Annotated in this window: 117 protein-coding genes, 1 tRNA gene and 1 pseudogene (1 of these 119 running past the window's edge); 93 read left to right on the forward strand and 26 right to left on the reverse strand. The window is 62.5% G+C overall.

Going from position 1 to position 112,016, the window contains the following annotated elements; genetic code table 11:
* Positions 1–701 precede the first annotated feature (701 nt).
* From IVB46_RS04020 to IVB46_RS04055, 8 genes are all read left to right on the forward strand, one after another.
* Positions 702–1,697 carry a zincin-like metallopeptidase domain-containing protein gene (locus IVB46_RS04020; RefSeq protein ID WP_247342029.1) on the forward strand — a complete coding sequence of 332 codons (996 nt, stop codon included), beginning with the start codon at positions 702–704 and terminating at the stop codon, positions 1,695–1,697.
* Positions 1,698–1,829: 132 nt separating this feature from the next.
* Positions 1,830–2,219: a ParB N-terminal domain-containing protein gene (locus IVB46_RS04025; protein WP_247342034.1), complete on the forward strand. Its 390-nt coding sequence runs from the start codon at positions 1,830–1,832 to the stop codon at positions 2,217–2,219.
* Positions 2,201–3,580 carry a chromosome partitioning protein ParB gene (locus tag IVB46_RS04030; protein ID WP_247342037.1) on the forward strand — a complete coding sequence of 460 codons (1,380 nt, stop codon included), beginning with the start codon at positions 2,201–2,203 and terminating at the stop codon, positions 3,578–3,580. Before IVB46_RS04025 ends, IVB46_RS04030 begins: the two co-directional genes overlap by 19 nt.
* 170 nt (positions 3,581–3,750) lie before the next feature.
* Positions 3,751–3,900, forward strand: a complete 150-nt coding sequence (locus IVB46_RS04035; protein ID WP_247342041.1) for a hypothetical protein — start codon at positions 3,751–3,753, stop codon at positions 3,898–3,900.
* Positions 3,901–4,962: 1,062 nt separating this feature from the next.
* Positions 4,963–5,283 carry a DUF736 family protein gene (locus tag IVB46_RS04040; RefSeq protein ID WP_247342046.1) on the forward strand — a complete coding sequence of 107 codons (321 nt, stop codon included), beginning with the start codon at positions 4,963–4,965 and terminating at the stop codon, positions 5,281–5,283.
* Positions 5,284–5,347: 64 nt separating this feature from the next.
* Positions 5,348–6,196, forward strand: coding sequence for a DUF2285 domain-containing protein (locus tag IVB46_RS04045; protein ID WP_247342048.1), 849 nt, complete (start codon positions 5,348–5,350; stop codon positions 6,194–6,196).
* Between the two features lie 132 nt (positions 6,197–6,328).
* Entirely contained in the window at positions 6,329–6,547 is a 219-nt protein-coding gene (locus IVB46_RS04050) for a helix-turn-helix domain-containing protein (protein ID WP_247342051.1), read from the forward strand.
* The gene (locus tag IVB46_RS04055; protein WP_247342054.1) at positions 6,537–7,076 is read left to right on the forward strand and encodes a S26 family signal peptidase; all 540 of its coding nucleotides are present in this window, start codon (positions 6,537–6,539) and stop codon (positions 7,074–7,076) included. Before IVB46_RS04050 ends, IVB46_RS04055 begins: the two co-directional genes overlap by 11 nt.
* Before the next feature lie 190 nt (positions 7,077–7,266).
* On the opposite strand, the gene IVB46_RS04060 is transcribed toward IVB46_RS04055, so the two are convergent.
* From IVB46_RS04060 to IVB46_RS04070, 3 genes are all read right to left on the reverse strand, one after another.
* Positions 7,267–8,802: an IS66 family transposase gene (locus tag IVB46_RS04060; protein ID WP_247342056.1), complete on the reverse strand. Its 1,536-nt coding sequence runs from the start codon at positions 8,800–8,802 to the stop codon at positions 7,267–7,269.
* A 69-nt stretch (positions 8,803–8,871) separates the two neighbouring features.
* On the reverse strand, positions 8,872–9,225 hold the full coding sequence (gene tnpB, locus IVB46_RS04065) for an IS66 family insertion sequence element accessory protein TnpB (RefSeq protein WP_045003380.1): 354 nt from the start codon (positions 9,223–9,225) through the stop codon (positions 8,872–8,874).
* Positions 9,222–10,097: a transposase gene (locus tag IVB46_RS04070; protein ID WP_247342060.1), complete on the reverse strand. Its 876-nt coding sequence runs from the start codon at positions 10,095–10,097 to the stop codon at positions 9,222–9,224. Before IVB46_RS04070 ends, tnpB (IVB46_RS04065) begins: the two co-directional genes overlap by 4 nt.
* Positions 10,098–10,388: 291 nt before the next feature.
* Here IVB46_RS04070 and rlxS point away from each other — a divergent pair, with 291 nt between their 5' ends.
* Complete coding sequence (rlxS, locus tag IVB46_RS04075; RefSeq protein ID WP_247342063.1) at positions 10,389–12,356, forward strand: relaxase/mobilization nuclease RlxS; 1,968 nt, start codon at positions 10,389–10,391, stop codon at positions 12,354–12,356.
* Positions 12,357–12,363: 7 nt separating this feature from the next.
* On the opposite strand, the gene IVB46_RS04080 is transcribed toward rlxS, so the two are convergent.
* Entirely contained in the window at positions 12,364–13,935 is a 1,572-nt protein-coding gene (locus IVB46_RS04080) for a GSU2403 family nucleotidyltransferase fold protein (protein WP_247342067.1), read from the reverse strand.
* 202 nt (positions 13,936–14,137) lie between these two features.
* Between IVB46_RS04080 and IVB46_RS04085 the strand changes: the two genes are divergently transcribed.
* From IVB46_RS04085 to IVB46_RS04140, 12 genes are all read left to right on the forward strand, one after another.
* Positions 14,138–16,165 (forward strand): conjugal transfer protein TraG, encoded by a 2,028-nt coding sequence (locus IVB46_RS04085; RefSeq protein WP_247342071.1) that lies wholly within the window; start codon positions 14,138–14,140, stop codon positions 16,163–16,165.
* A gap of 12 nt (positions 16,166–16,177) precedes the next feature.
* Entirely contained in the window at positions 16,178–16,729 is a 552-nt protein-coding gene (locus IVB46_RS04090) for a CopG family transcriptional regulator (RefSeq protein WP_247342074.1), read from the forward strand.
* A gap of 37 nt (positions 16,730–16,766) precedes the next feature.
* On the forward strand, positions 16,767–17,705 hold the full coding sequence (gene trbB / locus IVB46_RS04095) for a P-type conjugative transfer ATPase TrbB (protein WP_247342172.1): 939 nt from the start codon (positions 16,767–16,769) through the stop codon (positions 17,703–17,705).
* Positions 17,706–17,795: 90 nt separating this feature from the next.
* The gene (locus IVB46_RS04100) at positions 17,796–18,092 is read left to right on the forward strand and encodes a TrbC/VirB2 family protein (protein ID WP_247342176.1); all 297 of its coding nucleotides are present in this window, start codon (positions 17,796–17,798) and stop codon (positions 18,090–18,092) included.
* On the forward strand, positions 18,092–18,349 hold the full coding sequence (locus IVB46_RS04105; protein ID WP_171711385.1) for a VirB3 family type IV secretion system protein: 258 nt from the start codon (positions 18,092–18,094) through the stop codon (positions 18,347–18,349). The genes IVB46_RS04100 and IVB46_RS04105 overlap by 1 nt, the downstream gene beginning before the upstream one ends.
* Positions 18,343–20,913, forward strand: a complete 2,571-nt coding sequence (trbE, locus tag IVB46_RS04110) for a conjugal transfer protein TrbE (protein WP_247342077.1) — start codon at positions 18,343–18,345, stop codon at positions 20,911–20,913. The genes IVB46_RS04105 and trbE overlap by 7 nt, the downstream gene beginning before the upstream one ends.
* Positions 20,914–20,966: 53 nt before the next feature.
* On the forward strand, positions 20,967–21,692 hold the full coding sequence (gene trbJ, locus IVB46_RS04115; RefSeq protein WP_249807216.1) for a P-type conjugative transfer protein TrbJ: 726 nt from the start codon (positions 20,967–20,969) through the stop codon (positions 21,690–21,692).
* Positions 21,693–21,703: 11 nt separating this feature from the next.
* A complete protein-coding gene (gene trbL, locus IVB46_RS04120) occupies positions 21,704–22,867 on the forward strand; it encodes a P-type conjugative transfer protein TrbL (protein WP_247342083.1) in 1,164 nt (387 codons plus the stop codon).
* 3 nt (positions 22,868–22,870) lie between these two features.
* Complete coding sequence (gene trbF, locus IVB46_RS04125; protein WP_247342086.1) at positions 22,871–23,575, forward strand: conjugal transfer protein TrbF; 705 nt, start codon at positions 22,871–22,873, stop codon at positions 23,573–23,575.
* A complete protein-coding gene (trbG, locus tag IVB46_RS04130; RefSeq protein ID WP_247342090.1) occupies positions 23,572–24,597 on the forward strand; it encodes a P-type conjugative transfer protein TrbG in 1,026 nt (341 codons plus the stop codon). The genes trbF and trbG overlap by 4 nt, the downstream gene beginning before the upstream one ends.
* Positions 24,594–25,868, forward strand: coding sequence for a TrbI/VirB10 family protein (locus IVB46_RS04135; protein ID WP_247342093.1), 1,275 nt, complete (start codon positions 24,594–24,596; stop codon positions 25,866–25,868). The genes trbG and IVB46_RS04135 overlap by 4 nt, the downstream gene beginning before the upstream one ends.
* 3 nt (positions 25,869–25,871) lie before the next feature.
* A complete protein-coding gene (locus IVB46_RS04140; protein WP_247342097.1) occupies positions 25,872–26,105 on the forward strand; it encodes a DUF2274 domain-containing protein in 234 nt (77 codons plus the stop codon).
* A gap of 16 nt (positions 26,106–26,121) precedes the next feature.
* Here the strand turns inward: IVB46_RS04140 and IVB46_RS04145 are convergent, their stop codons facing one another.
* On the reverse strand, positions 26,122–26,505 hold the full coding sequence (locus IVB46_RS04145; RefSeq protein ID WP_247342100.1) for a hypothetical protein: 384 nt from the start codon (positions 26,503–26,505) through the stop codon (positions 26,122–26,124).
* Between the two features lie 108 nt (positions 26,506–26,613).
* Here IVB46_RS04145 and IVB46_RS04150 point away from each other — a divergent pair, with 108 nt between their 5' ends.
* On the forward strand, positions 26,614–26,853 hold the full coding sequence (locus IVB46_RS04150; RefSeq protein WP_247342104.1) for a helix-turn-helix transcriptional regulator: 240 nt from the start codon (positions 26,614–26,616) through the stop codon (positions 26,851–26,853).
* A gap of 304 nt (positions 26,854–27,157) precedes the next feature.
* On the opposite strand, the gene IVB46_RS04155 is transcribed toward IVB46_RS04150, so the two are convergent.
* The 12 genes from IVB46_RS04155 to IVB46_RS04210 form a co-directional block, all read right to left on the reverse strand.
* Positions 27,158–27,541, reverse strand: coding sequence for a hypothetical protein (locus IVB46_RS04155; protein ID WP_247342107.1), 384 nt, complete (start codon positions 27,539–27,541; stop codon positions 27,158–27,160).
* Positions 27,542–27,558: 17 nt separating this feature from the next.
* On the reverse strand, positions 27,559–28,131 hold the full coding sequence (locus tag IVB46_RS04160) for a hypothetical protein (protein WP_247342110.1): 573 nt from the start codon (positions 28,129–28,131) through the stop codon (positions 27,559–27,561).
* 294 nt (positions 28,132–28,425) lie between these two features.
* Positions 28,426–29,142 (reverse strand): hypothetical protein, encoded by a 717-nt coding sequence (locus IVB46_RS04165; protein WP_247342113.1) that lies wholly within the window; start codon positions 29,140–29,142, stop codon positions 28,426–28,428.
* A 10-nt stretch (positions 29,143–29,152) separates the two neighbouring features.
* Positions 29,153–29,806 (reverse strand): toll/interleukin-1 receptor domain-containing protein, encoded by a 654-nt coding sequence (locus tag IVB46_RS04170; protein WP_247342116.1) that lies wholly within the window; start codon positions 29,804–29,806, stop codon positions 29,153–29,155.
* An 18-nt stretch (positions 29,807–29,824) separates the two neighbouring features.
* Positions 29,825–30,904, reverse strand: coding sequence for a hypothetical protein (locus tag IVB46_RS04175; protein WP_247342120.1), 1,080 nt, complete (start codon positions 30,902–30,904; stop codon positions 29,825–29,827).
* Positions 30,905–32,146: 1,242 nt separating this feature from the next.
* Positions 32,147–32,749 carry a plasmid pRiA4b ORF-3 family protein gene (locus IVB46_RS04180; RefSeq protein WP_247342123.1) on the reverse strand — a complete coding sequence of 201 codons (603 nt, stop codon included), beginning with the start codon at positions 32,747–32,749 and terminating at the stop codon, positions 32,147–32,149.
* Entirely contained in the window at positions 32,746–34,311 is a 1,566-nt protein-coding gene (locus IVB46_RS04185; RefSeq protein ID WP_247342126.1) for an IS66 family transposase, read from the reverse strand. The genes IVB46_RS04180 and IVB46_RS04185 overlap by 4 nt, the downstream gene beginning before the upstream one ends.
* Positions 34,312–34,362: 51 nt before the next feature.
* Entirely contained in the window at positions 34,363–34,716 is a 354-nt protein-coding gene (tnpB, locus tag IVB46_RS04190) for an IS66 family insertion sequence element accessory protein TnpB (RefSeq protein ID WP_247342129.1), read from the reverse strand.
* Positions 34,710–35,129, reverse strand: a complete 420-nt coding sequence (locus IVB46_RS04195; RefSeq protein WP_346016111.1) for a transposase — start codon at positions 35,127–35,129, stop codon at positions 34,710–34,712. The genes tnpB (IVB46_RS04190) and IVB46_RS04195 overlap by 7 nt, the downstream gene beginning before the upstream one ends.
* A 174-nt stretch (positions 35,130–35,303) precedes the next feature.
* Positions 35,304–38,843, reverse strand: coding sequence for a DEAD/DEAH box helicase (locus IVB46_RS04200; RefSeq protein WP_247342132.1), 3,540 nt, complete (start codon positions 38,841–38,843; stop codon positions 35,304–35,306).
* Entirely contained in the window at positions 38,827–39,603 is a 777-nt protein-coding gene (locus tag IVB46_RS04205) for a Hachiman antiphage defense system protein HamA (RefSeq protein ID WP_247342135.1), read from the reverse strand. Before IVB46_RS04205 ends, IVB46_RS04200 begins: the two co-directional genes overlap by 17 nt.
* A 19-nt stretch (positions 39,604–39,622) precedes the next feature.
* Entirely contained in the window at positions 39,623–40,177 is a 555-nt protein-coding gene (locus IVB46_RS04210; RefSeq protein WP_247342138.1) for a hypothetical protein, read from the reverse strand.
* Positions 40,178–40,874: 697 nt separating this feature from the next.
* Between IVB46_RS04210 and IVB46_RS04215 the strand changes: the two genes are divergently transcribed.
* The 19 genes and pseudogenes from IVB46_RS04215 to IVB46_RS04305 all read left to right on the forward strand — a co-directional run bounded on the left by IVB46_RS04215 (position 40,875) and on the right by IVB46_RS04305 (position 56,183).
* Complete coding sequence (locus tag IVB46_RS04215; protein WP_247342141.1) at positions 40,875–41,432, forward strand: sigma-70 family RNA polymerase sigma factor; 558 nt, start codon at positions 40,875–40,877, stop codon at positions 41,430–41,432.
* A 610-nt stretch (positions 41,433–42,042) separates the two neighbouring features.
* Complete coding sequence (locus IVB46_RS04220) at positions 42,043–43,569, forward strand: VWA domain-containing protein (protein ID WP_247307491.1); 1,527 nt, start codon at positions 42,043–42,045, stop codon at positions 43,567–43,569.
* A 335-nt stretch (positions 43,570–43,904) separates the two neighbouring features.
* Positions 43,905–44,288 (forward strand): hypothetical protein, encoded by a 384-nt coding sequence (locus IVB46_RS04225; RefSeq protein WP_247307489.1) that lies wholly within the window; start codon positions 43,905–43,907, stop codon positions 44,286–44,288.
* 262 nt (positions 44,289–44,550) lie between these two features.
* The gene (locus IVB46_RS04230) at positions 44,551–45,108 is read left to right on the forward strand and encodes a sigma-70 family RNA polymerase sigma factor (protein ID WP_247307486.1); all 558 of its coding nucleotides are present in this window, start codon (positions 44,551–44,553) and stop codon (positions 45,106–45,108) included.
* Between the two features lie 145 nt (positions 45,109–45,253).
* Positions 45,254–45,544, forward strand: coding sequence for a hypothetical protein (locus IVB46_RS04235; protein ID WP_247307484.1), 291 nt, complete (start codon positions 45,254–45,256; stop codon positions 45,542–45,544).
* Between the two features lie 111 nt (positions 45,545–45,655).
* Positions 45,656–46,291 carry a cytochrome b gene (locus tag IVB46_RS04240; protein WP_247342144.1) on the forward strand — a complete coding sequence of 212 codons (636 nt, stop codon included), beginning with the start codon at positions 45,656–45,658 and terminating at the stop codon, positions 46,289–46,291.
* Between the two features lies 1 nt (position 46,292).
* Positions 46,293–46,517, forward strand: a complete 225-nt coding sequence (locus IVB46_RS04245) for a hypothetical protein (protein ID WP_247307480.1) — start codon at positions 46,293–46,295, stop codon at positions 46,515–46,517.
* Positions 46,518–46,544: 27 nt separating this feature from the next.
* Positions 46,545–46,745 (forward strand): hypothetical protein, encoded by a 201-nt coding sequence (locus tag IVB46_RS04250; protein ID WP_247307478.1) that lies wholly within the window; start codon positions 46,545–46,547, stop codon positions 46,743–46,745.
* A gap of 231 nt (positions 46,746–46,976) precedes the next feature.
* Positions 46,977–47,291 carry a hypothetical protein gene (locus IVB46_RS04255; protein WP_247307476.1) on the forward strand — a complete coding sequence of 105 codons (315 nt, stop codon included), beginning with the start codon at positions 46,977–46,979 and terminating at the stop codon, positions 47,289–47,291.
* A 218-nt stretch (positions 47,292–47,509) separates the two neighbouring features.
* Positions 47,510–48,151, forward strand: coding sequence for a DUF1109 domain-containing protein (locus tag IVB46_RS04260; protein ID WP_247307473.1), 642 nt, complete (start codon positions 47,510–47,512; stop codon positions 48,149–48,151).
* A gap of 51 nt (positions 48,152–48,202) precedes the next feature.
* Positions 48,203–48,370 (forward strand): annotated as a pseudogene (locus IVB46_RS04265) (GDP-L-fucose synthase); the annotation flags it as partial.
* A 245-nt stretch (positions 48,371–48,615) separates the two neighbouring features.
* On the forward strand, positions 48,616–48,819 hold the full coding sequence (locus IVB46_RS04270; protein ID WP_247307469.1) for a hypothetical protein: 204 nt from the start codon (positions 48,616–48,618) through the stop codon (positions 48,817–48,819).
* Between the two features lie 358 nt (positions 48,820–49,177).
* Complete coding sequence (locus IVB46_RS04275; protein ID WP_085405396.1) at positions 49,178–50,575, forward strand: MFS transporter; 1,398 nt, start codon at positions 49,178–49,180, stop codon at positions 50,573–50,575.
* A 120-nt stretch (positions 50,576–50,695) separates the two neighbouring features.
* The gene (locus IVB46_RS04280) at positions 50,696–51,523 is read left to right on the forward strand and encodes a 3-keto-5-aminohexanoate cleavage protein (protein ID WP_247307466.1); all 828 of its coding nucleotides are present in this window, start codon (positions 50,696–50,698) and stop codon (positions 51,521–51,523) included.
* Between the two features lie 145 nt (positions 51,524–51,668).
* Positions 51,669–52,874 carry an MFS transporter gene (locus IVB46_RS04285; protein WP_247307465.1) on the forward strand — a complete coding sequence of 402 codons (1,206 nt, stop codon included), beginning with the start codon at positions 51,669–51,671 and terminating at the stop codon, positions 52,872–52,874.
* A 137-nt stretch (positions 52,875–53,011) separates the two neighbouring features.
* Entirely contained in the window at positions 53,012–53,698 is a 687-nt protein-coding gene (locus IVB46_RS04290; RefSeq protein WP_247307458.1) for an outer membrane protein, read from the forward strand.
* A 218-nt stretch (positions 53,699–53,916) separates the two neighbouring features.
* Positions 53,917–55,146 (forward strand): CaiB/BaiF CoA-transferase family protein, encoded by a 1,230-nt coding sequence (locus tag IVB46_RS04295; protein ID WP_085405399.1) that lies wholly within the window; start codon positions 53,917–53,919, stop codon positions 55,144–55,146.
* A 225-nt stretch (positions 55,147–55,371) separates the two neighbouring features.
* On the forward strand, positions 55,372–55,587 hold the full coding sequence (locus IVB46_RS04300; RefSeq protein WP_014494475.1) for a hypothetical protein: 216 nt from the start codon (positions 55,372–55,374) through the stop codon (positions 55,585–55,587).
* 203 nt (positions 55,588–55,790) lie between these two features.
* A complete protein-coding gene (locus IVB46_RS04305; RefSeq protein WP_038942317.1) occupies positions 55,791–56,183 on the forward strand; it encodes a RidA family protein in 393 nt (130 codons plus the stop codon).
* A gap of 179 nt (positions 56,184–56,362) precedes the next feature.
* On the opposite strand, the gene IVB46_RS04310 is transcribed toward IVB46_RS04305, so the two are convergent.
* Entirely contained in the window at positions 56,363–57,034 is a 672-nt protein-coding gene (locus IVB46_RS04310) for a TetR/AcrR family transcriptional regulator (protein ID WP_085405402.1), read from the reverse strand.
* A 209-nt stretch (positions 57,035–57,243) separates the two neighbouring features.
* Between IVB46_RS04310 and IVB46_RS04315 the strand changes: the two genes are divergently transcribed.
* The 3 genes from IVB46_RS04315 to IVB46_RS04325 all read left to right on the forward strand — a co-directional run bounded on the left by IVB46_RS04315 (position 57,244) and on the right by IVB46_RS04325 (position 60,505).
* A complete protein-coding gene (locus IVB46_RS04315; RefSeq protein WP_063982561.1) occupies positions 57,244–58,479 on the forward strand; it encodes an acyl-CoA dehydrogenase family protein in 1,236 nt (411 codons plus the stop codon).
* Between the two features lie 131 nt (positions 58,480–58,610).
* Entirely contained in the window at positions 58,611–59,669 is a 1,059-nt protein-coding gene (locus IVB46_RS04320; RefSeq protein ID WP_247307454.1) for a phosphotransferase family protein, read from the forward strand.
* A 209-nt stretch (positions 59,670–59,878) separates the two neighbouring features.
* Positions 59,879–60,505, forward strand: a complete 627-nt coding sequence (locus IVB46_RS04325) for a LysE family translocator (RefSeq protein ID WP_247307452.1) — start codon at positions 59,879–59,881, stop codon at positions 60,503–60,505.
* A gap of 199 nt (positions 60,506–60,704) precedes the next feature.
* Here the strand turns inward: IVB46_RS04325 and IVB46_RS04330 are convergent, their stop codons facing one another.
* From IVB46_RS04330 to IVB46_RS04340, 3 genes are all read right to left on the reverse strand, one after another.
* On the reverse strand, positions 60,705–61,007 hold the full coding sequence (locus tag IVB46_RS04330) for a hypothetical protein (protein WP_247342148.1): 303 nt from the start codon (positions 61,005–61,007) through the stop codon (positions 60,705–60,707).
* 168 nt (positions 61,008–61,175) lie between these two features.
* Entirely contained in the window at positions 61,176–62,363 is a 1,188-nt protein-coding gene (argE, locus tag IVB46_RS04335) for an acetylornithine deacetylase (protein ID WP_247307449.1), read from the reverse strand.
* A gap of 104 nt (positions 62,364–62,467) precedes the next feature.
* The gene (locus IVB46_RS04340) at positions 62,468–63,118 is read right to left on the reverse strand and encodes a TetR/AcrR family transcriptional regulator (RefSeq protein WP_063982565.1); all 651 of its coding nucleotides are present in this window, start codon (positions 63,116–63,118) and stop codon (positions 62,468–62,470) included.
* Between the two features lie 94 nt (positions 63,119–63,212).
* On the opposite strand from IVB46_RS04340, the gene IVB46_RS04345 reads away from it, so the two are divergent.
* Positions 63,213–63,695, forward strand: a complete 483-nt coding sequence (locus IVB46_RS04345) for an anthrone oxygenase family protein (RefSeq protein WP_166342292.1) — start codon at positions 63,213–63,215, stop codon at positions 63,693–63,695.
* A 1,028-nt stretch (positions 63,696–64,723) separates the two neighbouring features.
* Here the strand turns inward: IVB46_RS04345 and IVB46_RS04350 are convergent.
* On the reverse strand, positions 64,724–65,509 hold the full coding sequence (locus IVB46_RS04350; RefSeq protein ID WP_247307446.1) for an SDR family oxidoreductase: 786 nt from the start codon (positions 65,507–65,509) through the stop codon (positions 64,724–64,726).
* Positions 65,510–65,643: 134 nt separating this feature from the next.
* On the opposite strand from IVB46_RS04350, the gene IVB46_RS04355 reads away from it, so the two are divergent.
* Complete coding sequence (locus IVB46_RS04355; protein WP_247307443.1) at positions 65,644–66,342, forward strand: histidine phosphatase family protein; 699 nt, start codon at positions 65,644–65,646, stop codon at positions 66,340–66,342.
* 69 nt (positions 66,343–66,411) lie between these two features.
* On the forward strand, positions 66,412–67,179 hold the full coding sequence (locus IVB46_RS04360) for an SDR family oxidoreductase (RefSeq protein WP_247307440.1): 768 nt from the start codon (positions 66,412–66,414) through the stop codon (positions 67,177–67,179).
* A 153-nt stretch (positions 67,180–67,332) separates the two neighbouring features.
* Here IVB46_RS04360 and IVB46_RS04365 read toward each other — a convergent pair whose 3' ends face one another.
* Positions 67,333–68,556, reverse strand: a complete 1,224-nt coding sequence (locus tag IVB46_RS04365) for a serine hydrolase domain-containing protein (RefSeq protein ID WP_247307437.1) — start codon at positions 68,554–68,556, stop codon at positions 67,333–67,335.
* Between the two features lie 152 nt (positions 68,557–68,708).
* Here IVB46_RS04365 and IVB46_RS04370 point away from each other — a divergent pair.
* The 12 genes from IVB46_RS04370 (at position 68,709) to IVB46_RS04425 (ending at position 87,096) form a co-directional block, all read left to right on the forward strand.
* Positions 68,709–68,784, forward strand: a tRNA-Trp gene (locus IVB46_RS04370).
* 345 nt (positions 68,785–69,129) lie between these two features.
* Complete coding sequence (gene secE / locus IVB46_RS04375) at positions 69,130–69,321, forward strand: preprotein translocase subunit SecE (RefSeq protein ID WP_007611620.1); 192 nt, start codon at positions 69,130–69,132, stop codon at positions 69,319–69,321.
* Positions 69,321–69,878 (forward strand): transcription termination/antitermination protein NusG, encoded by a 558-nt coding sequence (gene nusG, locus IVB46_RS04380; protein ID WP_063982569.1) that lies wholly within the window; start codon positions 69,321–69,323, stop codon positions 69,876–69,878. Before secE ends, nusG begins: the two co-directional genes overlap by 1 nt.
* 131 nt (positions 69,879–70,009) lie before the next feature.
* Positions 70,010–70,438 (forward strand): 50S ribosomal protein L11, encoded by a 429-nt coding sequence (gene rplK, locus IVB46_RS04385; RefSeq protein ID WP_006611824.1) that lies wholly within the window; start codon positions 70,010–70,012, stop codon positions 70,436–70,438.
* A gap of 6 nt (positions 70,439–70,444) precedes the next feature.
* Positions 70,445–71,137 carry a 50S ribosomal protein L1 gene (rplA, locus tag IVB46_RS04390; protein ID WP_014494487.1) on the forward strand — a complete coding sequence of 231 codons (693 nt, stop codon included), beginning with the start codon at positions 70,445–70,447 and terminating at the stop codon, positions 71,135–71,137.
* 118 nt (positions 71,138–71,255) lie between these two features.
* Complete coding sequence (locus IVB46_RS04395) at positions 71,256–72,209, forward strand: 2-hydroxyacid dehydrogenase (protein WP_247301689.1); 954 nt, start codon at positions 71,256–71,258, stop codon at positions 72,207–72,209.
* 586 nt (positions 72,210–72,795) lie between these two features.
* On the forward strand, positions 72,796–73,314 hold the full coding sequence (gene rplJ / locus IVB46_RS04400) for a 50S ribosomal protein L10 (RefSeq protein ID WP_063986291.1): 519 nt from the start codon (positions 72,796–72,798) through the stop codon (positions 73,312–73,314).
* A gap of 54 nt (positions 73,315–73,368) precedes the next feature.
* Positions 73,369–73,746: a 50S ribosomal protein L7/L12 gene (rplL, locus tag IVB46_RS04405; protein WP_063982571.1), complete on the forward strand. Its 378-nt coding sequence runs from the start codon at positions 73,369–73,371 to the stop codon at positions 73,744–73,746.
* A 483-nt stretch (positions 73,747–74,229) separates the two neighbouring features.
* Entirely contained in the window at positions 74,230–78,348 is a 4,119-nt protein-coding gene (gene rpoB / locus IVB46_RS04410) for a DNA-directed RNA polymerase subunit beta (RefSeq protein ID WP_085405453.1), read from the forward strand.
* A 129-nt stretch (positions 78,349–78,477) separates the two neighbouring features.
* The gene (rpoC, locus tag IVB46_RS04415; RefSeq protein ID WP_071912831.1) at positions 78,478–82,674 is read left to right on the forward strand and encodes a DNA-directed RNA polymerase subunit beta'; all 4,197 of its coding nucleotides are present in this window, start codon (positions 78,478–78,480) and stop codon (positions 82,672–82,674) included.
* 192 nt (positions 82,675–82,866) lie between these two features.
* The gene (locus IVB46_RS04420; protein WP_247301691.1) at positions 82,867–84,930 is read left to right on the forward strand and encodes an FAD-dependent oxidoreductase; all 2,064 of its coding nucleotides are present in this window, start codon (positions 82,867–82,869) and stop codon (positions 84,928–84,930) included.
* Positions 84,931–85,062: 132 nt separating this feature from the next.
* The gene (locus IVB46_RS04425) at positions 85,063–87,096 is read left to right on the forward strand and encodes an ABC transporter ATP-binding protein (protein WP_247342151.1); all 2,034 of its coding nucleotides are present in this window, start codon (positions 85,063–85,065) and stop codon (positions 87,094–87,096) included.
* Here the strand turns inward: IVB46_RS04425 and IVB46_RS04430 are convergent.
* Positions 87,009–88,262, reverse strand: coding sequence for an NAD(P)/FAD-dependent oxidoreductase (locus IVB46_RS04430; protein ID WP_247301693.1), 1,254 nt, complete (start codon positions 88,260–88,262; stop codon positions 87,009–87,011). The two genes, IVB46_RS04425 and IVB46_RS04430, sit on opposite strands and share 88 nt — an antisense overlap.
* A 697-nt stretch (positions 88,263–88,959) precedes the next feature.
* On the opposite strand from IVB46_RS04430, the gene rpsL reads away from it, so the two are divergent.
* The 33 genes from rpsL to IVB46_RS04595 all read left to right on the forward strand — a co-directional run bounded on the left by rpsL (position 88,960) and on the right by IVB46_RS04595 (position 110,236).
* Positions 88,960–89,331, forward strand: coding sequence for a 30S ribosomal protein S12 (gene rpsL, locus IVB46_RS04435; protein ID WP_007603006.1), 372 nt, complete (start codon positions 88,960–88,962; stop codon positions 89,329–89,331).
* A gap of 15 nt (positions 89,332–89,346) precedes the next feature.
* Complete coding sequence (rpsG, locus tag IVB46_RS04440) at positions 89,347–89,817, forward strand: 30S ribosomal protein S7 (protein ID WP_063982575.1); 471 nt, start codon at positions 89,347–89,349, stop codon at positions 89,815–89,817.
* A gap of 30 nt (positions 89,818–89,847) precedes the next feature.
* Entirely contained in the window at positions 89,848–91,920 is a 2,073-nt protein-coding gene (gene fusA / locus IVB46_RS04445; RefSeq protein WP_063982576.1) for an elongation factor G, read from the forward strand.
* 40 nt (positions 91,921–91,960) lie between these two features.
* Complete coding sequence (gene tuf / locus IVB46_RS04450; protein ID WP_063982577.1) at positions 91,961–93,151, forward strand: elongation factor Tu; 1,191 nt, start codon at positions 91,961–91,963, stop codon at positions 93,149–93,151.
* Between the two features lie 84 nt (positions 93,152–93,235).
* The gene (gene rpsJ, locus IVB46_RS04455) at positions 93,236–93,544 is read left to right on the forward strand and encodes a 30S ribosomal protein S10 (RefSeq protein ID WP_002712302.1); all 309 of its coding nucleotides are present in this window, start codon (positions 93,236–93,238) and stop codon (positions 93,542–93,544) included.
* 53 nt (positions 93,545–93,597) lie between these two features.
* Positions 93,598–94,311, forward strand: a complete 714-nt coding sequence (gene rplC / locus IVB46_RS04460; protein ID WP_063982578.1) for a 50S ribosomal protein L3 — start codon at positions 93,598–93,600, stop codon at positions 94,309–94,311.
* Between the two features lies 1 nt (position 94,312).
* Positions 94,313–94,933, forward strand: a complete 621-nt coding sequence (gene rplD / locus IVB46_RS04465; protein ID WP_011088150.1) for a 50S ribosomal protein L4 — start codon at positions 94,313–94,315, stop codon at positions 94,931–94,933.
* The gene (locus IVB46_RS04470) at positions 94,930–95,232 is read left to right on the forward strand and encodes a 50S ribosomal protein L23 (protein WP_007603019.1); all 303 of its coding nucleotides are present in this window, start codon (positions 94,930–94,932) and stop codon (positions 95,230–95,232) included. The genes rplD and IVB46_RS04470 overlap by 4 nt, the downstream gene beginning before the upstream one ends.
* Before the next feature lie 12 nt (positions 95,233–95,244).
* A complete protein-coding gene (gene rplB / locus IVB46_RS04475; RefSeq protein ID WP_028152985.1) occupies positions 95,245–96,078 on the forward strand; it encodes a 50S ribosomal protein L2 in 834 nt (277 codons plus the stop codon).
* Between the two features lie 12 nt (positions 96,079–96,090).
* Positions 96,091–96,369, forward strand: a complete 279-nt coding sequence (gene rpsS, locus IVB46_RS04480; protein ID WP_008136357.1) for a 30S ribosomal protein S19 — start codon at positions 96,091–96,093, stop codon at positions 96,367–96,369.
* 10 nt (positions 96,370–96,379) lie between these two features.
* Positions 96,380–96,769, forward strand: coding sequence for a 50S ribosomal protein L22 (rplV, locus tag IVB46_RS04485; RefSeq protein ID WP_011088147.1), 390 nt, complete (start codon positions 96,380–96,382; stop codon positions 96,767–96,769).
* Positions 96,770–96,787: 18 nt separating this feature from the next.
* A complete protein-coding gene (rpsC, locus tag IVB46_RS04490; RefSeq protein ID WP_063982580.1) occupies positions 96,788–97,513 on the forward strand; it encodes a 30S ribosomal protein S3 in 726 nt (241 codons plus the stop codon).
* Between the two features lie 32 nt (positions 97,514–97,545).
* Positions 97,546–97,959: a 50S ribosomal protein L16 gene (gene rplP, locus IVB46_RS04495; RefSeq protein ID WP_063982581.1), complete on the forward strand. Its 414-nt coding sequence runs from the start codon at positions 97,546–97,548 to the stop codon at positions 97,957–97,959.
* A 5-nt stretch (positions 97,960–97,964) separates the two neighbouring features.
* Positions 97,965–98,171, forward strand: coding sequence for a 50S ribosomal protein L29 (rpmC, locus tag IVB46_RS04500; RefSeq protein ID WP_063986292.1), 207 nt, complete (start codon positions 97,965–97,967; stop codon positions 98,169–98,171).
* Between the two features lie 13 nt (positions 98,172–98,184).
* Positions 98,185–98,433 (forward strand): 30S ribosomal protein S17, encoded by a 249-nt coding sequence (rpsQ, locus tag IVB46_RS04505; protein WP_071912842.1) that lies wholly within the window; start codon positions 98,185–98,187, stop codon positions 98,431–98,433.
* Between the two features lie 84 nt (positions 98,434–98,517).
* Positions 98,518–98,886, forward strand: coding sequence for a 50S ribosomal protein L14 (gene rplN, locus IVB46_RS04510; protein WP_007603030.1), 369 nt, complete (start codon positions 98,518–98,520; stop codon positions 98,884–98,886).
* Positions 98,886–99,200, forward strand: a complete 315-nt coding sequence (gene rplX, locus IVB46_RS04515) for a 50S ribosomal protein L24 (RefSeq protein ID WP_063982583.1) — start codon at positions 98,886–98,888, stop codon at positions 99,198–99,200. The genes rplN and rplX overlap by 1 nt, the downstream gene beginning before the upstream one ends.
* A complete protein-coding gene (rplE, locus tag IVB46_RS04520; RefSeq protein ID WP_063982584.1) occupies positions 99,193–99,750 on the forward strand; it encodes a 50S ribosomal protein L5 in 558 nt (185 codons plus the stop codon). The genes rplX and rplE overlap by 8 nt, the downstream gene beginning before the upstream one ends.
* 46 nt (positions 99,751–99,796) lie before the next feature.
* Positions 99,797–100,102, forward strand: a complete 306-nt coding sequence (gene rpsN, locus IVB46_RS04525) for a 30S ribosomal protein S14 (RefSeq protein WP_063982585.1) — start codon at positions 99,797–99,799, stop codon at positions 100,100–100,102.
* A gap of 14 nt (positions 100,103–100,116) precedes the next feature.
* Complete coding sequence (gene rpsH / locus IVB46_RS04530) at positions 100,117–100,515, forward strand: 30S ribosomal protein S8 (RefSeq protein ID WP_008136338.1); 399 nt, start codon at positions 100,117–100,119, stop codon at positions 100,513–100,515.
* Positions 100,516–100,531: 16 nt separating this feature from the next.
* Positions 100,532–101,065 (forward strand): 50S ribosomal protein L6, encoded by a 534-nt coding sequence (gene rplF / locus IVB46_RS04535; protein ID WP_063982587.1) that lies wholly within the window; start codon positions 100,532–100,534, stop codon positions 101,063–101,065.
* Between the two features lie 11 nt (positions 101,066–101,076).
* On the forward strand, positions 101,077–101,439 hold the full coding sequence (gene rplR, locus IVB46_RS04540) for a 50S ribosomal protein L18 (RefSeq protein ID WP_007603036.1): 363 nt from the start codon (positions 101,077–101,079) through the stop codon (positions 101,437–101,439).
* Positions 101,440–101,483: 44 nt separating this feature from the next.
* On the forward strand, positions 101,484–102,074 hold the full coding sequence (gene rpsE, locus IVB46_RS04545) for a 30S ribosomal protein S5 (protein WP_028152981.1): 591 nt from the start codon (positions 101,484–101,486) through the stop codon (positions 102,072–102,074).
* 25 nt (positions 102,075–102,099) lie between these two features.
* Positions 102,100–102,294: a 50S ribosomal protein L30 gene (rpmD, locus tag IVB46_RS04550; RefSeq protein WP_011088137.1), complete on the forward strand. Its 195-nt coding sequence runs from the start codon at positions 102,100–102,102 to the stop codon at positions 102,292–102,294.
* 75 nt (positions 102,295–102,369) lie between these two features.
* Positions 102,370–102,855: a 50S ribosomal protein L15 gene (rplO, locus tag IVB46_RS04555; protein WP_014494508.1), complete on the forward strand. Its 486-nt coding sequence runs from the start codon at positions 102,370–102,372 to the stop codon at positions 102,853–102,855.
* 148 nt (positions 102,856–103,003) lie between these two features.
* Entirely contained in the window at positions 103,004–104,335 is a 1,332-nt protein-coding gene (gene secY, locus IVB46_RS04560; protein ID WP_071912844.1) for a preprotein translocase subunit SecY, read from the forward strand.
* Between the two features lie 276 nt (positions 104,336–104,611).
* Entirely contained in the window at positions 104,612–105,493 is an 882-nt protein-coding gene (locus IVB46_RS04565) for an adenylate kinase (protein ID WP_247301696.1), read from the forward strand.
* 187 nt (positions 105,494–105,680) lie between these two features.
* Complete coding sequence (gene rpsM, locus IVB46_RS04570) at positions 105,681–106,049, forward strand: 30S ribosomal protein S13 (protein WP_014494511.1); 369 nt, start codon at positions 105,681–105,683, stop codon at positions 106,047–106,049.
* 121 nt (positions 106,050–106,170) lie between these two features.
* Positions 106,171–106,560, forward strand: coding sequence for a 30S ribosomal protein S11 (gene rpsK, locus IVB46_RS04575; RefSeq protein WP_007603045.1), 390 nt, complete (start codon positions 106,171–106,173; stop codon positions 106,558–106,560).
* A gap of 112 nt (positions 106,561–106,672) precedes the next feature.
* On the forward strand, positions 106,673–107,704 hold the full coding sequence (locus IVB46_RS04580; RefSeq protein ID WP_085405459.1) for a DNA-directed RNA polymerase subunit alpha: 1,032 nt from the start codon (positions 106,673–106,675) through the stop codon (positions 107,702–107,704).
* A gap of 163 nt (positions 107,705–107,867) precedes the next feature.
* Positions 107,868–108,284 (forward strand): 50S ribosomal protein L17, encoded by a 417-nt coding sequence (gene rplQ, locus IVB46_RS04585; protein ID WP_014494513.1) that lies wholly within the window; start codon positions 107,868–107,870, stop codon positions 108,282–108,284.
* Positions 108,285–108,403: 119 nt separating this feature from the next.
* Positions 108,404–109,243, forward strand: a complete 840-nt coding sequence (locus IVB46_RS04590) for a c-type cytochrome (RefSeq protein ID WP_247301699.1) — start codon at positions 108,404–108,406, stop codon at positions 109,241–109,243.
* Between the two features lie 204 nt (positions 109,244–109,447).
* A complete protein-coding gene (locus IVB46_RS04595) occupies positions 109,448–110,236 on the forward strand; it encodes an SDR family oxidoreductase (protein ID WP_247342154.1) in 789 nt (262 codons plus the stop codon).
* Positions 110,237–110,423: 187 nt separating this feature from the next.
* Here IVB46_RS04595 and IVB46_RS04600 read toward each other — a convergent pair whose 3' ends face one another.
* Entirely contained in the window at positions 110,424–111,437 is a 1,014-nt protein-coding gene (locus IVB46_RS04600; protein WP_247301704.1) for a zinc-binding alcohol dehydrogenase family protein, read from the reverse strand.
* 133 nt (positions 111,438–111,570) lie between these two features.
* On the opposite strand from IVB46_RS04600, the gene IVB46_RS04605 reads away from it, so the two are divergent.
* Positions 111,571–111,954, forward strand: a complete 384-nt coding sequence (locus IVB46_RS04605) for a helix-turn-helix domain-containing protein (RefSeq protein WP_028151187.1) — start codon at positions 111,571–111,573, stop codon at positions 111,952–111,954.
* 41 nt (positions 111,955–111,995) lie between these two features.
* Here the strand turns inward: IVB46_RS04605 and IVB46_RS04610 are convergent, their stop codons facing one another.
* A protein-coding gene (locus IVB46_RS04610; protein WP_247301705.1) for an OprO/OprP family phosphate-selective porin crosses the window boundary here: on the reverse strand, positions 111,996–112,016 show its 3' end. It continues 1,611 nt past the right edge of the window; the window shows 21 of its 1,632 coding nt (coding positions 1,612–1,632); its start codon lies off the right edge, out of view; its stop codon occupies positions 111,996–111,998.

The following is a 112,016-nucleotide window of genomic DNA, read 5'->3' on the forward strand; positions in this document are numbered from 1 at the left end:
TCCGTCCTCGAAATCGTCATACCACTTCTCCTAGGATTACCCCTAGGACCTGCAGCTATAACGTTCGTCAAACAAGGCGGCCTTCAATGGAGGGATACGCAGCAAATGCCGCTCTCGTGTTTGGAGCTCACTGTCCGCGAAGCCCATCTTGGCCAGTGGTCGCAAGACCCGAAAATAGGCCGGACATATGAGCGCAAGCGATCCGAGCATGCTGCCCGAGCCAGTCCTTGCAAGTCGGGGGCCGTCCACATATGAACCGAGCCCGCTGGCGCGGTCTGCGGCCTTCGGCTTCGATCCCTGGCGCCAGACAGGGCACAAGGCGGTCGGCTTCGAAACTTGTTCGTCCAGGTAACGACGATGAATCAGTGATGCTTATTTCAGGTTCGTCTGCGCGCTTGAAAAGCGACGAGCGACAGCAAGCCCTGCTTATGAGCCGGCCGCAGGCGGCCGGCGAAATGTTGTTTTCGGTCCCCGTCGGCGGGGTGGGCGGCGCTCCCGCATAGCCCCGAACCGGCAAGCCGCAACCGCGGCAGATCAAAGCTCACAACGGTCGATCATGCGCATTGCCGCGGTCCTCCGCTGCCGCTCCGGCCGTTCCGATGCGGCTTGCCTCTTCGTTCGGGGCTTTCCGGTCGCTCTTCGCCGCCCACCCCACCTCCCGGGGACCTGTGCGGCAGGAAGCAAGCGAAGGGAAGAAAGCCATGTCCAAAAAATCTATTCAGCACCGCGCGGAAAGGCCGCGTGGCAGTCTTTATGAGGAGATCACGGCGCGGATCGTTGCCGATCTCGAACGGGGCACGGTGCCCTGGGTCCAGCCATGGGGAGGCGACCATTATCGCGCCCCGCTCGGGCTGCCCCGCAATGCGTCGACCGGCCGGACCTATTCGGGCATCAACATCCTGATCCTCTGGAGCCAGTTGTTTGAGCGGGAATTTTCCTCGCAGAACTGGTTGACCTTCCGGCAGGCAAAAATTCTTGGCGGCAGCGTCCGCAAGGGCGCACAGGGTGTGACCGTCTGCTACGCTGACAAGTTCGTCCCAAAGGAGCATCGCGAGAAGCAAAACCGGGCAGAGCCGCAAGGCGTCCCGAATGGCGTTGGCGGCAATAATGAGCAGGGAAAAACCGAGCCGGGCTTGGTCCCGTTCTTGCGCCGTCATACCGTCTTCAATGTCGAGCAATGCGACGGCCTGCCAGATCATTGCCTTGGCGCGACCGAGTCATTGCTCGAGCGCCAGATCGTCCCGGAGGCCGAGGCGCTGGCTTCCGCCACGCTCGCTGATATCCATCATGGTGGTGCGCACGCCTTCTACCGTCCCTTGCAGGATGCCATCCAGCTTCCGCCGCAACAGGCGTTCTTCGATCAGATCAATTATTACCGCACCCTGTTTCATGAACTGGGGCACTGGACCGGGCACCCGACACGGCTTGCACGCGACCTGACAGGTGGTTTCGGCTCGAAGCCATACGCGTTCGAGGAACTCGTTGCCGAAATGGCGACAGCTTTCGTTTGCGCCACGCTCTCCATCGAGCCGACCGTTCGGCACGCCGATTACATCGGCAGTTGGCTCGACGTCCTGCGCGAGGACCAGCGCTCCATATTTCGAGCGGCTAGCAGAGCATCAAAGGCCGCCGATTTCATTCTGGCATTTCGGCCACCCGTCGCAATTGCCGGGTTGGCCGTGGAGGCGGCTGCGTGACCTCGTTGTCTCGCGCCGCAGCCGAAACTCCCCAGTGCCTTTCAACTTCACGCGAAGCCCGTGCCGCGAAACTGGCCGGGCTCGCAAGGCCCACGCGACCAGTCGAACTCATTCAAGCCCAAGGAGAGAGCCATGGACCTGCAACATATCGCTCTGAGTAGCCTTAAGATCGCGACCGTCACCGTTCGCCACGCGCGCAAATCGCCCGACGTCTCCGACATCCTGCCATCGATCAGGGCGCGCGGCATTCTGCAACCGCTTTTGGTGCGCCCCAACGGGAAGGGCTTTGAGATCGTCGCGGGACGGCGGCGGTTCTTCGCCGCGAGCATGGTCGCGGAGGAACAGGGCGCCTCACCGGACGAGGTCCAACTGCCCTGCGCCGTCATCGGCAAGGGCGACGATGCCGGCGCGATGGAAGCCTCATTGATCGAGAATATCGCCCGCGCGCCCATGGACTGGAGGAGTTCGAGGCGTTCGCGCGGCTTATCAAGCAAGGACGGAAGGTGGACGAGATCGCCCTGACCTTTGGCGCAACCCAACTCTACGTCAGGCAACGTCTGGCACTCGCCAACCTTCACCCGAAAATCAAGGACGCCTATCGGAACGGCCATATTGAAGCAGAGGACCTGCAGTTGCTGACCGCTGCCGGGAAGCGTCAGCAAAAGGAATGGGTCGAGGCCTTTGCGGCCGAGAGCGACCCCGACAATGAGGAAGCCGAGGGCGCCCCGCGCGGCCGTTGGCTGAAGCAATGGCTGTTCGGGGGCGCCCAGATCGCGACGGGCACGGCATTATTTCCCCTCGAAAGCTACAAGGGCGGGATCATCACGGACCTGTTCGGGGACGTCAGCTGCTTTGCTGACCATGAATCCTTTTGGGCCCTCCAGAATGAGGCTATCGCGCGTCTAAGGGACGATCTCCGGGCCAAGGGTTGGAAGGTCGTGACCATCCTGGAAAAGGGCGACCGGTTTCAGGCATGGCAGCACGTCGAAGTCGCGATGGAAGCAGGCGGAAACGTCTATATCGAAGTCCGCGAAACCGGCGAAGTCGAGGTCCACGCGGGCTATCGCGAGCGCGACGAAGAACCGCGCCGCAAGCGATCGTCCGGTGAAGGCGAGGGCGAGACCGGAGGTTCTTCCACGGCGAGGCCTGAACTCACCAAGGCGGCCGAGAACTATCTGGCGCTGCATCGCCACGCCATCGTCCGCGCCGAATTGTTGGCGCGTCCGGGTCTCGCGCTCCGTCTCGCGGTCGCCCACATGGTCGCGGGCTCGCCGCTCTGGAGCGTCAAGCCCGAACCCCAGCGGGCCGACAAGGAAACGATCGCGGCAAGTCTCACGGCCAGCCGGGCACAGACTGTCTTCGAGACGGAGCGGCAGGCGATCCTGCAACTGCTCAATCTGGAGCCGAGCTATCTCGGTACGGTGACGTGGAACAACGGCGATAGCTTCCGCGCCGCAAGCGTCTTCGCCCGGCTGCTCGAGTTGCCAGACGAGACCGTGCTGCGGGTCCTGACGCTCCTGATGGCGGAAACCTTAAGCGCAGGGTCCGCGCTGGTCGAGGCGGTCGGCGTCCTTGTCAAACCCGATGTCACCAAGTGGTGGGAGCTCGATGAAACCTTCCTCGATCTCATCCGCGATCGGGGCGCCGTGCAGGCGATGCTGAGCGAGATGGCAGGCCAAGCGATTGCCGATGCCAACGTCTCGGAGACGGCCAAGGTCCAGAAGAAAATCATCATGGACTGCCTGAAAGGCGAGGGGCGCGACAAAGTCGAAGGCTTTGTGCCGCGCTACTTGGCATTTCCCATCGCAAGTTACGACCCGGCCAAGACCATGCAAATCGCCTCCGACTGGGAGATCGTTAAGGCTTTGTTTACCGGCAAATGACGAGCGCGATTCGGGCGCGGAAGGCTCTTCCGCGCCTGTTTTCGCGCTCCGGCGAGTCGCAAAAGAGTCAATGCGGCCACGCGAGATTTGATCGGAGCGGGCGCATTGCGACTCGGGATATAGCTCGGACGCAAAGTGAGGGTGCGGTGCATCAAGAAGAGGGCCAGCCGATGCCGAACTCATTCCATGGCGCGATCGATCCGGAGCTGCGGCTCAAAGCGAACTGCGCCGCACGTCTCGTCGTCGGCGTGTCGTCTCTTGCAGCCACCATGGTCCTCTTGGCGCGCGTTCTGCCGCCGCTCTTGATCGGTTTTCCTTAAGTCCGCAATCGCCTCCAGTCCAATCGAGAGAGCGAGCGTTCGGACCAAACGCCTTTGACTTTTCTGGGCACCGACGAAGCAGATCACCCAACGAAATACCGGACTTTTGTGCAACCGCCACCTGCACAAAAGTCCGGTCTCCACCATTTGCCGGCATAGACTTTGTTCGGATGCAACCGTTGGCGCTTCTTCACGCGCCCGTGGCCTGGATGCTACCGGGATGCCGGAACGAGCATCGTCGCGAAGGCTACTTCTTCTTCTTCGCTGTCTTCTTCTTGGCGACCTTCTTTGCCTTCTTCGCTTTCTTGGCCATCTTGCCCTCCGTTAGATCCCAATAATGGATCAATCCAATCGCATAAGCCGTGAGTCGGCATATGCGACAATGAGATTACAGAACAATCGTAAAATAGATACTGCGCTGCCAAGGACGGCGGCGACGGCGGCGACCGCGGCGACGTCAGCGATGTGAGCAGGAGGCCCTGTCGCATTGGCGGGAGGCAAGCGTGCCTTGGCTTCGATCCAATGCTGCGAAGATCACGTCGTGAGGCAGCGTCAACGGGACTTAAGCTGTTGCGCTTACCTTTGCCGGTCGCAAGCGAAACGCTCACATAGTCCTTGTCCGAGCTCGTCACTGCGCGTCAAGCGGGCCCCGATCTCGACGCCTTGTGTCACGACGGATAGTCCGGGTGGGTCTCGTCGCTCTTCTCGCGGTTGGATGACGCAATCATCTGGTGGACCGTGACGCTGGTTGTATCATTCTCAGCGGTGACGTCTGACGGTGCAGATCACGTCTGTTCTTGGCTGTGGCTCATGGGTTCGATCTCCTGCTCTTGGCTCGACGACCTATGGGAAGCGCCCCACCGATGAAACCCTCATCGACGCCTTTTTTCCCCGCCGCTCGCAAGCTCCCGGCTCCTCGCGGCCGCTTTCAGCTCCAAAAAAGGCCTCGCCTCGGGTGCTCCGCTGACGCTTCGCCCGAAGCCGGTTCATCGGCGTTTCGCTTCCCATCACGGTCTAGCCATCGCAGGGGATCGGCCCCTGCGGCACAGAAGGAGACAGACCATGACTGCAATCGGATACGTCACCAAGACCGAGAACGGCTACAAGGGCCAGCTCAAGACGGTATCGATCCGGGCTGATATCGACATCATCCCGAACCGCGAGAAGAGCGCCGAGACCCACCCGGACTACCGGGTCGTGACCCAAGGCGTCGAGATCGGGGCCGGCTGGATCCGCCGTGGCGAGAACTCAGGAAAGGACTATGTGAGCCTCTCGCTCGCCGCCCCCGAATTCGGGCCGCGCAAGCTCTACGCCAATCTCGGCCGCGCCGCCGGCCAGGACGACGACAGCGTCTTCGCCGTCATCTGGAATCCGGCGGACTGATACCGCTTTCTGCCCCCGCGCGAATTGCGCGGGGGCCTCTTTCAAGCCTCAATCGCTGCCAATCATGGCCGCGGTGACAAATGGCGCCCCGGGGGCAAACTTGACGTGCGAAAGTTCCGGCGCGCTTGCGCCGAAGGTCAGCGTAGATCGCGCGCCGCTGGATGCTTACGATCTGAGCGACTGGGCCTGGGAATTCCTGCGCCGGAATCCGGATTATGCCAAAGAATGGCGAGCCTCGGTCCCAAGGCGTCTTCCTGTCGTTACCCTAAGCGACGGCACGCAGATGCTTCGGCTGCGGCGGCGCTATCCGCGTGCCGAGCGATGGGGGCTCTATGCCTTCGCAGACCCCTCTGTAGCGGCCCGACAAGCGCCGGTCTTCTGGCTCCCATCGGTCAACCGGCGCCTGGTTCGCGCCCGTTATGCGAAGCCCGCCCATCGCAACGAAGAGGCCTCGCCGCTTGCGGCGTTCAAGGTCGACCGTTCGGCGATCATTGGCGTCGATGGCATTCCGGTCGTAATATTGAAAGGGCAGGGAAGCCATGTCGCGCTCGAACTTCAAGATGCACCCGTCCTGACAACGCCGTCTCGGCTGGTATATGAGCTCGACGGACTGGACGATCTCAGCGCTCAAACTGAGCGTCTGAAGACTCTGCAGCGCTTCACGAAGCGCTCGCGAGAGGGTGATGCGCGCTCGCCCTTTGCCAACGACGAGCGCCTCCAGCATGCACTCATCGCACTCGATGAAAGCATGAACGGAAAGACCTATCGCCAGATCGCCATTGCGATCTTCGGCGAAGAGCGCGTCGCAGCCGAATGGGGTGGCACAAGCCAGTTCCTCAAGGACCGGACCCGGCGCCTGGTCGCCAAAGGCCACGAACTGATGGCCGGCGGCTATCGCGATCTCCTCGCCTGACTTGACTGCGCTTCCCCTCGCGGGGTGGCGATAGCCCGCCGCACCATCTTCGACACTCCCGTCAGCGTCTCGCTTTGACGAGGTTTCCTCTCGCTCTCGCATTTGGCGAGGCGCGGCAGTGGAGCGTTGACGATGGCGGATGATCAACCAAAGGAACCCGAAAGGCCGTTCCTGAACACCAAGGAAGCAGCCGCCTGGCTGCGGCTGACCAAGAATACTCTTGAGAAGATGCGGGTCAACGGCACCGGGCCCGCCTATCGCAAGCACGGGCGATATGTCCGCTATCACATTGAGGACCTCGTCGACTATTCAAACGCCACCAAGCGGAGGTCGACCTCCGATGATCGCTAGGTTGAAGCGTTTGCGCGGCAAGGCCGCGATGCTTGCGATGATCTCCGCGGCGATCGTCGCGACCATCGTGGTGATTGCGCCACAAGTTCCGCTCGTTATCTACAACGCCTCGGGCAGCGCCCCTCTCGGGTTCTACAGTCTTGAAAACAGGCTTCCCAGGCGCGGCGAGATGGCGGTGATCCAGCCGCCGCCGATGATCGAATTGATGCTGGTGGGGCGCGGAATCCTGCCGGTCTCAGTGCCGCTCGTAAAGCAGATCGCGGCGACCAGCGGCGACGAAGTCTGTCGGTCAGACCAGCCGAACGGGACGATTTCCATCAACGGAAAGGTCGTCGCCGAGACCTACGAGAAGGATCGCGACGGGCGTCCTCTGCCGGCCTGGAAGGGCTGCATGACGCTGATCGAAGGCGAGTTCTTTCTGCTGCAACCGCACCCGCTTTCCTTCGATTCACGGTATTTCGGGCCGGTGCTTCGATGCGATGTCGTCGGTGTCGCGCATCCGCTCTGGACCTGGAATCCTGAGGACTGAGCCAGCGCATTTCCGCCGAAGGTGGCCTGCGGCAGGTCGGGAAATCACAAGGTGACAGGGCGGCCGGTCAACTGCGATCGGCCGTCCTGAATTCGGCGTCGGAGCCGCGGTGACATGAAGGGCAGATGTTTGCTGTCCAGAATGAGCCAGGCGGAGAAAAAGAGTATGCGTCCGGATCCTGCACATGAGCTCAGGCCTTGACAGGATGCTGAGCGTTCCAAGCCCACGGCAGCAGTTCGTCCAGACGGTTGATCGGATGTCCGTCGACCATTCGCTGCAGCACGTCACGCAGGTATGCGTAAGGCTCGACGTCATTGAGCTTGCACGTCTCGATCAGCGAACAGAGGATTGCCCATCGTTCCCCGCCGCCGTCGCTACCGGCAAAGAGATGGTTCTTGCGGCCGAGTGCCACAGGTCGGATCGCTCGCTCGACAGGGTTCGTATCGAGTTCGATACGGCCGTCGTGCAGGAAGCGGGTCAATCCATCCCAGCGCGACAGCGCATACCGGATTGCTTCGGCGAGATTGCCGCGGCCGGGCAGTTGCGGGAGCTGCACCTCGAACCAAAGGCGAAGGCTGTCAATGATCGGCTTAGCGAGTGCGCGCCGCGTGGCCAGCCGATGCGCCGGCGATTGACCACGCACCTGCGCTTCGACGGCATAAAGGCTGGCGATGCGACGCAGGGCCTCGTGCGCGATGGGCGTGTCCTCGGCTTGCGCAATCTCATAGAACTTGCGCCTGGCGTGCGCCCAACATGCGGCGAGAGTGACGTTTCCGCCGTCGGTCAACCGCTCGAATCCAGCGTAACCGTCGACGTGCAGAACGCCCCTAAAGTGCGTCAGATGCGCTGCCGGGCGCTCCGCTTTCCGGTCGGGCGCGAACACATAAACCGCAGCCGGCGGCTCAGGCCCAGCCCAACTCCGTTGATCGCGGGCATACACCCACAGCCGTCCGGTCTTGGTGCGGCCTCGGCCCGGATCGAGCACAGGGATTGGAGTGTCGTCGGCAAACAAGTGATCCGACGCGAACATGTGCTTGCACAGCCGATCGTGCAGGGCCTTGAACCACCAGCAAGCGCCGCCGACCCATCCGGCCAGTGTCGAACGCTCCAGTTCGACGCCATGGCGTGCAAAAATCTGCGCCTGTCGATAGAGCGGTGTGTGGTCGCAGTATTTGCTTACCAGCACCTGTGCGAGCAGAGCTGGCGTGGCCAAACCGCCGGCGATCGGTCGTTCGGGTGCCGGAGCCTGCGTGATCGTTCCGCAGGCGCGGCAGGCATATTTCGGGCGGCAGACGCGCACCACCCGCAACTGCGCCGGCACCCAGTCCAGCATCTCGCTGACGCTCTCACCCATCGCATGCAGCGCGCCGCCGCAGCACACACATTTCTCACTATCGACGTTGAGCACCACCTCTTCGCGGGGCAGATGGCCCGGCAGAGGTTTGCGCTTCGGCTGCAGCTTCTGTGTCGACGCAGACGCCTCCACCGAGGCTTGATCTGCCTCGACGGTCGACAGATCGATGTCCAGGTCTTCAAGCCCAAGGGCAAGTTGATCGGCGTCGAGACGCTCGGAACGACGCCCAAACTGTGCGCGCTGAAGCTGTTGGATGATTGCCTGGAGACGCTGGATCTCGTTGTTCCGATGCGTGATGACAGAAGCAGTGTCGCGCACCAGGCGATGCAGAAGCGCAGTATCCGACGGCAGATTGTCGAGATCGAGCTGCATGACCGATTCTACTCGGACACGCTGATTCGACGAAGCAACTTCGCTATATTCTATGCGTGTTTTTGCGATTCAACCCGCGATGACCGGGCGCCATCGACGCTCGGGTGTGCGCCAATCGATACCTTCGATCAGCATGGCAAGCTGCGCCGGGGACAGCGTCACCGTGCCGCCCGGATCGCTCATTCGCGGCCAGATGAAGCCGCCCTGGTCGAGCCTCTTGCTGAACAGACAAAGGCCGTTGCCGTCCCAGAACAGGATCTTAAGCGTGCTTGCCTTCTTGCCTCGGAAGGCAAACAGGTGGCCGGAGAATGGGTCCTTCTTGAGGTGTTCCTGAACGAGAGCGGCGAGGCCATCCAGGCCCTTCCGCATGTCGGTATATCCCAAAGCCAGATGCACTTTCACGCCGGCCGGCACGATCATCATCGGGCAGTCTCCTGCTCAATGACGTGGCGACGGACTGCATCCGGATCACTGCCGATCGGTGCGAAGACGCGACGCCCATCGTCCAATTCGACAACCGTCATGCCGTCAGGCGGCTGCAACAGATCGTTCAGAACGAGCGTTGCGGATTGTGCGCCGGCGACCCTCACAGCCGCCAATTTCGCCGGCACTCGCTTGCTGAACCCGAACTGTACCCGCCACCGGAACAACATGCTGGTGACGATGCCGTGGCGCCGGCAAACCTCGGCAGCGGTAGCACCGGGAAGCTCAGACTGGGTCACGATCGCGAGCTTTTCCTCCTCACTGAAGCGACGCCGGTTGGCGCGTTCGTCGCTCGGCGGATCGACGGTTGGTGCATCTGTCAAGCGGCTTCTTGCGCGAGACCCCTTAGCAGCGCTGCTAACACTAGTGCTTATTAGTGGGCGGGCACTCGGATGAAGTTGCGTCCGCCAGTCGATTTCCACCTCATTGGCGTCGATCAGATCGCGCCACCGTCTCAGGCTGTGCTGCGATATGCCATGTGCCCGGGCATAGGCTTGCATGCTCAGTCCGCACCACCTCATCGCTTCAACGTGCATTGTCCAGAATGCTTGGACGGCTCTGCAGCGTTGGTCCTTCGACACTGGACTTCGCTTCTTGCGAAGCCGCTCCCGACGTTCCTCGCGACGCAATTCCGCACGTACTTTCAGCGTTTCGGCGTCAATCAGATGCCGCAGCCAGCGATCGAATGTGCCGCCACTGAGACGATGCTGACGACAGTATCTGCGCTTGCTGAGACCGCTTCGCCGCCACGCCTCAACGTGTACCGACCAAAAAGAGCGACGCGCTTCGTTCTTGAAATATTCCGTACCCACCGGAGATCCTCCAATGCAGCAAGGAACCCGATATGGAACGACAACGCACTCTCGGAAAGTCGTGCGGGATTCGGACGCTTACGAAAAAGAAAGCGGAGGGCAAGATAAAAGCACTGGCGCTACAATGCGCCTAAGCCGTTGTCTGCACATCCAAGCTTTGGCGCCCTCGGGCTCCTTGCTGTCACCATGTTCGCCCAATGCAATGGCGATGTTGCGCAATTACGTCTGCGTCTTGGCGAGCGGTCGTCGGCTTCACATATCGGCGACTCCTCCAAGCGGCGGATGCATGCCATGCGAGAGATCGACGACGAATTCGACGTGAAGCTCGGACGGATCGGCAATCGCCGAGCCAGGAGGGCGACCAGCTATCTTCGACGCGTCCGCCAGGAGGCGACCAAGGCCGGCGCCAGTGCAAGGGCAGGTTCGTCGTTCACGGGCGGCCGCATCGGCCGCGGCCGCGCGCAAGGCGCAGTGTTGGCCGGGCGCGGACGAGGCCAGGGCCAACGCCGCGTCGTGATCAAGGCCAGGATCGTGCGGATCAAATCAGGTGACACCGGTGCCGTCCGAGCGCACCTCCGTTACGTCCAGCGCGACGGCGTCACACGCGAGGGTGAGCGAGGGGAGCTATACGACGCCAGCAATGACCGCGCGGATGCCAAGAACTTTACGGAACGCAGCGGCGGTGATCGCCACCAGTTCCGGTTTATCGTGGCGCCAGAGGATAGCGCGGAGCTGGCGGACCTGAAACCTTTCGTCCGCGACCTCATGCGGCAGTTGGAGCAGGATCTCGGCACCAGGCTCGACTGGGTTGCTGCCGATCATTTCAACACCGGCCATCCACATACCCACATCGTCCTGCGCGGCAAGGATGACGAAGGAAACGACCTCATCATCGCACGCGACTATATCGCTCATGGCTTTCGCTCGAGGGCAGCGGAGCTCATCACGCGAGAGCTTGGCCCTGAAACGGAGATTGAGGTCGCGCGCAAGCTTCAGCGGGAGATCACGGCAGAGCGGCTCACACGGCTTGACCGGAGCGTCCTGCGAGATGCTCCGGGCGGAGTTCTTGAATTGGGAGCGCTGTCTGGACGGGAGCCTGCCTGGCAAACGGCGCGGATCGGACGACTGCGAACCTTGGAGCGGATGGGCTTGGCAGAAGAGACTAAACCCGGGCATTGGCGGATCGACCTTGAGCTTGAGCCAAAGCTCAGACGCATGGGGGAACGCGGCGACATCATCAAGACCATGCATCGCGAGATGGCCGCGGCAGGAGTTTCGCGGGCGGCAGGCGACTACGCGATCTTCGATCCGGAACGAGGCGATCGTCACCTGGTCGGGCGGGTCGTTGGCGAGGGATTTGCGGACGAACTGACTGAGCGCCGCTACGTCGTGATCGATGGGGTGGACGGGCGGACGCACTATGCCGAGATTGGTGCGCTTGGCGCCAACGGAGAGCCGCCCGTCCGGAACGCGATTCTGGAGCTCAGGTCGCGCGTCCCTGAACCGCGCGCAATCGATCGGACGATCGCAGAGATCGCCGCGCGCCATGGCGGCATCTACCGCGACCGTCTGCATCGGGAATTCGACCCGCAAGCATCGAGCGAGTTTGTCGGAACCCACATCCGCCGTCTGGAGGCAATGCGGCGCGAAGGGATGGTTAGCCGTCTTGCCGATGGCGGTTGGAGCGTGGGGCGGGATTATCTGGACCGGGCGCTTCGATACGAACAACTCCAGCAATCGCGCGCTCCGGTCCGGATCGCAGTGCTGTCGTGGCAAAAGCTCGAGGATCTGCCGCAGGCGCTGGGCGCAACTTGGCTCGATCGCAAGCTCGTTGGCAAGGAGCCCGATGAGCTCGCGTCGACCGGCTTTGGCGCGGAGGTCGAGACCGCCTTGCGAGCCAGACGGCAATGGCTGATCGAGCAGGGGCTGGCGCGAGAGGAAGGCGGTCAGATGCGCTTCGCGCGGAACATGCTCGGGACACTCGAGGCGCGCGAGCTGACGCGGACCGCGGCGGATATATCCGCGCGCTCCGGCCTTGCACATGTCGATGCCAAGGCTGGCGATAGGATCGAGGGCGTCTACCGTCGCATGCTGACGCTGAACAGCGGGCGGTTCGCCCTGATTGAGCAATCCCGTGAGTTCGTGCTGGTGCCCTGGCGTCCGGTGCTGGAGCGAGCGCGCGGGCAATTGGTCACCGGTCAGGTCGGCGGGGAGGGCATATCCTGGTCGATTGGCATCAAGCGCGGGATTGGACGATGACGAAGAACTATTTCCGCTTGGGTGCTCGTCGCGTCGAAAAATTCTCGACGTCGGACGTCTTGACCAGAACGGCGCCGGGCTCTTCGACCGGTGCGGAGAGATATTTGGCGCGAGCGATCTCCTCAATCTTCGACCTGTTCTTGAGGAACGCTTCCAGCCGACCTTCTTGCCCGAGACCATCGGCCCCGAAATGGTCGTCCAGCGCTTCGCGGCTGACTGCGCAGCTGACTGCGCTGCCGAGCGCCTGTCCCTGGAACGTCACGACGTCGCGGCTGAAGTCATAGCGAGCAGGGGGATTGTCGAAGGAAAGTTCGAAGCCCGGAATAATTGAGCGAGGCGCGCCAATGGTCTTAAGCACCACGTCCCGAACCGGGGCCGCAAGCAAAGCGAGCCCTTCGAGCATCAACTGGCGCCATTTGGGACCGCGATTGTGAGCTTCCTCCCAGGCCGATTTCAGCTCATGGGGGCGCTTTTCGACCAGGGTCGCGAACAAGACCTCGGACTGCTGCAGGTCCTTGTCACGCTTCGCAAACCCCTCCGGGCGCCTGCGGGAGACGATGAGCTTGTGGACGGCATAGCGCGCCGGAGCTGGCACGTGCACGTAGATGCCGGCGCCATGCAGGATCACCGCGGGCTCGGGATCGCGGATCAGGAAATCGAGGAAGCGCAGCGGCTGGGCGTCCGTGTTCAGAGCGGGTAGCTTTTGGGGGCGGGCGGTCTCCTTGCCTTCATGGGGCGTGAGAAAGTCGACGCGCAAGCCGCCTTTGGCTGCATAGCTGGTCACGCGCCGGCCGTCAGATACGTGTGGGACGGGACGAAAGGATTTGTCGACTTCCTTCAGCACCTCCAGAACGGGCGGCGTGGAGTCCTCGACGGCCACTGAAACATTTTTGAACTGGGCAATGTCGACGTCGCCGGTCTGGAGCGAGCCGGCGGAGAGGCGAACGCCAAGCATGGCGCCATAGGTTTGATAGGCGATCGTTCCAACGAGCACGCCGCGGAGCCGGAACACGCCGGCCTTAGCGAGTGCCGTGATCACATCGCCGATCTCGGGAATCGGGCGGGGAAAACTGAACGACCGGACAAGGGTGGATACAAGCGCGCGGCGCTCGCGCTCGTCCTCGCGAACTTCCTGGTGGTGGGCGATGCGCTCCAGCAGCTCTGGCGTCTCCGGCCCGACATAGCGCTGCGACCGTTCGGCGCCGGTGCCGGTCTGGAAGTACCAATATTTGCGGCCATTGATGCTCTTGGCCGTGAACGAGCCGTTGTCGGCGAAGGCCTCCTGGAAAGCTGCATTGGCGGTGCGCTCCAGGAGCTCGGCATAGGTCGTCTGGGCAACCAGGGAAGGGGCCGGCATGGTCGGTTCCGCATTTATACTCAGTCTGCGGGTTGAGTATAATGAGCGCAGAACCCGGCGTCCAGTCTGCTTATACTCACTTTGCGAGGTGAGTATAATGAGAATTAACCTCGAATTTAGGCCGAATCGGTCCGCCCGGCCCATCAGTTGGCCATTTGGCCGGTTCCGTCGCTGATCTCCACGCCCTGCATCTCGCACGCTCCCGAGCGCATCAAGGATCATCCAGTTTGAGCCAATAGCTCACCTTCTGTTGAAGCGCTGGATCATCCTCGCCGAGACTGGACGCAGATCCTTCTCGCCTCCGTATGCCTGATCGATGTTGCTCTTGCTTCCCAGACGCGATTTTTATTTCGATTGAACGCGAAGCGCATCCGCCCCTTTCATCGCGCCGCTCACGTCGCGTGAGCAAGTGGGGGCAAGCCGGATGTTTCCAGCAAAAATCTATGTCGGCCAGATCGCCGTCGTGTTCGGCATCGTCGTTGCGTCGACCTGGGGCGCGACGCAGTGGACCGCCGCAGCTCTCGGCTATCAGCAGCGCCTCGGAGAGCCCTGGTTCCTGATCGTCAGCTATCCCGTCTATCTGCCCTGGCGGTTGTTCGAATGGTGGTTCGCCTATGAGGCCTATGCGCCCGAGATCTTCGAGGAGGGCGGAGCCATTGCGGCAGGCGGCGGCATCGCAGGCGCGCTGTTTGCGATCGTCAATTCGGTGTGGCGCGCGCGCCAAAGCCAATTGGTGACGACTTACGGTTCGGCTCGGTGGGCGACGGCGAAGGAAATCAAGACGGCCGGATTGTTTGCGTCCAAGGGCGTTTTCCTGGGGCGCCTCGAGAACAACTATCTCCGCCACGATGGACCGGAACACGTCATGTGCTTTGCGCCGACCCGGTCGGGCAAGGGCGTCGGACTGGTCTTGCCCACATTGCTGTCCTGGACGTCGTCGGCGGTGGTGCACGACATCAAGGGCGAAAACTGGGAATTGACCTCCGGTTGGCGTTCGACGTTCTCGCATTGCCTCTTGTTCAATCCCACGGATTCGCGGAGCGCCCGCTACAATCCGCTGCTTGAGGTGCGCAAAGGGGCAGCCGAAGTCCGCGACGTCCAGAATATCGCTGACATCCTGGTCGATCCCGAAGGGGCGCTCGAACGCCGAACCCATTGGGAAAAAACCAGTCACTCGCTGCTGGTCGGCGTCATTCTTCACGTCCTTTATGCGGAAGAGAAGAAGACGCTCACCCGCGTCACCGAAATCCTGGCCGACCCCGCGCAGTCCTTCGAGAAGACGCTCAGGGTCATGCTGGCAACCAATCATCTTGGCACCGAGGCGGAGCCGAAAGTGCACCCCGTGGTCGCCGCGACCGCGCGTGAGCTGCTTAACAAGTCCGAAAACGAACGCTCCGGCGTTCTGTCGACCGCTGTGAGCTTTCTTGGGCTGTACCGCGATCCCGTCGTCAGCCGAAACACCGAACACTGTGATTGGCGCATCGCCGACCTCGTGAGTGCCGACAAGCCGGTCACGCTCTATCTCGTCGTTCCTCCATCAGACATCAGTCGCACCAAGCCGCTGATCAGGCTGATCCTCAATCAGATCGGCCGCCGGCTGACCGAGACGCTGAACACCAAGGCAGGTGACCGCAGGCATCGCCAACTCCTCATGATGCTGGATGAGTTTCCTGCGCTCGGCCGGCTCGACTTCTTCGAAAGCGCGCTCGCGTTCATGGCCGGCTATGGCATCCGCGCCTACCTGATCGCACAGTCGCTCAACCAGATCGCAAAGGCCTACGGCGAGAACAACGCGATCCTGGACAATTGCCACGTTCGCATTGCCTTCGCCGCCAACGACGAGCGCACCGCCAAGCGGATTTCGGACGCGCTCGGGACCGCGACCGAATTGCGGGCGCAGCGCAACTATGCGGGTCATCGGCTGGCTCCCTGGCTTGGCCATGTCATGGTCAGCCGTCAAGAGACCGCGCGTCCTTTGCTGACGCCGGGCGAAGTGATGCAACTGCCGCCCGACCAGGCCATCGTGCTGGTTTCCGGCCTTGCACCGGTCCGGGCGATCAAGCTGCGGCACTACGAGGACGCAAACTTCGTCAGTCGTCTGCGCAAGCCACCATCCCTGGTGGGAGACGAGTATGCCGATCGGCCGCCGGCCCGCCTTGACGATTGGCGCGGCGAGCTGCGCACCACCGACCTTCGCCTCGCGACCCTGCCGTATCGCGAGCTCATGCAGACGGGCGGCGAGGAAGGCGGCCTCAAGCAGCAATTGGCGTTGTTCGACGAGGCGGTGCCCGTGACGAACGAGGTTCGCCCCATCGAGGATCGGCTGCTCGATGATGAGTCCGACGTCGCTGCCGACCGCAGCCAGATGCAGCAGGCGGCAAGCGCGTCCGGCACCGTACGCCGAGCCCATGCGGTCACCCGCGACGATGACGATCTTCTCCCCTCGTTCTGAAGAGCATTTCCGATGAAACCGAAACTATCGGCCTATGTCAGCGATAGCGTGGCACAGCGGCTTGAACTCGCAGCCAAGCGTCCCGGAGCCAACAAGTCAGCCATTGTCGAGGCTGCGCTTGATCGCTTCCTCAACCCTGAGCGGGACACCAGCGGTGATGCGGCGCTGATCCGAAGGCTGGACCGGATGAGCCGGCAACTGGAACGGGCCGATCGCGACCTTGGCGTTCTGGCGGAGACCATTGCGCTCTTCATCCGCTATTACCTGACCATCACCCCGCCATTGCCTTCGCAAGATCAGGATGCCGCGCGTGCGCTGGGACGCGAGCGGTTCGAGATGTTTGTCGCCCAGGTTGGCAAACGCGTCGCTTCCGGTGGCCGGCTTGTCGCCGACGTCATGGACCGCGTCAGCGCCTCGAAGCCGGATCTCTTCATGCGGAACCTCGAGGAGGGCGCCCCTCTGGGCGCTGCTCAACACAGCGATACTGGATCCCGTGCGCAGAGCGCGACGGGTGAGCCGCCGGAGCATTCTCCGGCAGGGCGAGAGGAGGTCGGCAATGTCTGATCTCCTCTCGCCAGAGACCCGTGAACGACGCCGGGGCATGTTGCGGACCGCGATGGGACCAGCAATCGCTCTGGCTTTGGAAGAGCCTGATGTCGTCGAGGTCATGGTGAATCCCGATGGGAGGCTTTGGCTTGATCGGCACGGGACGGGCCGGGCAGATACTGGGGTTGTTCTGACGCCGCAGGAGTCGGAGCGGATCATTCGGCTTGTTGCCAGCCACGTGCGGGCAGAAGCGAGCGGTTCGTCTCCGATCGTCTCGGCAGAACTCCCCGAAACTGGTGAGCGCTTTGAGGGCGTCTTGCCGCCAGTCTCGCTCGCGCCGTGCTTTGCCATCCGCAAGCCCGCAACGACCACGTTCCGCCTGTCCGATTACGTCAAAGCGCAGATTGCTTCGCCATTGATGGCGAAAGTGCTGACCGCCGCGGTCACCGACGCACGTAGCATCCTGATCGCCGGCGGCACCGGGTCTGGCAAGACGACGCTTGCCAATGCGCTTCTTGCCGAGATCGCTGGCCTCGAAGAACGGGTGGTCATCATCGAGGATACCCGTGAGCTGCGCTGCGATGCCAAGGATGCCGTGACGCTCCGGACCAAGCCGGGCGTGGCGAGCCTTGCCGATCTTGTTCGTTCCACGCTGCGCTTGCGACCAGACCGCATCATCGTCGGTGAGGTCCGAGGCGCCGAAGCCCTCGACATGCTGAAGGCCTGGAATACGGGTCACCCCGGCGGGATCGCCACGGTCCATGCCAACTCGGCACGCGCTGCGCTCTACCGGATCGAACAGCTCATCCAGGAAGCGGTCGCAACCGTGCCGCGCCGTCTCATTGCCGAGGCGATCGACCTGATCGTCTTCATCAAAGGGCGGGGCCCGGCACGGCGCATCGAGGCCGTCGCCGAGCTCAAGGGCCTCGATCCGTCAGGCGACTACCTGCTCGAAACTCCGCCCGGACTTCCAAACACCGCCCACCGTCCTTAACCCCAAGGAGACTGCAATATGTCCATTCGACTGCGTCTATACGTGCGTTCGCGCCTGCGTGGCTTCTGCTCGATCAGCGGGCTTCCCTTGATGGAGCTCGGCGCGGCATCGGCCTGCATGCTTCTCAGCGTCTCGGCGGCGCACGCTGCGGGTTCAGGCATGCCATGGGAAGCCCCGCTCGAGCGTGTCCTGGAATCCGTCCAGGGGCCGGTCGCCAAGATCGTCGCCGTCATCATCATCACCGTGACCGGCATATCGCTGGCCTTCGGCGACACCTCCGGGGGATTCCGCAAGATGGTCCAGGTCGTCTTCGGCCTGTCGATCGCCTTCGCCGCGAGTTCCTTCTTCCTTTCGTTCTTCTCGTTCGGTGGCGGAGCACTGATCTGATGCGCCCCGATGGTTTTGAACTCGTGCTCCACCGCTCGTTGACCGAGCCCATCCTGATCGGCGGCGCCCCGCGTGCCGCCGCCATCCTGATCGGAACTCTCTCCGCCGTGCTGGCGCTTGGCCTGCGCCTTTGGCTCGCAGGCCTCGTGCTCTGGGTCATTGGCCATAGCGCGGCCGTTTGGCTCGCCAAACGCGACCCGGCCTTCGTCGAAGTCGCCATCCGTCACACCAAGCACAAGGGGCGGCTCGCATGCTGAACCTGAGAGAATTCCGCGGCCATGCGCATCGGCTGGCGGATTGGCTGCCATGGGCATGCCTGGTCGCTCCGGGCGTCATCCTGAACAAGGATGGGAGCTTCCAACGGACGATACGCTACCGCGGACCGGACCTCGACAGTGCGACCGAGGCCGAACTGATGAGCGTCACCTCACGCGTCAACAATGTCTTAAAGCGTTTCGGCTCAGGCTGGGCTCTTTTCTTTGATGCCACGCGCATCCCGACTGGCGAATATCCGCGGTCGGAATTTCCTGATCCGGTGTCCTGGCTGGTGGATGAAGAGCGGCGGGCCGCGTTCGAAGGCGCCGCTGGGGTGGCATGGGAGGATCCGTCCCGTCCCGTCGGGCAGCATTTCGAGAGCGTGCTGCATCTGACCTTGCTGTATTTGCCGCCCGCCGAAAGGGTCTCGCGCCTCGAAGGTCTATTTCTCGAACGCCCCAAGGAGAGGCATAGCGTCGCGGGAACGGGGAAGCGCATTCGTCGCGGCCAATCGATCAAAAGTCCTGCGCAAGACGGCATCCAAGACGGCGAGGTTGACGACCAGCAGAGATTTGACAGCAACGAGAAAGGCTACCGCGATCAGCTTCAGAGGTTCGTCCAGGAAACCGACCGGGCGATCGATCTGCTCTCGTCGGTCTTGCCCGAGATCTGGCCTCTCGACGACGCGGAGACGCTCACCTATCTTCATAGCTGCGTCTCGACCAAGCGCCATCCGGTCAGCGTTCCCAAGATTCCGGCCTATCTCGACTGTTTCCTCAGCGATGAGCCGTTGACTGGTGGATTGTCCCCGGCGATCGGGCGGAGCCATCTGCGCGCACTGACCGTCCTTGGGTTTCCGCACGTCACCTTTCCCGGCCTGCTCGACGAACTGAACCGGCTTGGCGTCGCCTACCGCTGGGCCACCCGGTTCATTCCGCTCGACCGTACCCAGGCAAACGCGACGTTGTCGCGTTACCGGCGGCAGTGGTTCGCCAAGCGGAAGTCGCTTGCAGCGATCCTCAAGGAGGTCATGTTCAACGAACAGGCGGCGCTGCTCGACACCGACGCCAGCAACAAGGCGCTCGACGCCGACGCGGCGCTTTCCGAACTTGGCGACGATCTGGTTGCCTTCGGTTACATCACCACGACCGTCACCGTGAGTGACGAGGACTCGCATCAAGCGGACGAGAAGATCCGCGCAGTCGAGCGAGTGATCAATAGCCGGGGTTTCACGGCCATCCGCGAGAGCGTCAATGCGGTGGAAGCCTGGCTCGGCGGTCTTCCGGGCCAAGCCTATGCCAATATCCGCCAGCCGATCGTTCACACGCTGAACCTCGCCCACATGTGCCCATTGTCGGCGGTATGGGCCGGACCCGAGCGGTGCGAGCACCTAGATGGACCCCCGCTCCTGCTCGCCAAGACCAAGGGCGCGACACCGTTTCGGTTATCGCTCTATGCCGGCGACGTCGGGCATACCATCATTGTCGGTCCCACGGGGGCGGGCAAATCGGTCCTGCTCTCGATGCTCGCGCTTCAATTTCGTCGCTATCCAAACGCTCAACTGATCACGTTTGACAAGGGCCGATCGGCACGGGCCACCACGCTGGCGTTGTCGGGGGCTTGGTACGAACTGGGCGCCAAAGGCGGCATCGCGTTCCAGCCACTCAAGGATGTCGCGGAGGAGGGGGCGAGACTCTGGGCGCTCGACTGGCTTTGCGGCGTGCTCGTCCACGAGCGTGTGACCGTGACGCCGGAGGTCAAGGAGACCCTGTGGTCGGCCCTGAAGAGCCTCGGCTCCGCGCCCGTCCCGCAGCGTACCATGACCGGGCTGGTGGCGCTGCTTGCCCGCGACGCGCTGCGGCGGGCGCTGCAGCCCTACACGCTGGAAGGACCCTACGGCCGCTTCTTGGATGCAGACGCCGACCGTCTTTCCGGCGCCGACGTGCTGACCTTCGAGATGGAAGAACTGATGGCATTGCCCGGCCTGGTGGCGCCGGTTTTGACCTATCTCTTCCACACCCTCGAAGAGCGCTTTGATGGCCGGCCCACAATGCTCGTGCTCGATGAAGCCTGGGTGTTTCTGGACGACCCGCTGTTCGCGAGCCGCATTCGTGAATGGCTGAAGACGCTGCGCAAGAAGAACGTGGCTGTCATTTTCGCAACCCAGTCGCTCGCCGATATCGCAGACAGCGAGATTGCGCCTGCGATCATCGAATCCTGTCCAAGCCGGATATTCCTCCCGAACCCACGTGCGTTGGAGCCGACCCAGACCGAGACCTATCGCCGGTTTGGATTGAACGACACCCAGGTGCGCCTGATCGCGGAAGCATTCCCCAAGCGCGACTACTATCTGCAGTCCCGCGCCGGCAATCGCCTGTTCGAACTCGGCCTCGGACCGGTGGCGCTTGCCCTGGTCGCGGCGTCCTCACCCGAGGATCAACGCGCGATCGACGCTGTTCTGTCCCGCTCCGGTCCCCATCATTTTGCCAAGCGCTATCTCGCCGAACGAGACCTGCACTGGGCCGCGAACCTGATCAGCACCTTCGAACAAGCCCACAAGATCTGACCTCAACCTCAATCCCTGGAGTCTTCCATGTCGAAAGTATCGGCCGCACGTTCTTGGGTACAACCTCAAGAATTATCGTAACAACATTACTATCGTTTGTTATCGCAGTGAACGGGTCCCGACGGCTCGGGGCGTTCGACATCGTCTTCGATCCTACGAACTACAGCCAGAATCTTCTGACCGCCGCACGCGCGCTTGAACAGATCAACAATCAGGTCAGGAGTCTCGAAAACCAGGCGCAATCACTGCTCAATCAGGCCAAGCATCTCGCGAGCCTTCCCACAAGCGTGGTTGGCCAGCTCACATCGACGATCACTCAGATGAACAGCCTGATCGGTCAAGCGAAGAACATCTCGTTCGATGTTCAGAAAACCCAGCAGGACTTTGAACGCCTGTATCCCCGCCAATACGCGGCGGCCGTTTCTTCTGACAAGATGGTTCTGGACGCGGCGTCACGTTGGGACAATAGCTACGATGGGCTGAAGCAGTCGCTCACAGTTCAATCAGCCATCGTCAGCTCTCTGGATCAGGACGGTCAGACGCTCCGAACGCTGATGGCCAATTCCTCCGCCGCAGTCGGCTCGCTGCAGGCCCAACAGTCTGGCAACGAACTGCTCGGCCTTCAGATCAAGCAGTCGTTGCAGACCCAGGCACTTATGGCCACCCAGGCGCGCGCGGATACGTTGCGCGCTGCCGAACAGCAGGCGTCGTCGGCTGCCGCGAAGGAGCGCTTTACTCGCTTCATCGGCGATGGCCATGCCTACACCAGCGGCAAGTAGGAGAGGGCGCCATGGCTGATCTCTCCGTCATTGATCGCTTCACCGAGACATTCTCGCGCTACATCGACTCCGGCTTCGGTCTGCTGTCGGGCGATGTCTCATTCCTGAGTTCCACGTTGATCGGCATCGACCTGACGCTTGCCGGACTTGCCTGGAGCATGCGCGCCGACGACCACATCCTGGTCACGCTCGCCAAGAAGGTGCTCTATGTCGGCGCCTTCGCGTTCATCATCGGTAACTTCAAGAGCCTTGCCGATATTGTCTTTGCATCGTTCTCCAGCATCGGACTGAAGGCATCGGGTGGAAGCTTAAGCGCGGCCGACCTGGCGCGGCCGGGCTTTGTTGCCTCCGCGGGGTTTACGGCCGCTCATCCGCTTCTGGAAGAGACCGGTCAATTCTCGGGCTTTGATGTCCTCACCAACCTGCCGACGATCCTGATCCTGCTGTTCTGCTGGATCTTGATTGTGCTCGCCTTCTTCGTCCTCTCGGTGCAGCTCTTCGTCACGCTGATCGAATTCAAGTTGACGACGCTCGCAAGCTTCATTCTCGTGCCGTTTGCCCTGTGGGGAAAGACCGCATTCCTCGCAGAAAAGACCCTCGGCAACGTCGTTGCCTCAGGGGTGAAGGTGATGGTTCTTGCGATCATCATCGGCATTGGCTCGACCATATTTGGTCAGCTCGCGAGCACGTTGACGCGGCCGGTCGACATCGTATCTGCCATGAGTTTGTTGCTTGCGGCCCTTTCGCTGTTTGGCCTTGGCATCTTTGGCCCAGGAATCGCGGCGGGATTGGTCTCAGGCGCACCTCAGCTTGGTGCCGGCGCGGCCGCCGGAACGGTTGCGGGTGCGGCGGCTGTCGCGATCGGCGGCGGAGCGGCAGCCCTGGGCGGCTTACGCGTTGCGGCAGGCGGCTCAATGGCCGCCGTCCGCTCTGCAGCATCGCTCACTGGGGCGTCTTCTTCTGCGGGCACAGCAGCCCGCGCCCTGGCGGTGGACCAAGTCTCGAGTGCGAGCGCGAGCGGCACAGTGAGTGGCGGAGCCACTGCGGGGGCGGGTCGAGCAACCGCCTCGTCAGCACGCGGACACGCGAGGGAAGCCGCGCAAGTCGCCGCTCACACGTTGAAGGAAGGTGACAAGGGCGGGCATTCTTCGGGTCCGAAGCTGGGGGAGGAGTAAGTCATGGCAAGTCATCCCTTTCAGCGCGTGTCCGTTCGCTATGGCGAGACGCCGGAGCCGGTCACGCCCTATCAGAAGGCAGCCCAGGTCTGGGACGAGCGGGTCGGATCGGCCCGCGTGCAGGCGAGCAACTGGCGGCTGGCAGCGCTGGCGGCCATCGGCCTGTCCGGCGTGCTCGGATTGACGATCTTCACCCAGATCGCTCGCTCGGGTGTCACTCCCTACGTGGTCGAGGTCGATCGACTCGGCGAAGTCCGGGCAGTCGGGCCGGCGCTCGAAGCCTACCAGCCGTCAGACGCGCAGATCGCGCACTTCCTTGCGCGATTCATCGAGAACGTCCGCTCGCTGTCGATCGATCCGGTCATCGTCCGTGCGAACTGGCTGCGTGCCTACGACTTTGTCACCGACCGCGGCGCCCAGGCGCTGAACGACTACGCGCGGGAAGCCGATCCGTTCACAAAGATCGGCTCCAAGACGGTCACCGCCGAAGTCACGTCCGTGGTCCGTGCGTCCAGCGACAGCTTCGAGATCCGCTGGAAGGAGAACGCCTACGAGAACGGTGCGATCGCAAAGACAGAGCGCTTCACCGGTCTCGTCACCACCGTTCTCAAGCCGCCCACGGATGCCGAAACCCTGCGGAAGAATCCCCTCGGCCTCTATGTCCATTCCCTCAACTGGTCGCGCGACCTCATTGGAGACGCCAAATGAATTCCAAAGCCCTCACCAAGCTCGCGTCGGCCAGCGTCCTTGCCTTGTCGCTTGGGCTTGCCGGATGCGCCACCAAGCTCAATCTCGAAGCGCCCTATGATGAGATGACGTTCGAGAAGGCGCTTCCAGAGACCGATCCGCCGGCGCCGGTACAAGTCGTCGAGACTCCCAAGGTTCTGCCGTTGCCGGGCCAGTTGAAGCCCTTTCCGACAAAGGGCGCCAAGGAGGAAAAACTGCCGCCGGAGCAGGCGATCGCCAAGGCCAACAAGGCGGCGCGGATGGAGCCGACGCGCGCCGGATACATCAACGCCATCCAGGTCTACCCTTGGACGGAAGGTGCGCTCTACCGGCTCTATGCGAGCCCGGAGAAGGTCTCGACCATCGCGCTTCAGCCGGGCGAGGAACTGATCGACGTTTCCACCGGCGATACGGTTCGCTGGGTGGTCGGCGATACTTCGAGCGGGCAGGGCAACTCTCGGCGTGTGCACATCCTGGTCAAGCCGACGTTGCCGGATATTCAGACCAACCTCGTGGTCCTGACCGATCGGCGGGCCTACCACCTTGAGCTCGTCTCGACTAAGCAGACCTACATGGCGTCCATCTCATGGACGTATCCGACCGATACGCTCGTCGCGCTCCACAAGCAGAATGTCGCGGCCCAGGAAAGCGAGGAGCGGATCGCCGATCGCGGCGTCCGGCTCGACAGCCTGAACTTCCGCTATCGCATTGAAGGAGACGATCCGCCCTGGCGACCGGTGCGCGCCTTCGACGACGGCCGCAAGGTCTATATCCAGATGCCGTCCGGTCTGTCGCAAGGGGAGGCGCCGCCCTTGTTCGTTGCCGGAGCCGACGGCCGGCCGAACCTGGTCAACTATCGGGTCCGTGGATCCTACTACATCGTCGATCGGATGTTCGGCGCCGCCGAGCTTCGCCTTGGTGAAGATCCGCAGCGTATCGTCCGGATCATCCGCATCGACGCACGACCAGTGTCGCAGGTCTTCAGCACCGGGAGCGCCTCATGACGAGCTTGGACCAGGATCCGGAGCCGCTGGAACTACGAGCACGACCGCGGCCCGTTCGGCGCCTGAATAGACGCGCTCTCATGATCGGCTGCGCGGTCGCGGCATTGTTCGTTGGTGGAGCAATACTCATTGCGCTACGGCCGTACTCCTTCAAGCCGTCGGAGCGGACAGAGCTCTACAACACCGACCGCAAGCAGACCGCCGAGGGCTTGAGCAAGCTGCCGAAGTCCTATGAGGAGTTGCCGCCATCGACACCGCGGCTTGGGCCGCCATCGCCTGGGGACATCGGCCGGGCCTTTGTCGAGAGCGAGAAGAAGAGCGGCGTGGCAGCGGATGCGGGCTTCCGAACCAACCCAGAGGAAGACGCCGAACGGGCTGAGCGGATCCGACAAACCCGCATCGCTCAGCAGGCAAAAGAGTCAGGCTTGTTCTTCCGCCTGTCGGAGAAGCAGGACAAGCACAAGCAGGCGAGCAGCACCGAAGTACCGGCTGCTTCCCCATCCGCGTTCCGGCCTTCAACGCCCGATACCGGGCCATCCGCTGCGGAACTCGCGAAGACGGCGCAGGCCATGATCGACCGATCCAGCGAGATCATTCCATCATCGCAGGCACGAAAGCTGGCCTTCGTAGGAGCGAAAGCCGACACGGAAACCACCAATCCCCATGTGCTCAAACCAGCGCCATCCACCTATGCGGTGATGGCGGGATCGATAATTCCCGCGAGCCTCGTTACGGGACTGAATTCGGACTTGCCTGGCGCGACCATCGGTCAGGTCACTGAGGACGTCTATGACACGGTAACGGGTGAGCACCTCTTGATCCCCCAAGGGACGAGAATCGTGGGCAAGTACGACAGTGTCGTCGCTTTTGGCCAGAAGCGGGCGCTGGTCATCTGGACGCGGCTCATATTGCCGAACGGCAATTCGATCGTGATCGAGAATCTCCCGGCGACGGACGTTGCAGGCTATGCCGGGCTCGAGGACCAGGTGGACTTCCATACCTGGCAGTTGCTCAAGGGCGTGGCGTTGGCAACGTTGATCGGGGTGGGGACACAGCTGTCGATCGGCAACGACGAGAGCGATCTCGTCAAGGCGCTGCGGGAAAGCACCCAACAAACGACCAATCGTGCCGGACAGCGCCTGGTAGAGCGCGAGCTCGACGTGCAGCCGACGATCACGGTGCGGCCAGGATGGCCGCTGCGGGTGATTGTTTCGAAGGATCTGGTGCTGAAGCCGTACCAGGATGTTCAAACAGCGGCGAAGGGTAGGTGAGGGATGAAGCTTGCGAGGCTACCCGATCGAATGCCGGTGAAGATGAGCGTTGTACTCACGCCGGGTCTCGCACAGAGGCTGCGAGAGTATGCTGACTTCTACGCCGAGACCTACGGGACCAAGGAGGAAGTGGGTGAGCTGATTCCGTTCATGCTGGAGGCGTTTCTTGATGGCGACGCGGATTTTAAGAGAGGCAGCAAGAAAAGGCGCGGCGAATCGATAGACGTTGCATCCTAGCTAAGAAATCTGCGCCTTATATCGCCTTACGTCCGAGGAGTTGGATTGTGCGCTCAACAACTTCAACGGATTTGTAAAGGCGTCCGAGCAATGTTCTCAGCTCCGCTTCCGTCGCCTCTTCCTTGTCCAGGTTTTCATTGGTTAGGAACGCGTCCACCAGGCTGTCAATGGAGACGGTCGTCCTTAACAAGCAATCTGATGCCGCTCCAACGACGGCGGAGGCGATCTCTCCGTTGCTTAACAGGGTGATGTCCACGGAAGCATTCTCGAGAACCGCGCGTTCGATCACTTGGACCGGAATCTCGAGCGAGGCTATCACGCTTCCTGTTGATGCATCACGGTAACCAACGGTCGCAGTGTCTAGGCTGCATTCGGCGAAGGCGCCAAAAGTGAGGTTCACTTGTTCTATCGACATAGCTCGCTGGACTTGCACCAGAAATCGGCAGCTTAGTCGCTTTATGACTCATAGTCTATGGGCTGATGGTGCCTTTTCTCTCGATTTTCCTGCATGCGCTTGCAGGACCGAGTCGGTTTGAATATTCAGGATTTGCGCCGAGCAAAGAAACTCAGTCAGGAGGAGCTCGCCGACAGGAGCAAGGTCCATCAGACCTATCTAAGCGGCGTCGAAACGGGCAAGAGGAATCCCTCTCTGTTAGTACTTGATCGGATAGCTCGGGCTTTGGACGTCGACCCCGAGGAGCTAGTTCGTCGTCGTCGACGACGAACTAGCGGAGCCGCTGAATCTTAATCAGCGGGTCCCAGGTTCGAGCCCTGGCGCGCCCACCATCCTTAAGCGATGGCGGGATTTTTTTGGGTCTCGGCCTCTCAATCGGAGAACAAAACGCGCGTGGCACCGATTTGGCACCGCCGATTTCGCTACTGAAAAACTCCGATACCAGTCTATTACGCCTTAGCCGTCGACCTCTCCGGCGTAGCTCTCGCTCGCTACGACTTCGCAGCGGCCGACGATCAGGCTGCGGTACGCATCCCGCCTAACAGTGGCGACAAGACAAGGGCCTATGCGTAATCGCCGTTCGACTCGGCGCAATCCATTAGAATAAGCGCCTTGCCTTTGAGCAGTTGAGCTCAGCGAACATCTGCGCGCGTGTATTGTCGTTCGGCTTGCGCCAAAATATTCGCATTAGCCCTGTCAGACGGTCGAGAGTGCCGAAAACAGAAAGCCCAGGATAGCTTGGAGGGCTCTCGGCCTTGAAGGATATCGAGTCGTCAGAAACGGTGCCGATCTCGAATTCACCAACGGGAGTTGTGATGAATTGGTTCTCGAGGTCCACTACGGTAGCTTGCGGCGCAACTGCGCCTTCGATGTGCTTGGGGACATAGCTATGCATGACGCCGCTACACGTTAGATCGATCGTGGCAGCGCGTCCGGTGTTGCTGAGCAAGAGTAGGAGAACGATGGTAAGTGCGGTCTTCATTGGGGTGCTTCGGGTGTTTACTTCAGGCGGGATCGGTTTGGGTCATCAGGCCCGGTAACGCCATGGCTCGCGCCTGTGGCGGTGGGAGTGCCACTGGAGAACTGCAACATTTCCGCTTGCCGCTTCTTTTCCGCCTCGGACCGACGTTTGGTCTCGTCCCATATCGTTTTGTAGTCAGATAGCAGCGCAGCCTCGAACGCAGGTATTTGAGACTCGATGGCATCCCTGAGCGTTTGCCTCTCGTCGGGTCCAACCTTGTCTTTGTCGAGCGTTGGCCTTCTCTGACCCAAATGGAGTGTCTGATTGTGCACTAATCCGTACGCCTTTCCGGCATCACCAAAGGACGCTTTTTGAGCTGCGGGATCGCCTGTCGGCAGGAAGTCTGCCGCGGAGAAGCATTTTGGATCGAGCTGATTGTAGAAAAAGTCCATCAAGTTGCGTGCGTGGACGACGAAAGATTCCATAAGAGCGTTGGCTAGCATCTGCGATGAGATGGACTTTAGGCGGTCGTGAGTAAACCGCAGCATCTCGATTTCATAGTGGAGATGCTCCCTCATATAGTCCTTTTTGTCGTCGTCGATGGTTCTCACAGCTGCCCACGCTCGTTATCCCCAAGCAGCATCTTGCGCAGAATTCAACCCATGCTTCAATAGGCTGGCATGATCGCTTAAGTGCGTTCGAAAATGCTGGCTTCATTTCGAACCCTACAGCGGGAAAGCACGCGGGCTAAGTTAGAAGTAGGCGATGCAGCAATGCACCGCGGCTTCTTGCCCACGGAGCAGGACCTGAAGATCGCGTTAGGTGTCGAGGCGTGATGGCGCCTTTCTTCGGCTATGCAGATGACGCCAAAGGGATGAGTAAGCGCGTGCCGCCGCGCAAATAAGCTAAAAGGGGATGTCGTCGTCGAGTTCGGACTTAGGCGGTTCGATTCTGGGCTTCGGCGGCTCGATGGTCTTCGGTCCTTTTGGCGCCGACAGCTGCTTCTGTCGTTCGGTCTGCGCGCCCCAGAACACGCGGCCAACTGCGTCCAAAATCTCGACAATCTTGGAGCGCTCCGCCGCGTCTCCAACGAGGCCGGAAACTTCCATAGAAAGCGCAGCGAAGCGATCAAAGCGGGTTCTCGGCTGGTTGACCTCACTCTGGAGCTCGTTAAGCCGAGAAATGAGCTTCTCGCGCTTCCGATCCTCGATTTCGAGCTTGCCAAATATCTCGAGCACCTGATCAAGGTGGTGGTGGATTTTGCGCTTCGCGCTGTCATCAAACCGGACGGAATAGCCTTGCGCTCGCTGGCTGCGCCGGATCCGCAGCATCGTGACGTAGTGCGTCACGTCCTTATTGAAGTTTAGGTAGGTGTTGAAGTTTACGTTCTCAATGGAAGGGACTTCGCTCTTGAACTCGCCCTCGAGACCAAGTGCTCTGATCGCTCCAAGCACCTGGGCCATATAGTCCATATAGAAGACTTCAAGCCGGTCATCCTGGGTAGCCCCCTCTATCCGTCGATCGCATTGCCGGTGGAAATATTCTTCAAGCCTAAGGAAAGCTTCTTCAGGATCGTCTGACAGATCTTCGTACGGATCTAGGCCTGCTGCAAAATCGTTCATCTGCACCTACTCAGCGAGCTGGCGGGGGAAAGGCATACTGGGCGAGCGTCTGCTCCAAATCGGCGCGCACGTCCGCAGGCAGAAGATGGCCGTGGCTGCGCATCAGCGGCGGCAGATAGTCGCGAGCACATAACCCCGCATGCGCGATCTGGCCGTTCCGTTGCGATATTTGCAACAAGTCGACCATTTGGCGGTCGGTAGCACGGGCAAGATATGGAAGGATGAGCTGGAAGCGAGCCTCCGCGCTCCGGTAATTGCCGGAGCCGGCAATGAGCTGGCTCACCGCGCTTATAGCGAAGCCGACGTCGTGCGCCGCCAGTCCCGGAAGGATCTGCTCATACGTCGCTCTGCCGCCCTGCAGGAGCGTTGATTGAATATGGTTGATCGCACCCTGGGGTATAGAGCCGTCGAGCGAGAGCGGGATAATGGTCATACGCCTGAAGGCAGCTATCCCGGACTCCTGTTTGCACCAGATGGACGCGTAGTAGCGCTGGCTGAGTATCGGCACGAATAGATCGGCCAAGCCGACCTGTCGCAGTATCTCGTCCCGCCACTGCATCGAAACTTCGATGTGCTCGTGGGCCATGAAGGCCTGGATGCCGAGGGTTCCTAGGAGAGCCGCCACGCCGGCCGCGATCTCCCGTTCCTCCGTCTGGTAGCTCATAAAGGCCAGCACCCGGCGTCAGTCCTCTTCCCAGTTCGCAACGGTCAGGATCTTCGGGAGCTCGCCGAAGCGGTGCCAGAACGCGGCCGATATCTCGATCCGCATCGGGCGGTTTTCGTCGGTCCCGATATAGAAGTTGCGCTCGTCGCCGGAGATTGCAAGGTGCACCGGGCAGCCCGCATGCTTCGTCCAGCCCTTGAGGTTTGCGACGCTCATCGGGCCGAAGCCGCTCCGAATGGCATTCGCCTCCTCAAAGATGTTGGCTGCCGAGGAAATACCCTGAGAAAGTATCCGAGCTGCCTTGGCTTGCTCCCCGCTGGTCATGGCGCGGACGCGCTCCTGCACCTCGTCGCCGAAGTCGATCAGGCTGAGCCGTTTCGCGCAGCCGGTTGCCCGCGAAACGAGCCGGCAAGTCTTGGGGCTGAACATTGGAAAGCCGGGAAAATCAGCAAACTGCCGGACGTCGAGGAAAGTCTCGACCTCCTGCGCCCCGCCGCGCGTCCGCTTCATCCTGCGGCCTTCCACGTTGACGCTGAGGCTCCCCCGGCCGACATGCCGCCAAAGATCAATCCGCAGAACCTCGTTTATGCGTTGCTGGAGCGTCCCGTGCACTTGTTCGATGGCTTCGAGCACCGGGAGCGCGTTCTGGATCGCCTCGCGCGCCGGCACGTTCAGATGCAGGTTTTTCACCAGGTAGGCGATGGTGCGCCGCTCGGCTTCTTCGCGTTCGAACACTTCGACGGCTTCCCAGTGGCCTTCGGGATTGAGCGTCTGAAAGCACTCCGGCCCGATTAGGCGGATAACATGCTCGTCGGGAAACCAGGCGATCTTTCCCCGCCGTGAGTACTTCGGCGCCCGGGGCGAGCAGCACGGGCAGGGAGCATGGCGATCGGCGCCCTGATGGCTCTCCGGGAGATCGAACTCGCCGATGTAGACGATGCGGGAGCCGACGACGGGCTTGGAATGCGTGTGATGTCGCCAGGTATGCGGCTCGCCGGTCTTCTTGATGTGCTCCTTGATCTCACGGAGCACGGCCTGCGCGGCGTCACGGTTGCGGTAGAAAGGTTTCGAATCAAACAACTCGTCGGGGATATCCAAATGCAAGGACATTGCGAATCGCTCCTGAGTGATGTTCTGTCACGCGTGCGGTCCTCCCATTTTTTGTGCCGTGGTTCCGTTGCATATACCCTTTGGTTTTTGATTCGTAAGGATCAAGGGCGGTTTTCAGAGATATAACTCACACGTATCCCCTCGTTTATTGCTCCGTAGGGCCCTTGACGCGCGAATCACGCGCCGGCGGTGGGGATAACCGAGCCGCGGCGCGAATCAGGCCGGTACACTTAAGGTATGCCAAAAAGCATGAAGGCTTCCATTGGCCTCGTTTCGTTAGTGTCATTTGGCGCAAGCAGCCGAGCGCCCACTCTGTCTCGCGGCGGCCTGACGTGGATATTTCGAAGCGAACGGTCACGGCCAATGTCCATGGCCGAGCGTGCCGGTTCGCCTCCGATATCGTCATGATCTCGAAACTGAACGCGACTTCACGGGGAACTACAGTCCTGGCGGTATTGCAAGCGGGGCTCTAATCAGGACGAACGCGCGCCCGCTCGAGTTGGTTCAGCCAATCGGCGTCGATAGGTTGCCGAAGCTATCGATGCTCGAAAGCGTGGAAATGTTCCTGTGGATTCAAAAGCACGATCCCAGACGGACCGGCTATCGACATTTGACCGTCGAACCTCCCCAACCGCTCCCTTCAAATCAACGTGCTAACGTCACTTTGAACAATGGAGTTGGAGAAGCGCAAAAGCCTGCAATCGCGCAGTTTGGCGTAGTTTTTTTGTGAGCCTGTTTTCACTTGTTTCGCGTCGAGCGGGGGGCACCAGGTTTCTATGGCCTCGACTTAACTCGATCGAGTTCGGCATTCCATTGTACGTTTGCTAGTGGAGTGCTGCGGCGCATTGCAGCGTGCAGAAAGGTCGGCGTAGGCGTACCAAGGCCCGCCGAAAGCTCACGTCGTCTGAGGCTGCGGCATCCGGTGACGCCCGACCAACGCTACTTCGTCGTCCTTGGCCATCTCCGGCGGATGGCAGGCGCGAAGCACGGCGCTCTAGGAAAGGCTTACGATGAGTTGCTCGCGCCGGTGTTGCCATTGCTCTCGCGCCTCCTCGCTCCAGGCGCGTCCAACAGGTCCCTTGGTCGCAAGTCGAAATTGAAAATTCGCAAGCCACGCACGCATCGATCGCTAACTCCTGGGGCGCGCTGCCCAACTACGTTGTCTTCGCTCATCGTGCTCCCGTCAAGCGTAAGCGTAGCTGTGCGGCCGTTTTGATTGGTGCTTGACGTCTATTTTGAGCGCGTGGTGCGCCGGCGCGGCTTCCATGTTTCCGACAATGCGTTGACGGCGGTCTCAAGCGCGGCTCGATCGACGACGTTGGGATCGAACCGCTGCGGACCCCAGAGGCACATATTTTCATGTTCTGGATGGGTAGGGTCGCTGATGGCATCGAGGTATTCGGTATAGCCGGGCGCACCGCCGACGTCCTCCGGAGGACAACGACCGGCGGCTTCGAGCAGGAGGGGAAGTCCGCCTGTCGTCGTGTTGTCGAACCATTTTTCGAGCTTGATCACATGATCCCAGCTGTCGCCGAAGTCATAGAGATAATGGATCGTCTTGGCGCCGGTCTCTTGAACGATATCGCAGAGCCGAGCTTTGCTGGCATCCATGGGCTGGTGGCCGTAATCGTTGTGAGGATCAGGAATCCCCCAACGGACCTCACCAGCGAAGAACTCGAAGAGGTGGCTATTCGTCCAGCCAAACGCCTCCTGAAGCGTCAGATGCAGCCGATCAAGGCGCAGGGCGACCGGTACGACTAGGCGACGCATCACCTCCGGTTTCACGTCCTTGAGGGTCACCTTGATCCGGACAGCAGTCGTGTTGAGGCTCATGCCGCCAGCCTTCGATCGTGTGCATGCATCGTGTAGGCCGTTGCCCAAGGAAGCAGCTCGTCCAGTCGCGACGCAGGCCAGCCATTGACGAGCTTCGCGAGGACGTCGGCGAGCCAGTGCTCCGCACTGACGCTATTGAGCTTACATGTCTCGATTAACGAAGCTAATACAGCCCAACTCTCAGCGCCCTCGTCGCAACCAGCAAAAAGGGAGTTCTTGGCGTTGAGCTTGATCGGCCGCATCGCACGCTCCACCGCATTCGTATCCATTTCGATACGCCCGTCATCAAGGTAGAGCGTCAGGCCGTCCCAATGACGCAGCGCATAACGCAAAGCCTTCGCCGTGTCGCTCTTCTGTGCAAGGTGATCAAGCTTTGCCTCAAACCACTGCTTCAAGGCCGCGGCTAAGGGCCGGGCATGCGCTTGTCGGCCTGCGCGGCGCTCAGCATCAGATCGGCCACGTAGTACTTTCTCGATCGCGTAGAGTTGGGCGATGCGCTCGAGAGCCTCGCGAGCAACCGGAGCCGGTGCCGGAGAGGCCTCGCGCTCGATCTTCACAAACTGGCGTCGCAGATGCGACCAGCAGAAGGCAAGCGTCCCCGACAGTGCGTCCGAACGCGTCTCTCGGGTCATGGTCTTGTAAGCCTCATAGCCATCGCAATGGATGATGCCGCGATAGCCCGCAAGCAGCCGCAAGCCATGAACGGCTCCACGGCCCGGTGCATAGGCGTAAACCACGCCAGGCGGGTCAGGTCCGGCCCAAGGCCTGTCATCACGCGAGAGCGCCCAGAAGTAGCCGGTTTTGGTTCTGCCGCGCCCCGGATCCAACACCGGCGCCGGGGTCTCATCGACACAGAGCTTCGAGGAGGCGAGCAGAAGCTCTCGCAGACGATGCCACAAGGGCTTCAATTCCTGGGCGGCATAGCCGACCCAGAAGGCGAGCGTGGAACGGTCGATGGCGATACCGTGCGTCGCCAGCATCTGCGCCTGGCGATAGAGCGGCAAATGCCAATGATACTTGGCGTCGATCACTTGCGCGACGAGCCGCTCGGTGGGCAATCCACCCCTGATCAGTCGCTCGGGAGCGGCGTGCTGGAGGACGACACCGTGACAGGCGCGGCAGGCCAGTTTGGGCCGGCGGGTGACGATGACGCGATACTGCGCCGGAACGACGTCGAGCCTCTGACTCTCATCCCGACCAATCTCAAAGAGATCGCCTTTGCAGGACGGGCAACAGGTTGCAGCCGGCATCAGGGTTTCGACGATGCGCGGCAAATGCTCCGGCAGCTGACCACGGTTGCTCCTGCGCGCGGCAGTTCTCTTCTCGCAGTTTCTGAGATTGGCGCGATCTTCGGCTGCTTCGAGGGCCGCGACGGCCTCTTCGATGTCCTCCAGAACAAGCTGAAGCTGATCAGCGTCCAGCTTTTCCGAGGACCGACCGAACTGCGCATCCTTTGCAAGCTTGAGCAACCGCTCGAGCCTGGCGCAGCGATCCAGCAGAGCCGCGGCAAAGACACGCAACTCGGCTGGGTCGCTCGGCAGCTCATCGGGCAAATCACTCATCGGCCCGAGCTTGCCATGCTTCGCGCCCCGATGCAGCGACGATTTTATTTCCTACGCAAGTGCTTTCGGTTGCGGGATTCGAGGTGCGTGCATGCGTGTCCAATCCATGCCGGCCAGAAGCGCCGACAACTGCGCGGCATTCATGCGCATCATGCCGGCCACGATGGGAGGCCATTTGAAGCCACTGCTATCGAGCCGCTTCCAGTACATCACCAGGCCGGTGCCATCCCAGACGACAATCTTCACTCGATCGGCGCGCTTCGCACGGAAGACCACCGCCACACCCTTCATAGGGTCTTGGCCCAGCGTCTCCTTCGCCAAGAGCGCCAAGCCATCCGCACCCTTTCTGAAGTCCACAGGTTGGGTCGCAACGTAAATCGTGAGGCCCGCGGGTGGCGTCAGCATGAACGTGTCCGTCGCAGAGCCATGAACACGTCACTTAGCACCGCAAGGCCAGGCGTCCCCCGTACCTCTACCCGTGCACCCTGGAACTCGACCGTAACAACAGCTGCTTCCGCCGATACGGAAGGCTCCGCAGCCGCGGGTAGCGACGATTCCGACACCAAAGGCACAAACGATAAGGTATCCGCCGAAGCCGGCAGCACCAACTGGCCCAAACGCGCTCGACGCCGCCAGTCATGCACCTGCTGGGGCCGGCAGCCATGGCGGCGGGCGACATCTGTGACAATCGCGCCCGGCTCGAAGCTTTCCGCTGCAATCTGTGCCTTCAAATCATCCGGCCAGCGCTTTCGACCTGCGCCAGTATACACTTCGATACGCGGCGACGGTCGTCTTATGTCGTCCGAATGGTCGTCCATTGTGAGCACCCTTGCAGAAGATGACTCTTCTAACGGTGCTCCCAAGACCGCGCACAAACAATCTGAACGGCCGCGGCGCTACGCTTACCGTCAAGCTTCGTCCCACATCGCTGAAACTGAACTATCAGATCCCGAGCCGAGGAGCACCTTTGTTGCGCTTTGACGTGATCGCTCTTACGCGTTCCACAGGTCGTCCGGACCGAGGTAGAGGAGATCAAGCTGTCCACCCTGTGCCGCGACCGTAGCGCGCAAAAGCCCACGTCGAGCCTCATTCAGTGCATAAGGCAGCAGACCATGTGATAGCCCCTCGGGGGAAAGGACGAGAGGTTGGCCATTCCAGTGATGCAGGCAAACTGGTGATCCCGGAGGCGGTGGCGCCGTCGTCCAATTTACATTCGCCAGGTAGGTACGCTCCGCCCATGTGCGGTCGGCTCGTGGTGCGAATTCCTGCGCAAACTCAAGCCACAGGCTCCGTGTCTCCGGTGTTGGCCAATTTGGCTGGGCAGCAACAGCCGCGACCTCAGGCGACCGAAGCCAGTTCCTCAACGCCTGTCCACTGTCGAATGTCGCCCCCGTGTCGTTTACGGCTTTAATTGCGGCCAAGCGTGAGTTGAAGCCAGCCTGCATCAGGATCGAGGCTGAACGATTCATTGTGCCCGTTTCTACCGCGGACAGCGCTAGACCTAGCTCGTAATCCTCCAATGCAGCGACGGCACCGAGACCGCCGACAACGTCGCCATTTGCAGACGCTCGAACGCGCAATGCTTCCATCGCCCAAGGCAGGCGGTAGACGAGGCCGTCTTCTATGAATCGTAGACCGTCACCATCACCGTCGGCGACCAACGCCGCCAGCGGCTGCCCGAGAAGCCAGAGGCGCAGGATATCTCGCCAGTTGCCTGGCAACGGGTCTGGTGAGAAAGGATGGAAAGGGAAGACACGCACGGCAATTCCAGTGATTGCGGTGATGGCTGTGTCGCTGTCGCCAAGGAGGAGAGCGGCGTTCGCCTCAACAAGCAACTCATTGGCCTCCGCCGCAACGGCATCCAATGCTTGGCCCGCTGCCAAGCCAAGGCCGGCGAGGAAGTAACCCTTGCGCCTTACTGGAGTGGAATTGGCCCAGATATATCGACTACGGGTCAGCAAGGTCGATTTGAAAGCGACGCGAGCTTCGTTCGATGTCCTCAGAAGCCGCCGCTGCCACAGGGACGATTGCAAGATCGCGTCGAGTGTCGCCTCGATGTCGGCATCCGGAACATTTTCTTCCCCAATGAGGCTAAGGATCGCCGTGTCGAGCGTAGCCAGGTTCGTTTCCCATCGCTTCCGTGCGTCGTCCCTGTCTTTGGGCTTCTCACCAGGCACGTCCGGGAAGTTCCAGGCTGCTGCGTTGTTGACGACATACTCCGTCAGTTGATTGAGATCGCCACCAACAATTTTGTGCATGCGGAGCAGAAGCGCCATGAGCAATTGGATCAGGCCGCTCTCCATCTCCCGGGCGCCCGGGTCTCCAATCAGTTGGACCCATTCATTGTGCTTCTTGCTCCGTCGGTCTTCAAAGATCGGAAAAAGAACAAGGCCTTCGACGTCAATATAGGCTCGGCCGGCTCGACCGATGACATTCTTGAACTCTGAAACCTTGATCATCTCTCCATTGCGATAAAGTGAATGCATCACGACCGCGGTGGCCGACAGGTTCAGCCCTTGCGCGAGGGTCGGCGATGATATCGTCACTTTGAGGACGCCGTCGCGAAGGAGACGTTCGACTTCCTTTCGGTAGGCCGTGGGCAGAGCACCATGATGGAGTGCGACGCCGAGCCGGAGACATTTCAGGATAGCACTATCTGGACCTAGCCATTCTTCTCCCAGGGCAATCGCCGTCTGAAGCGCCGCAGGATTCACTGCAAGCAGCGACGGCAGGGCACCGCGTTCGTGCAAATCGACGATAACCTCGGCGTATGGCTCCACGCTCTTGCGTTGCGGGCAGTAAATGAGAACCGTTTGCCCGTCTTGGACCAAGCGCCATGCCGTTGCAAGGCAAAGCTCCCGTTGGTCGCAGGGGAAGATCTTTGTCCGCTTCCTCTTGGGTTTGATGAAAAGCTGCGGAATGAAGCCCGTAAAGAATCGCGGCACGAACGGACGTTCGTCGTCAACACGGAGATTGAGGCGTGCATTTGGACTGTTCCAGCCGACTTCTCCGAATCGGAGGCGCGTGGGACGCCAGTCGTTCTTGACAGGCCCGCCAGGCTGATCGCGGCGCAACCATGCAGAGAAATCTTCCAGCTGATCCCCATCAGGAAGAATTGCCGAGAGGCATACGATCCGGCGTTGATCGGCGTCCGAGCGACGAAGTAAGCGCTGAATCTGAACCTCGTAGCGAACTTCACGTTCACCTGGGCCGATCATGTGGCCTTCGTCGAAAATCAGCAGACCGACGTCGTCGAGCAATGAAGGATCATTACGCAGCGCGAAATCGATTTTTTCCGGCGTGGCGACCACGATGTCGCGTTCGCGGATGGCGTCCTCGTCGAACCCGGAGACGCCGATGCTCCCGTAAAGAGCCGAGATTGTCTTTCCGAGTGGCCCAAAGGTGCGTTGGAGGTTGGCTTCGGTCTGTGCTGAGAGAGCCCTTAGTGGCGTCACGAACATGATCCTCCGGCCGCCAGCGAGGCAGCGGAGAATGCACAGCTCCGCGACGCGGGTTTTCCCGGCGCTGGTCGGCAGTGAGACCACAAGATTATCGGTCTGATCGACGGCGCGAGCTGCGGCCTCGAACTGCGACGGCCATAGATCGATTTCAGCCCTTGATCGGCAGGCGAGTGACGCAATCAAAAGCGATCGCAAGCGCAGCCAGTCGGCTGCCCCGCCCCCCACGGGAACCAGTGGGACTCTCTCATGGAAGGTATTGGACCAGAGATCAGACAGAAGGTGGATAGCAACCCGGTGCGCCCACCATTGCGGGAGGAGGTTAAGTTCGGCACAGATGGAAAGGCTGTTTCGGAGCCGCGCGATTGCTTGCTCGACGAGAGCGCGCTCGCCGCGATCGAGTGCTAGAAGAAAAATTGCGATCGCGCCAAAAAAGTTGTCGATGAGAGCAATGTCCAACCCTTCCCAAAGGAAGTCGTGGCCGTTTCGATCTGGAGCTGCCTCATCGGCCAGTTCAACCCGTTCGAGAGCGAGCCGCTCTTGAAACAAGCCCGAGATCCGCGCGTCGGAGCCTTCACCGTCTAGGCGATAATTATGCACCCGGGCGCGGAGACCGTTGATATCCCGACGCATCAGCTGCGCAAGTGCGCGCTCAAGCGGCGAGAAGTTCTCTTCGTTGATGACGATGGCGAGCAGCGAGTACGCCCGGGCGGAGAGCTGTGCGAGATGATAGCTGGCCGCCGCCATGACAAAATGAAAGTCGCGATCCGTTTCGGCGCGGTCACCCTTGGCCATCACCGACTCAAGGGCTGTTGCCGCCTGCGCGAACGCGATCCGGGCCTGAGCAGCATCACCGCCCATCTCGAGCATGCGAAGGCCAAGACCGAGAAGACCGTAGGCGTAGCTGTGAAGATCGAAGCTGAGCTGCGACGAGAACTGAGGCGCGTCGGGTGGTAGAACACCGCCTCGCCATATCATCGCGCGAGCCTGTCCTTGCGCAATTAGCCTTCCGCGAAAGCCGGCTGAAGTTGCTTCGGTGATGGCGGCCGAGATGGCGTCAGGGTTGGTTGGCATCGACGATCACACGATCATAGACGGCGCCGACAAAGGCCGCATGGCCGTCGACGTGAAGACCGACACCCCACTGGTTAATTGGCCCAGGGTAGGCTTGGAGCGATTGCGTCAACAATGCCCGGGGCGAGTTGCCCGAGAACGTGAATAGCAAATGTTGCACACTGGCCAACGGAATGCCGTGACGCACCAGCGCATCATCGATTGCGTCCGCTAGCGGTTCGTTTGCAAGTTCGAGAAGGCGCGCTGATATGAACGACAGCGCATGCGATGAAGGCCGACCATTGTCCTTATCAAGGCCAGCCCGCGCCTCGGTGAGCGTCTGCGCGCGAAGGGAAGCTCGGCTTTTCGCCTCAGTCTTGAGGAAGCGAAGCCGTTGCGTTGCCTGATCGAGGACCATGCCAATGACGTCGTCACCGCGCATTGCCATGTTGCGGTGATCTTTCCATCGGAGACGCTTGATCGGCGCGCGATAGCCGCTATGGGCATCGATCCATTCGGTGGCGTAGATTTCCCCGAGATCGCCGGAGCGGATTTGCTTAGTTTGGGGCAACAATCCAGTCACTAGATCGGCGGCGCCTGGTTTGCCAAGGCGACGCAATGCGCGGGCGACGCGTTCTTCCGCCGCATAATGGCCAGGCACCACGGCAGCCGACAGCTGGACCCCCATTGGGCGGTCAGCAGCGCGACCGGTCTTTATGTGGAGGTGGTGGTTGCTGAGCGGAGTATCGGCACCGTCACACCAGTCGTTGAATTGCAGCATGCGTCGGGTAACCTGCCGACTAAGCGCGGCGAAGCATTCGCGGGATGTGGATGCGCTGATACCCATGCGTCTGCACTTGCTTACGAAGCTTGGGCGTATCGTTGACGCCGAACGCGATGGCCGCTTTTAGAGGACTTGCGAATGTCGCGTAGAACGTCCAGCGAGCGTCTTTGGGGAGGGGCGCGTTTTGACGTCGGTCCGTGATGACGACATCGCGGGGGTCCTTGGCATTGCGAAAGGCATGGAAGGTGATCCAGTCAGGCCGTCTGTAGCGCGCCGCCTTACTAAACGGCACCGACTGAACCTTCACGTCACTTTGGTCTAGGAGCCAGCCGCGTTGCTCAAGTATTTGCCTGACCATGTGGCCGACCATCTGTTTGACGCGGTCAATCAGAACGTCTTCCCGGAACTCCTCCAGAAGCTGTTCTTCAATGCCTTCGACTGCTGGCTTGCTGAGGCCGGAAGCGGTCTCTAGTCGATCGATGATGTCAGGGCGCGTCAGGAACGCCCAAATGCGCTGACCTATATTGGACTCCGACAGGGACGCAAATTTATCGGGATTATAGCGCATCATCACTGGGCTTCCTTGACCGGGCAAAAATGGCCGGTCATAAGTGGCTTGTCAAGGGGCGCTTGGGGCAGTCCGAGTACCTTGCCGCCAGTAGACAGCGAACTCGAGCAATCATTCCGACAAGAACAAATTCTGTAGTGGTCTCAACAAGCAAAAAGGCTGCAAATTGTCGGAATACCGGTTGAAAGCGCTACAGAAATTCGGAGACTTCCAAGCTGAATACGAGGGTTCGATTCCCTTCACCCGCTCCAAATTTTTCGAAGATTTTGCGAGAGGGGTCAGATTTCATTCTGACAAATCGGCTGCTTTACACGTTCTGATGCTCGCTTTCCGATCGACTGTTTCGCCACGCCGACCCGCCTGAAAATCCTGGGCATGGTCGCCCGGATCGTGTTCGCCGCCACGATGCTCGCGTTGCCGCCGCCAAAGAGCGCCGTAAGGCCTCGGTGTTGCGCCGTCCGGAAATTTTTCTAAACCTGGCCCAAGGATTCCGGCGTCTCGTTCGTCTCAATTCGTGAATGCCCGAAAAATCTCCTCTCGGCGCCCCGGCTTATGGGTGGAACTACTATGGTAAAGCGCATGCGGTCGCGGTCCAGGACGGGACTGCCCGGGGGACCGGGTAACGGTCCCAATTGTTTTGCTCAATCCTGTCGGCTTTGAGGAAAGGGCATGGGGGGCGCCATTCAGCTTATGACCGCAGGTGACTGAGCCGCCGGATGGCGGCGCCACGGATGACGACCTCGTCAGTCTGGCCACGCAGGGCAACCGTGCTGCATTCGAAGCCTTGTTGCGGCGTCACTACGACCTGATGCACCGGGTTGCGTGGCGCATGACCGGCTCCCAGACTGACGCGCAGGACATTTGCCAGGATGTCTGCTGCGCGCTGGTGGAACGGATCGCTTCGTTCAGGGGGGAGGCGAAGTTCACAACCTGGCTGGTCGGTATCGTGCGCAACGCCTGCCATGACCACCATCGGCGTCATTCGACGTTGACGCGGCTGAAAGGCCATCTCGCCGTTCTTGCCGAAATGGCGGCGCCGCCGGATGGCCGGGATCTCTTTCGTCGCAGCTGGCTCGCGAGCGAGCTGGCGCGGCTTTCGCCGCTGCTGCGGGAGACGGTCGTGCTTGTGGTCGGCGAAGGCATGACGCACGCGGAGGCGGCCACAGCCCTGGGCGTCTCCGAGTCGACCATCTCCGGGCGCATGCACGAGCTGAGGCGACAGGCGGGTCTCGCGAAGGACATCGGCGATGAGTACTGATCACGACATCATGCGTTTGCCCGACCCTCCGCCGCCTGCGCCGGACGCGCGTGCCGCTTCTGTGCAACAGGCGCTGCTGCGCTTCGATCAAAAAAGCGCCGAGGAAAAAAACGCCGACGACAGCCAAGGAATGCCGACCGACATCCGTCTCATCGAGCGAACCGCCGCGTCCTTGCGGCCGTCGCGCGAGAGGACCGTCATGAAGCGTACGCGATATCTCCTGGCTGCCAGCCTGGCCTGTATTGTTGCCGGATCGGGCGCCTATCTCCATCTCATGTGGTCGCCGCAGCCGCAGGATGTCGCTGCACCCGTCGAACAGAAGGTGGCAAGCAACGACGTCGCTCAAGCTCCTTCGACAGTGGAAGCAAAGAAGGAAAGCGAAAGCCACGCCCAGCCGCAAATGCAAATCCAAACCGCCAGTCAGGCCGGAAAGCCCAGCCAGGAAGGCGCCGCGCCTTCGGCTGCCGCGGCGCCGCCTCCCGCCAGGTCGCGCGTGGAAAATCTGATTGCCAGCCGGGACGCTCCGAAGGCGCCTCCCGCGACGGCGTTGAGGGCTCCCATGCAGGGGGCATCGTCAGAAATGTACGCTCTTAGAGGCCGGAACGATCACATGCTCTCGCGCGCGCCGTCTGCTCAACTGCTGGCGCAGGTCGAAGTCTTTCGGGACCAGCGCGAACGTGTTCCTGCTGCGTCCAAGCCTATCGGCCGCGACAAGTTTGCAAACGCGCCGGAAAACGCCTTCAAGGTCGCGCGCGACGCACTCGTCTCGACATTCTCTATTGATGTCGATACGGCGTCGTACGCGTTCGTCCGCGCACAGCTCAACCGCAACGTCCTGCCGCCGGCCACGTCCGTTCGGACCGAGGAGCTGATCAATTACTTTCCCTATGCCTATGAAGCCCCCGCATCGGCGAGCGAACCGTTCCGGGCCAACGTTGCCGTGTTTCCGAACCCCTGGGCGGAAGGCCGCAAGCTCATTCGCATTGGCGTCAAAGGTTATGCGCTGCAACAGACGAGCCGACCGCGCGCGAATCTCGTTTTCCTGATCGATACATCGGGCTCGATGGAGCCGCAGAACCGGTTGCCGCTCGTGAAGCAGTCGCTCGCCATGCTCGTTACCCAGCTGAAGCCCGAGGACCGCATCGCGATCGTGACCTATGCCGGAAATGCCGGCGCGGCGCTCGAGCCCACTTCCGTGTCCGAGAAAGCGAAAATCCTGGCGACGATCGATCGGCTCGAGGCGGGTGGCAGCACGGCGGGTGCCGAAGGCATCAGGCAAGCCTATGCGCTTGCAGAGCAGAACTTCGACGCCAGCGGCGTCAATCGGGTCATCCTCGCCACCGACGGCGACTTCAATGTCGGAATTACGAACAAGGATGAATTGAAAGGTTTCGTCGAGCGTCAACGCGAAAAGGGCATTTTCCTGTCCGTGCTCGGCGTTGGTGCCGGCAATTACAACGACGCGCTGGCGCAGACGCTGGCGCAGAACGGCAACGGCGTCGCCGCCTACATTGATACGATCAACGAGGCACGCAAGGTGCTGGTCGAAGAGGCAAGTTCGACGCTGTTTCCGATCGGCAAGGATGTGAAGATCCAGGTCGAGTTCAATCCGGCGACCGTCGCCGAATATCGCCTCATCGGCTACGAGACGCGACTTCTCAATCGCGACGATTTCTCAAATGACAAAGTCGATGCCGGCGACGTCGGCTCGGGGCAAACCGTGACGGCGCTCTACGACATCGTGCCTGTCAGCGGGCCTCGCGTGGTCGACGATCTTCGATACGGTGCGCAAGCCCCGGCGAGCGACTCACCGTCGCCGGCCGAATATGCCTTCGTCAAGATCCGCTACAAGCTGCCGCGATCCGATCAAAGCGTGCTGGTCAGCACCCCCGTCGATCGCGCATCGGAACATGGCCGCTTCGAGGACGCGCCACTCGATGCTCGCTTTGCAACCAGTGTTGCCGCGTTCGGCGAGATTCTACGTGGCGGAAAGCACACCGGCCGGTTCGGCTATGACGACGTGCTCCGTATCGCCTCGGCCGCGCGCGGCGACGATCCTTACGGCTATCGCTCCGAGTTCCTTCAGTTGGTGCGCGCGGCCAAAACTGCGAGCGCGATGCAGCCGCTGCGACCGTGATCACTCTTCGATTTAGGCCAGCGCGCCCATTCCGGCATCGACAGGAAGCGGAGCAAAGTTGCCTCCGCTTCCGGGCCTCCCAACGCGATGCGAAGCCATCAAGGCGGAAAATTTCGTGCCGCCACTGCTCGCTGGATGGTAGCGCTTAGGCGGTGTCAACGCCGTGTGCCACATCCAAACCAGAAAGCGGACGCGTGAATTGTCACCAAGAGACTCGCGCTCTCGGCTCACACGCGTCGATCCTCACGAGGGCGTGATGTAACTGATCGCCGACCGTCGCCGAATTCAGGACCAGGGGGCTTCTCAATCCGTCCCGCCCGTGGAATTTTGCGGCCATGAAATTTCGAGCTGTCATGTGCTGGTTTTTGGCGCTGGGGATTGCGATGGGGGTCTTCATTGGACCTGCTGCGCAATTGATGGCGGCTGCGCCTCCAGCCCTCACTGCGGCCATGACGGCGGCCGCGGCCGATAATGATGCCATGCAAATGGCGGACGGCATGCCTTGTTGCCCGAAGAAGCAGTCTCCCATTCGATTCGATTGCGACAAATGTGGCTTCTGTGGCTTCGCAAACTGCATGATCAAGCTCTCTGGGCCAAGGCAGGCGAGCACAATCGCTGAAATCCCGATCTTGATTGCCCGGATTGCGCCAGCTAGCGAGTTCGTACCGGCTGGGCTCGCCAAGTCACCGCCCGAACGTCCCCCTCGAACGAACATCTGACGGGCGCGCCAGCGCCTGATTGCTGACTGTGCGCCGATCGGCGCACACGCCGTCGCGCGCCGCTTTCGCCGTTCCGATTCCAACAAGGATGGTCCCGAGAGAGGCGCGCCCGCGATCATGCCCGCAGGAACGCTGGGCGATCGTGCGGCGGCAATCTTCTCCTCGCCCGAGGGAGATCGGGAAATTCATTGATCGCAAATGCTGAGTCCGTGGGTGTCCGATAGCCCGATGGCGAAACCACAGAACAACCGGCTGTGCCAACATGACTGCTCATGAAGCCGAACTGAAGACGCTGATGCTGGCGAGCCAGCGCGGCGATGCGGCCGCCTACCGTACGTTGCTCGCGAAGCTCGCGCCTCGTCTTCGCTCCTACTTCAAGCGCAGGATGATGGGGGCGGGACGCAGCGTCGAGGAGGCGGAAGACCTGGTCCAGGAGACGCTGCTGGCGATCCATCTCAAGCGCCACACCTATGACCCCGATGCACTATTCACGCCATGGCTTCATGCCATCGCGCGCTACAAGCTGATCGACCGCCTCCGCAGCAACAAGATGTCGCGGATGGACGTTCCGATCGACGATCATCAGGAACTGATGGCGGCGGACGACCACGCGTCGACCGAGGGGACGCACGACATGGCGAAACTTCTCGGCCGGCTGCCGCGGAAGACGCGCCAGGCGATCGAAGCCGTCAAGCTCGAAGGCAAGAGCGTTGCCGAAACCGCCGCGCGCTACGGCATGTCGGAATCGAACGTCAAGATCAGTATCCACCGCGGTCTGAAGGCGCTGGCTTCCTTCATCGGCAGGGACCGTGACGCGTGACTGACCTCCCGCCGCGGCGGTTGTTGCGGCGGCTCTTGTCATCGTCTTTCACTGCGGCGTGATCGTGTAACTGTCCGAACAAGAGCTCCGAACTCACTTGCAGGAGCGCGCATGTCGCGCCCTTCGAATGACAAAGGAGCAGACAATGTCGACGAAGTTCACGAAGCCCCTTCTTGCGATTTCATTTCTGGCATCGCTGGTGGCGATGTCGGCAACCGCAAATGCGGGCGCGACGATTTCCGACAAACGCTATTGGCCGATCGAGGTAGGTCCCAGTTCCTACCGTACCGTCGACACGCAACATGCGCCTCATGATGCGTTCGCTGCGATCGGCCGGACGGCTTCTCCTGCCGTCGCGTCGGCGCCCACCGAGGACAACTCTTGGCATTATGTCGGCGGACCGAAATCTTCCGTTCCGCCGTCGCGAGGTTTCTAGTGCGCGGCTACGGCCGGCCGGCACATCCGCCAGATGTGCCAGCCGGTCTCGACCACAAGACCGGCTGCACAGTTCATTTCGCGACATCCATCGATACCAATGATCCGACACTTGAAACGGCCGAATGTCATCTCGGTCATCGCCCATTGGGTCGCGGCCTGGGCGATGATCCTTGCCCTGTATTTCGGCTTGAGCGCCGTCTATGGAAACGGCCCGCGCCAGGAAGCATTCGCCGCGCACGCCTATGCCGGCCTCACCGTTCTAGGCCTCGTCGTTATCAGGCTCTTCCTGCGGACGTTACTGCCATGGCCGAAAGAGAAGAGCGGAGGCTCGCGCATTCCTTATCTGGTCGCGGAGGCAATGCATTGGACGCTCTATGCCTTGATGCTGCTGACGCCACTGACCGGCTGGATCGTCGCCTCGTCGATGGGATGCTGCATGACCGTTCCCGGGCTGCCGAATATTGACCGTCTCGGCTCCGGCCTTTCTGTCGGCCGCCCGATCAGCGCGATGACGGCCTACCATGTCCACGTCTTCTTTGTTTGGACGCTTCTTGCGCTGATCTTGCTCCATGTGATGGCGGCGCTTTTCCACCATTTCGTCCTTCGGGACCCCATTCTTGTCAGGATGGTTCCAGTCCTTGGGCGGCGCGCTGGATCGGTATCGGATTCATATGGGACCGCGAATTCTCAACCCGACCGGCTGAATGAGCCGGGAGCAGACGTCGTTGGAATGGAGGAACGCTGAGATGGAAGGCATGTCTGAAATGCACCATACGATGTCTCACATGGATCATGTGAGTTCGAACGGGATCGTCGAGCAAGCCCTGGGTCTTGCGGGCCGATTGTCTGCGCAGTTGCTGATCGTTCTCACATCCGCGCCGGTCCTGCATGTCCTGGCAGCCTTGGTGCTTCTTCTCGCGATCGCCGCACTTCTCCGGCTGCTTTTGGCAGGGCGATGGTCGCAAGCGTGATGGGGAATCCAGGATCAGTGTGCTGACATGATGATGAACTGCATGAATACGGGCACAGGTGCGCTGATGATCGGCGGCATTCGGCTCGCCGACGCAGCTCTTGTTATGACCGCTCTCCTTTTGGCGCTGCTGGCCGCCATTGCGGCCATTGCCGCCGTGCGGCTTTGCTTCGATGTCGCACGCCGCTTCGGCACTCGACCCTCCAGGTCGACGCCGGCTCCATCGTGAGGCCGCGTCTGGAGATTTTCGTTCTCCGTCTTCACCAGAGCGTGATGACGTAACTGGCGATCGAAAATCTCCGAACTCATCTGCAGACGGGCGCGTGAGGCGCCCTTCACCGACGAGGTTCGACCCGCGGGGATGAACGGCGGCAGCGGGATTGGCGAGCTAACCGGCGCAAGGCGGGCCCTGGGCTTTTGATCACGTCGGCCGCAGCCGGAAATCAAAGGAACATTTTCGATGGAAACCAAACAGCCAAAGCTCATGAGAAGCCGTACGGAAACAGCGATTGCGGTGCTCGTCGTCGTGGCGAGCGTTGCCGCCGGCTCTGCCGTGCTCGCGCAGAGCTCGTCCACGAAGCCCTCGGTACCGCCGGCCACGGACAAGCCGGCGGCCGCTGACGGGATGGGGATGGGCGCGGGTGGTAGCGGCATGATGGGCATGGGCTCGGATAGCAAGGGCATGATGTCGGGCATGCAGCAGATGAAATGCTGCGGCCAGGGCATGGGCCATGCCGATCATGGTGCGAGCGGGAAGCAGGACGAGAAGAAATAGCCGGCGCCGGTCGGAGGATATCGCCAGTTCAGGCGCGAGACGGCCTTCGGCGAAGACGTCGCCGATGGTCCACCTCAATACCCGCTGTCACGTCCGCGTGGTCACGTAACCGGAAAGCTCAGGAATTCCGAATTGGCCGGAATGGGCGGCGCAAAGTGCCCCAAGTGATAGATGGGCACGACGCCCGTCAGAGGTCGGCGCGCCAAGGAGAACGGAGCATGAAGACCGACGATCTTGTTGAGGCCTTGAGCGCGCGCATCGATCCCGTGGACTTCAGGGCCGTCGGTCGACGTATCGCCCTGGCGGTTGCTGCTGGATTGGTCCTTGCCGTGACCGCCATCCTGGCCGGGTTTGGCCCACGTACAGGCCTTTCCACGGTAGAGGCGTGGACATTCCTGGTTCTGAAGATCACCTTCGCTGCCGCCATCGTCGGCACTGCGGCAATCTACTTGGCCAGGCTGTCCCGTCCAGGCGGCGTCCTGAAGCACGGCGTGGCGGTCGTCGTCCTGCCGTTTCTGCTGATCGAGGCGCTGGCGCTCGTCAGCATCGGTTCGGCGCCGGTGTCGCACTGGGACCGAATGGCTGCGGGTGACGCGTGGTTGGAATGTCTGGTGTCGATCCCGATCATCGCCGTTGTGCCATTTGCGCTGACGATGTGGGCGGTGCGTCAGGCGGCACCGACCGACCTGCGCCGAGCAGGGGTGTTCGCTGGTCTCGTCGCTGGCGGCATCAGCGCAGTGGCCTACGCGCTTCACTGCACCGACGATTCGCTGCCCTTTGTCGCGCACTGGTATGCTGGAACGATCGTGGTGTGCACTCTGGCGGGGGCCGCGCTCGGGCCGCGGCTCCTGCGGTGGTGAGGTGTTGCGTCAATACCGGCGTCGAACTCGAAACCGCGACAAATGCGTGTCGGCGATATCAGTGTCGATAGCTCGCGTCCCGATGGAACGCCGCGCAAACTGCTCGACGTCAGCCGTCGCGAAAAGCTCTGCTGGCGCGCCGCGACCCCGCTTCACGATGGCTTGAGGCGCGCCTATGCGGCGTATCGGGCCGGCGCGCCGGTGGCGGCGCGAGAGTAGGAACCTTCACCGCAAGCAAGAGTTGGCCGGTCGGGCAGGGCGAAAAGCCACACGAGGCCGACCGTGCACCAAGCCGTGCGCGTGCGCTCCACCGCGCAAATCGCGGGTCATCCGGTTCATCCGATGCTGTCGCCATCGACAAGACCGGCGCACTGCTCTTCGCCGACGACAGTGGCAACGCCGTGTGGCGGGTGACGACGGCGCATCCGCAGGTCACGCAGCGCTAGATATCGAGGAGTTGCACCATGGGCCTTGCTCAATACGCGATCATCCCGGTCGAGGGCGAATGGGGCGTGCTGCACGACGGCAACGTCAACGGCAAATACGCCACCAAGGAATCCGCGTTCGAATCTGCGGTGGCTGCCGCCTCGCTGGCACTTCGCCAGGGGCATGAGGTTCACGTCAGCGTGCCCGGGCGCGAGCGGGGAGAGACCGCGCTTGGAAGCTAACTTCGGGTAACTTCGTCACCTCGGCCGCCCGCACCCCGCGGGCGATCGACGGCACGCGCTATTCGCGCGAACCTTCAATCCGCGTGATTGATTTCCCGTGACGGCCTGTCGAGCCGGTCCGCGCGCGTGACCGCCGGGCGGAGGCGCGCCCCCGCGCGAAAATAACATCATGTTAGGTTTATCGCATAACTGGGTAATTGTGTTAGCCCGGCGAAAGCCTATTGTCGCGACCAATCGGATACCCATCGGCAGTGACAAGCGCTCGCGGAAGTCGGCAGAGCGCCCGGAGAATGCTGCCCAATTTCTAGCGAAGCCCGACAACGGGACGTCAGCAAACCCAGTGGAGGAATTTTCTGCGATGACCACGACTCGCACGATCCGTCACATGAGTCAGTCCCGGAAGGCTGCTGCGAGCGGCTGGATCGGTTCGGCTCTCGAATATTATGACTTCTTCATCTACGCGACCGCCGCGTCGCTGATCTTCCCGCAAATCTTCTTCCCGTCGGAAAACCCCACCGTCGCCATCGTCGCATCGCTGGCGACCTACGGTGTGGGATATGTGGCCCGGCCGATCGGGGCTTTCGTTCTCGGACATTGGGGCGACACCCATGGCCGCAAGACCGTTCTCATCGTCTGCATGTTCCTGATGGGCATCTCGACGATGGCGGTGGGTTTTCTGCCGACCTATCAGCAGGTCGGCATCCTGGCGCCGATCCTGCTCGTCATCCTGCGCCTTGTGCAGGGATTTGCGGTGGCCGGTGAAATCTCCGGCGCGAGCTCGATGATCCTGGAGCATGCGCCGTTCGGCCGGCGCGGCTTCTATGCCAGTTTCGCCCTTCAGGGCGTGCAGGCCGGACAAATCCTCGCGGCAGCCGTGTTCCTGCCGCTGGCGGCCTATATGCCGACCGACGCATTCAATAGCTGGGGATGGCGGATTCCGTTCCTGCTCAGTTTCTTCGTCATTGTCGCAGGCTACATCATTCGTCGCGAAGTCGACGAAACCCCTGCCTTTGCGCAAGAGGGCGCACGGGGAGAAACGCCGCGGTCGCCCATTGTTCAGGCCATCAAGCTGAGCTGGCGCGACATGCTCAGGGTCATCTGCATGGCTCTGATGAACGTCATCCCGGTCGTTGCGACCATCTTCGGTGCGGCCTACGCGGTGCAGCCGGCCTATGGCATCGGTTTTGCCAAGGACGTCTATCTGTGGATCCCGGTCCTCGGAAATATGCTGGCCATATTCGTCATTCCCTTCGTCGGCAATCTCTCCGACAAGGTCGGTCGCAAGCCTCCGATCATCGTGGGCGCGCTGCTCTCAGGCTTGCTTGCCTTCGTCTATCTCTATGCCATCAGCATCAGGAATGTGCCGCTCGCGATCCTGGTGTCGCTGCTGATGTGGGGCGTCGTCTATCAGGGCTACAACGCGATCTTCCCGAGCTTCTACCCGGAGCTGTTTCCGACCCGCACGCGGGTGTCGGCGATGGCGATCTCGCAGAACATCGGAACGACCATCACCGCGTTGCTTCCGGCCCTGTTTGCGACCGTGGCGCCTCCCGGCTCGGACAATATCCCCTTGACGGTGGGAGCGATCGCCTTCGGTATCACTGTCATCGCGGCGCTGGCGGCCGTCACGGCCCGGGAGACCTATCGGGTCAGTATCGACGATCTCGGCAATCCCAAGGCCGTTCCGATGCCGCGGGCCGACTATGAGCGGCAGCGTGCGGAGGCGGCGAGCGGTGCGGCCGCAATTCCGACCTGAAGGGCACGCAACGGGCCTGCCGCTGCGATCGATGATGTTTGCAGCGGCAGGGCTCGATGCGTTACTTGAGTGCCTATTCGAACTCCGTGCGCGCGAGCGCGATCATCATGAGGTCAAGGGATGAACCCCGTTGTTGTTGCTGTCGCCATCACCGGCTCCGTTCCGCGCAAGAAGGACAATCCCGCGGTGCCGATCTTGCCGTCCGAGCAGATCGAGTCGACGCAGGAGGCCTTCGAGGCCGGCGCCACGCTTGCCCATATCCATGTTCGCAACGATGACGAGACGCCGTCCTCCGACCCCGCGCGCTTCGCGCAGGTGCAGGAGGGGATCAAAAAGCATTGTCCGGGGATGATCGTTCAGTTCTCGACCGGCGGGCGGGGCCGCGATCCCTCGGCGCGGGGATCATCGCTTTATCTGAAGCCGGACATGGCCTCGCTGTCGACAGGATCGGTGAACTTTCCGACGATTGTCTATGAGAACGGCGCCGCCCTGGTCGAGACTCTCGCGACCGGCATGAAGACAAATGGCATCCGCCCGGAAATCGAGATCTTCGATCTGTCGCATCTACACGGTGCGCGGCGTCTGATCGAGGCGGGGCTGATGGACTCACGTCCGCACGTGCAGTTCGTCATGGGCGTCAAGAATGCGATGCCGGCCGACGAGCATGTCCTCGACATCCTCCTGGGAGAGCTGAAGCGGCTGATCCCGACAGCGACGTGGACGGCGGCCGGGATCGGACGCCATCAGGCCGAGGTCATGGGCTGGGCGCTTGCGCGCGGCGCCGACGCGGTGCGCACCGGGCTCGAGGACAATATCAGGATCGACAAGACCCGCCTGGCCGCCAGCAATGCTGAGCTCGTGGCCATCGCCGGCGAGGCTGTCGCGCGCCACGGCCGGCGCGTCGCGACCGCGGCCGAGGCGCGATCCTTGCTCGGGCTCGCGGGGTAGGGGCTACTGCCTCCTGCTGACATGCTCCCGGCCGCCTTCTGCCATTCGGCGGCCGGCGTTCCGCTGCGCCAGGACTTCCGTTATCAAGACTCCCGCTATGACGTGTCTATGCGCACGCATGCAGCTGGGGCAGGCGACGATCGGAATGCGGTTCTTGAAATCTGACGGCAGGCTCATCGGGGTCCTGCTGGTGCTTGCAATCACCCAGCTCATTGGATGGGGCACGATCGGCCTTCCGCCGATCGTGGGCCGTGACCTCGCGGCCGATCTCGGCATGAGTCTGCCGATGGTGTTTGCGGGCACCTCGACGCTTTATGTCACCATGGGCCTGTGCGCGCCCTGGCTCGCCAGGGCTTTTGCGCGGCACGGCGCACGCAAGGTGATGATGGTGGGCACCGTCGTGGCCGTGCCGGGCTATGTCCTTCTGTATTTTGCGCACGAGCCGATGCTCTATTTCGTGGCCTGGGTCATCCTCGGCATGGGCGGCAGCGCCACGCTGTCGACCGGCGCCTATATCATGCTCAACGAGGTCGCTGGGCGACAGGCCAAGAGCGCGATTGGCGCGCTCATGCTGGTGACGGGACTGTCCGGCAGCATCTTCTGGCCGACCACCTCGTTCCTGAGCGGCCATTTCGGTTGGCGCGGCACGTGCCTCGTCTACGCCGCCATGCTGTTTCTCGTTTCGCTGCCGCTTTATGCTTTCGCAACTCCACGCCGGGCCCTCGCGAAGGAGGGGGGCACCGCTCCCGCAAGGCAAGCCAGCGCGCTGTCAATTCCGCGGAGCACGTTCGGCCTCGTCGTCGCCGCGATCACCGTCAATGCCTTCGTCACGTTCGGCCTGAGTGCCGTCTTCATCGAGTTGCTGCGCGCCGAGGGGCTGGCGCCGGCGCAGGCGATCGCCTTCGGCTCGATGCTCGGCGTGATCCAGGTCAGCGCCCGCGGGCTCGACTTCCTCGGCGGCGGGCGCTGGGACGGCATTACGACGGGGCTTGTCGCCGGCACGGCGCTGCCCGTGGCCATGCTGCTTCTGATGCTGAGCGAGGGGGCGACCTGGGCGGTCGCGGTCTTCATCCTGCTCTATGGCGCCGGCAGCGGTGCCATGGCGGTGGCGCGGGCGACGATACCGCTGGTGTTCTACGACCAGGCCGAGTTCGCCAAGGCGTCGTCGATGATCGCGCTGCCGCTCAATCTGGCCTCCGCGATCTCGCCGCCCGTTCTTGCCGGCCTGCTCACCCAGTTCGGCAGCCGCGGCGCGCTCGGTCTCACCTTCGTCTGCTCCTGCGCAGCGGTGCTGATCCTGGTTCTGCTCGGCCGCCGCCGACCGCAGGTGGCCGCGGCCGGTGTGGTGTGAGGTCGGCGGCACGTCGGTTGCCGCGAGTTGCCGGTCGCTTCCTATTCGTTTTCACCGAGTGTCGCCCGGCCGCCACAGCAAAAGCGGGGGGAACCCGCTAGAGTTGGAATCGTCAATCCCATGGGCTGGAATTTGCAATGAAACGCACGCTGATCTGCCTCGCCGCGCTGGCCTGCTCCGCCGTCGGTGCGGATGCTGCCGACTTGCCCGTTAAGGCAGTGCGCTCTGTCGCCGTGTCGCCCTTCGCATGGACTGGCTTCTATGCAGGTGTCCAAGGTGGTTACGCGTGGAGCCAGGATCGCACTGTCGAATTCTTCTTGGGCGGGCCTCCGACCGGCTTCACGCATGGGGTCCGCGCGGACGGCGGCTTCGGCGGTGTCCATGTGGGCTACAACCATCAATTGGACAGGCTCGTTGTTGGCCTTGAGGCCGATGTAGACGTGGGCCCGGTGAACGGCGGATTTAACATCCCGTTTTTCCGATACGACGCGCGCAAGGAGTGGGAGGCCTCCGTTCGCGGACGGCTCGGCTTTACACCGACTGAGCGCCTGCTGCTCTATGTGACGGGTGGCTTGGCGTTCACCGAGCTGAAGTACCGGTGGACGTCGACATTGGCAGTTCCCACGGTGGATGCCGACATTTCGAAGACCGGATGGACCGCAGGCGTCGGCGGAGAAGCGGCGCTGACCAATCGGGTTACGGCGCGCCTGGAATATCGCTATAGCGATTTCGGCACGTCCCGCTTCGACTGGCCCGACGTCGGGAGCTACGAGCAGCATCCTCGCTTCCAGTCCGTGCGCGGTGGAATCAGCGTCAGGTTCTAGCCGTCATCAGCGGCGCGGATCGCCGTGGCGGAGCGCCGGCGCAGGCGCGATAGCCGTGGCGCGGAAATTCGCCCGCCGCAGGGCCGCTCCTGCTGCCGGGCGATGGATAGCCGTATGCCCCGAACGCAGTGCTCAGAACTCCAAAATGGTGTATCCGCAGGGAGCGCGGCCAGGGCTTAAGGCCGCCGCGCCAATATCAGTTCCCGGAGGAAATCGACATGTCGGCCTTGCCGCTCTCAGGCATCAAGATCCTTGATCTCACCCGCGTGCTTGCCGGGCCCCTGTCGGCCCAGATGCTGGGTGATCTCGGCGCGGAGGTGATCAAGATCGAGCGGCCGGGCACCGGCGACGACGCGCGCGCCTTCGGCCCGCCTTATCTGACCGACCCCGAGGGCAAGGCGAACAACAACAATTCGTTCTATCTCTGCGCCAACCGCAACAAGAAGTCGGTCACCGTCAACATCGCCAAGCCCGAGGGGCAGGCGATCATCCGCGCGCTCGCCAAGGACGTCGACGTCTTCATGGAGAACTACAAGGTCGGCGATCTCAAGCGCTATGGCCTCGATTACGAGACGATCAAGGCGATCAACCCCGGCATCATCTATTGCTCGGTGACCGGCTTCGGCCAGACCGGCCCCTACGCCCCGCGCGCCGGCTACGACGCGATTCTGCAGGCGATGGGCGGCCTGATGAGCGTCACCGGCCATATCGACGGCGAGCCCGGCGAGGGGCCGATGAAGGTTGGCCCGTCGATCGTCGACTACATGACCGGCATGAACACCTCGATCGGAATTCTCTCGGCGCTGTACCATCGCGACGCCAATGACGGGCAGGGGCAGCACATCGACGTCTGCCTGTTCGACACCGTCATCGCATCGCTGTCGCACTGGCTGCAGATCTACCTCGTCAACGGCAAGATGCCGCCGCGCCGCGGCACCTGGGGCAATGGCGGCATGCCGGCCGGCGTATTCCGCTGCACCGACGGCGAGCTGATGCTGGTGGTCGGCAATGACGGCCAGTTCCAGCGCACCTGCGCCGTGCTCGGCGAGCCCGAGCTTGCGAACGACAAGCGCTTCGTCAAGAACAACGACCGCGTCGTGCACGGCAAGGAAATCATGGCGATCTTTGCCGGCCTGTTCCTGAAGCAGCCGGTGGCCTACTGGCTGGACAAGCTGGAGGAGGCCGGCGTGCCGTCAGGCCCGATCAACAATTTCGAGCAGGTGTTTTCCGATCCGCACGTCCAGTCGCGCGGCATGCGGGTGAAGGTGGATCATCCGTTCGAGCCCGATCTCTCGCTGATCCGCAACGCGCTGACCCTCTCGGAGACCCCGATCGAGACTTATCGTGCCCCGCCGCTGCTGGGCGAGCACACCCAGGAGGTGCTCGGCGGCAAGCTCGGCTATGATGCCGGCAAAATCGAGCAGCTGAAGCAGCAGGGGATCATCTAGCTTCGCTTCCTGATCCTCCCAGGGGCGTGCTGGCGAAGACCAATGCGGTGCTGGCGCGCATGCGACAGCGATCCTGACCAGCCTGGGAGCGACGGTTGCGCGATGCCAGGCCTTGCCCGAGGCTTGCGTGCAATCCCCAGATGAACCCGGTCCGTACTCGCACAGGCTTCCGCTTTGCGCGCGACTCTGATGCGATCATCCCGACGCAAGTCCGGGAGGGAACGCATGTCCTACACGATCGGGTTTCAGGCCAAGGACCAGAAGGCAATTCTGGCAACCGAGGCAGCAACGGCCAATCAGGCCGTCGCCATCATCGCCGCGCTGCGGCAAAGCGCCGACGAAATAAAGTTCATCCGTTCGCCCCAGGAAGGCGAGATGGGTATCGAGATGCTGCTGCTGCTCGCCAAGGAAGAGGCCGAGGAGATGCCGCAGCGGGTGTAAGGCACGATCCGGAAAAGCGCGCAGCGGTTTTCCCTCGCGACAAACGCGGAACGCGTTTGCGCGGAGATCATGCTCAAACAACACTAGAGCGCGATCTGATCGCGCTTTAGGCCCGCAACCACACTTCGAGCTTTAGCGAAGCATGCCGGCTGCAGAATAATGTAGCAAGGCGCCAGTCTCGCTCGAACCGAAGGTGGCCGCCGATGAAACGCGAAGCGCTCCGCGTCGAACCGATCTCGTCCTTTCTCGACCGCGTCAAGGCGCCGACCTCGCCGGTCACGCGCGCCGGCAACATGATCTTCGTCGCCGGCCTGCCGCCGTTCGACCCCGAGACGGGCGAGATCGGGGGGATGCCAATCGCGCGGCAGAGCGAGATCATCATGGAGCAGATGAAGCTCTGCCTCGAGACGGCAGGCGCCTCGCTCGACAATGTCATGAAGTGCAACGTCTACTGCACCTCGACCAAACACTTCGCCGTCTTCAACGCGATCTATGCGCGCTATTTCCCGATCGATCCGCCGGCGCGCATCTTCGTCTGCACCCCGGAATGGTTCGGCCCCTTCGACGTCGAGATCGACTGCATCGCGATGATGTGAGGGGGATTTCCGCGGCCCATCCTTCGAGACGCCCGCTTGAGGCGGGCTCCTCAGGATGAGGACGGAGCGCGCGGCATAGATTCAACGGGCAACAATGCCGATTAGCCTCATCCTGAGGAGACCGCAAAGCGGTCGTCTCGAAGGACGAGGCGTGCACGAGAATCGATCGAGCTCATTCGTCAGCGCGCGTCTCGCGCGAGTAGGCGCGCGGGCGCCTTCGTCTCGGTCCGCCCCGCCGTCAGCGCCATCGTCGCGACGCTGACGACGCGCGCGACGACGTCCTCGACATCGTCGAGATCGCATTTGCCTTCCGACAGCTTCGTCAACCGCTCGCTCTCGCGGATGGTGTGGTGCGCCATGGCGAGCGCGAAGTTCAGGCCCCAATAGATATCGACGTCGCTGCGGTCGGGCAGGGACCGTCGCATGGCGCCCGCGAATTTCCGCAAATGGTCGATCTCGCGGTTCTTGATGCGGCGGATTGGTGGCACGGATTCGATCGAGGCGCGGATCATGAAGCGCGCCGCGGTGGAGCGCTGGTTCTCCGGACCCAGGCAGCCGCGCAAGGTCGGGCCGACGAGGGCGCGCAAGATCACCTCGATCGGCGCGCGACCGCCGCCTTGCTCTTCCGCGGCCTTCAATTCGCGCAGGCGTTCGCGGTTGGTGGCGATCGAGCGCGAGACGAACAGCTCTGCGATCAATTCGTCCTTCGAGCCGAAATGATAATTCACCGCCGCGAGGTTGACGTTGGCCTCGGCGACGATGTCGCGCAGCGTCACGTCGCCAAAGCCGCGATCGGCATAAAGCCGTTCGGCGGCGGCGAGAATGGCAGACCTCGTATGATCGCTGGCCATGGATGCCCCTCGGGGAGGGAGTTGCAATTCAAACACTTGTATGAAACTATCGTTTGAAGGCCGGAGAAAGTCAATCCGCAATCGAGACTCGTTCGCAACGCGCGAGCCGGTTCCGAGGCGTCCGCAAGCATTCGCGCTTGCGGGGCGCGTGCGGCGGGAGGACAGTCCGGCGCAAAACAGGTTTGCAAAGAGAGACCGAGGAGCGTCCCATGGATTTCGATCTGTCCCCCAAGCAGAAGGAATGGCTCGACCGCGTGCAGTCGTTCATGACCAAGCACGTGCGTCCGGCGGTGCCGATCTATAACGAGCAGGACCACAGCGGCGAGCGCTGGAAGGTGATCCCGGTTCTGGAGGACCTCAAGAAGAAGGCGAAGGCCGAAGGCCTCTGGAACATGTTCATGCCGCCGAACGAGCATGAGGACGACGAATTCCGCGGCGCGGGATTGACCAATCTCGAATACGCGCTGCTGTCGGAGCAGATGGGCCACATCTCCTGGGCTTCGGAAGTGTTCAACTGTTCGGCGCCCGACACCGGCAACATGGAAGTGTTCATGCGCTACGGCTCCAAGGAGCAGAAGCGCAAATGGCTGCGTCCGCTGATGGACGGCGAAATCCGCTCGGCGTTCCTGATGACGGAACCGGCGGTCGCCTCGTCCGACGCCACCAACATCGAGACCAGCATCGAGAAGGATGGCGATCACTACGTCATCAACGGTCGCAAATGGTGGTCGTCCGGTGTCGGAGATCCCCGCTGCAAGATCGCGATCCTGATGGGCAAGACCGATTTCAAGGCGGCCAAGCATCAGCAGCAGTCGCAGATCCTGGTTCCGCTCGACACTCCCGGCATCAAGGTCGAGAAGATGCTGCCGGTGTTCGGCTTCGACGATGCGCCGCACGGCCACGCCCAGGTGCTGCTCGAGAACGTGCGCGTGCCGAAGGAGAACATCCTGCTCGGCGAAGGCCGCGGCTTCGAGATCGCGCAGGGCCGCCTCGGTCCCGGCCGCATCCATCACTGCATGCGCACCATCGGCAAGGCCGAGGAGGCGCTGGAGAAGATGGTGAAGCGTCTGATGTCGCGCACCGCCTTCGGCAAGAAGATCGTCGAGCACAGCGTGTGGGAGCAGCGCATCGGCGAGGCCCGCACCAACATCGAGATGACGCGTCTTCTCTGCCTCAAGGCCGCTGACATGATGGACAAGGTCGGCAACAAGACCGCGCAGGCCGAGATCGCCATGATCAAGGTCGCAGCCCCCAACATGGCGCTGAAGATCATCGACGAGGCGATCCAGGCCTTTGGCGGCGCGGGCGTGTCGGACGAGGCGGGGCTTGCCAAGGACTACGCCGGCATCCGCACGCTGCGGCTCGCCGACGGTCCGGACGAGGTGCACAATCGCGCCATTGCAAGGCTCGAAGTTCGGAAGTATGCCAATTCTCCCAAGCATTAAGAGGGAGAGCCCTGCGGCGCTCCCGACTTGAAAAAGACGACAGGGCTGATCCGCATTCGGTGACCGCTTGACGCAAGTGCGTCAGCGGTTACCGATTAGGATCATGTTCGGACTGAAGAGGGAGCGTCATCGTGGCTGACGGCGTCAGGAAAGACGAAGAATTCTCGGGCACCAAGCCGGTCGAGGAGCGTCATCGCTTCGACGAGATGCGGCTCGAAGCCTGGATGCGCGACAACGTCGAAGGCTATGAGGGCCCGCTGGTCGTCCTCCAGTTCAAGGGCGGCCAGTCCAATCCGACCTACCGGCTCAACACGCCGAACCGCTCATATGTGATGCGCCGAAAGCCGTTCGGCAAATTGCTGCCGTCGGCGCACGCGGTCGATCGCGAATATCGCGTCATCGCAGCCCTTGGAAAGCAGGGTTTTCCGGTGGCGCGCGCCTACGCGCTGTGCCAGGACGACAGCATCATCGGCGCGGCCTTCTACATCATGTCGATGGAGGACGGCCGGGTGTTCTGGGATCCGACGCTGCCGAGCCAGACGCCGGAGGACCGCCGCAAGATATTCACCAGCAAGATCGAGACGCTGGCAAAACTCCACATGTACGATCCCGTAGCGATCGGCCTCGGCGAGTTCGGCAAGCCCGGCAACTATTTTGCGCGGCAGATCGACCGCTGGACCAAACAGTACCGGGCGTCCGAGACGCAGCACATTCCGGAGTTCGAGAAGGTCGCCGAATGGCTGCCCAAGACCGTGCCGGAGCAGGCGCGCGTCTCGATCGTCCACGGCGACTATCGCCTCGACAACATGATTTTCCACGCGACGGAACCGCGCGTGCAGGCCGTGCTCGATTGGGAGCTGTCGACGCTCGGCGATCCCATGGCCGACTTCACCTATCTCCTGATGCAGTGGATCATGCCGGGCCTGGACGGCGCCGACCTCAAGGCGCTCAACATCCCGAGCGTGGAGGAGGCCGCGCAGATCTATTGCAACGTCACCAAGATGACGGTGCCCGATCTCAACTGGTATTTTGCTTACAACCTGTTCCGCCTCGCCGGCATCACCCAAGGCATCGCCGGCCGCGTTCGCGACGGCACCGCGGCCAATGCCAAGGCGCTGGAGTCAGCCAAGCGCACCGTGCCGCTGTCGAAGGCGTCGTGGGAGTACGCGCAGAAGGCGGGCGCGGTTTAGACCCACAAAGGCGCGGCTGATGGCCGCGCCTTTTCGCTTTGTGGTTCGCCGTCTCCACACTTTCGGTGTCATTGCCCGCGAAAGCGGGCAATCCAGTATCCCAGAGACAGCGCGTGGACGCAGAGGAGCCGCGGCGTACTGGATGCGCCGGTCAAGCCGGGGCATGACACCGCTGTCGTAGCGACATCAGTGAAAGAACGGCCAGCCACATGATCGATCACGCCACCCTCATCACCTACATCCTCGTCGTACTCGGTTTTGTCTTCATTCCCGGGCCTGCGACGCTGCTCACCATGGCACGGGCGGTTAGCTCGGGAACGAAGGTCGGCATCGCGACCGGTGCGGGGATTGCGGCCGGTGATTTGATCCACACTTCGATGGCGATCGTCGGCTTATCGGCGATCATCGCGACCTCCGCGCTGATGTTCAGCATCGTCAAATATGCGGGCGCGGCGTTCCTGATCTATCTCGGCATTCGCGCGATGCTCGACAAGGCGCCGGTCGAGCTGAACGGCGGCGCGCCCGCGATCGGCGCGGGCCGGGCCTTCCGGCAGGCCGTGCTGACCGAAGTGCTCAATCCCAAGACCGCGCTGTTCTTCCTTGCGTTCCTGCCGCAATTCGTGAGGCCGGAGCACGGTTCGATCGCACTTCAGCTTGCGATCCTCGGCATCGTCTTCGTGCTGCTGGGTCTCGTCAGCACCGTGGTGTTCGCCGTCGGGGCCGGTCGTCTGGGCAATCTCCTGCGCCGCCATCCGGCCGTGGTGAAATGGCAGGGCAAGGTGGTCGGGACCATCTACTGCGCTGTCGGCGTGCGGCTGGCGTTGCAGGAGCGATGAGGAACGCGTGCTCCCGTAGCCCGGGTGAGCGCAGCGACACCCGGGACGGCGGTCCCGCATGTTGCTAACGCTCATGCGGGCTACGCTCTGAACGGTTGCGGCGATGAACGCCATCAATGTCGACATCCTGCGCTCGCTGTTCATGCCGTTCTTCTTCGACACGACGGCGTCGAGCGCCGCTCTGATGGTGATTGGCCTGCTACCGGGCGCGAATGGTGAACCTCGGTCCGATGTAGTAGCCGCCGTATCCGCGATCGTAATAGCCGGGACCGGCGTAGTAGTTGTAGCCCCTGCCGGGGAAGTAGCTGGGGTCGTCAAAGTAGCGCAGGACATAGCGTCCCCGGGTCCGCCAGCAGCGTCCATAATACTCGTTGCAGATCAGACCGACTTGGTCGACGTCGGAGATTTCGGCAGAGCCGATCGTCGTTGCGTTGAGCGGCGCGGCGGGAGCGGCGGCCGCAACCAGCGCGGCCCCGAGTGCGCCCAGTGCGATGGCCTTCATGGAGTTCTCCCTTCGGTTAGGCGAGAGTCTGGAGCCTAGCAGAAGGGAGCCTTGCCTGTCGGGCAAATCAGCTCCCGCAGGGTGGGCAAAGGCGCATCATTGTCCGCCATTTGCACGGCGCAACAGAAGTGGCGGGTTACGCTGCGCTAAGCTAACCCACCCTACGGGTCAGCCCTTCACACAATGCGCGATCAACCTTTCCACGAAGCCTGCGCATTTCTCCAGCTCCGCCATCGCCACGAACTCGTCGGGCGTATGCGCTTGCGCGATCGCGCCGGGGCCGATCACCACCGACGGGATATCCGCCATGCTGGCGAACAGGCTCGCCTCGGTGCCGAAGGCGACCTTGGCGTGGTCGTTGCGGCCGGCGAGGCTTTTTGCCAGTGTGACGATGGCGGCGTCGGCCGCCGTGTCGAGCGCGGGATAATCAAGGATCTCCTCGAAATCGATGCCGCACTCCGGATGTCTCGCCTTCATCTCCGGCTCGAGCTCGGCCTTGGCCCAGGCGACGATCGCATCCGTCACCTCGCGCGACTCGGTGATGCCGATGCCGCGGCATTCGAAATCCACAGTGCAGGTATCGGGCACGATGTTCAGCGCGGCGCCGCCATGCACGATGCTGGTGAGCAGCGTCGTATGCGGAACGTCGTAGAGGCTGTCATTCGATCGCGCGGCCGCAAGCTTCACGGCACGGCGACGGATTTCGGTGATCAGCTCGGCCGCGTATTCGATCGCGTTGACGCCGTCGGGCGCGATCGAGGAGTGGCGGGCGAGACCACGGAATGTCGCGCGCACGCCGTGCTTGCCCTTGTGGCCGATGATGACCTTCATCTCGGTCGGCTCGCCGATGAAGGCGCCGAGCGGTTTGATCTTCTTCTTCGCGACCTCGCGCAGCATCGGCCGCACGCCGACGCAGCCGATCTCCTCGTCATAGGAGATGGCGAGATGGATCGGCGTCGTCAGCTTCGCTTCCAGCATCTCCGGCACCATGGCGAGGCACACCGCGACAAAACCCTTCATGTCGGTGGTGCCGCGGCCATAGAGCTTGCCGTCGCGCTCGACCAGCTTGAACGGATCATGGCTCCAGTCCTGGCCCACGACCGGCACGACGTCGGTGTGGCCCGACAGCACGAGGCCTGGACGGTCCTCCGGTCCGATGGTGACCCAGAGCGAGGCCTTCTGGCCGGTGTCGTCGACGATGCGCTCGCCCTTGACACCGAGGAAAGCAAGATAGCTCTCGATATGGGCAATCAAGGGCAGATTGGTGCGGTCGCTGACGGTGTCGAAGCCGACGAGGTCGGCGAGGAGGTTGCGAATGCGATCGGGTCGTGAACTCGGGAAAATCGGGTTGGGCATTGTCTCGTTCATGAGATGGAGGATGGCTTCGCCGCCTGCACGAAACATACCAACGGAGTGGCGGTTCGGGCAAATCGGATCGCGAAGGGTGCTTTCGCTGAACCTCAGCCGAGCGCGGAGAGATCTTTCGGCAGCATTCGCTTGAACAACTCGAGCGTACGCCGCGCCTCCGCCGGCGGCAAGGCGATGGCGTGACGAACCGCGGCGGCGATCTGGATCATCGCCAGTTGCGAGAAGGAGGTGAGGGCGGCGGCGGGCTGTTTCGGCGCGACGCGCTTGAGCGCCTCGCGCAAGAGGCCGGCGAGAAAGGCCACATCCTCCTCGTCGATCTTCTGCAAGCTTCGGTCGGCCTGCGTCGCCTGCCAGATGTGATGCATCACAGGATGCTCGCGGAACATCTGGTCATAGCCGTCGGTGATGCGGCACAGCGCCGCGTGCAGGTCGGACAGCTTCTTCATCTCGGCGAGGTCGCGCTGGACGCATTCGCGGCCGATGACATTGCATCGCTCGGCAAGCGTCCCGATCACCGTGCTCTTGTCCGGAAAATATTGATAGAGCGAGCCGAACGCGATGCCGGTGCGCTCGACGATGTCGCTCATCCGGAAGGCATCGCTGCCTTTCTCGGTGAGGATCTCGGCCGCAGCCGTCAGGATGCGATCGAAACGCTCCCGGCTTCGCTCCTGCGTCGGCACCAGCGGCGTGCGTCGCGCGGCCGCGTGCGTCGTCTTGTCCGTCCTGCTTTTCCGTTCCGGCATCCCGATTCCCGCCATCCGCGCTTGACGTCACAAATAAGAGAGTTTATCGCATTTATCAAATGCGAGAGTTTATCGTATTATAGGGAGCTGCGGCATGTGGCAGGGTTTCACGACCGGATTGCTCTGGTTTTCGGCGATCGGCTGCGGCCTCATGGCCGGAATCTATTTCGCCTTCTCGACCTTCATCATGACCGCGCTCGGCCGGCTCGACCAGGCCGCCGGCATCGCGGCGATGAACGCGATCAATGTCGACATCGTGCGCTCGTTGTTCATGCCGCTGTTTCTCGGCACGACGGTGGCAGGCGCGGCGCTGGTGGTGATGGGTACGTTGCGCGCCAGCGAGCCGGGGGCAGTGGGCATGATCGCCGGCGGCGGCCTCTATGTCATCGGCATGTTCGTGGTGACGATGGTGTTCAACGTCCCGCTCAACAACGCGCTCGCCGCGTTGCAGCCGTCCGCGCCGGAGGCTGGCGCGGTGTGGGCGGCGTATCTGAAGGACTGGACGTTCTGGAACCACGTGCGGACGGTTGCGTCGGTGGTCGCGAGCGGGTTGTTTGTCGCAGCGCTGGCTTCGTAGGCCAAATCGGCATCGTAGCCCGGATGGAGCGAAGCGAAATCCGGGGCCACAATGTCCGGGGGGCGCAAACCCCGGATTACGCTTCGCTCCATCCGGGCTACAAGATCTCCAGTCTACAAGACCTTGCGTTGCCCGTCGGGCAAAACACTCAAACTCTCGGTCAATGTGTACTCGCGAAAATATGCCGCTTTACCGAAATTCGGAAACGGCGTATCTGTCGCCGCAACCCGGCCCAAGGAAGAGGGGCGTATCGCGATCGTCACGAACGCGGGCCGGGCGGCGGTGGACGCAGGTCACATCGGCACGAAAAGCTTCGCAGGGCGGGCGACCGTGAGCGAAGACCTCGCGCCAACGACAGATGTGATCGGCGTACGGCCAAATCGTGTCGTCCTGGCGCCCGGGGTCTGTGCGCCAAGTCTTGCGGTGATGTGGCAGCCCGACCGGGCATGCGCATCAGTCATCCGCAACGGCGACGGGGGCAATAGTGCATCGCTCCCCGGGGAGAGCACGACATAAGCCGTTCCAACCACTGCGCAGGGAAGGCCGGGATGCTCCGGTTGCCCTGTTACCGGCTGTGCATTGTAGCGCAAACTACTCATGGCATAGCGGACAATGGGAGCCAGCCGGCTCCCGGTCTTCCCTGCGCCCTCTTTCAATGGGGGTGAGGCATTGCCGCAAAGCTCGGGCGAAACGCGCCGCGAGGATGCGAAGGTGTGTCTGCGATGAAGATGCGAATGATGAAGCGGCCGTGTCACCCCACACTCCGTCATTGCGAGGAGCTCTTGCGACGAAGCAATCCAGACTGCCTCCGCGGAGGGATTCTGGATTGCTTCGCTGCGCTCGCAATGACGATGTTCATGCAGGTGCGAGGCACAAGCTCACTCTCGTGCCCCGGACGCAGCGCAGCACGAAGTGATGCGCTGCAGAGCCGGGGCCCATGTGACAGCGAGTGCCGTGGCCTGCTGGGTCCCGGCTCTGCGCCGCACCGCTACGCGCTGCGTCGCATCCGGGACACGAGACTGCGCGTGCTAAACCGGCTTGCCCGTATACGGCATCGACGCGGTGAGACCACCATCCACCGGGAACGCCTGGCCGTTGACATACGACGCCTCGTCGCTGGCCAGGAACAGCCCCATCGCCGCGAGCTCGTGCGGCTGGCCGGGGCGCTTCAGCGGATTGAGCTGGCCGATCTTGTCTTGGGTGCCGCGCTCCTTGGCGCGGTCGAAGATCGGTTTGGTCATGCCGGTCTCGATCAGGCCCGGGCAGACCGCGTTGATGCGGACGCCCGTGCCGGTGAGCGAATACGCCGTGGTCTGCACCAGGCTGATCACGCCGGCCTTGCTCGCCGCATAGGGATGCCCGCTGGCGCCGGCCTTGAGGCCCGCGACGGACGCCGTGAGCACGATCGCGCCGGACTGCTGCTTCACCATGTGCGGCATCGCATGTTTCACCGCGAGGAACGGGCCGATCAGGTTGATGCGCAGCACCTCCTGCCACTGTTCCACGGTCTGCTCGCCGAGCGGCACGAGCCCGCCGGAAACGCCGGCATTGGCCCAGATCACGTCGAGCCGGCCGTGCGTCTTCACCGCCTTGTCGATGACGGCCATGACGTCCTTTTCGGAGCCCGCATCCGCCACCATGGCTTCCGCGACACCGCCGGCCTTCTTCACCTCGTCGACGGTCTCCTTCACCGCCTCGGTGCGATCGACCGCGATCAGCTTGGCGCCTTCCTGGGTGAAGAGGAGTGCGGCGGCGCGGCCGATGCCGCTGCCGGCGCCGGTGATGATGACGGATTTGCCTTGCAGACGGCCCATGCGTTTCTCCCTTTGGTATGCCGCGCGACGCTTGCCGCGCAACGGAATTTCAAACAAGATTTCAAACGGTAAAGTGTCTTGAGACACGTTCACACCTGACGTACAGCGACATCACACGGGATGGAAGAGTTTCGATGACAGGCACAGACAAGCCCAAAGTGGTCACGACGCGGTGGTGGTGGGTCCGTCATGCGCCGGTGCGCAATGACGGCGGCAACATTTACGGCCAGAGCGATCTCGCCTGCGACACCAGCGACACCTACGTGTTCAACGCTGTTGCCAAGGTGCTGCCACGCAAGGCGGTCTGGTATTCGAGCAATCTGATGCGCACCCACCAGACCGCGGAAGCGATCTGGGCGGCCGGCTTCCCAAGGCCCGCATCGATGAAATGGGAAGCAGACCTGGCCGAACAGAATCTCGGCCGCTGGCAGGGCATGAACCGCGCCCAGTTCATCGCCAGCCGCCCCGTCGGCTCGAGCTGGTTCGCCGATATCAACGAGCCGGCGCCCGGCGGTGAAAGCTTCATGGATCTCTACAACCGCACGCGCCACACCGTCGAGCGGATCAACAACGAGGCGGCCGGGCAGGATGTGATTGCGGTTGCGCATGGCGGCACCATCAAGGCGGCGATCGGCCTCGCACTCGACGGCCAGGTAGAGCGGGCACTGTCGTTCGACATCGACAACTGCTCGATCACGCGGCTCGATTATTTCTCAAGCCCCGAACGCTCGGTCTGGCGACTGCCGATGGTCAACCAGCAGCCGTGGATCGCTGATGACGCGCACGCCGAGATGCATCAGCTGGCGGGGCCGGAAGTCAAGAAGCTCGCCTGACGCCATTGTCCGCTCGTGCAGACGGGGCGTAAGCTTCAAGCCAATCAAAACGCACTCTGGGAGAGAAACATGACCTTGTTCGACATGAAGGGGAAAGTCGCCGTCATCACGGGATCGACGCGCGGCATCGGGCTTGCGATCGCCGAGCGCATGGCCGAGCACGGCGCCAAGGTCGTGATCTCCTCGCGCAAGGCCGACGTCTGCGATGAGGTTGCGAAGGGCATCAACGACAAGTTCGGCAAGGGCACGGCGGTCGCGATCGCCGCCAACATCTCGTCGAAGGAGAATCTGCAAAACCTCATCGACGAGAGCAACCGCGCCTTCGGCAAGATCGACGTGCTGGTCTGCAACGCCGCGTCGAACCCGTACTACGGTCCGCTCGCCGGCATCTCCGACGATCAGTTCAGGAAGATTCTCGACAACAACATCGTCGCCAACAACTGGCTGATCTCGATGGTGGTGCCGCAGATGATCGAGCGCAAGGACGGCTCGGTCATCATCGTCTCCTCGATCGGCGGCCTGAAGGGCTCGACCATCCTCGGCGCCTACGCGATTTCGAAAGCCGCCGACATGCAGCTCGCGCGCAACCTCGCCTGCGAGTACGGCAAGCACAACATCCGCGTGAACTGCATCGCGCCTGGCCTGATCAAGACCGATTTTGCCAAGGCACTGTGGGACAATCCGGAGAATTTGAAGGCCTCGACCTCGCGCTCGCCGCTGCTCCGCATCGGCATCCCCGACGAGATCGCCGGCGCCGCCGTGTTCCTGGGATCGAAGGCCGGCGACTTCATGACCGGCCAGACCATGGTGATCGACGGCGGCGCGACGATCAGTTGAGGTTGGTCTCGTGTCCCGGACGCGGTGCGGCACGCAGTGCCGCTCCGCAGAGCCGGGACCCAGAAGGCCAAGAGCGAGATCGTTGAGGCATGGGCCCCGGCTCTGCGACGCACCGCTACGCGCTGCATCGCGTCCGGGGCACGAGAGCGGACCTCAATCCACCGCCGCGTAAACCAGATCCCGCACCAGCGTCCGCGTGTGGTCGCGCTGCCCCGGGCCCTGGCTCATGAACACCGTGAACAGATCCTCCTTCGGATCGACCCAGAAGAACGTCCCCGCAATGCCGCTCCAGAAATACTGACCGACGCTGCCGGGGAACGGCGCGATGCCGGCCTCGCGGCGCACGGCAAAGCCGAGGCCGAAGCCGTGGCCCGGCGACAGCAGTGTGCCGTTGGTCACGACGTGCGGTCCGAGGTGATCGGATGCCATCAGCTCCAGCGTCTTGCGGCCGATGATCCTGTTGCCGTCGAGTGTGCCGCCGTTGCGCAGCATCAGCGCGAAGCGGGCATAGTCCATCGTAGTCGAGACCAGGCCGCCGCCGCCGGACTCCATCACCGGCTGCTCGAGCATGTTGAACAGCGCGACATTGTCGCCGGTCCAGGGATCGGCTTCGAAAGGTTGGGCGAGCCTGCTGGCATTGGCTTCGCTGGTGGAGAAGGCAGTTTCAGTCATCTGCAGCGGGGCGAGGATGCGCTCGGTGAGGAACGCGCCGAGCGATTTGCCGCTGACAACCTCGATGATGCGGCCGAGGATGTCGGTGGAGCGGCTGTAGTTGAACTCGTCGCCGGGATGGCAGACCAGCGGGAAGCTTGCCACCAGCGCGGCATGCTCGGCATTGGTGATCTTGCGGCTGCGGACGCGGGACTCCTGGTAGAGCTTGTGCACGGGGCCGTCGCCCTGGTGCTCATAAGTGAGACCAGAGGTGTGGCGGAGCAGGTCCTGCACCGTCATCGGCCGCCGGGGCGGAACCAGTTCCAGCTTGCCGCCGCTGACCACGCCGACCTTCTGCTCCGCGAACTCCGGAATGAACTTGGCGACGGGATCGGCGAGGAGCAAATGGCCATCCTCGACCAGCGTCATGATGCCGACCGAGACGATCGGCTTGGTCATCGAGAAGATCCGGAAGATCGAATCAAGCGCCATCGGCGCGGACCCCGCCGCGCTCTGCTTGCCGAGCGCCTCGAACCAGCCGATCTGGCCGCGCCGGGCGACCAGCACGGTCACCCCGGGGATGGTTCCCTTGTCGATCTCGCGCTTGAAGGCGTCCGACATCGCCTGGAGGCGAGGGCGCGACAGGCCCAGCGTTTCCGGCCTGGCCTCGGGCAAAGGCGGGGTTTTCGGCGCGGTGGTAGCTTGGGCGGCGGCTGTGGCAGTCATGTTCACTCCCGGGGGCACATTATTATCGGGAATGAACTGTGGCCCAGAAGGCGCGGCACAAACAAGCGAAGCCAGCGCGCTTCACCCTTGCAAACCAGCCGTCCCCTGTGCTTGAAAGCGCCCCTGATCCGCGTGGCGACGCGAGGGTCCGTAGGAGTGTAGCTCAATTGGTAGAGCACCGGTCTCCAAAACCGGGGGTCGCAGGTTCGAGCCCTGCCACTCCTGCCAGCTAATCCCAGACAATCAGGATCGACAGGCAGGACGGCGGCGGGCCGACAAGCTCGGACCGTGGATCATGCGGACCGGGTAAGCCCTTGATCCGGATCGGGTCCGCTGGCCTCGGCCGCGCGTGTCCCGGCCAGCCCACATCTTGACCTTTGGCCTCATCCGCAGTATCTACCCCGCACTCGCAGCCGGCCCGTTAAACGCGGATTTCCGGCGCGGCTTTGAAATCCCCGAACAATCGAGCCCGGTTTCCCGGCTCATCCTTCGAGACAGAGGGCTGGGCCAACGGCGGCTGTTCGGATCCCTGAAATTCATTCGCGTCTGTCGACGGACGTTGGACATCAAACGATGGCAGTCAGCCCGTTCAAGTTTTTGCAGGAAGTGCGCTCGGAGACCGCCAAGGTCACCTGGCCGACCCGTCGTGAGACCACGATCACCACCATCATGGTGTTCGTGATGGTCGCCGTGGCCTCGATATTCTTCTTCGCCGCCGACCAGATCATCCGTTACCTCATCACCTTCCTTTTGGGCATTCACTGATGGCAACAGCCGCTGCAACCCAATCGACCGACAAGCGCTGGTACATCGTCCACGCCTACTCGAACTTCGAGAAGAAGGTCGCCGAATCGATCCGCGAGCAGGCCAAGCAGCGCGGGCTCGAGGAACTGTTCGAGCTGGTGCTGGTTCCGACCGAGAAGGTCACGGAAGTGCGCCGCGGCCGCAAGATCGACGCCGAGCGCAAGTTCTTCCCGGGCTACGTGCTGGTGAAGATGAAGCTGACCGACGAGGCGTTCCATCTGATCAAGAACACCCCGAAGGTCACGGGCTTCCTCGGCGCCGAGAACAAGCCGATGCCGATCTCGGAAGCCGAGGCCATGCGCATCCTGCACCAGGTGCAGGAGGGCGTGGAACGGCCGAAGGCGTCGGTGTCGTTCGAGATCGGCGAGAACGTGCGCGTGGCCGATGGCCCGTTCGCCTCGTTCTCGGGTGTGGTCGAGGAAATCGACGAGGCGCGCTCGCGCGTGAAGGTCGCGGTGTCGATCTTCGGCCGCGCCACGCCGGTCGAACTGGAATTCGGTCAGGTCGAGAAGGTCTGATCGATTGAGGCGTGAGGCTTCGGTCTCACGCTAGCAAGAGGCCGTGGGAGGGAGAGGGCGGTTGCCAGCCGCATCCGACCCAGACCACGAACCTGAAACCGCTGGCCCTGCCGGCACAACAGGAGTGATACATGGCAAAGAAAGTGACCGGATACCTGAAGCTTCAGGTCCCGGCCGGTGCGGCGAATCCTTCGCCCCCGATCGGTCCCGCGCTTGGTCAGCGCGGTCTCAACATCATGGAGTTCTGCAAGGCGTTCAACGCCCAGACCCAGAAGGAAGAGAAGAACACCCCGATTCCCGTCGTGATCACGATCTACGCCGATCGTTCGTTCACGTTCGAGATGAAGACGCCCCCGATGTCCTTCTTCCTCAAGCAGGCCGCCAAGATCCAGTCCGGCTCGAAGGCGCCGGGCCGCGACAAGGCCGGCAAGGTGACCAAGGCGCAGGTGCGCGAGATCGCCGAGAAGAAGATGAAGGATCTCAATTGCGATTCCATCGAGTCGGCCATGAAGATGGTCGAGGGCTCTGCCCGTTCGATGGGTCTGGAAGTGGCGGGGTAAGCGGTCATGGCAATCGGAAAGCGTTTGAACAAAGCCCGCGAAGGTGTTGACCGCGAAAAGCTTTACCCGCTCGCGGACGCCATCAAGATGGTCAAGGAACGCGCCAAGGCGAAGTTCGACGAGACCATCGAGGTCGCGATCAATCTCGGCGTCGATCCGCGTCACGCCGACCAGATGGTCCGCGGCGTCGTGACCCTGCCGAACGGCACCGGTCGTACGCTCCGCGTCGGCGTGTTCGCCCGCGGCGCCAAGGCTGACGAAGCCAAGGCTGCTGGTGCCGACGTCGTCGGCGCCGAAGACCTGGTCGAGAAGGTGCAGAACGGCTCGATCGATTTCGACCGCTGCATCGCCACCCCCGACATGATGCCGCTGGTCGGCCGTCTCGGTAAGGTGCTCGGCCCGCGCGGCCTGATGCCGAACCCGAAGATCGGCACCGTGACCATGGACGTCACCGGTGCGGTGAAGGGTGCCAAGGGCGGCTCGGTCGAGTTCCGCGTCGAGAAGGCCGGCATTTTGCAGGCTGGCGTCGGCAAGGCCTCGTTCTCCGAGGAGAAGCTGGTCGAGAACATCAAGGCCCTGGCCGATGCTGTCTCGAAGGCGAAGCCGGCTGGCTCCAAGGGCACTTACATCCAGCGCGTTGCGGTGTCCTCGACGATGGGCCCCGGCGTGAAGGTCGAGCCGGGCACCATTCTCGGTTAAGGCTTGCCTCAGCTGAGGTTTGGAAATTGCATGAGGCGAGGGGCGGAATTGGGCAACCGATTCCGCCCCTCGTCGTTTGTGGCTGTCATCGGAAGCAAGAACCGGGAAACAAGAAAAAATGGCTGACAAGGTCCTGATCTACTCGCGCTTCCCGAAGACGATGATGGCGCGTTTCGCCGAGCGGTTCGAACTGCTCGACACCGGCGGCAAGCCGGCGCGCGAGGTGTTTTCGGCCGCTGAGCTCGGCGGCATCCGCGCGATGCTCACCGCTGGCGGCTCGCCGCTCGGGGCAGAGGCGATGGACCTGTTCCCAAAACTCGGCGCCATCGTCTGCTACGGCACCGGCTATGACGGCGTCGACCTGAAGGCGGCCGCCGCGCGCAACATCGCGGTCGGCCACAGCCCCGGTGCCAATGCGGCTTCCGTCGCTGACATCGCGATGACCCTGATGCTGGCGACGACGCGGCGGATCCTGGTCGCCGACCAATATGTCCGCAGCGGCGATTGGGCCGGCTCAAAGCAGTCGCCGATGATGCGGCCGCAGGCCGGCATGCCCGGCCGCCGTATCGGCGTCTACGGCATGGGCGAGATCGGCCGCAAGATCGCGGCGCGCTGCGCCGCCTTCGAGAGCGAGGTCGGCTATTTCAGCCGCACCAAATACGATCTGCCCTATCAATATTTCCCGACGCTGGAGGCGCTCGCCGACTGGTGCAGCGTGCTGATGGTCGCGGTCCGGGCAGGGGCCGAGACCCAGCACGTCGTCAACGCCGATATCCTCGGGCGACTCGGGGAGCACGGCTATGTCGTCAACATCTCTCGCGGCTCAGTGATCGACGAGAAGGCCCTGGTCGCGGCCCTGACCGACAGGACCATCGCCGGCGCCGGCCTCGACGTCTTCGAGAAGGAACCGCACGCCCCCGACGCGCTGACGGCGCTCTCCAATGTCGTGTTCGCCCCGCATATCGGCGGCCACACCCTCGAATCGCACGTCGCCATGCAGAACTGCGTGCTGGCGAACCTGACGGCTTTCTTCGCGGGCAAGCCGCTGCCATACGGGGTCAAATCGGCCTGAATCGGCCCTTGTCGGGCCGCCTCAAGCCCGGCCGGCAACGGATTGGAACTGGTGTGAATTTTGCTCTTGGCAAGCGGGCTCCGAGCGGTTAAAGAACCGCTTCCGGACGTGCCGGCCTCGGCTGGCGCGTTCGTGCACGCATTCCGAAAACCCGACAAGACAGGAGATCATTCCTTTTCAGGACGTCCGTGAGGATTTGCCCGAAAAGGAAGGAAAACCCGTCGGTTGGTGGAGTGCGGGCAGGGGTCGGGCGGTTCGCCGGCTGACCTTGTCCTGTCCAAGACTGCAGGCGCCCGCGGGAAATTTCGATTTCTCAACGGCTTAATCGCATGGCCTGCATAGACGGGTGAAGACCGGATTTCACTTCGCGCCCCAGCTTTAACGGCTGGTTTGCGAAACGGGTCTGGTTCGGACCTCGACACGCCGTGGGCCTTAAGGGCTCCCGGAGGGCAGGCTTTGAATTGTCGTCTCGCCCGGCGCGTGTCCGAAGGGGTTTTGGCCCCGAGGTTCAGGTTTTGGGTGGGGCGATGGGTGCAACCCGGCGGTCCCGCTTCTCGCGATGACCGCCAACCGGAAAGAGCTTGCTGTGGAACGAGCGGCAAAAAAGGAAGCGGTCGAACAGCTCAATGGGGTCTTCAAGACCACGAGCGTCGCGGTCGTTGCTCAATATTCCGGCCTGACCGTTGCCCAGATGCAGAAGCTGCGTATGCAGATGAAGCAGGCTGGCGCCTCGGTGAAGGTCTCGAAGAACCGTCTCGCCAAAATTGCTCTTGAAGGCACTGACGTCGTTGCCATCGGCCCCATGCTGAAGGGACCGACCGTGATCGCCACTTCGAACGATCCGGTAGCGGCGCCGAAGGTCGCCGTCGAATTCGCCAAGACGAACGAAAAGTTCGTCATCATTGGCGGCTCGATGGGAAAGACCGTCCTGAATGTCGACAGCGTGAAGGCACTTGCCTCGCTGCCGTCGCTTGATGAACTGCGCGCCAAGATCGTCGGCCTTCTTGTGGCCCCGGCGACCAAGATCGCTCAGCTCGCCAATGCGCCCGCGGGCAAGCTCGCGCGCGTCATCCAGGCTCATGCCTCAAAGGGCGAAGCGGCCTGACGCCCTTCGCAAAACTCAAACCCGAACCAGACTTACACTTAAGGAAACTGAACAATGGCTGACTTGCAGAAGATCGTTGACGACCTCTCGAGCCTCACCGTGCTCGAAGCTGCCGAACTCGCGAAGCTCCTCGAAGAGAAGTGGGGCGTTTCGGCTGCCGCGGCTGTCGCCGTGGCCGGCCCGGCTGGTGGTGGCGCTGCCGCCGCTCCGGCTGAAGAGAAGACCGAGTTCACGGTCGTTCTCGCCGCCGCTGGCGAGAAGAAGATCGAGGTCATCAAGGAAGTCCGCGCCATCACCGGCCTGGGCCTGAAGGAAGCAAAGGACCTCGTCGAGGGCGCGCCGAAGCCTGTCAAGGAAGGCGTGAACAAGGACGAGGCCGAGAAGCTCAAGGTCCAGCTCGAGAAGGCTGGCGCGAAGGTCGAGCTCAAGTAAGCAACGCTTACTGGCGCGAGATCCCGGGCGAGCATCAGCGAAGCCCGGGGTCTCGGACCACCCATCTAAGGGGTGGGCAATATGCAAAAGGCGTGCGACGGAACATCCCGACGCAGGCCGAACACGAAAAAGTGTTGGGATTTGAAGGTTAACCCCTCGAATCTCGACTATTGTCGCCCCATATCGGTTCGACAGCACGAAAGCGCGGTGGGCAGGGATGCCGGATTCCCTGTAAGCCGTTGGGAGAGCAGGCTATTTCGGGCTTTTGCAGTCCGTGAAGACAATCGTTGTGACGGGCGGGCGTGCCTATGCGCCCCGCGCGTCGTTTTGCGTTTTGAAGGTCTGAAGAACAGATTCAGGACATGACGGTCTGAATCTGGATTTTTGGTCCCCAAAGCGGGTTCGAAAAATTCAACCCGGGGAGCGGTGGCAACCGCGTCCTGGACGGCGCGCCCGGAGCGGGCGACGAAATGAGAGGCCACGATGGCGCAGCAGACATTCACCGGTCGCAAACGCGTTCGCAAGTTCTTCGGACACATCAAGGAAGTCGCCGAGATGCCGAACCTCATCGAGGTTCAGAAGGCGTCCTATGACCAGTTCCTGATGGTCGACGAACCCGTGGGCGGGCGTCTCGACGAGGGCCTGCAGGCGGTGTTCCGCTCGGTGTTCCCGATCTCCGACTTCTCGGGCACCTCGATGCTGGAATTCGTCCGCTACGAGTTCGAACAGCCGAAATACGACGTCGACGAGTGCCGCCAGCGCGGCATGACCTTCGCGGCACCCCTCAAGGTGACGCTGCGTCTCATCGTATTCGATATCGACGAGGAAACCGGCGCGAAGTCGGTGAAGGACATCAAGGAGCAGGACGTCTACATGGGCGACATCCCGCTCATGACGATGAACGGCACCTTCATCGTCAACGGCACCGAGCGCGTCATCGTCTCGCAGATGCACCGTTCGCCCGGCGTGTTCTTCGACCACGACAAGGGCAAGACCCATTCCTCGGGCAAGCTGCTGTTCGCCGCCCGCGTCATCCCGTATCGCGGCTCCTGGCTCGACATCGAGTTCGACGCCAAGGACATCGTCTATGCGCGTATCGACCGTCGCCGCAAGATTCCGGTGACGTCGCTGATGTTCGCGCTCGGCCTCGACGGCGAGGCGATCCTGTCCACGTTCTACAAGAAGATTCTCTACAAGCGGACCAAGGAAGGCTGGCGCGTTCCGTTCGACGCCAACCGTTTCCGCGGCTACTCGACCATCAACGACCTGATCGACGCCGACACCGGCAAGGTCGTGCTCGAGGCCGGCAAGAAGCTCACCGTGCGCGGTGCGCGTCAGATGCAGGAGAAGGGCCTGAAGGCGCTGCGGCTGTCCGATGAGGAGCTCGTCGGCAACTATCTCGCCGAGGACCTCGTCAACCCGAAGACCGGCGAGATCCACGCGGAAGCCGGTGAAGAGATCACCGACAAGTCGATGAAGGCCCTCAACGAGCAGGGCTACAAGGAGCTGCCGCTGCTCGACATCGACCACGTCAATGTCGGCGCCTATATCCGCAACACGCTCTCGGCCGACAAGAACATGACGCGTGAGGACGCGCTGTTCGACATCTACCGCGTGATGCGTCCGGGCGAGCCGCCGACGCTGGATTCGGCGCAGGCGATGTTCCAGTCGCTGTTCTTCGACGCCGAGCGCTACGACCTGTCCGCGGTCGGCCGCGTCAAGATGAACATGCGCCTCGACCTCGATGCGCCCGACACCCAGCGTACGCTGCGCAAGGAAGACATCCTCTCCGTCATCAAGACGCTGGTGGATTTGCGCGACGGCAAGGGCGAGATCGACGACATCGACCATCTCGGCAACCGCCGTGTGCGCTCGGTCGGCGAGCTCATGGAGAACCAGTACCGCATCGGCCTGCTGCGCATGGAGCGCGCGATCAAGGAGCGCATGTCCTCGGTCGACATCGACACGGTCATGCCGCAGGACCTGATCAACGCGAAGCCGGCGGCTGCCGCCGTGCGCGAGTTCTTCGGCTCCTCGCAGCTCTCGCAGTTCATGGACCAGACCAACCCGCTGTCGGAGATCACCCACAAGCGCCGCCTGTCGGCGCTTGGACCGGGCGGTCTGACCCGCGAGCGCGCCGGCTTCGAGGTGCGCGACGTGCATCCGACGCATTACGGCCGCATCTGCCCGATCGAGACGCCGGAAGGTCCGAACATCGGCCTGATCAACTCGCTCGCGACCTTCGCGCGCGTGAACAAGTACGGCTTCGTCGAGACGCCGTACCGCAAGGTCAAGGACGGCCGCGTCACCGACGAGGTCGTGTACCTCTCGGCGATGGAAGAGGGCCGCTACACGGTCGCGCAGGCCAACGTGCCGCTCGACCCGAAGGGCCGCTTCACCGAGGATCTCGTGGTCTGCCGTCACGCCGGCGAAGTCTTGCCGGTGACGCCGGACAAGGTCGACTACATGGACGTGTCGCCGAAGCAGCTCGTTTCGGTCGCCGCGGCGCTGATCCCGTTCCTCGAGAACGACGACGCCAACCGCGCGCTGATGGGCTCGAACATGCAGCGCCAGGCGGTGCCGCTGGTTCGCGCCGAGGCGCCGTTCGTCGGCACAGGCATGGAAGGCGTGGTTGCCCGTGACTCGGGCGCCGCGATCGCGGCGCGCCGTTCGGGCGTGATCGACCAGATCGACGCGACCCGCGTCGTCATCCGCGCCACGGAAGATCTCGATCCGACCAAGTCGGGCGTCGATATCTACCGTCTGATGAAGTACCAGCGCTCCAACCAGTCGACCTGCATCAACCAGCGTCCGCTGGTGAAGGTCGGCGACATCGTCAAGAAGGGCGACATCATCGCCGACGGCCCGTCGACCGATCTCGGTGAGCTCGCGCTCGGCCGCAACGTGCTGGTCGCGTTCATGCCGTGGAACGGCTACAACTTCGAAGACTCGATCCTGCTCTCCGAGCGGATCGTGAAGGAAGACGTCTTCACCTCGATCCACATCGAGGAGTTCGAGGTGATGGCCCGCGACACCAAGCTCGGGCCTGAGGAAATCACCCGCGACATTCCGAACGTCTCGGAAGAAGCGCTGAAGAACCTCGACGAAGCCGGTATCGTCTACATCGGCGCGGAAGTGCGCGCCGGCGACATCCTGGTCGGCAAGATCACGCCGAAGGGCGAAAGCCCGATGACGCCGGAAGAAAAGCTTCTGCGCGCCATCTTCGGCGAAAAGGCCTCCGACGTTCGCGACACCTCGCTGCGCGTTCCTCCGGGCGTGCAGGGCACGATCGTGGAAGTGCGCGTGTTCAACCGTCACGGCGTCGACAAGGACGAGCGTGCGCTGGCGATCGAGCGGGAAGAGATCGAGCGTCTGGCCAAGGACCGTGACGACGAGCAGGCGATCCTCGACCGCAACGTCTACAACCGTCTTGCCGAGCTCCTCGAGGGACGGCAGGGCATTGCGGGCCCGAAGGGCTTCAAGAAGGACACCAAGATCACCCGTGCGGTGCTCGAGGAGTACCCGAAGTCGCAGTGGTGGCTGTTCGCTTCGCCGAACGACAAGCTGATGGCCGAGATCGAGGCCATGCGGAAGCAGTACGACGAGTCGAAGAAGGGGCTGGAACAGCGCTTCCTCGACAAGGTCGAGAAGCTTCAGCGCGGTGACGAATTGCCGCCCGGCGTGATGAAGATGGTCAAGGTCTTCGTCGCGGTGAAGCGCAAGATCCAGCCCGGCGACAAGATGGCCGGCCGCCACGGCAACAAGGGCGTGGTGTCGAAGATCGTGCCGATCGAGGACATGCCGTTCCTCGAAGACGGTACGCATGCCGACATCGTGCTCAATCCGCTCGGCGTGCCCTCGCGCATGAACGTCGGACAGATCCTCGAGACCCATCTCGGCTGGGCTTGCGCCGGCCTCGGCAAGCGTATCGGCCAGACGGTCGATGCCTATCTGTCGAAGCAGGACATCAAGCCGCTGAAGGAAACCTTGAAGAAGGTCTACGGCGAGGACGAGACGATCAAGTCGCTCAACGACAACGAGTTGATCGAGCTTGGTCACAATCTGAGCCGCGGCGTGCCGATCGCGACGCCGGTGTTCGATGGCGCCAAGGAAGCCGACATCGAGGAGATGCTGAAGCTTGCCGGTCTCGACGCTTCGGGTCAGTCGACCGTCTATGACGGCCGTACCGGCGATGCCTTCGATCGTAAGGTGACGGTGGGCTACATCTACATGCTCAAGCTGCACCATCTCGTGGACGACAAGATCCACGCGCGTTCGATCGGTCCGTACTCGCTCGTCACCCAGCAGCCGCTGGGCGGCAAGGCGCAGTTCGGTGGCCAGCGCTTCGGCGAAATGGAAGTGTGGGCGCTCGAGGCTTACGGCGCGGCGTACACGCTCCAGGAGATGCTGACGGTGAAGTCGGACGACGTCGCCGGCCGTACCAAGGTGTACGAGGCGATCGTCCGCGGCGACGACACGTTCGAGGCCGGTATTCCGGAATCGTTCAACGTGCTGGTCAAGGAAATGCGCTCGCTCGGCCTCAACGTCGACCTGCACAACTCCAAGGTGGGACCGGCGCCGACGTCGGAAGCAGCCGAGTAATACGACCTTTCATGCCCGGCCTTCACGGCCGGGCATCGGCGCCCCTCCCGAGGCCTTGAGGGCAGGGCGCCCCGATTGAGTGATTTTCGAATTTGCGGCCGTAGGCGACCGGCACGCGAGGAGAAGACGATGAACCAAGAAATTATGAATCTCTTCAACCCGACGACTCCGGCTCAGGTCTTCGACCAGATCCGGATTTCGATCGCGTCTCCTGAGAAGATTCTGTCCTGGTCCTACGGCGAGATCAAGAAGCCGGAGACCATCAACTACCGTACCTTCAAGCCCGAGCGCGACGGCCTGTTCTGCGCCCGCATCTTCGGGCCGATCAAGGACTACGAGTGCTTGTGCGGCAAGTACAAGCGCATGAAGTACAAGGGCATCATCTGCGAGAAGTGCTCGGTCGAGGTCACGCTGTCGCGCGTCCGGCGCGAGCGCATGGGCCATATCGAGCTCGCGGCCCCCGTCGCGCACATCTGGTTCCTGAAGTCGCTGCCCTCGCGCATCGGCCTTCTGCTGGACATGACGCTGAAGGATCTCGAGCGGATCCTCTACTTCGAATATTACGTCGTGCTCGAGCCGGGTCTCACCGCGCTGAAGGACCGTCAGCTGCTGTCGGAAGACGAGTATCTGAAGGCGCAGGACGAGTACGGCCAGGATTCCTTCACCGCCATGATCGGCGCAGAAGCGATCCGCGAGCTGCTCAAGGGCATGGACCTCGAGAAGCTCGAAGCCACCTTGCGCCTCGAGATGCAGGAGACCGACTCCGACATCAAGCACAAGAAGCTCGCCAAGCGCCTGAAGATCGTTGAAGCGTTCCGCCACTCCGGCAACAAGCCGGAATGGATGATCATGACCGTGGTTCCGGTGATTCCGCCGGACCTGCGTCCGCTGGTGCCGCTGGACGGCGGCCGCTTCGCGACCTCGGACCTCAACGACCTCTACCGCCGCGTCATCAACCGCAACAACCGCTTGAAGCGGCTGATGGAGCTGCGCGCGCCGGACATCATCATCCGCAACGAGAAGCGCATGCTTCAGGAAGCGGTCGATGCGCTGTTCGACAACGGCCGCCGCGGCCGCGTCATCACGGGTGCCAACAAGCGTCCGCTGAAGTCGCTCGCCGACATGCTCAAGGGCAAGCAGGGCCGCTTCCGTCAGAACCTGCTCGGCAAGCGCGTCGACTATTCGGGCCGTTCGGTGATCGTGGTCGGTCCCGAACTGCGCCTGCATCAGTGCGGCCTGCCGAAGAAGATGGCGCTCGAGCTGTTCAAGCCGTTCATCTACTCGCGGCTTGACGCCAAGGGCCTGTCCACCACCGTGAAGCAGGCGAAGAAGCTGGTCGAGAAGGAGCGGCCCGAGGTCTGGGACATCCTGGACGAGGTCATTCGCGAGCATCCGGTGCTGCTCAACCGCGCACCGACGCTGCATCGTCTCGGCATTCAGGCGTTCGAGCCCGTGCTGATCGAGGGCAAGGCGATCCAGCTGCATCCGCTGGTCTGCGCCGCGTTCAACGCCGACTTCGACGGCGACCAGATGGCCGTGCACGTTCCGCTGTCGCTCGAAGCGCAGTTGGAAGCGCGCGTCCTGATGATGTCGACCAACAACATCCTGCATCCGGCGAACGGCCAGCCGATCATCGTGCCGTCGCAGGACATCGTGCTCGGTCTCTACTACGTCTCGATCATGCGCGAAGGCCTGCCCGGCGAAGGCAAGATCTTCGGCGACATGGCCGAGCTCGAGCACGCGCTGCACGCGAAGGTCATCCACCTCCACACCAAGATCAAGTATCGGTGGCAGGGCATGGACGAGACCGGCAAGGTCTCGACGCGCTGGATCGAGACCACCGCGGGCCGCGTCATGCTCGGCAATCTGTTGCCGAAGAACCCGCGGATTTCGTACGAGATCATCAACAAGCTGATGACCAAGCGCGAAATCTCGGGCGTCATTGACCAGGTCTACCGTCACTGCGGCCAGAAGGAGACTGTGATCTTCTGCGACCGCATCATGGCGCTCGGCTTCTACAACGCGTTCAAGGCCGGCATCTCGTTCGGCAAGGACGACATGGTCGTGCCGCACTCCAAGTGGAAGATCGTCGACACCACCCGTACGCTGGCGAAGGATTTCGAGCAGCAGTACAACGACGGTCTGATCACCCATGGCGAGAAGTACAACAAGGTCGTCGACGCCTGGTCGAAGGCCACGGAAGAAATCGCCAAGGCGATGATGAAGGAGATCTCCTCGACCAAGAAGACGGCGAGCGGGGCGGATGCCGACATCAACTCGATCTACATGATGGCTCACTCCGGTGCCCGCGGTTCGCCGGCCCAGATGCGCCAGCTCGCCGGCATGCGCGGCCTGATGGCCAAGCCGTCGGGTGAGATCATCGAGACGCCGATCATCTCGAACTTCAAGGAAGGCCTCTCGGTGCTCGAGTACTTCAACTCGACCCACGGTGCCCGTAAGGGCCTCGCGGACACCGCGTTGAAGACCGCGAACTCGGGCTACCTGACCCGTCGTCTCGTCGACGTGGCGCAGGACTGCATCATCACGCAGAACGACTGCGGCACCAAGCTCGGCATCAAGATGCGCGCCATCGTCGATGCCGGCACCGTGGTTGCCTCGCTCGGCTCGCGCATCCTCGGCCGTACGGCCTGCGAAGACGTGCGTGACAGCTCGGGCAAGGTGATCATCAAGCGCGGTACGCTGATGGAAGAGAGCCATCTGGATGCCATCCACCAGGGTGGCGTGCAGGAGGTGAAGATCCGCTCGGCACTGACCTGCGAGCTCGTCAACGGCATCTGCGGCATGTGCTACGGCCGCGACCTCGCCCGCGGCACGCCGGTCAACCACGGTGAAGCCGTCGGCGTCATCGCGGCGCAGTCGATCGGCGAGCCCGGCACCCAGCTGACCATGCGCACCTTCCACATCGGTGGTGCGGCGCAGCTCAACGAGCAGTCGTTCGTCGAATCCAACTTCGACGGCAAGATCGTGATCAGGAACAAGGCCATCGCCCGCAACAGCGAAGGTCACCTGGTCGCGATGGTCCGCAACATGGTGATCGCGATCGTCGATGCCGACGGCACCGAGCGTGCGACGCACCGTATCCAGTACGGTTCGCGCCTGCACGTCGACGAGGGCGACACCGTCAAGCGCGGCCAGCGCATCGTCGAGTGGGATCCCTACACCCGTCCGCTGCTCACCGAAGTCGAAGGTACCATCGGCTTCGAGGATCTGGTCGAGGGGCAGTCGATCTCGGAAACGCTCGACGAGGCCACCGGTATCGCCAAGCGCGTGGTCATCGACTGGCGCTCGACCCGCGGCGGTGCGGACCTCCGTCCGGCCATCGTGGTCAAGGGCAAGGACGGCAAGGTGCTCAAGCTCGCCCGTGGCGGCGATGCCCGCTACATGCTGTCGGTCGATGCCATTCTCTCGGTCGACGTCGGAGCCAAGGTCAATACGGGCGACATCCTCGCCCGTGTCTCGACCGAAAGCGCCAAGACGCGTGACATCACCGGCGGTCTGCCGCGGGTGGCGGAACTGTTCGAGGCACGGCGTCCGAAGGATGCGGCGATCATCGCCGAAATCTCGGGCACCATCCGGTTCGGACGCGACTACAAGAACAAGCGTCGCATCTCGATCGAGCCGATGGACAAGACCGACGAGGCACGCGAGTACCTGATCCCGAAGGGCAAGCACATCCACCTTCAGGACGGCGACGTCGTCGAAAAGGGCGACTTCATCGTCGAAGGCAACCCGGCGCCGCACGACATCCTGGCGGTCAAGGGCATCGAGGAGCTCGCGGCCTATCTGGTCAACGAGATCCAGGAAGTCTACCGGCTCCAGGGCGTGCTCATCAACGACAAGCACATCGAGGTGATTGTCCGTCAGATGCTCCAGAAGGTGGAAGTCACCGACCAGGGCGATACGGACATGATCTCCGGCGAGCAGGTCGACAAGATCGAGTTCGACGCGCTCAACGAGAAGGCGAAGGAAGAGGGCAAGAAGATCGCTACGGGAACGCCGGTTCTGCTCGGCATCACCAAGGCGAGCCTTCAGACCCGCTCCTTCTTCTCGGCGGCCTCGTTCCAGGAGACCACCCGCGTCCTCACGGAAGCGGCGGTCAACGGCAAGGTCGATCCGCTCGAAGGTCTCAAGGAGAACGTCATCGTCGGCCGGCTGATCCCGGCGGGCACCGGCGCCTCCATGGCCAAGATCCGCGAAGTCGCGATGAAGCGCGACAAGCTGATCCTGGACGAGCGCGAGAAGCAGGCGGCCGTCGTGTCGCCCGCGCCGGAAGCGGAGCTTCCTGCGCTGCCTCCTGCGGAATAATCCTTCATCCGTAGGAATACCGAGGACAATGAAAAGGCCGGCGCAAGCCGGCCTTTTTGCTGCTTTGTTTGCCTGTTGCGGTGCAGGATCAACCTTTGTTCATCTTTCCTTCAGGCGCAAAAGCGCTTCTGCTAAGGGAAGTTAGACCGGTGGTCCCGTGACGGGGGCAGGGCCGGAGACCACGGAACTCATATGCTTGATCTCGCAATCGTAGGCGGCGGCCCCGGCGGGCTGATGAGCGCCTGGTACTTGAAGCGTAAGCTCGGCGACCTCTGCCGCATCACCATCTACGAGGCCTCCGACCGGCTCGGCGGCAAGATCGTCACGCGCAAATTCGATTCCGCGCCGGCGATGTACGAGGCGGGCGTTGCCGAGATCTACGACTACTCGATGACCGGTCCCGATCCGTTGCGCGAGCTGATCCAGCATTTCGGACTTCAGACCATTCCGATGGACGCCGAGCAGGTGCAGTTCGGCGGCGAGCTCCTCAACGACGTCGCGGGCATGCGCCGCAAATACGGCGCCAAGACTGCGGCGGCGATCGAGGCGTTCCGGAACCGCTGCGCCGAGGCGATGACGCCGATCGAATATTACGAGGGCGTCGGCGCGCACGACAACGAGAATCCCTGGGCCTACAAGACCGCCGAGCAGGTGCTCGACGAGGAGGTCGAGGACGAAACCGCGAAGCGTTTCTTCAAGGTGATGGCGCGCTCCGACATCGCGACCGAAAGCCACAACACCAACGGGCTCAACGCGCTCAAGAACTACCTGATGGATGTCGACGGCTATATCGGCCTCTATTCCATCCAGAACGGCAACGAGCAGCTGATCGAGTGCCTGCAGTCAGAGGTCAACGCCGACGTCCAGCTCAATCACCGCGTGCTCACCGTCGGCAAGGCGCCGACCGGCCGCTACCAGCTCAAGATGATGAACGGCAAGGGGCCGGAGACGCGCGACTTCGACCTCGTGCTGGTCTGCCTGCCGCATTCGTGGCTCGCGACGATGGGCTGGGAAGGCGAGCAGCTCCGTAAGTCGATGGTCAAGCACGTCTCGTATTTCGATCGTCCCGCGCACTATCTGCGCGTCTCGATCCTGTTCGACACGCCGTTCTGGGGCGAGAAGATTTCCGGCGCCTGGTTCATGTCGGAAGCCTTCGGCGGCTGCTGCGTCTACAACGAGGGCGCGCGCCATGACGTTGGCAAGCACGGCGTGCTGAACTGGCTGATTCCCGGCTCCGACGCGCTGGCCTTCGCCAATTTGTCGGATCAGGAGCTGATCGACGCCGCACTGAAATCGCTGCCCGCCTCGCTCGGCGATGCGCGTTCGCACTTCGTGGAAGGCAAGATCCACCGCTGGCTGTCGTCGGTGAACGCCATCCCCGGCGGTCTGCCCGTGCGCGACGTCATGACCAATCACCGGCCGGAGCCGAAGGAGCATCCCGGCATCGTGGTGGTCGGCGATTATCTGTTCGACTCCACGCTGAACGGTCTGCTCGACTCCTCGGACGCGGCGACCGACATCATCCTGACCGAGATGATGCGCCTGCGCCGCGAGCGCGCTCAGGAGGAGGGCGAGCCGGTCTCGGACAAGATCGACCGCGACTATTTCGAGAATTATCGCGGCCTCGGTCCCTACAGCGAAGCCTGGCGCCACTTCACCGATCCCGATTATCTGGCCAAGCTGATCGGCATCGTCTGGGGCAAGGCCAAGGGCGCCAAGCTGCTGGTCGCGGGCTCGGCCAGCGGAGAATTGGTCGGCGCGCTGCGCGATCGCGGCATCGACGCCTTCGGCATCGAGAACAACCGCGCCATCCACGCCAGGACTCCGAAGGCGCTGAAGAAGTACAACAAGCTCGGCTCGATCACCGACATGCCGTTCAAGGATGGCGCCTTCGACTTCGTGTTCGAGACCAGCCTCTGCCATGTTTCCCCGAAGCAGGTGGTCCGCGCGATCCGCGAACTGAACCGCGTGGTCAAGACCGGCCTCGTGTTCGGCTCGATCACCTCGGACATGGCTTCGGTGGTGATCGACCGCTATGACCTGCTGCGCGGCGTCAAGAAGCTCGGCACCTGGTGGGAATGGTCCGAGCTGTTCTTCGGCAACGGCTTTGACCTGTCGATGCATCGCAAGGACTGCACCGATGCGCTCTGGGAGGCGACGCTTGCCGCCAACAAGGGCCCGGGCCAGTGGTACGCCGACGCCGACAGCCTGCGTTATTCCTTCTTCGACAAGGTCGAGGATGAGGACGACGACTAGAGACAGGATCGGACCGGCCTAGCCAATTGCTTTGCCGAATTCGTCATGATCGCATAGAATCGGTGCGATAGCGGTTGCCGCTATTTCCTGCTTTCTCCGCGGTCATGCCGGCCGTCAGCATCGGTTGGTTTCATGGCGTCCAAGCCCCTCCCGCCCGACAAACAGAAACTCGCCACGGAAGAGGCGGCCGAGCTCGACGACAAGCTTGTCCCAGTCAAGCCGGACCTCGAAGACGACGAGGACGACGAAGACGAGGAGGATGACGAGCTGGAGCTCGACGACGACGATGAGGACGAGGAACTCGTCGTCTTTACCGCGCGCGAGGCCGCAGGCGCGCTCGCGACCATCCTGGGTTTCGTCAAGCCGTTCCTGTCCAACTACAAGCGGATGCTGTCATTCGTGGCGTTCGGCGTCTGCGTCGAGACGCTGTTCAACGTCATCATGCCGCTCAGCCTGAAGTACCTGATCGACGACGCGCTCGGCGAGGAGGATTTCCAGGCGCTCTACAAGATCCTCGGCGTGCTCGCGGTCGCCGGCATCTTCACCTCGATCGTGGCGGTCTGGTACGAGCGCTGGGACGCCAGGCTGGCTGCCTGCATCATCTCCGACGTCCGCAAGCGCCTGTTCGAACATGTCCAGGACCTGCCGGCGGCCTATTTCGGCCGCACCAAGCGCGGCGAGATCCTGTCGCGCTTTTCCGTCGACCTTTCGGCCTTCGAGGGCTCGGTCAAGACCTTCGCCAACAGTGCAGCGCTGCCGTTCCTGGAATTGATCGCCGGCATCATCCTGATGTTGTTCCTGAACTGGCAGCTCGCCGCGGTCGCGCTGCTGGTGTTCCCGATCACGCTGATCGGGCCGCGCATCCTCACCCCGAAGGCGGTGCAGGCCAATTACGAGCAGAAGCAGAACGAGAGCGCGCTGCTCGGCATGGTGCAGGAGAACGTGGCCGCGCAGGCCGTGATCAAGGCGTTCAGCCTGCAACGCAAGATGTTCGGCTTCTTCAGCTTCCGCAACGACGAGACCCGCCGCAAGATCGCTTCGGCTGCGTTCCTGTCGACCATGGTGGAGCGGACGGTCACCATTTCCGTGCTGCTGCTGCACCTCGTCGTGCTCGCGATCGGCGCCTATCTGGCGACCAAGGGCCAGATCACCATCGGCACCTTCGTCACCTTCGAGAGCGCGTTCTGGGAGGTCTCCTACAACATCGCCCACGTGATGCACTTCATCCCGGTGTCGATCTCCTCGGCCGCCGCGATCCGCCACATGCAGGAGCTGCTGGACGAGCCGACGCGCGGCGCCGATCGTCCGGGCGCGCCCGATCTGCCGCGCATCACCAACGACATCACCTTCGACCACGTGACGTTCCAGTACGAAGGCAGCCAGACGCCGGTGCTGGACAATCTCAGCCTCAAGCTCAACGCCGGCAAGCGCATCGCCATCGTCGGCCCCTCGGGCTCCGGCAAGAGCACGCTGCTCAATTTGATCCTGCGGCTGTACGTGCCCAACGAGGGGCGCGTCGCCATCGACGGCGTCGACGTGCGCAAGGTGACGCTGGATTCGCTGCGCCGGAGCATGGCGGTCGTGTTCCAGGAGAACATGCTGTTCAACATGTCGATTCGCGAGAACATCCGGCTCGGCAAGGAAGGCGCGACCGACGAGGAGGTGGAGGACGCCGCCAAGAAGGCCGAGATCCACCGCTACATCATGAGCTTGCCACAGCGCTACGACACGCCGGTCGGCGAGCGCGGCGATACGCTGTCGGGCGGCCAGCGCCAGCGCATCGCGATCGCGCGCGCGGTCATCCGTAATCCTTCCGTGCTGCTGCTGGACGAAGCCACCTCGGCGCTCGACCAGACCACCGAGGCCGCGATCAACCGTACGCTGCTGAAGGTCGCGAAGGGGCGCACCATGATCTGGTCGACCCATCGCCTGACCTCCGTGGTCGAGATGGACGAGATCATCGTGATCTCAGGGGGCAGGGCGATCGAGCGCGGCTCGCATGCCGAGCTGCTCGCCAGGAACGGCACCTATCGCAAGCTGTGGAACGACCAGATCCATCAGCCGCATGGCGCCGCGGCTCAGGCCGATGACGACAGCGACGATGACGACGAGGATGAAGACGACCTCGACGAGGATGATGAGGACGAGGACGACGAGGAGGCGTGACCGAGGAAGTTCGGCTCCAGATGAATTGCTCCTCCGAGCGGCCGCAGCAAGCCTTGAACTGACCAAGCGATGAAGCGCGCCCAGCGCTGCGCGGTCCAGTAGGGACTCGTCGCGGTCGAGACTGAGCGGAACTCGAACGCCTTCGCCGCCGACCATTGGTCGCAGGCCCGCTTGACCGGATCGGCGTAGAAGCTGGCGATCTTGGCCCCGTCCATCCCGTCGGAGGCGAGCCAATCCGGGATATGGACGTTGCAGAGCCGCTCGACGTCGGTGAAGACCTTGTCACAGCCGGTGCCGGCGGCGGGGCAGGAGGTCGAGAACGCATCGCCCACCAGCACGAGGCCGGGCTGGCCGCTTGCGTCGTTCACATAGAGGTCGACCGGACGGATCTTGATCTCGCCGGCGATGTCGAAGGCGCCGGTGATGCGCTTGAGCCGGGGCAGGGCGGCGTTCAGCGTCTCGGCTGGCGCGCGGCGCAATTCGCGCAGCCATGGGTCGTCGACGCCGCGATAGACGAACAGATTGGCGCGCATCCGCGGACCGGTCGGAAACAGCGTGATGTAGGGGATTCGGTCGCTCGGCCGTTCCGAGAAATAGGTCAGCGCCGGGAAGTCGAACGAATTCCGCCCCGCCGGCACCACGTCGAACCCGATCGAGATCGAATGGCAGGCGCTGATGACTTTTCGCGCGATGCCGAGCTGGTGGCGCAGGCCGACGTTCAGGCCGTTGGCGAGCACGACGAGTCGGGCCGAGATCGTCTCCTCATTGGAGAGCGTGATCTTTTGCCGCTCCGGGCTCGTCGAGAGCGAGACCGCCTTTGCACAGATGCGCTCGACGCCAGCAGGGATCTCGTCGCGGACGGCGTTGACGAGCGAATCGTAGAGGATGTTGAACTGCCGACTCGGCGCCTTGTCGAGCAACCGGCCGAATCGAGCGATCCAGTTTTCGCCGGCAAAAGTCGCGCGGCGCAGCACCGATTCTCCGATTCCGGTCTTCAGGAATCGCTCGACCTGGACGTGACCACTGAGTTTTTCGACTCGAAAGTCCGCCGGATAGCTCTCATGCGGGTCGATCAGCACCGTCGAAATGCCGGCGCGGCCGAGCATTGCGGCGGCGGTCGAGCCGGACAATCCCCCGCCGATAATGGCAATGTCGGTGTAGCGCATGGTGCAAATCTCTGCCGCAGGCGGCAGATTGACGCATCAACAGGAAAAAAGCCTTAGCAAGGGTTATAAAAGTACATTTAGCCCGGGTATAAATGGTTTTTGGGCTGGCGGAACAGGCGTCCGGTCCCCATATCCGGCAGGCGCGGTGAGTGCGGGTAAACAACGATTTCGTCAGGTGGCAGAAGCGTTTTCTGACTGTCGTTTCACCTTGACTTGGCCGACTCTCACTTATAGAAAGCGCCTCACTTAACGACAGGCGGTGAGCATCGCCAGCGTCGGAACGGGCCACCCGTTGATCCGCAGGGATTAGATCCCCAAGGATCGGATCCTCAGGGATCGCTAAGACGGGCACCAACCTCGACGAATGCCGCTCAAACGCTGTCGATCATAGCTAGGCAATGCCAGTGCGATTTTAGGTCTCTTGAGCTCGTTCTCTTGAGATCGAATTCGGATGCATGACCTCGGTGCGCGGGCCGCAGCTTTATGCTGATTGGCCTGAAACTGCGGTCCTCTGTGGCGTCGTAACGCTTTCCGCTCGGTGATGGAGCGGTTGGCGCAATTTCGCTTTGTGCGGATTGTTCCGTGCGAGGCGACCTCGTCGGGCGGGTGGCCCGAAAAGAATTGCGGATCCGGCAACGGGCCGCGCCAAGACAGCGGACCCGGAGGGGACCGCGGCAGAACAAAGGGTAAGGCCAGGATGCCGACGATCAACCAGCTGATCGCTCAACCGCGTGAAGTGCAGAAGTCGCGCAAGAAGGTGCCGGCGCTGCAGCAGTCGCCGCAGAAGCGTGGTGTTTGCACTCGCGTCTACACCACGACCCCGAAGAAGCCGAACTCGGCGCTTCGTAAGGTCGCCAAGGTGCGCCTGACGAACGGCTTCGAGGTGATCGGCTACATCCCCGGCGAAGGTCATAACCTCCAGGAGCACTCGGTGGTCATGATCCGCGGCGGCCGCGTCAAGGACTTGCCCGGCGTGCGCTACCACATCCTCCGCGGCGTTCTGGATACCCAGGGCGTCAAGAACCGTAAGCAGCGTCGTTCGAAGTACGGCGCGAAGCGTCCGAAGTAAGCGGGAACCAGCTCAATGTCTCGTCGCCACTCAGCGGAAAAGCGCGAAGTTCTTCCCGATCCGAAGTTCGGGAACATCATCGTCACGAAGTTCATGAACTCGGTGATGTACGCCGGCAAGAAGTCGGTCGCCGAAGGCATCGTCTACGGTGCGTTCGGCATCATCGAAGCCAAGACCAAGCAGAGCCCGCTCGGCGTGTTCGAGCAGGCACTCGAGAACGTCATGCCGACGATCGAAGTGCGCTCCCGCCGCGTCGGCGGCGCGACCTACCAGGTGCCGGTCGAAGTTCGTTCGGTGCGCCGTCAGGCGCTGGGCATTCGCTGGCTGATCTCGGCCGCGCGCGATCGCAACGAGAAGACGATGACCGAGCGGCTCTCGGCTGAGCTGCTCGACGCCTCGAACAACCGCGGCAACGCCGTCAAGAAGCGCGAAGACGTGCACCGGATGGCGGAAGCCAACCGCGCCTTCTCGCACTATCGCTGGTAACGGCGAAACACGGAATCTAAGGATCAACCCATGCCTCGCGTTCATGCCATAGAGAACTACCGCAATTTCGGTATCATGGCGCATATCGATGCCGGCAAGACCACGACCACCGAGCGCATCCTCTATTACACCGGCAAGAGCCACAAGATCGGCGAAGTGCACGAAGGTGCCGCGACGATGGATTGGATGGAGCAGGAGCAGGAGCGTGGCATCACGATCACCTCGGCTGCCACCACCGCATTCTGGGCCGGCAAGCGCCTGAACATCATCGACACCCCCGGCCACGTCGACTTCACCATTGAAGTCGAGCGTTCGCTGCGCGTGCTCGATGGCGCCGTCTGCGTGCTCGACTCGAACCAGGGCGTCGAGCCCCAGACCGAGACCGTCTGGCGCCAGGGCGACAAGTACAAGGTTCCGCGCATCGTCTTCGCCAACAAGATGGACAAGACGGGTGCCGACTTCTTCAAGTGTCTGGCCGACATCGTTGACCGCCTCGGCGCCAAGCCGATCGCGATCCAGCTTCCGATCGGTGCCGAGAACAACTTCAAGGGTCTCGTCGACCTCGTGAAGATGCAGGGCATCATCTGGAACGATGAATCGCTCGGCGCGAAGTTCGACTATGTCGACATCCCGGAAGATATGGTCGAGCAGGCCAAGGAATACCGCGAGAAGATGGTGGAAGCCGCCGTCGAGCTCGACGATGATGCATTGGCTGCCTTCCTCGACGGCAAGGAGCCGGACGAAGCGACGCTGAAGCGGTTGATCCGCAAAGCGGTGCTGACCGGCGCGTTCTATCCCGTGCTGTGCGGCTCGGCCTTCAAGAACAAGGGTGTGCAGCCGCTGCTTGACGCCGTCGTCGACTATCTGCCGTCGCCGATCGACGTGCCCGCGATCAAGGGCACCGACGACCGCGGCAACGAGGTCGTGCGCAAGGCGGACGACAAGGAGCCGCTCGCGCTGCTCGCGTTCAAGATCATGGACGACCCGTTCGTCGGCACCATCACCTTCTGCCGCATCTACTCCGGCGTCCTGCAGAGCGGCACCGGTGTCGTGAATTCGACGCGCGAGAAGAAGGAGCGCATCGGGCGCATGCTGCTGATGCATGCGAACAACCGCGAGGACATCAAGGAAGCCTATGCCGGCGACATCGTCGCGCTGGCCGGCCTGAAGGAAGCGCGCACCGGTGACACGCTGTGCGATCCCGACAAGCAGGTGATCCTGGAGAAGATGGAATTCCCCGAGCCGGTCATCGAGATCGCGATCGAGCCGAAGTCCAAGGCCGACCAGGAAAAGCTGGGCGTGGCACTGGCGAAGCTCGCCGCGGAGGATCCGTCCTTCCGCGTGTCGACCGACCAGGAGTCCGGCCAGACCATCCTCAAGGGCATGGGCGAACTCCATCTCGACATCAAGGTCGACATCCTCAGGCGTACCTACAAGGTCGACGCCAACATCGGCGCGCCGCAGGTTGCGTTCCGTGAGCGCGTCACCAAGAAGGCCGAGGTCAAGTACACCCACAAGAAGCAGACCGGCGGTACCGGTCAGTTCGCGGAAGTGTCGATCGTGGTCGAGCCGAACGAGCCCGGCAAGGGCTACGAGTTCGAGTCCAAGATCGTCGGCGGTGCGGTTCCGAAGGAATACATCCCCGGCGTCGAAAAGGGCCTCAACAGCGTGATGGGCTCTGGTGTCGTCGCGGGCTTCCCCGTGGTCGACGTCAAGGTTCAGCTCGTCGACGGCAAGTACCACGACGTCGACTCGTCGGCGCTCGCCTTCGAAATCGCATCGCGCGCGGCATTCCGCGAAGCGCTGCAGAAGGGCAAGTCCGTCCTGCTCGAGCCGATCATGAAGGTCGAAGTGGTGACCCCGGAAGACTACACCGGCTCGGTCATCGGCGACCTGAATTCCCGGCGCGGTCAGATCCAGGGTCAGGACATGCGCGGCAACGCCAACGTCATCAACGCGATGGTGCCGCTCATGAACATGTTCGGGTACGTGAACAACCTGCGCTCGATGAGCCAGGGTCGCGCGACCTTCACCATGCAGTTCGACCACTACGCAGAAGCGCCGGCCAATGTGTCGGCAGAAGTCCAGAAGAAGTTTGCCTGATTGTCGTCGGTCTCGAACTGACGATTGAACGGAGAGTCAAATGGCCAAAGCAAAGTTTGAACGTAACAAACCGCACTGCAACATCGGCACCATCGGTCACGTCGACCATGGCAAGACGTCGTTGACGGCTGCGATCACCAAGATCCTCGCCGAGACCGGCGGTGCGACGTTCACGGCGTACGACCAGATCGACAAGGCGCCGGAAGAGAAGGCGCGCGGCATCACCATCTCGACCGCCCACGTCGAGTACGAGACCAAGAACCGCCACTACGCCCACGTCGACTGCCCCGGCCACGCCGACTACGTGAAGAACATGATCACCGGCGCCGCCCAGATGGACGGTGCGATCCTGGTCGTGTCGGCTGCTGACGGCCCGATGCCGCAGACCCGCGAGCACATCCTGCTCGCCCGCCAGGTCGGCGTGCCCGCGCTCGTCGTGTTCCTCAACAAGTGCGACATGGTCGACGATCCGGAACTCCTCGAGCTCGTCGAGCTCGAAGTCCGCGAGCTGCTCTCGAAGTACGACTTCCCGGGCGACAAGATCCCGATCATCAAGGGTTCGGCGCTCGCCGCTCTCGAAGATTCCGACAAGAAGCTCGGCCATGACGCCATCCTCGAGCTGATGAAGAACGTCGACGAGTACATTCCGCAGCCGGAGCGTCCGGTCGACCAGCCCTTCCTGATGCCGGTTGAAGACGTGTTCTCGATCTCGGGCCGCGGCACCGTCGTGACCGGCCGTGTCGAGCGCGGCATCGTCAAGGTCGGCGAGGAAATCGAGATCGTCGGTCTGCGCGCCACGCAGAAGACCACGGTCACGGGCGTCGAAATGTTCCGCAAGCTGCTCGATCAGGGCCAGGCCGGCGACAACATCGGTGCGCTGCTCCGCGGCACCAAGCGCGAGGACGTCGAGCGCGGCCAAGTGCTGTGCAAGCCGGGTTCGGTCAAGCCGCACACCAAGTTCAAGGCTGAGGCCTACATCCTCACCAAGGAAGAGGGCGGTCGCCACACCCCGTTCTTCACCAACTACCGTCCGCAGTTCTACTTCCGCACCACCGACGTGACCGGTGTCGTGCATCTGCCGGAAGGCACCGAGATGGTGATGCCGGGCGACAACATCGCGATGGAAGTGCACCTGATCGTGCCGATCGCGATGGAAGAGAAGCTCCGCTTCGCGATCCGCGAAGGTGGCCGCACCGTCGGCGCCGGCGTCGTCGCCTCGATCATCGAGTAATTACGAGAATAGGGATTGGCGCGTAGCGAGTGTGACATTCGCTATTCGCTATTCGCCACCCCCCACTAAAGAGAGACCACGGCAATGAACGGCCAAAACATTCGTATCCGTCTCAAGGCGTTCGACCATCGTATCCTCGATACGTCGACCCGCGAGATCGTGAACACGGCGAAGCGCACCGGCGCGCAGGTCCGCGGACCCATTCCGCTGCCCACCCGCATCGAGAAGTTCACCGTCAACCGTTCGCCGCACGTCGACAAGAAGAGCCGCGAGCAGTTCGAGATGCGCACTCACAAGCGCCTGCTCGACATCGTCGATCCGACCCCGCAGACCGTCGATGCTTTGATGAAGCTCGACCTGGCCGCCGGTGTCGACGTCGAGATCAAGCTCTAAGATTTTTGGATCACGTTCGCGACTAGCGGACAGAAAGAACAGGAAGCACGCCGATGCGCTCCGGAGTGATCGCACAAAAGGTCGGGATGACGCGGGTCTTTACAGAGGCCGGCGAACATATCCCCGTGACCGTGCTGAAGCTCGGCAATTGCCAGGTCGTAGGCCACCGCACTGAAGAGAAGAACGGTTACGTCGCGCTCCAGCTTGGTTCTGGCAGCCGCAAGACCGTGTACATGCCCAAGGCAGAGCGCGGCCAGTTCGCGGTCGCCAAGGTCGAGCCGAAGCGGCAGGTCGAGGAATTCCGCGTCTCCGCGGATGCCATGATCCCCGTTGGCGCCGAGATCCTTGCCGATCATTTCGTCGTCGGCCAGTTCGTCGACGTCACCGGCACCTCGGTCGGTAAGGGCTTCGCCGGCGGTATGAAGCGCTGGAACTTCGGCGGTCTGCGCGCCACCCACGGTGTGTCGGTCTCGCACCGCTCGATCGGTTCGACCGGTGGCCGTCAGGACCCCGGCAAGACCTGGAAGAACAAGAAGATGCCCGGCCACATGGGTGTCGACCGCATCACCACGCTCAACCTTCGAGTCGTTCAGCTCGATGTCGAGCGCGGCCTGATCCTCGTCGAAGGCGCCGTTCCCGGCTCCAAGGGCGGCTGGATCCGCGTGCGCGACGCTGTCAAGAAGCCGCTGCCGAAGGATGCTCCGAAGCCCGGCAAGTTCAAGGTTGCTGGCGAAGCGGACGCTGCTCCGGCTGCGCAGGAGGCGTGAGATGGAATTGAAGGTCACGACCCTCGAAGGTAAGGAAGCCGGCTCGGTCCAGCTTTCCGACGCCATTTTCGGCCTCGAGCCGCGCCAGGACATCATTGCGCGTTGCGTGCAGTGGCAGCTCAACAAGCGTCAGGCCGGCACTCACAAGGCCAAGGGCCGCGCCGAGATCTGGCGCACCGGCAAGAAGATGTACAAGCAGAAGGGCACCGGCGGTGCTCGTCACGGCTCGGCCCGCGTGCCGCAGTTCCGCGGCGGTGGCCGTGCCTTTGGTCCGGTGGTGCGTTCGCACGCCACCGACCTGCCGAAGAAGGTCCGCGCGCTTGCCCTCAAGCATGCGCTGTCGGCCAAGGCCAAGGACGGCGATCTGCTGGTGATCGACAAGGCCGCGCTGGAAGCCGCGAAGACCAAGGCGCTGCTCGGCCACTTCTCGGGCCTCGGCTTGACCAACGCGCTGATCATCGACGGCGCCGAGCTCAACAACGGCTTTGCCGCTGCGGCCCGCAACATCCCGAACATGGACGTGCTGCCGATCCAGGGCATCAACGTCTATGACATCCTGCGCCGTCAGAAGCTCGTTCTGACCAAGGCCGCCATCGATGCGCTGGAGGCGCGCTTCAAATGACGAAGAACATCGAGCCTCGCCACTACGACGTGATCTTGTCGCCGGTCGTGACCGAAAAGGCGACGATCGCCTCGGAGCACAACAAGGTCCTGTTCAAGGTGGCCGCGAAGGCGACCAAGCCGCAGATCAAGGAAGCGATCGAGAAGCTGTTCGACGTCAAGGTCAAGAGCGTCAACACGCTGGTCCGCAAGGGCAAGACCAAGATCTTCCGCGGCAATCTCGGCTCGCAGTCGAACAGCAAGCGCGCGATCGTGACCCTCGAAGAGGGTCACCGGATCGACGTGACCACCGGTCTGTAAGGTCGTACGACGATGGCACTGAAAAAATTCAATCCCACGACGCCGGGCCAGCGCCAGCTGGTCATGGTCGATCGTTCGGCCCTCTACAAGGGCAAGCCGGTCAAGGCGCTCACCGAAGGCAAGCACTCCTCGGGCGGTCGCAACAACACCGGTCGCATCACCGTGCGCTTCCGCGGCGGCGGTCACAAGCAGACGCTGCGCATCGTCGACTTCAAGCGCGACAAGGTCGATGCACCCGCGACGGTCGAGCGGCTGGAATACGATCCGAACCGCACTGCGTTCATCGCGCTGGTCAAGTACGAAGACGGCACCCAGGCCTATATCCTGGCGCCGCAGCGCCTTGCCGTCGGTGATTCCGTGGTTGCCGGCAACTATGTCGACGTGAAGCCGGGCAACGTCATGCCGCTCGGCAACATGCCGGTCGGCACGATCATCCACAACATCGAGGTCAAGATCGGGAAGGGCGGCCAGCTCGCTCGTTCCGCCGGCACCTACGCCCAGCTCGTCGGCCGCGACCACGACTACGTGATCATCCGCCTGAACTCGGGCGAGCAGCGCCTGGTGCACGGCCGTTGCCGCGGCACGATCGGCGCGGTGTCGAACCCGGATCACATGAACACCTCGATCGGCAAGGCCGGCCGCAATCGTTGGCTGGGCCGCAAGCCGCATAACCGCGGTGTCTCGATGAACCCGATCGACCATCCGCACGGCGGTGGTGAAGGTCGTACCTCGGGCGGTCGCCACCCGGTCACCCCGTGGGGCAAGCCGACCAAGGGCAAGAAGACCCGCAGCAACAAGTCGACCAACAAATTCATTCTCCTAAGCCGCCACAAGCGGAAGAAGTAAGGAACGCCGGACATGGTTCGTTCAGTCTGGAAAGGCCCGTTCGTCGAGGGTTCTCTGCTCAAGAAGGCAGATGCCGCCCGCGCGTCCGGCCGTCACGACGTCATCAAGATCTGGAGCCGTCGCTCGACGATCCTGCCGCAGTTCGTCGGCCTGACCTTCGGTGTCTACAACGGTCAGAAGCACGTCCCGGTGGCCGTCAACGAGGAAATGGTCGGTCACAAGTTCGGCGAGTTCTCGCCGACCCGGACCTTCCATGGCCACTCCGGTGACAAGAAAGCCAAGAAGGCTTGAGGATTAAACGATGAGCAAACCTAAGCGCGAACGGAGCCTCGCCGAGAACGAGGCCAAGGCGGTCGCCCGGATGCTGCGGGTGAGCCCGCAGAAGCTCAACCTGGTCGCCCAGCTCATTCGCGGCCGGAAGGCAGCTGCTGCGCTCGCCGATCTGCAGTTCTCGCGCAAGCGGATCGCGGTCGACGTGAAGAAGTGCCTGGAATCGGCTATCGCAAACGCCGAGAACAACCACGACCTCGACGTCGACGATCTCGTCGTGGCGCAGGCCTTCGTCGGCAACGGCCTCGTGATGAAGCGCTTTGCCGCCCGCGGCCGTGGCCGCTCGGGCCGTGTCTACAAACCATTTTCGCAGCTGACGATCATTGTTCGTCAGGTCGAAGCCGAAGCAGCAGCGGCTTAAGGGTCGCAGGAGAAAACGATGGGTCAAAAGATCAATCCAATCGGTCTGCGTCTCGGCATCAACCGGACCTGGGATTCCCGCTGGTTCGCCGGCAAGCAGGAATACGGCAAGCTGCTGCACGAGGACGTCAAGATCCGCGAGATCCTGCACAAGGAGCTCAAGCAGGCGGCCGTCGCCCGCATCGTGATCGAGCGTCCGCACAAGAAGTGCCGCGTCACCATCCACTCGGCTCGTCCGGGCGTGGTGATCGGCAAGAAGGGCGCCGACATCGATAAGCTGCGCAAGAAGGTCGCGGACATCACCTCGTCCGACGTCGTCATCAACATCGTCGAGATCCGCAAGCCGGAGCTCGATGCGACGCTGGTGGCCGAGTCGATCGCGCAGCAGCTCGAGCGCCGCGTGGCGTTCCGCCGTGCCATGAAGCGCGCCGTGCAGTCGGCGATGCGTCTCGGCGCGGAAGGCATCCGCATCAACTGCTCGGGTCGCCTGGGCGGCGCGGAAATCGCGCGCATGGAGTGGTACCGCGAAGGTCGCGTGCCGCTGCACACGCTGCGCGCCGACATCGACTACGGCGTTGCGACCGCGTTCACGACCTTCGGCACCTGCGGTGTCAAGGTCTGGATCTTCAAAGGCGAGATCCTCGAGCACGATCCGATGGCCCAGGACAAGAGAATGGCCGAAGGCGAGACCGGCGGCGGTGGTGATCGCGGTGGCCGTGGGCGCCGTGACAACGCTGCGGCCTGACGCCAGCACAGAGAATTTGAGGGCTTGAAGCCATGATGCAACCTAAGAAAACGAAGTTCCGGAAGGCGCATAAGGGCCGTATCCACGGCGTTGCGTCTTCGGGTGCGACGTTGGCCTTCGGCCAGTTCGGCCTGAAGGCGACCGAGCCGGAGCGCGTTACCGCGCGCCAGATCGAAGCCGCTCGCCGCGCGCTGACCCGCCACATGAAGCGCGCCGGCCGCGTCTGGATCCGCGTGTTCCCCGACGTTCCGGTGTCGAAGAAGCCGGCCGAAGTCCGCATGGGCTCCGGCAAGGGTGCTCCGGAACTGTGGGTCGCGCGCGTCAAGCCCGGCCGGGTGCTGTTCGAGATCGACGGCGTCAACACCCAGACGGCGCGTGAAGCGCTGACCCTGGCGGCCGCCAAGCTGCCGATCAAGACGCGCTTCGTCGAGCGCATTGCGGAGTAATGGCCATGGCCCAGATGAAGATCGAAGACATCCGTGCATTGAGCCCTGATCAGCAGGATGACGCCATCCTGAACCTGAAGAAGGAGCGCTTCAACCTGCGCTTCCAGCGCGCCACCGGGCAGCTCGAGAACACCTCGCGCCTGCGCGAGGCTCGCCGTGACATCGCCCGCATCAAGACCGTCGCCGCGCAGAAGCGCGCGAAAGAGAAGTAAGGGGCTTACGAATATGCCGAAACGTACTTTGCAAGGCGTGGTCGTCAGCGACAAGACTGCCAAGACCGTTGTGGTGCGCGTCGATCGCCGCTTCACGCACCCGATCTACAAGAAGACGATCCGCCGTTCGAAGAACTACCACGCGCACGACGAGGACAACCAGTTCAAGCCGGGCGACATGGTGTGGATCGAGGAATCGAAGCCGATTTCGAAGTTGAAGCGCTGGATCGTGATCCGGGGCGAACACAAGAAAAGCGCCTGATCTGTTGGCTTTAGCCGACTGACTTCAGGAAAATGTTGAGCGCCGGCTGGGCTGGCGCAAGAGAGAAGAGGACGAGGTGCATCAATGATTCAGATGCAGACCAACCTCGACGTGGCCGACAATTCTGGCGCACGCCGTGTCATGTGTATCAAGGTGCTCGGAGGCTCCAAGCGCCGCTACGCCACGATCGGCGACATCATCGTCGTCTCGATCAAGGAAGCGATTCCGCGTGGCAAGGTGAAGAAGGGCGACGTGATGAAGGCCGTCGTGGTGCGCGTCCGCAAGGACATCCGCCGCGCCGACGGTTCGGTGATCCGCTTCGACCGCAACGCCGCCGTTCTAATCAACAACCAGTCCGAGCCGGTCGGCACCCGTATCTTCGGGCCCGTGCCGCGCGAGCTGCGCGCGAAGAACCACATGAAGATCATCTCGCTCGCGCCGGAGGTGCTGTGATGGCTGCGAAGATCCGCAAGGGCGACAAGGTCGTCGTGCTGACCGGTCGCGACAAGGGTCGCACCGGCGAAGTATTCGAGGTTCGCCCGGACGCCGGCACGGCGCTGGTGCGCGGTATCAACATGGTCAAGCGTCATCAGAAGCAGACGCAGGCCCAGGAGGGCGGCATCATCTCGAAGGAGTCGCCGATCCAACTGTCCAACATCGCGTTCGTCGGCAAGGATGGAAAGCCGACCCGCGTCGGATTCAAGATTCTGGCGGACGGCAAGAAGGTCCGCATCGCCAAGAGCTCGGGAGCTGAGATCGATGGCTGAGGTCGCTTACACGCCGCGCCTGCGCGCGGAATATGACGCGAAGATCCGGACGGAAATGACCGAGAAGTTCGGTTATGAGAACGTCATGCAGGTTCCGCGTCTGGACAAGGTCGTGCTGAACATGGGCGTTGGCGACTCCGTCAACGACCGTAAGAAGGCCGAGAACGCCGCCGCTGAATTGACGCTGATCGCCGGCCAGAAGGCGATCGTGACCTATTCGCGTATCGCGATCGCGACCTTCAAGCTGCGTGAGAACCAGCCGATCGGCTGCAAGGTCACGCTGCGCAAGGCCCGTATGTACGAGTTCATCGATCGCCTGGTGACGGTCGCGCTGCCGCGCGTCCGCGACTTCCGCGGCCTGAACCCGAAGAGCTTCGACGGCCGCGGCAACTACTCGCTCGGCCTCAAGGAACACATCATTTTCCCCGAGATCGACTTCGACAAGGTCACGGAAGCCCGCGGTATGGACATCACCGTCTGCACCACGGCCAAGACCGACGACGAGGCGAGGGCCTTGTTGACCGCTTTCAATTTCCCGTTCCGGCAGTGAGACGCTGACCTAAAGCCTCTCAAACGCGGATACCCAGGAGCCAAGCATGGCAAAGAAGAGTTCAGTCGAGAAGAACAACCGGCGCAAGCGGATGGCGAAGAACGCCGCCCCGAAGCGCGAGCGGTTGAAGGCGATCATCGCCGACAAGACGCTGCCGATGGAGGAGCGGTTCGCCGCCACCCTGAAGCTTGCGGAAATGCCGCGCAACTCGTCGGCGACCCGCATCCGTCTGCGTTGCGAGCTGTCGGGCCGTTCGCGCTCGAACTACCGCAAGACCAAACTGTCTCGCATCGCGATGCGCGACCTTGGCTCCAAGGGCATGGTCCCGGGCCTCGTGAAGTCCAGCTGGTAAGGAGGGTCGTTTAGATGTCTACGCACGATCCAATCAGCGATCTGATCACCCGTATCCGCAACGCGCAGATGCGTTCGAAGTCCAAGGTCTCCACGCCTGGCTCGAAGATGCGCGAGAACGTGCTCGAGGTCCTCAAGACCGAAGGCTACATCCGCGGTTACGCCACGCTTGAGCATTCCTCGGGCCGCAGCGAGATCGAGATCGAGCTGAAGTATTTCGACGGCGAGCCCGTCATCCGCGAGATCGAACGAGTCTCCAAGCCCGGACGTCGTGTTTACGCCTCGGTGAAGGCTCTGCCGCGGGTCAACAACGGGCTCGGCATTTCGGTGTTGTCGACGCCGAAGGGGATCATGGCCGACCACAGCGCGCGCGAAGCGAATGTGGGCGGCGAAGTTCTCTTCACGGTGTTCTGAGAAGGATTGTTGATCCATGTCACGTGTTGGCAAAAGGCCTGTGGCGGTTCCGTCGGGTGTGACCGCGACCGTCGACGGGCAGACCGTCAAGATGAAGGGGCCCAAGGGCCAGCTTCAGTTCGTCGTCCATAACGACGTCGAGGTGAAGCTCGAGAACGGCCAGGTCAAGGTGAACCCGCGGGTCGAGACCAACCGCGCGCGGGCGCTGTACGGTACCGCTCGCGCCCAGGTCGCGAATCTGGTCGAAGGCGTCACCAAGGGCTTTGAGAAGAAGCTCGAAATCACCGGCGTCGGTTACCGCGCCGCGATGCAGGGCAAGAACCTGCAGCTCGCGCTCGGTTACAGCCACGACGTGGTCTACGCGATCCCGGAAGGGATCACGATCACCGTGCCGAAGCCGACTGAGATCACGGTGACCGGCAGCGACATCCAGCGTGTCGGCCAGGTCGCCGCCGAGATTCGCTCCTATCGTCCGCCGGAGCCCTACAAGGGCAAGGGCGTGAAGTATGTTGGCGAATTCATCTTCCGCAAGGAAGGCAAGAAGAAGTAACGGAGCCGGTCATGTCCAAAGCCAAGGTTACCAATGCCCGGCGCAAGCGGAGTGTGCGGCTGAAGCTGCGCCGCTCCGGTGGCGGTCGTCCGCGTCTGTCGGTGTTTCGCTCGTCCAAGCACATCTACGCCCAGGTCATCGACGACCTGAAGGGCGAGACGCTGGCCTCTGCCTCGTCGCTCGAGAAGTCGATGCGCGACGGCGGCAAGACCGGCGCCGACATCGATGCGGCGAAGGCGGTCGGCAAGCTGCTGGCCGAGCGCGCCGCCGAGAAGGGCGTCAAGGAAGTCGTGTTCGATCGCGGCAGCTACCTCTACCACGGGCGCGTCAAGGCACTGGCCGACGCTGCGCGTGAGAGCGGGCTGAGCTTCTAACAGAATTTGAGGATTGAGGCGCAAGCCTCTGAAGGATTGGAAAAATGGCAGAACGCGAACAACGTGGTGGACGCGATCAACGCGGCGGCGGCGGACGTGAACGCCGGGAGGAGCGCGACAGCGAGTTCGTCGACAAGCTCGTCCACATCAATCGCGTGGCAAAGGTCGTCAAGGGCGGCAAGCGCTTCGGTTTCGCAGCGCTGGTCGTGATCGGCGACCAGAAGGGCCGCGCCGGCTTCGGTCACGGCAAGGCGCGCGAAGTGCCTGAGGCGATCCGCAAGGCGACTGAATCCGCCAAGCGCAACCTGACCCGCGTGTCGCTGCGCGAGGGCCGTACGCTGCATCACGACATCGCCGGCCGTCATGGCGCGGGCCGTGTCTACCTGCGTGCTGCTCCGGCCGGTACCGGCATCATCGCCGGCGGCCCGATGCGCGCCGTGTTCGAGACGCTCGGCGTCCAGGACGTGGTCGCGAAGTCGATCGGCTCGTCGAACCCCTACAACATGGTTCGCGCAACCTTCGACGCGCTGAAGCATCAGGATTCGCCGCGTTCGGTCGCAGCCCGCCGCAATATCAAGGTGTCCACCCTCCAGTCCCGCCGTATCGGCGGTGACGCCGAGGCGGCTGCCGACTAACGGAAGCTTTTCGGAGTAGACTCCCATGGCCAAGGCAGCAAAGACGATCAAGCTCGAGCAGACCGGCAGCGCGATCCGCCGCCATCACTCGCAGCGTTCGACGCTGATCGGACTCAAGCTCAACAAGATCGGCCGCACCAGCGAACTGCCGGACACCCCGGCGGTTCGTGGCATGATCGAGAAGGTTCACCATCTCGTTCGCATCGTCGACGAGAAGTAAGCAAAGGCGCAGGATCCCGAAAAGCGGGCACCCGTTTTCGGTGAAGATCATGCGCAAGAAACAAGGAGCAGGGCGATGAAGCTCAGCGATATCGCCGACAACGCCGGCTCGCGCAAGAAGCGTATGCGCGTCGGCCGTGGCATTGGTTCGGGCAAAGGCAAGCAGTCCGGCCGCGGTGGCAAGGGCCAGACCGCGCGTTCGGGCGTGCGCATCAAGGGTTTCGAAGGCGGCCAGATGCCGATGCATCGCCGTCTGCCGAAGCGCGGCTTCAACAACATCTTCCGCGTCGAGTTCGCCGAGATCAATCTCGACCGGCTCCAGGAAGCGGTCGATGCCAAGAAGATCGACGCCGGCAGCGTCGTGAACGTCGAGGCCCTGGTGAAGGGCGGCGTGCTGCGCCGCGCCAAGGCCGGCGTGCGGCTGCTCGGCCGCGGCGAGCTCAAGTCCAAGCTCAACATCGAAGTGCACGGCGCCACGAAGACCGCGATCGCCGCGGTCGAGAAGGCCGGCGGTTCGGTGAAGATCCTCGCCCCTGCCAAGGAAGAAGGCGAGGCGGCGTAACAACTGCGTCATTGGCCCGCGGCTCGCGGGCCTTTACGCGTGTGGGACGTGGACTTATCGAAGCCGAGCCCCAGATAATGTCCGGCGTCCGCTAGAGTAGCCCGGCCGCGGGCATGACGGCGCAATAGGCGGCGGGAGAAAGTCCAAGATGGCCTCTGCAGCGGAACAACTGGCAGCCAATCTCAATTTCGGTGCGTTTGCCAAGGCTGACGAACTGAAGAAGCGCATCTGGTTCACCCTGGGTGCGCTGCTCGTTTATCGGCTCGGGACCTACATCCCGCTTCCCGGCATCGATCCCAACATCTGGGAACAGGTGTTCCGCTCCCAGGCGGGCGGCATCCTCGGCATGTTCAACATGTTCGCCGGCGGCGGTATCCACCGCATGGCGATCTTCGCGCTGAACATCATGCCGTATATCTCGGCCTCGATCATCATCCAGCTCCTCACCACCGTCTCGCCGCAGCTCGAGGCGCTGAAGAAGGAAGGTGAGTCCGGCCGCAAGCTGTTGAACCAGTACACCCGCTATCTCACCGTGATCCTGGCCGCGTTCCAGTCCTACGGAATCGCGGTGGGCCTCGAGGGCGCCGGCAACGTCGTCAGCGACCCCGGCATGTTCTTCCGTCTGTCCACGGCGATCACGCTGACCGGCGGCACCATGTTCCTGATGTGGCTGGGTGAGCAGATCACCTCGCGCGGCATCGGCAACGGCATCTCGCTGATCATTCTCGCCGGCATCGTCGCCGAGCTGCCCGCGGCGCTCGCCAACATGCTCGAGCTCGGCCGTCAGGGCGCCATGTCGACCGGCCTGATCCTGGTCGTCATCATCATGGCGGTCGCCGTGATCGCCTTCATCGTGTTCATGGAGCGCGCCCAGCGCCGGCTGCTGATCCAGTATCCGAAGCGCCAGGTCGGCAACAAGATGTTCGAGGGCCAGTCCTCGCATCTGCCGCTCAAGCTCAACACCTCGGGCGTGATCCCGCCGATCTTCGCGTCCTCGCTGCTGCTGCTGCCGACCACGGTTGCCAACTTCAACGCCGGCAGCGGGCCGGAATGGTTCCAGTGGATCACGACCCAGCTCGGCCACGGCCGTCCGCTGTTCCTGATCATGTATCTCGCGCTGATCGTGTTCTTCGCGTTCTTCTACACCGCGATCGTGTTCAACCCGACCGAGACCGCGGACAATCTGAAGAAGCATGGCGGCTTCATTCCGGGCATCCGTCCGGGCGAGCGCACCGCGGAATATATCGACTACGTGCTGTCGCGCATCACCGTGCTCGGCGCTGTTTATCTGGCGATCGTCTGCTTGATCCCGGAAATCCTGATCTCCTACGCCTCGGTGCCGTTCTACTTCGGCGGCACCTCGCTGCTGATCGTCGTCAGCGTCACCATGGACACGGTGGCGCAGGTGCAGGGCTATCTGCTGGCGCATCAGTATGAGGGCCTGATCCGGAAGTCGAAGCTGCGCGGCCGCCGCCGCTAAGCGCGGCGTTCCCCAAGGGCGGCGCGACAGCGCCGCCGATTCGCCGCGCGAGCAACGCGCGGCGCCCGCCGAGGCGACCAGTCAGCCATTCCAAGACATCGGCAGAGCTGCTCTCCCTGCGACGCAATCACTGATTTCAAAGGCCTTCTTGGCGTCCTGGCATTTGCTCCCCTATGATATGGGTAGCGGTGCGACGCCGATTATGATTTGCACTGTCATTGGACTTCAAACACAGGTGCGCGACGTATCGCTCACCAATCCGGGGGGCGTACGCCGATGAGAATTATACTTCTGGGACCGCCGGGGTCGGGCAAGGGGACCCAGGCGCAGCTGCTGGTGCAGCGCTATGGCATCGTCCAGCTCTCGACCGGCGAGATGCTGCGCGCGGCCGTTGCGGCGGGAACGCCGGTCGGGCTGAAGGCCAAGGAGATCATGGCCAGCGGCGGTCTCGTGCCCGACGAGATCGTGGTGGGAATCATCTCCGACCGCATCGACCAGCCGGACGCCAAGAATGGTTTCATCCTCGATGGCTTCCCGCGCACCGTGCCGCAGGCCGAGGCGCTGGATGAGCTGCTCAAGCACAAGCATCTCAAGCTCGACGCCGTGGTCGAGCTCCGCGTCAACGAGAGCGCACTCCTGAGCCGCGTCGAGACTCGCGTCGCCCAGATGCGAGAGCGTGGGGAGGAGGTTCGGGTCGACGACACCCCGGAGGTCCTGACCAAGCGGCTCGCCAGCTACCGCAGCCAGACGGAACCCCTGATTCACTACTATTCCGAGCGGCGGAAGCTCTCGACCATCGACGGCATGATGGCCATCGACGAGGTCACCCGCGCCATTCATCGCCAGCTCCTGGCCCTCGGGGCGGTCGAACCCAAGACGCACGGCAAGGCCCAAGCGCGCAGCGCGGCCAAGTCGGGGCCCGCCAAGAAGGGTACCAAGAAGGCCAAGGTAGCTAAAAAGCCGGCGAAAACGGCCAAAAAGGCTGCCAAATCCGCTAAAAAGGCCGCTAAGAAGGCCGTAAAGGGCACCAAGAAGGCGGCCAAGAAAGCGGCCAAGAAAACGGTCAAAAAGGCAGCCAAAACGACCGCCAGGAAGTCTGTCAAAAAAGGTGCCAAAAAGGCCGCAAAAAAGGTCACGAAAAAGCGAGCTAAGCGCTAGCAGCGGTTGACGAAAGCCCCCTGAATCCCCTAATAAGCCCCGCATCCAAGTCGGATAGTTTCAAACGATGCCGGGCCCCAGGAAGACTAGGGGTGGGCGTCGTGTTCGCGTTTGTGAACACCTGCCCGAGAAACCAAGCACTTAAAGCCTGATTCCTGACGAGGGATCGGCAACAGGAGAGAAGGCCGTGGCCCGTATTGCCGGCGTGAACATTCCGACCAACAAGCGCGTGCTGATCGCGCTCCAGTACATCCATGGCATCGGCCAGAAGATCGCTGGTGAGATCCTGGAGAAGGTGAAGATCCCCGAGGATCGTCGCGTCAACCAGCTCAGCGATGCCGAAGTGCTCCAGATCCGCGAAGTGATCGACCGCGACTATCTCGTCGAGGGCGACCTGCGTCGTGAGGTCGGCATCAACATCAAGCGTCTGATGGACCTCGGCTGCTATCGCGGCCTGCGTCATCGTCGTGGCCTGCCGGTGCGCGGTCAGCGTACCCACACCAATGCGCGTACGCGCAAGGGTCCGGCCAAGGCCATCGCCGGCAAGAAGAAGTAAGTTTTCGAATCCAATCGCGGCGTGTGGCGAAAGGGGAGACCCGTTCGCCACGCGCCTTTCGTTCCACAGGTGTAGCCGCTGGCATTACGGCGGCGTTTGAGATCTTCAGGAAAGGTACTCTATGGGCAAGGAAGCCACCCGCGTTCGTCGTCGTGAGCGCAAGAACATCGCCTCCGGCGTCGCGCACGTGAACTCTTCGTTCAACAACACGACCATCACCATCACCGACGCGCAGGGCAACACGATTGCCTGGTCTTCCGCCGGCACGATGGGCTTCAAGGGTTCGCGCAAGTCGACGCCGTACGCCGCGCAGGTTGCCGCCGAGGACGTGTCGAAGAAGGCGCAGGAGCACGGCATGCGCACGCTCGAAGTCGAAGTCGCTGGTCCCGGTTCGGGCCGCGAGTCGGCGCTCCGTGCGCTTCAGGCCGCGGGCTTCACCGTCACCTCGATCCGCGACGTGACCACGATCCCGCACAACGGTTGCCGTCCCCGCAAGCGTCGGCGCGTTTGATACCAAGTTGCGGGCGCATTGGTCGCCCGCAATGACTTTTTGCAAAGCCGCGCGAATGATCCGCGGCCTTTCTCCAACGCCAGTGTCTGCACTAGCAGTTTGACTGGCCTGTATGGGTGAAACAGTGACGATCCAGAAAAATTGGCAAGAACTGATTCGGCCGAACAAGCTCCAGATCCAGCCCGGCAGCGATTCGAACCGTTTCGCGACCATCGTCGCCGAGCCGCTCGAGCGCGGCTTCGGCCAGACGCTCGGCAACGCGCTGCGCCGCATCCTGCTCTCCTCGCTCCAGGGCGCGGCGGTGCAGTCGGTGCACATCGATGGCGTGCTGCACGAGTTCTCCTCGATCGCGGGCGTCCGTGAGGACGTCACCGACATCGTGCTCAACATCAAGGACATCTCGATCAAGATGCAGGGCGAAGGCCCCAAGCGCATGGTCGTGAAGAAGCAGGGCCCGGGCGTCGTCACCGCCGGCGACATCCAGACCGTGGGCGACGTGGTCGTGCTCAACCCGGACCTCCAGATCTGCACGCTCGACGAGGGCGCCGAGATCCGCATGGAGTTCACGGTCGCCACCGGCAAGGGCTACGTGCCCGCCGAGCGCAACCGTCCCGAGGACGCGCCGATCGGACTGATCCCGGTCGACAGCCTGTACTCGCCGGTCCGCAAGGTCTCCTACAAGGTCGAGAACACCCGTGAGGGCCAGATCCTCGACTACGACAAGCTGACCATGACGATCGAGACCAACGGCGCGCTGACGCCGGATGACTCGGTGGCTTATGCCGCCCGCATCCTGCAGGATCAGCTCAACGTGTTCGTCAACTTCGAAGAGCCGCGCAAGGAAGTCGCCCAGGAGATCATCCCGGACCTGGCCTTCAACCCGGCCTTCCTCAAGAAGGTGGACGAGCTCGAGCTGTCGGTGCGTTCGGCCAACTGCTTGAAGAACGACAACATCGTCTACATCGGCGACCTCGTGCAGAAGAGCGAAGCGGAAATGCTCCGCACCCCGAACTTCGGCCGCAAGTCGCTGAACGAGATCAAGGAAGTGCTGGCCCAGATGGGTCTGCATCTCGGCATGGAAGTGCCGGGCTGGCCGCCGGAGAACATCGACGAGCTCGCCAAGCGCTTCGAGGATCACTACTGAGCGCAGCATGATCCCGGAAAAGTGCGAAGCGGTTTTCCGATAAGGATCATGCTCAAACAAGAAAGCGAAAGCGCAACGCGCTTTCGCGGGCGAACGCAGGCAGCCCACCTGAGCAACATGTCCGACGAACCGTCGCGGCAGTTTCAAACTAAGGAATAGTTACATGCGTCACGGCAAGGTTCATCGGAAGCTCAACCGCACGGCCGAGCATCGCCGCGCGATGTTCGCCAATATGTGCGCCGCGCTGATCAAGCACGAGCAGATCGTCACCACGCTGCCCAAGGCCAAGGAACTCCGTCCGATCGTCGAGAAGCTCGTCACTCTCGGCAAGAAGGGCGGCCTGTCCATGCGTCGCCAGGCCATCTCCGAGATGCGCGACAAGGATCAGGTCAAGAAGCTGTTCGACGTGCTGGCGCCCCGCTACAAGGACCGCCAGGGCGGCTATACCCGCATCATCAAGGCCGGCTTCCGCTACGGCGACAACGCTGCGATGGCCGTGATCGAGTTCGTCGATCGCGACGTCGATGCCAAGGGCCAGGACTCCGGTCCGGTGCAGGAGAAGGAAGCCGAGGCGGCGTAAGCCGGCCGGTACCTCAGTTTTCAGAAAGCGGCGCCCCTGGGCGCCGCTTTTTTGTATGGCGCGGCGATATCTCATGCCGTGCATCGTCTGGTGAACGCGATTCCGGCCGGGGGCTGTCGATGAGGATTGTGCTTGGGATCGCGCTGGCGCTGTTGATGTCGCCGGCCTCTGGCGAGACGCTGGTCGAGCGCGGTGCCTATCTCGTCAACAGCGTGATGGTCTGCCACAACTGCCACACGCCGCGCGGACCGCAAGGGCTCGATCTTTCGCGCGCGCTCGCGGGCGGCAGCCAGGTTTTCGATGAGCCTGCCTTCAAGGTCACCGGCTCCAACATCACGCCGGACAAGGACACCGGGACCGGCAACTGGAGCGATGCCGAGCTGAAGCGGTTTCTGGTCAGCGGCAGCAGGCCGAACGGGACCAAGGTCGCGCCGATCATGCCGACCGCGTTCTACACGGTGCTCACGGCCCGGGATCTCGATGCGCTTACCGCTTACCTGCGCTCAGTACCCGCAGTGCGCCACGAAACGCCGGCGCCGGAATACAGGATCGCGCTGAAGCCGGAAACGCCGACCTATGCTGGCAAGCAGGCGACCGAGGCCGAGTTCTCCGACAAGCTCGCGCGCGGCCGCTATCTCCTGACCATCGCCCATTGCCTGGAATGCCACACGCCGGAGGGCCCGTCCGCCGTGCATGACTTCGCGGGTGCGAGCGGCAAGGGTGGCCGGACATTCAAGGGGCCGTGGGGCGAATCCATCTCCCCCAATATCACCGCGGATCCCGCGGCCGGCCTGGGCGGCTGGAGCGACGACGAAATCAAACGTGCGATTACGCAAGGCATCGCGCGCGATGGCCACAAGCTCAAGCCGCCGATGGCCTATGCTGCCTATGCCAGCATGACGGCGCAGGACCTCGATGCCATCGTCGCGTTTCTCAGGACGCTACCGCCGCGGCAATAGTGCCGTAGGGTGGGCAAGGGTGCGCTCTCCGCGCGCCGTGCCCACCATTTCGCTTTCAACTCGTGTCGAAAAGATGGGCGCGCTTCCGCCTTCGCTCTTCGCGCTACGTCGGGCAAGTCGCGCACCCTACGATTTCGCAGTTGTGGCGATTGAAGCGGCGTGCGCTGGACACGATATCCGCTTCAGCAACAATGGAGATGATTCATGAAGATCGACCTTTCCGGAAAGACCGCCCTCGTGACCGGCTCCACCGCCGGCAACGGCCACGCCATCGCAAAAGGTCTCGCTGCGTCCGGCGCGAGCGTGATCATCAACGGTCGCGGCCAGGACAAGGTCGATGCCGCCGCGCGCAAGCTGGAAGGGGCAGGCCTTAAGGTCCGCGGCATCGCCGCCGACGTCTCGACCGCAGCGGGCTGCAAGGCGCTCGTCTCGGCGCTGCCGGAGGTCGACATCCTCATCAACAATGCCGGCATCTTCGAGCCAAAAGACTTCTTCGAGATCCCTGACGAGGACTGGAGCCGCTTCTTCGAGGTCAACGTCATGAGCGGCGTGCGGCTGTCGCGCGCCTATATGAAGGGCATGCTCAAGCGCAACTGGGGCCGCATCGTCTTCATCTCATCGGAGTCCGGGCTCAACATTCCCGTCGAGATGATCCACTACGGCATGAGCAAGACGGCCCAGCTCTCGGTCGCCCGCGGCCTCGCGCAGCTCACCCGCGGCACCGGCGTCACCGTCAATTCCGTGCTGCCGGGTCCGACCATGTCGGAAGGCGTCGAGACCTTCGTGAAGGATCTCGCCAAGCAGAATGGACAGTCGGTGGATGAGGCCGCGGCCAATTTCGTCAAGCAGCATCGCCCGAGCTCGCTGATCCAGCGCTTCGCCAGCGTCGACGAAATCGCCAACATGGTGGTCTATGTCGCGTCGAAGGAAGCGTCCGCGACCAACGGTGCGGCGCTGCGCGCGGAAGGCGGCATCGTCAATACGATCGCCTGAGACTGCGCGAAGGCGTGGCACCGGAAGCGTGGCACCGTAGGGTGGGCAAAGCGACTTGTCCGCCGTAGCTCGAAGAGCGAAGGCGGAAGCGTGCCCACCACTTTTGTCGCACCGGTTGCGAGATGGTGGGCACGGCGCGAGCGCGCCTTTGCCCACCCTACGCAGCTTCGCCCTAACGTTGTGACTGCTACCACCCCTCCAGCACGATCTTCCCGCGCGACTTGCCGCTTTCGAGCAGCGCATGCGCGCGCTTGAGGTTGGCCGCGTTGATCGTGCCAAAGGTCTGGTCGAGCGTGGTGCGCAGCACGCCCTTGTCGATGAGGTCGGAGACGTCGTTGAGCAGATGATGCTGCGCGATCATGTCGGGCGTCTGGAAAGAGGAGCGCGTGAACATCGATTCCCAGTGTACCGAGATCGCCTTGCCCTTGAAGGTGCTCACGGCGAACTCCGGGGGATCGTCGATCAGGCCGAACCGACCCTGCGGCGCCATGAACTCGGCGATCGCCTTGTAGTGCTGGTCGGTGAAGGTAAGGCTCGCTACCAGCGCGACCGGCGGCAGCCTCAAGCTCTCGATCTGCTCCTTCATCGGCTTGCCGTGGTCGATCACCGCATGCGCGCCGAGATCGAGGCACCATTTTTGCGACTCCGGCCGCGTCGCCGTCGCGAGCACCGTGAGGCCCGTGAGGCGGCGCGCAAGCTGGATCAGGATCGAGCCGACGCCGCCGGCGCCGCCCGTGATCAGCAGCGTGCGCGGATCGACGCTCTTGCCGGGCACCGCGCCGAGCCGGTCGAACAGCAATTCCCAGGCGGTGATGGAGGTGAGGGGGAGGGCTGCGGCCTGCGCGAACGAGAGCGACTTCGGCTTGACGCCGACGATGCGCTCGTCGACCAGGTGGAATTCGGAATTGGTGCCCTGGCGCAGGATCGAGCCGGCGTAAAACACCTCGTCGCCCGGCTTGAACAGTGTGACGTCCGGACCCACGGCATCGACGATTCCGGCCGCGTCATAGCCAAGAATCTTCGTCTCGCCCTCGGGCGGGGCGGCACGCTTGCGTACCTTGTAATCGACCGGGTTCGCCGAGATTGCCTTCACGGCGACGCGGATATCGCGCCCCTTGGGCTCGGGCTTTGCGGTCTCGAAATCGATCAGCGCGTCCTGATCCTCGATCGGAAGCGATTTTTTGTAGCCGACGGCCTTCATGGCTTGTCTCCATCAAATGGCGCGTAGCTTGTGATGTGCGCCTGGCCCGCTAACTGTCCCGCTAGCCCCGATTTGGCAAGTACTGTAAATTCGGGGATATAGTCCCTGTTTGGATACTATTGGGAAAACACGCATGAAGCGGCGAGATTTTACCCGGCGTCCCGGCTGCTCGGTCGAGGCGACGCTGGACCTGATCGACGGCAAGTGGAAGGGCGTGATCCTCTACCACCTCCAGGACGGCACCCAGCGCTTCGGCGAACTGCGCCGCCGGATGCCCGGCATCACCCAGCGCATGCTGACAAAGCAGCTTCGCGCGCTGGAGGAGGACAAGCTCGTCATCCGCAAGGTCTATGCCGAAGTGCCGCCACGCGTGGAATATTGCCTCTCCGAGCTCGGCGAGAGCCTGCGGCCGGTGATCGACATCCTGAAGGCCTGGGGCGAAAGCCATCAGCAACGGCTGTCCTGCGCGCCGCCGCCCGAAGCGGAGCCGGTCAAGAAGCCGAAGCGCGCAGCGTAACTCTCCGGGAGCGGACCGTGCCGCTCCCGGAAGAGATTGCATCAGAACGCAAACTGCGTGCG

Origin of the sequence: Bradyrhizobium sp. 61, from assembly GCF_023073075.1 — a bacterium.
GTDB lineage: Bacteria > Pseudomonadota > Alphaproteobacteria > Rhizobiales > Xanthobacteraceae > Bradyrhizobium > Bradyrhizobium barranii.

What these genes read in the sequence shown, in the direction of transcription:
- IVB46_RS04200 (WP_247342132.1), bottom strand. Translation starts at nt 38,843, where the DNA reads ATGCCAACCAACCCTGACGCCATCTCGGCCGCCATCACCGAAGCAACT.
- fusA (WP_063982576.1), top strand. Translation starts at nt 89,848, where the DNA reads ATGCCTCGCGTTCATGCCATAGAGAACTACCGCAATTTCGGTATCATG.
- rplQ (WP_014494513.1), top strand. Translation starts at nt 107,868, where the DNA reads ATGCGTCACGGCAAGGTTCATCGGAAGCTCAACCGCACGGCCGAGCAT.
- IVB46_RS04365 (WP_247307437.1), bottom strand. Translation starts at nt 68,556, where the DNA reads ATGACTGCCACAGCCGCCGCCCAAGCTACCACCGCGCCGAAAACCCCG.
- IVB46_RS04355 (WP_247307443.1), top strand. Translation starts at nt 65,644, where the DNA reads ATGACAGGCACAGACAAGCCCAAAGTGGTCACGACGCGGTGGTGGTGG.
- rplC (WP_063982578.1), top strand. Translation starts at nt 93,598, where the DNA reads ATGCGCTCCGGAGTGATCGCACAAAAGGTCGGGATGACGCGGGTCTTT.
- rplE (WP_063982584.1), top strand. Translation starts at nt 99,193, where the DNA reads ATGGCTGAGGTCGCTTACACGCCGCGCCTGCGCGCGGAATATGACGCG.
- tuf (WP_063982577.1), top strand. Translation starts at nt 91,961, where the DNA reads ATGGCCAAAGCAAAGTTTGAACGTAACAAACCGCACTGCAACATCGGC.
- rplF (WP_063982587.1), top strand. Translation starts at nt 100,532, where the DNA reads ATGTCACGTGTTGGCAAAAGGCCTGTGGCGGTTCCGTCGGGTGTGACC.
- tnpB (WP_045003380.1), bottom strand. Translation starts at nt 9,225, where the DNA reads ATGATGATCGTGCCGGCCGGCGTGAAAGTGCATCTGGCTTTGGGATAT.
- IVB46_RS04205 (WP_247342135.1), bottom strand. Translation starts at nt 39,603, where the DNA reads ATGCTGCAATTCAACGACTGGTGTGACGGTGCCGATACTCCGCTCAGC.
- IVB46_RS04420 (WP_247301691.1), top strand. Translation starts at nt 82,867, where the DNA reads ATGCTTGATCTCGCAATCGTAGGCGGCGGCCCCGGCGGGCTGATGAGC.
- IVB46_RS04330 (WP_247342148.1), bottom strand. Translation starts at nt 61,007, where the DNA reads ATGAAGGCCATCGCACTGGGCGCACTCGGGGCCGCGCTGGTTGCGGCC.
- rpsQ (WP_071912842.1), top strand. Translation starts at nt 98,185, where the DNA reads ATGCCGAAACGTACTTTGCAAGGCGTGGTCGTCAGCGACAAGACTGCC.
- IVB46_RS04425 (WP_247342151.1), top strand. Translation starts at nt 85,063, where the DNA reads ATGGCGTCCAAGCCCCTCCCGCCCGACAAACAGAAACTCGCCACGGAA.
- IVB46_RS04245 (WP_247307480.1), top strand. Translation starts at nt 46,293, where the DNA reads ATGGAAGGCATGTCTGAAATGCACCATACGATGTCTCACATGGATCAT.
- IVB46_RS04195 (WP_346016111.1), bottom strand. Translation starts at nt 35,129, where the DNA reads ATGGACGACCATTCGGACGACATAAGACGACCGTCGCCGCGTATCGAA.
- IVB46_RS04025 (WP_247342034.1), top strand. Translation starts at nt 1,830, where the DNA reads ATGGACCTGCAACATATCGCTCTGAGTAGCCTTAAGATCGCGACCGTC.
- IVB46_RS04090 (WP_247342074.1), top strand. Translation starts at nt 16,178, where the DNA reads ATGAAACCGAAACTATCGGCCTATGTCAGCGATAGCGTGGCACAGCGG.
- IVB46_RS04105 (WP_171711385.1), top strand. Translation starts at nt 18,092, where the DNA reads ATGCGCCCCGATGGTTTTGAACTCGTGCTCCACCGCTCGTTGACCGAG.
- IVB46_RS04345 (WP_166342292.1), top strand. Translation starts at nt 63,213, where the DNA reads ATGTGGCAGGGTTTCACGACCGGATTGCTCTGGTTTTCGGCGATCGGC.
- IVB46_RS04590 (WP_247301699.1), top strand. Translation starts at nt 108,404, where the DNA reads ATGAGGATTGTGCTTGGGATCGCGCTGGCGCTGTTGATGTCGCCGGCC.
- rpsE (WP_028152981.1), top strand. Translation starts at nt 101,484, where the DNA reads ATGGCAGAACGCGAACAACGTGGTGGACGCGATCAACGCGGCGGCGGC.
- IVB46_RS04100 (WP_247342176.1), top strand. Translation starts at nt 17,796, where the DNA reads ATGGAGCTCGGCGCGGCATCGGCCTGCATGCTTCTCAGCGTCTCGGCG.
- IVB46_RS04155 (WP_247342107.1), bottom strand. Translation starts at nt 27,541, where the DNA reads ATGAAGACCGCACTTACCATCGTTCTCCTACTCTTGCTCAGCAACACC.
- IVB46_RS04050 (WP_247342051.1), top strand. Translation starts at nt 6,329, where the DNA reads ATGGCGGATGATCAACCAAAGGAACCCGAAAGGCCGTTCCTGAACACC.
- trbG (WP_247342090.1), top strand. Translation starts at nt 23,572, where the DNA reads ATGAATTCCAAAGCCCTCACCAAGCTCGCGTCGGCCAGCGTCCTTGCC.
- tnpB (WP_247342129.1), bottom strand. Translation starts at nt 34,716, where the DNA reads ATGCTGACGCCACCCGCGGGCCTCACGATTTACGTTGCGACCCAACCT.
- secE (WP_007611620.1), top strand. Translation starts at nt 69,130, where the DNA reads ATGGCAGTCAGCCCGTTCAAGTTTTTGCAGGAAGTGCGCTCGGAGACC.
- IVB46_RS04185 (WP_247342126.1), bottom strand. Translation starts at nt 34,311, where the DNA reads ATGAGTGATTTGCCCGATGAGCTGCCGAGCGACCCAGCCGAGTTGCGT.
- IVB46_RS04600 (WP_247301704.1), bottom strand. Translation starts at nt 111,437, where the DNA reads ATGAAGGCCGTCGGCTACAAAAAATCGCTTCCGATCGAGGATCAGGAC.
- rpoB (WP_085405453.1), top strand. Translation starts at nt 74,230, where the DNA reads ATGGCGCAGCAGACATTCACCGGTCGCAAACGCGTTCGCAAGTTCTTC.
- IVB46_RS04230 (WP_247307486.1), top strand. Translation starts at nt 44,551, where the DNA reads ATGACTGCTCATGAAGCCGAACTGAAGACGCTGATGCTGGCGAGCCAG.
- rpsK (WP_007603045.1), top strand. Translation starts at nt 106,171, where the DNA reads ATGGGCAAGGAAGCCACCCGCGTTCGTCGTCGTGAGCGCAAGAACATC.
- rpsJ (WP_002712302.1), top strand. Translation starts at nt 93,236, where the DNA reads ATGAACGGCCAAAACATTCGTATCCGTCTCAAGGCGTTCGACCATCGT.
- IVB46_RS04595 (WP_247342154.1), top strand. Translation starts at nt 109,448, where the DNA reads ATGAAGATCGACCTTTCCGGAAAGACCGCCCTCGTGACCGGCTCCACC.
- IVB46_RS04605 (WP_028151187.1), top strand. Translation starts at nt 111,571, where the DNA reads ATGAAGCGGCGAGATTTTACCCGGCGTCCCGGCTGCTCGGTCGAGGCG.
- trbE (WP_247342077.1), top strand. Translation starts at nt 18,343, where the DNA reads ATGCTGAACCTGAGAGAATTCCGCGGCCATGCGCATCGGCTGGCGGAT.
- IVB46_RS04470 (WP_007603019.1), top strand. Translation starts at nt 94,930, where the DNA reads ATGACGAAGAACATCGAGCCTCGCCACTACGACGTGATCTTGTCGCCG.
- IVB46_RS04040 (WP_247342046.1), top strand. Translation starts at nt 4,963, where the DNA reads ATGACTGCAATCGGATACGTCACCAAGACCGAGAACGGCTACAAGGGC.
- rpoC (WP_071912831.1), top strand. Translation starts at nt 78,478, where the DNA reads ATGAACCAAGAAATTATGAATCTCTTCAACCCGACGACTCCGGCTCAG.
- rpmC (WP_063986292.1), top strand. Translation starts at nt 97,965, where the DNA reads ATGGCCCAGATGAAGATCGAAGACATCCGTGCATTGAGCCCTGATCAG.
- IVB46_RS04305 (WP_038942317.1), top strand. Translation starts at nt 55,791, where the DNA reads ATGAAACGCGAAGCGCTCCGCGTCGAACCGATCTCGTCCTTTCTCGAC.
- IVB46_RS04045 (WP_247342048.1), top strand. Translation starts at nt 5,348, where the DNA reads ATGGCCGCGGTGACAAATGGCGCCCCGGGGGCAAACTTGACGTGCGAA.
- rplL (WP_063982571.1), top strand. Translation starts at nt 73,369, where the DNA reads ATGGCTGACTTGCAGAAGATCGTTGACGACCTCTCGAGCCTCACCGTG.
- rplA (WP_014494487.1), top strand. Translation starts at nt 70,445, where the DNA reads ATGGCAATCGGAAAGCGTTTGAACAAAGCCCGCGAAGGTGTTGACCGC.
- rpsC (WP_063982580.1), top strand. Translation starts at nt 96,788, where the DNA reads ATGGGTCAAAAGATCAATCCAATCGGTCTGCGTCTCGGCATCAACCGG.
- IVB46_RS04340 (WP_063982565.1), bottom strand. Translation starts at nt 63,118, where the DNA reads ATGCCGGAACGGAAAAGCAGGACGGACAAGACGACGCACGCGGCCGCG.
- rplO (WP_014494508.1), top strand. Translation starts at nt 102,370, where the DNA reads ATGAAGCTCAGCGATATCGCCGACAACGCCGGCTCGCGCAAGAAGCGT.
- IVB46_RS04135 (WP_247342093.1), top strand. Translation starts at nt 24,594, where the DNA reads ATGACGAGCTTGGACCAGGATCCGGAGCCGCTGGAACTACGAGCACGA.
- IVB46_RS04290 (WP_247307458.1), top strand. Translation starts at nt 53,012, where the DNA reads ATGAAACGCACGCTGATCTGCCTCGCCGCGCTGGCCTGCTCCGCCGTC.
- rplV (WP_011088147.1), top strand. Translation starts at nt 96,380, where the DNA reads ATGAGCAAACCTAAGCGCGAACGGAGCCTCGCCGAGAACGAGGCCAAG.
- rpsL (WP_007603006.1), top strand. Translation starts at nt 88,960, where the DNA reads ATGCCGACGATCAACCAGCTGATCGCTCAACCGCGTGAAGTGCAGAAG.
- IVB46_RS04395 (WP_247301689.1), top strand. Translation starts at nt 71,256, where the DNA reads ATGGCTGACAAGGTCCTGATCTACTCGCGCTTCCCGAAGACGATGATG.
- IVB46_RS04170 (WP_247342116.1), bottom strand. Translation starts at nt 29,806, where the DNA reads ATGAGCTACCAGACGGAGGAACGGGAGATCGCGGCCGGCGTGGCGGCT.
- trbL (WP_247342083.1), top strand. Translation starts at nt 21,704, where the DNA reads ATGGCTGATCTCTCCGTCATTGATCGCTTCACCGAGACATTCTCGCGC.
- rplP (WP_063982581.1), top strand. Translation starts at nt 97,546, where the DNA reads ATGATGCAACCTAAGAAAACGAAGTTCCGGAAGGCGCATAAGGGCCGT.
- rplN (WP_007603030.1), top strand. Translation starts at nt 98,518, where the DNA reads ATGATTCAGATGCAGACCAACCTCGACGTGGCCGACAATTCTGGCGCA.
- IVB46_RS04300 (WP_014494475.1), top strand. Translation starts at nt 55,372, where the DNA reads ATGTCCTACACGATCGGGTTTCAGGCCAAGGACCAGAAGGCAATTCTG.
- rplK (WP_006611824.1), top strand. Translation starts at nt 70,010, where the DNA reads ATGGCAAAGAAAGTGACCGGATACCTGAAGCTTCAGGTCCCGGCCGGT.
- IVB46_RS04315 (WP_063982561.1), top strand. Translation starts at nt 57,244, where the DNA reads ATGGATTTCGATCTGTCCCCCAAGCAGAAGGAATGGCTCGACCGCGTG.
- IVB46_RS04210 (WP_247342138.1), bottom strand. Translation starts at nt 40,177, where the DNA reads ATGATGCGCTATAATCCCGATAAATTTGCGTCCCTGTCGGAGTCCAAT.
- IVB46_RS04055 (WP_247342054.1), top strand. Translation starts at nt 6,537, where the DNA reads ATGATCGCTAGGTTGAAGCGTTTGCGCGGCAAGGCCGCGATGCTTGCG.
- rplD (WP_011088150.1), top strand. Translation starts at nt 94,313, where the DNA reads ATGGAATTGAAGGTCACGACCCTCGAAGGTAAGGAAGCCGGCTCGGTC.
- rplX (WP_063982583.1), top strand. Translation starts at nt 98,886, where the DNA reads ATGGCTGCGAAGATCCGCAAGGGCGACAAGGTCGTCGTGCTGACCGGT.
- IVB46_RS04180 (WP_247342123.1), bottom strand. Translation starts at nt 32,749, where the DNA reads ATGAGCCTCAACACGACTGCTGTCCGGATCAAGGTGACCCTCAAGGAC.
- rpsH (WP_008136338.1), top strand. Translation starts at nt 100,117, where the DNA reads ATGTCTACGCACGATCCAATCAGCGATCTGATCACCCGTATCCGCAAC.
- rplB (WP_028152985.1), top strand. Translation starts at nt 95,245, where the DNA reads ATGGCACTGAAAAAATTCAATCCCACGACGCCGGGCCAGCGCCAGCTG.
- IVB46_RS04285 (WP_247307465.1), top strand. Translation starts at nt 51,669, where the DNA reads ATGCGGTTCTTGAAATCTGACGGCAGGCTCATCGGGGTCCTGCTGGTG.
- IVB46_RS04150 (WP_247342104.1), top strand. Translation starts at nt 26,614, where the DNA reads ATGCGCTTGCAGGACCGAGTCGGTTTGAATATTCAGGATTTGCGCCGA.
- IVB46_RS04255 (WP_247307476.1), top strand. Translation starts at nt 46,977, where the DNA reads ATGGAAACCAAACAGCCAAAGCTCATGAGAAGCCGTACGGAAACAGCG.
- IVB46_RS04220 (WP_247307491.1), top strand. Translation starts at nt 42,043, where the DNA reads ATGCTCTCGCGCGCGCCGTCTGCTCAACTGCTGGCGCAGGTCGAAGTC.
- IVB46_RS04085 (WP_247342071.1), top strand. Translation starts at nt 14,138, where the DNA reads ATGTTTCCAGCAAAAATCTATGTCGGCCAGATCGCCGTCGTGTTCGGC.
- IVB46_RS04225 (WP_247307489.1), top strand. Translation starts at nt 43,905, where the DNA reads ATGAAATTTCGAGCTGTCATGTGCTGGTTTTTGGCGCTGGGGATTGCG.
- IVB46_RS04140 (WP_247342097.1), top strand. Translation starts at nt 25,872, where the DNA reads ATGAAGCTTGCGAGGCTACCCGATCGAATGCCGGTGAAGATGAGCGTT.
- IVB46_RS04280 (WP_247307466.1), top strand. Translation starts at nt 50,696, where the DNA reads ATGAACCCCGTTGTTGTTGCTGTCGCCATCACCGGCTCCGTTCCGCGC.
- trbF (WP_247342086.1), top strand. Translation starts at nt 22,871, where the DNA reads ATGGCAAGTCATCCCTTTCAGCGCGTGTCCGTTCGCTATGGCGAGACG.
- IVB46_RS04235 (WP_247307484.1), top strand. Translation starts at nt 45,254, where the DNA reads ATGTCGACGAAGTTCACGAAGCCCCTTCTTGCGATTTCATTTCTGGCA.
- rpmD (WP_011088137.1), top strand. Translation starts at nt 102,100, where the DNA reads ATGGCCAAGGCAGCAAAGACGATCAAGCTCGAGCAGACCGGCAGCGCG.
- secY (WP_071912844.1), top strand. Translation starts at nt 103,004, where the DNA reads ATGGCCTCTGCAGCGGAACAACTGGCAGCCAATCTCAATTTCGGTGCG.
- rpsN (WP_063982585.1), top strand. Translation starts at nt 99,797, where the DNA reads ATGGCAAAGAAGAGTTCAGTCGAGAAGAACAACCGGCGCAAGCGGATG.
- rplR (WP_007603036.1), top strand. Translation starts at nt 101,077, where the DNA reads ATGTCCAAAGCCAAGGTTACCAATGCCCGGCGCAAGCGGAGTGTGCGG.
- IVB46_RS04580 (WP_085405459.1), top strand. Translation starts at nt 106,673, where the DNA reads ATGGGTGAAACAGTGACGATCCAGAAAAATTGGCAAGAACTGATTCGG.
- argE (WP_247307449.1), bottom strand. Translation starts at nt 62,363, where the DNA reads ATGCCCAACCCGATTTTCCCGAGTTCACGACCCGATCGCATTCGCAAC.
- IVB46_RS04060 (WP_247342056.1), bottom strand. Translation starts at nt 8,802, where the DNA reads ATGCAGCTCGATCTCGACAATCTGCCGTCGGATACTGCGCTTCTGCAT.
- IVB46_RS04020 (WP_247342029.1), top strand. Translation starts at nt 702, where the DNA reads ATGTCCAAAAAATCTATTCAGCACCGCGCGGAAAGGCCGCGTGGCAGT.
- IVB46_RS04295 (WP_085405399.1), top strand. Translation starts at nt 53,917, where the DNA reads ATGTCGGCCTTGCCGCTCTCAGGCATCAAGATCCTTGATCTCACCCGC.
- IVB46_RS04360 (WP_247307440.1), top strand. Translation starts at nt 66,412, where the DNA reads ATGACCTTGTTCGACATGAAGGGGAAAGTCGCCGTCATCACGGGATCG.
- rpsS (WP_008136357.1), top strand. Translation starts at nt 96,091, where the DNA reads ATGGTTCGTTCAGTCTGGAAAGGCCCGTTCGTCGAGGGTTCTCTGCTC.
- IVB46_RS04325 (WP_247307452.1), top strand. Translation starts at nt 59,879, where the DNA reads ATGATCGATCACGCCACCCTCATCACCTACATCCTCGTCGTACTCGGT.
- rlxS (WP_247342063.1), top strand. Translation starts at nt 10,389, where the DNA reads ATGCGAGAGATCGACGACGAATTCGACGTGAAGCTCGGACGGATCGGC.
- IVB46_RS04250 (WP_247307478.1), top strand. Translation starts at nt 46,545, where the DNA reads ATGATGATGAACTGCATGAATACGGGCACAGGTGCGCTGATGATCGGC.
- IVB46_RS04565 (WP_247301696.1), top strand. Translation starts at nt 104,612, where the DNA reads ATGAGAATTATACTTCTGGGACCGCCGGGGTCGGGCAAGGGGACCCAG.
- rpsG (WP_063982575.1), top strand. Translation starts at nt 89,347, where the DNA reads ATGTCTCGTCGCCACTCAGCGGAAAAGCGCGAAGTTCTTCCCGATCCG.
- IVB46_RS04350 (WP_247307446.1), bottom strand. Translation starts at nt 65,509, where the DNA reads ATGGGCCGTCTGCAAGGCAAATCCGTCATCATCACCGGCGCCGGCAGC.
- IVB46_RS04270 (WP_247307469.1), top strand. Translation starts at nt 48,616, where the DNA reads ATGGGCCTTGCTCAATACGCGATCATCCCGGTCGAGGGCGAATGGGGC.
- IVB46_RS04080 (WP_247342067.1), bottom strand. Translation starts at nt 13,935, where the DNA reads ATGATCCTTGATGCGCTCGGGAGCGTGCGAGATGCAGGGCGTGGAGAT.
- IVB46_RS04165 (WP_247342113.1), bottom strand. Translation starts at nt 29,142, where the DNA reads ATGAACGATTTTGCAGCAGGCCTAGATCCGTACGAAGATCTGTCAGAC.
- IVB46_RS04035 (WP_247342041.1), top strand. Translation starts at nt 3,751, where the DNA reads ATGCCGAACTCATTCCATGGCGCGATCGATCCGGAGCTGCGGCTCAAA.
- IVB46_RS04260 (WP_247307473.1), top strand. Translation starts at nt 47,510, where the DNA reads ATGAAGACCGACGATCTTGTTGAGGCCTTGAGCGCGCGCATCGATCCC.
- trbB (WP_247342172.1), top strand. Translation starts at nt 16,767, where the DNA reads ATGTTGCGGACCGCGATGGGACCAGCAATCGCTCTGGCTTTGGAAGAG.
- nusG (WP_063982569.1), top strand. Translation starts at nt 69,321, where the DNA reads ATGGCAACAGCCGCTGCAACCCAATCGACCGACAAGCGCTGGTACATC.
- IVB46_RS04275 (WP_085405396.1), top strand. Translation starts at nt 49,178, where the DNA reads ATGACCACGACTCGCACGATCCGTCACATGAGTCAGTCCCGGAAGGCT.
- IVB46_RS04310 (WP_085405402.1), bottom strand. Translation starts at nt 57,034, where the DNA reads ATGGCCAGCGATCATACGAGGTCTGCCATTCTCGCCGCCGCCGAACGG.
- IVB46_RS04430 (WP_247301693.1), bottom strand. Translation starts at nt 88,262, where the DNA reads ATGCGCTACACCGACATTGCCATTATCGGCGGGGGATTGTCCGGCTCG.